The organism is Janthinobacterium lyxosi, from assembly GCF_051380665.1.
Taxonomy (GTDB): domain Bacteria; phylum Pseudomonadota; class Gammaproteobacteria; order Burkholderiales; family Burkholderiaceae_D; genus Janthinobacterium.
Genome location: NZ_JBNYXM010000016.1, coordinates 1 through 115343, shown reverse-complemented (window position 1 = coordinate 115343; position 115343 = coordinate 1). Strand labels below are relative to the sequence as shown.

The window sequence follows — 115343 nt, the reverse complement described above, 5'->3', positions numbered from 1 at the left end:
GCTACCGGCATCCTGGTGGCGGCTGGCATCACGGAGCCGGATTTCAAAGTGACGCCCGCTGCGGGAACGACGCCGTTGTCGATCGCTGCCGATGCTACCCATCTGGCCTGCGCTTTCACCTATACGGCCGCTGCCGCTGCCAGTACCGCGCCGACGATAAGCGTTGCGCCTGGCCTCGGCAGTTGTTAATGGCGTAAGCCCCGCATGCGGCGGCAGGTCGCGTCGCATGCAATCCGCCTGGTTCGCCAGGCGTTTTTATTCTTCCGGGCATGTTTCAGCCGGCATGTCGCTCATTGCCACAGGTGTACACGATGCTGTCTCCAGCAGGTTTGATGTTTGCCGGACCAGCCAGCCGTGGGCGCCGGCAGCGCGGCTTCACCCTGGTCGAGCTGATCGCCGTGCTGGTGGTGGGCGGCTTGCTGGCGGCCGTCGCCATGCCGCGCTTCTTCCAGCAAGACAGTTTTGACGCGCGCAGCTTTGCCGATCAAAACGTGAGCATGCTGCGCTATGCGCAAAAACTGGCGATCGCGCAAAACCGTCCCGTCTTCGTGCAGCTCGACGGCACCCGCATTGCCCTGTGTTTCAATACTGCCTGCGACGCGGCCAACCGCGTCTTGCCGCCTGCGGGCGGCAACAGCGGACGCAAAGCCACCTTGAGCGCCTGCGCCAATACCACGGCATGGCTGTGCGAAGCGGCACCCGGCAAGATCAGCTACAGCGCGCCGTTGGACATCGCCGCTTTTTATTTCAATGCCCTGGGCCGCCCTTACAAGTCCACTGACACCGAGCCCGTTTCGAGCTTTCCTGCGCGCATCAGCATCGGCATCAGCGGCGGCGGCATGACGCGCAACATCATCGTCGAAGGGGAGACCGGCTATGTCCATTACTAGGGACGCAGCCATGGCGGCGCGGGGGACGGTGCAGCGGGGCGTGACCCTGATCGAGCTGGTCATCTTCATCGTGGTGGTCAGCATCGCCGTAGTTGGCCTGCTGCAAATCTTCGCCCGCACCACGGCCAGCAGCGCCGATCCGCAATTGCGCAAGCAGGCGCTGGCCATCGCCGAAGCCATGCTTGATGAAATCGAAGGGGCACGGTTTACGTTTTGCAATCCGCTCGCCGATCCGGCGGCCGATACGGCGAAGAATGCCGCGCCGTTCGACAGCGCCACCAACCCCGACGGCTGCAATACGCCGCAAAATGTGAGCGCGACGGTGCCCGCCACGGGCCGGCCTTATTACAATGTCAGCGACTATGTGCGGGCTTTCAATGCTCCCGTAGAGTATGCCGATGACGCGGCCGGAAATGGCTTTCCTGCCGGCTATGCGGTGAGCGTTGCCATCGCCCCCGACGCGGGACTGGGGCCAGCCGACGCCAGGCTGCCTTCGGCCGCCGCGCCCGTCAACATGAATGTCTTGCGCATCACGGTCACCGTGACTTACGGCACGAATCAGCAGATCGTGCTGGCCGGCTACCGCACGCGCTACGCGGGGGATGCCGTCCCATGATGACTTTTCCATTCCCCCGGCAGCGCGGTTTCACCTTGATCGAACTGATCGTGGTGATCATCATCACGGCCATCGTCGCCGGCATGGTGACGGTGTTCATTCGTGCCCCCGTGCAAAGCTACCTGGATGTGACCGCTCGCGCCGAATTGGCCGATGCGGCCGATACGGCATCGCGGCGCATCACGCGCGACGTGCGCCTGGCCTTGCCCAACAGCGTGCGCGTGACGAACAGTGCAAGCGACAGTTATCTGGAGTTGCTGCTGACCAAGACGGGCGGGCGCTATCTGTCGGAAGATGACGATCTCAGCGTGACGCCGGGCAATGTGCTGGCCTTTGACCCCCTCACGCCGGCAAGCAAGCCGAACATCTTCACCATCGTGGGCGCCGCGCCATCCGGCTTGCAAGCCATCGTTCCCGGCGACTTTATCGTCGTCAACAATCTGGGCGCACAGCCTCCCGTGAACGCCTACAATTGCAGCGGGCAGTGCAACCGCGCCCAGGTCGCTTCCATCAGCGGCAACGATGTCACGCTGGCGAGCAACCCCTTTGTCGTGCAAACGCCGTCCATGCCATCGCTCAGCTATCGTTTCCAGGTGGTCAGCATGCCGGTGACCTACCATTGCGCGCCGAATGCGAACGGCACGGGCACGTTGACGCGCTATGCCGGCTATGTGATCCAGCCTGCCCAGCCGGTGAACGCCGCCGCTGCGCCGCTGCAAGGCGCCCCGTCGGCGGCGCTGATGGTCAAACAGGTTGCCAGCTGCAGCTTTTCCTTCGCCGCCCTGGCCAACGTGCAGCGCGGCCTGGTCAGCGTCAGCCTGACGCTGGGCGCGCCCGGCGGCAACGCGGGCCAGCTCACGCTGGTGCAACAGGCACAGGTCAATAATTCGCCATGACAAACTCCATTTTTCCCATGCCGCCCGGGAGGCCCTCATGTCGCCCGGCGCGCGGCTTCAGCATCGTCACCGCCATTTTTCTGCTGGTGGTGCTGTCCGCGCTGGGCGTGGCGCTGCTCTCCATCTCCACCATGCAGCATGCCGAGTCGGCGCTGGACGTGCAGGGCGCGCGCGCCTACCAGGCGGCCCGTGCCGGCATGGAGTGGGGCGTGTACCGGCAGCGCGTCGACGGAAAATGTGTCGCCAGCAGCAATTTTTCGCTGCCCGCAAATGGCGCGCTAAGCGGCTTTAGCGTGACCGTGCGCTGCATGCAGGCGGCGGGCGCATTGCCCCGTTTCCAGGTGATTGCCACCGCCTGCAACCAGCCTGTGGGCGGCGTTTGCGCCACTGTCAACGCCACCAACAATCCCGATTATGTGCAACGCGTCGTGCAGGCGGAGTTTTAAGCGCGGCACGCTAAAGGAGTAACATGCAGGCAGTCACCGCGTTGTGGATAGCCGCACTGGCCCGACTGGCCGCCCTGGCCATGCTCTGTTGCGCGCCGGCCCAGGCGGCAACCTACGCCAATACCAGTTTTGCCTACAGCTGGATCGACGCCAGCAGTCATGCCAAGCTCGGTTATAACACCTCGCCCTACCGATTCAACGGTTCCGCAGGCTGCGGCACCACGCCGCCCATCCTCGACGACACGCTCAGCGATGCCTTGCCCATCGGCTTCAGCTTCATGTATTCGGGCGTGGCCTTCACCACTTTGCGCGTGATGACGAATGGCCGGGTGCAATTCAATAACAATGTCACTTGCGGCTATGGCAGCCCGGTACAGACGCTGCCCTATCCGGACAGCAGCTTGAATTACACCATGCGTATCTATGGCAACGACCTCGATCCCACGTCGAAACTGGAATTGCCCAGTTACAACACGGCTTGCGCCAGCCGCCTCACTTGCTACGTCAGCTACGCCACCATCGGCACCGCGCCGTATCGCAGCTTCGTGGTGACCTGGAACAAGGTGCCGGAATGGACCACGGGGGCCAATCCCACGGGTTCCTACACGCTGCAATTGATCTTGCAGGAAAACGGTGAGTTCGTTTATCAGTATGGCGCCGCCGTGGCGGGGCCGTCCGCCAAGCTGGGGCAGATAGGCTGGCAAGCGGACAGCAACGATTACGACACGCCGCAAACAGGTTTCCCTGTCACGAATTCGGCGATCAAGTTCTACATTCCCCGTCCGGTGATCGAGTACCGCATGGAGCAGCCCAGCTGGAACAATACGCCCGACCAAGTAACCGACACCAGCGGCAACGGGCGCGATGGCACGGTGCTGGGCGGCGCGCAGACGATCGCCGCCGGCCGCGTCTGCCGTGCCGCCAGCTTTCCCCTCAATACCAGCACCGCCGCCATGAATGCGATCGACAGCGGCCTGTCGGTGCCTGGTACCATGGGCGGCGCCGGCACCATCACATTCTGGTACAAGGCCAACACGGCCTGGTCCGGCAGCGGCGCGCGCGATGCGCAACTGCTCGACGCCACGCAAATGAATAACGAATGGTTTTTTCTCGTGCGGCGCAGCACGGGCGCCTTGCGCTTCGTCGTCACGGACAGCCTGGGCAATCAGCGCGTGGTGGAAACGGCTGCCAATAGCGTGCCTGCCGGTACCTGGAAGCATATTTCGGTAAGCTGGAGCTTCAATGCGCTGGCGGCGTCGAATAGCGACCGCCTGCGCATCTACGTCGATGGCGTGCTGCAAAAGGAGTCGGCGTTTACCACGGCGGCGGTGGTCTCGCCGCGCATCGGCAGCCTGTATATCGGCGATAACCGCAGTGGGGCGACGGGGCTCAATGGCAGCGGCAATTCCACCGACGGGGCCATCGACGAATTGCGTGCCTATAATTACGAGGGAGGCCTGGCGCTGGTGCAGCGCGACCAGAACCTGAGCCAGGCCGGCTGCCTGAACCACTATGCGGTGACGAATGCGGGCACGGGCCTGACTTGCCAGCAAAGTACGCTCACGGTCACGGCGCATGACGTCAACCATAACAATATCGTGATGCCCAACAACACCACGCAAATCCAGCTGAGCACATCGAACGGCATAGGCGACTGGGCCTTGATCGCCGGCTATGGCGTGCTCGACAATGGCGCCCTGAACGATGGCGTGGCGACCTATCTGTTCAACGGCGAATACCAGGCCGTGTTCGGCCTGAGCAGCGGCACGGCCGCTACCGTCAGCGTGAACGTGACGGATGGCCAGTTCACGGAGCAGGAAGATCAGTCGCTGGTGATCAAGGCATGCGCGGTGGCCCGTTTCAACGCCTGCGAGGCGACGTCGCCCCGCTGCACGCCCAGCACCAGCAGCATCAGCTATGCCCGCCTGAATACCAAGCTGGCCGACACCGCCTTCAAGCTGGACCTGGTGAAGCTGAAGACAGACGCCAGCCTGGAAACGAGCTTCAACGGCGCGGCCACGGTGGATTTGCTGGTCAATACCGCCACCGGCGTGGCGCTGGGCGCGAATAACTGCCCGGCCAGCCAGACGGCCGTGATTCCGCTGGGTCTGGTGGCGTTCACGGGCGGCTATTCGAGCGCGAATGTGAGCATCCCGGCCACCGCCATCAGCGCCGTGGCGCCCAGGTACGGCGCCTACCGCGACGTGCGCGTGCGCGTGACTTGCACCGCGGCCGTGTGCGGCAGCGCCAATGTGGGTTGCTCGACCGACAGTTTCGCCGTGCGGCCACAGCAATTTACGCTCAGCTCGAACATGAGCAACAGCGCCCTGAACGGCACGCCCAGCCTGGCGGCGGGCGCCCAGTTCACCTTGGGCGCGGCGGCCGTCGCCGGCTACAACGGCACGCCGCTGGTCGACAATTCCGCCGCGGGACAAAAAATCGTCGGCTTCGTCAGTGCCAGCGACTATAGCGACCGCCTGAGTTCAAGCTCCAACGCCAGTCCGTTTCCGCTTGGACAGGCGGTGCTGGCCAGCGGCCAGGCCAGCAGCAGCGACGTGACTTACAGCGATGTGGGCACCTTCCGCATGTTGCCGGAAGCAGTGCTCGACAATGCCTACACCAGCGTCGACCAGCCTGGCGACTGCGTGATCGGCAGCAGCAGCAATACGGCCGTGAATGGCAAGCTTGGCTGCAATATCGCTAACCAGGCGCAAAGCCCGACACCCGTCTTCGGCCGCTTTTTTCCTGACCACTACGCGCTCACGGGCGCACTGACGGCCGCCTGCGGCGGCTTTACCTACATGAGCCAGCGCGAACTGGGCGTCGTGCTGGGCGCGACGGCCTTGAGCAAGGGCAATCAGATCCTGGGGCGTTACGGCAGCGCCTATCCCGCCCTGGCCGGCGTGGTCGTGGGTGCCCGCGATGGCAGTACGACGCTGGCCGCCAGCCGCCTGTCGCCCGCCTTGCCCGCCTTTGCCTGGAGCCAGGGCCGCAGCGGCCGTTCTTACGCCACCGACAGTGCCGGCTACGCGGTGGGCAGCACGCAAGTGACATTGGCCGGCAGCGGCGGCCTGTCGGCGGGCGAATTGATCAAGTTCAGCGGCGACAATGCGATTTATACGGTGCAGGCCGGCGTCGCCGGTGCCGGCATGCTGACCCTGGCATCTCCCGGCTTGCTGCAGGCTATCCCGCCCACTGCGACGGGCATGGCGGTGCTATATAGTTTTAACCGGCTGTCCAGCGGCCAGGATGGACCATACGATAATTTTTCGCTGATGGTGGCCATCAGCGACGCCGACGGGGCGCTCATTTCCAGCGTCAACGGATTGGCCGTTACCCCTGCGGCCAGCGTGGCGGTCGGCAATACCAAGTTGCGCCACGGCCGCATGCAGGTCGCCAATATGTATGGCTCGGAACGGCGCGCGCTGCTGGTGCCGCTGGCCGCGCAATATTGGAATGGCACGGTGTTCGTCAGCAATGCGCTGGATAACTGCACGGCCTTGCTGCGCAAGAATTTCCAGTTGACCAATTATGTCAATCTGACGGAGGCCCAGATGCCCGCCGCTACCGCGCTGCCGCTCGACAGCGGCTTGCTGCAGCAGGGCGATGGCAGCGTGCTGCTGGCCAAGCCGGCCGCGCCGGTGACGAAAAAAGGCTCGTTGATGCTGCAGTCGCTGATTCCCTACCTGCCGGGACAGGCGCGTGAAACCATCGGCGTGTTCAAGAGCGAGCCGCTGCTTTTTATCCGCGAGGTGTTTTGAGGGACGGATTTTTGGAGTCGTGTGATATTCGTGGTGTTTTCTTGAAAATTCATTATCAATAGTTCATTTTTCAGACTGTTTTCCCATGCGATGAATTAAAATTGATTCAATGCATCATTCGCGCGGCAACGTTGCCGAAGCACTTCTATTCTCGGGATCGGTCGCATGGGTTTATTTGTAAAAGCAAAAAGACAGGATGGCTGGCTGGCGACATCGTTTGCCGGTGATGGCATGTGTGCCGCCGTTGTTTTGCGGCGCGCGGGCGAGCGGCCGCTGGTGCAGGCGGCGGCGTTTTATGCCGGCCGCAAACCCGTGCCGGCCGCTACCCTGGAAAAGCTGAACAAGGACATGCAGGCCCAGTTTTACCGTTGCAGTACCCTGCTCGGCGCCGGCGAATACCAGTTGCTGACACTCGATGCGCCGAATGTGCCGCCCGAGGAACTGAAAACCGCCGTCGGCTGGCGCTTGAAGGATATGCTTGATTTCCCGCTGGCTGAGGCCACCATCGACGTGGTCGGGATCCCTGCCGATAAAAATGCGCCCGGGCGCGGCCTGTCCCTGTTCGCCGTTGCCGCGCGCAACGCCCCTTTGGCCCAGCGCCAGGCACTGTACACCGAGTGCAAGATAGCGCTGACTGTGGTCGACATCCCGGAAATGGCGCAGCGCAATGTGGCGGCGCTGATGGAACCGGAGGGACGCGGCCTGGCCGTGCTGTCTTTTGACGGCGAGGGCGGCTTGCTGACGGTGACGTTTGACGCCGAACTGTATCTGGCGCGCCGCATCGACGTTACGCAGGCCCAGTTGGCCGATGTCGAGGATGACCGGCGGCGGCAGTATTACGACAGAATTACCTTGGAATTGCAGCGCTCGTTTGACCATTTTGACCGTCAGTTTCATTTTATTAGCATCTCCAAGCTGGTGCTGGCGCCGACCGGCAGCGAAGGTTTGCATGGCTACCTGGCGGACAATCTGTACATGCCTGTGGAAATGCTGGACCTGGCGCAGCTGTTCGATTTTTCCCGCGTGCCCGACTTGCAAGCTCCCGCCAGCCAGGCGCGCTTTTTCCTGTCCCTGGGCGCGGCCCTGCGGCAAGAGGGGGCATTAGCGTGAGCCAGCAAATCAATCTGTTCAACTCCGCCTTTGAAAAGCAGAAGCAGGTACTGACGGCTGCGGGCATGGCACAGGCACTGGGGCTGATGCTGCTGGCCAGTGGCGCCCTGGCCTGGTACGGCGCACACCAGGTGGCCGTGCTGGAACGCGCGGCGGACGACAGCAAGGTCATGCTGGCCGCGCGCGAGGCGCGGCGGGCGGATGTGCTCACGCGTTTCCCCACGCCGCAAAAGGATCCCCTCATCGCGCGCGCGCTGGGCCAGGCTGAAGCCGATCGCGCCGCCTTGTTCGAGGCCCAGACTATCTTGCAAGGTGGCGAGCTGGGCAACACGCAGGGTTATGCCGATTATTTCCGTGCCTTTGCGCATGCCAGGGTAAATGGTTTGTGGCTGACGGGGGCGAGCATCGTCGGCGCTGGTAAGGAGATCGGCCTGCAGGGGCGCACCGTGCAGCCGGATCTGGTGCCTCAGTATATTCGCGCCCTGTCCAGGGAGTCTGTGCTGCAAGGAAAATCGTTTGCGCGCCTGGATATGGCTGCTGCGCAAATTCCTGCCGCCGCGCCGCCGCTGTCGGCGCCGCCGCCGGGTGCGATGGCCGCCGCCGTGGCTGCACCGTCGCTGCGATTTATCGAATTCAGTTTGCAATCGTCGGCGGCGCCTGCCGGCGGCGCGGCAGGGGCGGTGAAAGAATGAAACAACAATGGCAAAAAATTGCCCTGAAAATCGATGCGCTCAGCGTGCGCGAGCGTGCCATGATTTTTGGCGCCGGTGTCGCGCTGCTGATTTTTATCGTTTTTTATCTGTTTGTCGACCCTCAGATGACCCGGCGCAAGGCGCTGGCCGACACTATTGTCCAGCGACAGCAGGCCGCCGCCGTCATCGATGGCGAAGTGGCGCAAAGGATGGCGGCGCATGCCGGCGATCCGGATCAGCAAGACCGGATCCGGCTGGAACGCATCAAGCAGGAAACCCAGCAGATGCGGCATGCCTTGCAGTCCACGCAAAATGGCCTGGTGGCGCCGGAGCGCGTCGTGCCGATGTTGCAGCAACTGCTGAAACAGCAAGCCCGCTTGCAACTGGTGTCGCTGCTCACCCTGCCGTCCGGTGTCATGGGGCAGGGCGGTCATGGTCCCGTCGCCGCGACGCCTACGCCCGCCGCTGCGGCGCCAGCGGAGCCCACACCGGCGAAGGCGCCAGCCCTGCTATACCGGCATGGTGTGGAAGTCGTATTGCGTGGAAATTATCTGGATATGGTGAATTATATGGACGCCCTTGAGGCGATGCCGGCCCATGTGTTTTGGGGTAAGGTCAACATGAAGGTCGAGCAGTATCCCAACGCCACGCTGAGCCTGACCTTGTACACGCTCAGCCTGGATGAGAAATGGATCGCGCTGTGATGCGCGCCAGGCGCTACGCCGGCGTTGGGACTATGCTGCTGGCCTTGGCGCCATGGGCCTTTGGACAGGGCCTGGTCGATCCGACCAGGCCGCCCGATGCAGTGCCTGCCGGGGGCAGTGCGGTGTCCACCCGCGCGGCTGGGCCGCAGCTGCAATCGGTGTTGATTTCCAATCAACCTGGCGGACGGCGCCTGGCCGTGATCGATGGCCGCAGCGTGCGCGCGGGCGACAAGCTGGGCGGCGCAGTTGTCGTCAGCATAGGCGAGGCGAGCGTGGTGCTGCGGCGTGGCAAGACCTTGGAAACGCTGCGTTTGTATCCGAAGACGGTCGATGCGAATGATGCAATGCATGTACGAAGGAAACAGGTTCATGTCACCCAATAAACACAAGGCGGGAATGCGGAAAATACTTGAAATAAGCAAGCAGGCAAGCGTCCTGGGACTTGCTGCGGGTTTGTGCGCCTGCAACGTCGCGCCTGTGAAGCGCGACACCTACAATGCGATCAAGCAGCAGGTGGCAGGCGCAGTGGCCACCACCAGCCCGGCGGCGCAGTCGGCAGCGGTGGAAAACGCGCTGTTGCCGCCGGCGTCCGCGCTGGCCGCGCAGTTGCCCAAGGCGCGCGGCGTGCTGGACGAGCGTTTCAATGTCGCGTTCAACAACGTTCCGGCACGCCAGTTCTTTCACTCGCTCGTCAACGGCACGCGCTACAACATGCTCGTGCATCCGGATGTGCAGGGTAATATTTCCGCCAACCTGAAAGATGTGACCCTGTTCGAGGCGCTCGACGCCGTGCGCGAGATGTATGGCTATGATTACAAGGTCGATGGCACGCGCATCGCGATTCGGCCCCTCACCATGCAAACCCGCATGTTCCAGGTCAATTACCTGACGGGCAACCGCAAGGGCACGTCGAATTTGCGCGTGTCCTCGACGTCGGTGTCGTCTGCGGGCACCAGCAACAGCGGCCAGAGCGGGGGATCCAACGGCCAGCAGTCGCAGCAGAACCAGCCGCAGCAGCCAGGCCAGCCCGGCAGCCAGGTACAGCAGGATAGTTCCAACCTGAGCACCACGTCGGACAGCAATTTCTGGGCAGAATTGAAAGAATCGCTGGGCGCCATCATCGGTGGCACGGGCGATGGCCGCAAGGTGGTGATCAGCCCGCAGTCTGGCGTCGTCGTGGTGCGCGGCATGCCCGAGGAATTGCGCGCCGTCGACCTGTACCTGAAAGCGACGCAGCTGTCGGTGGACCGCCAGGTGATCCTGGAAGCCAAGATTCTCGAAGTGGAATTGAACGATAATTTCCAGACCGGCATCAACTGGGCCTCGTTTGCCTCCATCAAGAGCGGCCACACGAACCGCATCTCGACGGGCTTCATCCAGCCGGGCGGCACCCTGGCGCCGCTGCCGTTCAATGGCGGCCAGCCGCCGAACATGACGACTGGCAACGGCCTGACGGCCAGCAGCGGTTTTGGCTTGAGCTCGGCGGCCACGGCTGCCGGTTCGATGTTCGGCCTGGCCTTCCAGACCGCCAACTTTGCCGCCATGATTACCTTCCTGGAATCGCAAGGCGCCGTGCACGTGCTGTCGAGTCCGCGCATCGCCACCATGAACAACCAGAAGGCCGTGCTGAAGATAGGCACGGACGAATTCTTCGTCACCGGCGTGAGCACCACCGTGACGTCGACCGGCACTACGGGCGGCACCACCTCCAGCCCGAACGTCACCTTGCAGCCATTCTTTTCCGGTGTGGTGCTCGACGTGACGCCGCAGATCGATGACCAGGGCAATATCATCCTGCACGTGCATCCGTCCGTCAGCCAGGTCACCACCATCAGCAAGGAAATCGACCTGGGCAGCGCCGGTTCGCTGAAACTGCCGCTGGCCGCTTCCAGCACCTCGGAAATGGACAGCATGGTGCGCAGCCAGGATGGACGCATCGTCGCCATCGGCGGCCTGATGCGCCAGGCCACCACCTCGGACCGCTCGCAAGTGCCGGGCGCGGGCGATATTCCCGTACTGGGCGCCTTGTTCCGCAACACGGGGCAAGTGATACAGAAGCGCGAACTGGTGGTGCTGATCAAGCCCACCATCGTCGAGGGCGCCAACAGCTGGAACGAGGACTTGCTCGATTCGGGCAAGCGCATCGAGGCGCTCGACCCGCGCCGTCCGTCGGAGCGGCGCTAAATGTACCAGGCCCATTTCGGCTTGCGCGAGGCGCCGTTCGGCCTCACGCCCGATACCAGTTTCTTCTTCAACGGCCCGCAGTCGCAAAAGGCGCTCAACACCTTGCTGGTGGCGGCGCGCAATGGCGAGGGCTTCATCAAGATCACTGGCGAAGTGGGCACCGGCAAGACTTTTCTTTGCCGCAAGTTCATGCAATCGCTGGGGCCGGACTTCGTCACGGCCTACATCCCGAATCCGAACCTGCCGCCCCGTGCGCTGATCCTGGCGCTGGCCGACGACCTCGATGTGTTGCTGGAGAAAGATGCTGATCAGCATCAATTGCTCAAATCGCTCAACCTGCGCTTGCTCAACCTGGCGGCGCAGGGCAAGCGCGTGCTGCTGTGCCTGGATGAAGCGCAGGCGATTCCCGTCGACAGCCTGGAAGCCTTGCGCCTGCTGACGAACCTGGAAACGGAAAAGCGCAAGCTGCTGCAAATCGTGCTGTTCGGCCAGCCCGAGCTGGACGTCAAGCTGGCCCTGCCGGAAATCCGCCAGCTGGCGCAGCGCATCACCTTTCACTATCACCTGGGGCCTTTGTCGCGCGATGACGTGGATTTTTATGTGGCGCACCGCCTGCGCGTGGCCGGTTTCGATGGCGCGCGCCTGTTCAGCCGGGGCGGCGTGAGCAAGCTGTACATGGCTTCCGGCGGTATCCCGCGCCTGATCAACATCATGGCGCACAAGGCGCTGATGGTGGCGTACGGCGAAGGCCGGCAGCAGGTCAGCGGACGCCACGTGGCGCTGGCCGCCAGCGATACCCTGGCCAGCAAGCGGCGCCGCTTCTGGCAACGGCCGTGGCCGTGGCTGGCCGGCGCCGGCGTGCTGGCCGCCGCCTGCACCGTGAGCTGGACCTTATTGAACCGATGACGAAGATGAGCCTGTAGATGAGCCTGATTAACAAGATGTTGCAAGACCTCGATGCGCGCGGCACTCCCGATGGACGCGGCGACGCGGCCGGCATCCGCTCCGTGCCCGAACGCGAGCGGGGCGTGTCGCGCGCGCTGGTTTTCGGCGGCGCGGCCGGCTTGACGGCGGCCGCCATCGCCCTGGGCTGGGTGTACTGGAAGCGCCCGCCAGTACCGCCCGTGCTGGTCAGTGTGGCTACCACGCCGGTAGCGGCGCCCGTACCCCCTGTATCGGCGCCTGTCGCCGTTGCACCCGCGCCGGTTGCACCCGCCCGGGCGGCGGAACCCGAGCCAGTGTTCCAGGCCGAGGAGGCCGCCCCCGCGCCGGCGAAGCTACGGCTCGCCGAGTTGCGCCGCATCACGGAAAAACCCGCCAAGCCTGCCGCCGCGCTCGTGCTGAAGACGGCCGCGCCCGCCGCCAGCGAGCGCATCATTGACGGCAAGCAAGTCACTGCGCAGCAGCGCGTGGAGAATGAATACCGGCGCGCGCTGGCCCAGTTGCAGGATGGCCGCGTCTCGGACGCCATGCTGGCCTTGCAGCAGACCCTGCAGCTCGACCCGCGCCACCAGGGCGCGCGCGAAACCCTGGTGCGCCTGCTGCTCGAAGCGCAGCGCCCCGACGAGGCGGCCCGCCAGTTGCAGCTGAGCCTGGCACTGGACCCGAAACAGCCGGCGCAAGCGATGATGCTGGCCCGTTTACAGCTGGACAAGGCCAACGGCGGCACGGCCGCCCTCGACACCCTCATGCGCAGCCTGCCGCATGCCACGGACAATGGCGACTACCGCGCCTTCCTGGCCGGCGTGCTGCAGCGCGAACAGCGCTACCGCGAAGCGGCCGAGCACTACCAGTTGGCGCTGCAGACGGCGCCCGACAACAGCGTCTGGTGGATGGGCCTGGGGATAGCATTGCAAGCCGATAACCATCCGGCCCAGGCGCGCCAGGCCTTCGAGCGGGCCAAGGGCTTGCAAACCCTGTCGCCCCAGCTGCAGGCGTTTGTCGAGCGCAAGCTGGTGCCGTTGACGGCGGCTGTGGCGAAGTAACTATCACCTCAATGAAAGAAACCAGCTTGAAGCCTCTTAACCTGCTCATCGTTCTTTGCTGTCTTGCCAACAGCGCCCTGGCCGCACCCGCCAGCGCGCCTGCCAGCTACGTTCTTGACAATACCGAAGTGCGCGACATCCATGCGCAAGCCTTGAAGCGCGACTACCAGCTGTATGTGGCCTTGCCCGACTCCTATCGGCAGGGTAGCAAGCGCTATCCGGTGCTGTTCGTCGTGGATGCCAATTATTCGTTCGCCATCGTGCGCAATATCGCGCAGCGCCTGAACAAGCATGCGGGGATGGAAGAAGTGGTGGTGGTGGGGCTGTCATATGCGAATGGCGATGGCGGGGTGTACAGCCGTCGCCGCGACTACACGCCCACCACGCCGCGCAAGCATGACTACCGCTCGGACATGCCGGGACGGCAACCGGCGTTCGGCGAAGCGAAGGCCTATGGCCAGTTCGTCTCGGGCGAAGTGTTTCCCTTCATCGCACAGCATTACCGCGTCAACATGCAGCGCAAAGTGTTTATTGGCCACTCCTACGGCAGCCTGCTGGGCCTGCAATTCCTGCTGACGGAACCGCGCACCTTCGAGCATTACATCCTCGGCAGTCCATCGCTGTGGTACGACGCCGGCGTGATGTTCGAGCGCGAACAGGCGTATGCCGTCAGCCACAAGGACTTGCCTGCGTCCGTGTTCTTCGGCATCGGCGGACTGGAAAAGCTGTCGCCAGGAAAGAAACGTTCGCGCTCGGAAGACGCCGCCGACATGCTGGCCGACTTGCGCGAGTTCGATGGGAAGTTGACATCGCGCAAGTTTCCCGGCTTGAAGACGCGCCTGCGCGTCTTCAAGGATGAAGATCATGCGAGCGTGTTTCCTTTTGTGCTGACGCATGGATTGCGGGCGTACTTGACGTCCGCAAAATGAATGGCGCTCAGGGGCGCATCAATGCCGGCATGATCAGCTTGGTCAGCAATTTTTCGCTGAGCGCGTGGGCATCGCGCACCTGGAAGTTGGTCGTGGTGATGACGACCACGGCATCGAGTTCCGGCAGGACGAAGACGAAGTGGGCATCGTCATGCCGATGCGTTTCGACTTCGTCCTCGCCACGCGTGGCCTTCAGGCTGCCGATATCGAAGATGCTGCCGCGCGCGCCGTGATGCACGTCGCCATAGAATTGGCCGGACTTGAATTGGCGTGGAGTGCTCATATCGGCATGGTATGTGCGCCCGCCCGGACGGGCGAGCGCGGGCCGACGAATGGCGCCAGACGCAGGATGAACGGTCGATTCAGGGGAATGCGTGGCATGCGGAGGCGTCCGGATCCAGGCCGCCGGCCTGCGACGCCATCGCTTGTCAGGGCAGCCCATGCTGTTTACAACCGCGCCTCATCGCCCCACACATGCCGCATGCTGAAATGCAAGCCGGCATCGTCTTCATGCAGCGACGAAACGATGGCAAAGCGGCTGTCGGCCGTGTCGCGCGGGGCGAGCTGTATCAGCTCGGCGGCGGCCAGCGGCGCGCCCAGCGGGTCGCTGAGCGGATGCACGTGGGCGGCGCCCCGTTGCGTGACCACGCCCAGTTCGCCGCTGCGCAGGCGCACCAGGGTGCCGGGCGGGTATTTGCCCAGCAGCTTGACGAACTGTTCTCCCAGCAGCGGGTCGATGGGCACGCCCTGGTCGAGGAAAATGTGTTGCAGCGCTTGGTCGGGCACGATGGAGCGGCGGTAGTTGCGCGCCGAGACGCGGGCGCAATAGCGGTCGGCCAGGCCGATCAGCTTGGCGTTTTGCAAGATTTCATCGGCCGTGCGGCCCTGCGGGTAGCCGCTGCCGTCGTCGTTTTCGTGGTGCAAGAGCACGCAACTGAGCCATTCCTCGTCGTCGACGCCGGCACAGCGCAGCAGTTCCGTGCTTTCCTGCGGATGCAGACGCACGATGCGCATTTCTTCGTCATTCAGGGGGCCGCGCCGGTCCTGGAAGCTGTCGTGGTGGCGCAGCATGCCGACGTTCATGGTCAGCGCGGCCGCGCCGATCAGTAATAGTTCATCGTGGGACTTGTGCATGCTGCGGCCCACCAGCATGGCCAGCAGCGCCGTTTCGATGCAGTGGCGCACGGCGTAGCTGCCGGCGATCTGGTTGAGCAGTATGCTGGCCAGGGCGATGTCGGCATCGTGCCCGAGCGCGCGCAGCAGTTCGCGGGCTATGTCGCGCACGTCGCGCTCGGCATTGCTTTCGCTGCGCAAGTCCAGCAGCAGCCGTTCCAGGCGCTGCGCCGCCTGGTTCAGCAGGCGCAGCACGGATGGCTGCTCGGGCGTGCCCACGTACAGGCCCAGCTGCAGCAAGCGGCCCAGCTGCGCGCCGTCCGTGATGATCTGCCCCTTGCGTAGTTGCGGGCCGGCACTATGGTCAGCCAGAAACAAATCCCAGGGCAGGGGTTCGCCGGGAACCAGGTCGGCCGGGCCGATGCGACGCTGTACCATGCTGTCATCCTTTGCTCCGCCGTGGCGAAGCCATGCTCAGTGCTCGGTTAAATGCTGCGCAGACGCTCCAGCGCCAGGCGCAAGGTGTCGTCCTGCTTGGCAAAGCAGAAGCGCACGATGCTTGACTCCTTGCCCTGCGCGTAAAACGCGGACACGGGAATGGCGGCCACCTTGATTTCCGTCGTCAGCCATTCGGCGAACTGGGCTTCGGTCTCTTGCGAAATGGCATCGTAGCGCACGCACTGGAAATACGTGCCGTCGGCAGGCAGCAGGGTAAAGCGGCTGCCCGCCAGGCCGTCGCGGAACAAATCGCGCTTGCGCTGGTAAAACGCGGGCAAGTCCAGGTAGGGCTGCGGGTCCGCCATGTAGCCGGCCAGGCCGTGCTGCATGGGTGTGTTGACGGTAAACACGTTGTATTGGTGCACCTTGCGAAATTCCGCCGTCAGGGCCGCGGGCGCCGCCACATAGCCCACTTTCCAGCCCGTCACGTGATACGTCTTGCCGAAGCTGGAGACGATGAAGCTGCGCGCCGCCAGTTCCGCATGGCGCGAGAGCGAGGCGTGCGGCACGCCGTCGTACACCATGTGTTCGTAGACTTCATCGGACAAGATCAATATTTGCGTGCCGCGCACGATGTCGGCCAGCGCCGCCACGTCGGCAGGGCGCAGGATGGTGCCCGTCGGATTGTGCGGCGTGTTGATGATGATCAAGCGCGTCTTGCTGCTGACGGCAGCGGCCAGCTTGTCCCACGGCACGCTGTAGCCGGACTCTCCCACTTGCATGGCCACCAGCACGGGCACGCCGCCGGCCAGGGCGATGGCGGGCAGATAGCTGTCGTAAGCCGGTTCGATGACGATGACTTCGTCGCCCGGGTGCACGCTGCACAGGATGGCTGTAGTGAGGGTCTGCGTGGCGCCCGCCGTGACGGTGATTTCCGTGCCGGCATCATAGTTGTGGCTATACAGGCTGGCGATCTTCGCGGCAATTGCCTCGCGCAAAGGCGCGGCGCCCGTCATCATCGGATACTGGTTGTGGCCGGCGCGCATGGCGCCGCTGACCAGTTCGACCAATTCCGGCGCGCAATCGAAGTCGGGAAAGCCCTGGCCCAGGTTGACGGCGCCATGCTGGGCCGCCAGGCTGGACATGCGGGTAAACACGGTGGTGCCCACTAGAGGCAAACGGGTGGTCAGGCTGGGAGTCAGATGGGGCAGGGACGGGCTGTTCATGGACGGTAGGGTCGCGGTGCGCAAAGTGGAATCGTTCCCCATTCTAGCGCAGCGCGTGGCGTTGCGTGCGGGCCTTGATGGCTCAGCCTGGCAAGGCCCAGCCTTCCGGCAGCATGATCTTGAACATGCCGGCCTTGGCCGTCTTGCGGGCCAGTTTCAGCAGCGCCTTATCCTTGGTGATGAGGATGTCGGCGTTGGCGTCGCGCGCCAGTTCGAGGAATTTCTGGTCATCCTTGTCCGTGCAGACGGGCAGGCGCACGCCGGACACGGGCGGTGCGACTACCGCGATGTGGGCGTCGAAGCGGGCCGCGGCAAGCAGACGGCTGGCTTCATCGAGCGGCAGATGTTTGTAATGCAAGACGACCAGATATTCCGCGCGGCAATCTTCGCGCGTGATGGCGTGCACGGCGCCGCTTTCCATGGCCGCCAGCAGGGGCGCCCAGCGCGGGTCGTTGAAGACGAACAGGTCGAGGCAAACGTTGGTGTCGAGGACGAGTTTTTGTGGAGCAGGTATCATGTCGGCAATTCTATTCTGTAGTGATAATTTATGTTGATCGTGCTTTCGCCCGCCAAGAGTCTCGACCTGGAGACGCCGCCAACAACCTCGTTGCACAGCACCCCCGATTTTCTCGACCATTCCGCCCAGCTGATAGAGCGCATGCGCCAGTTTTCGCCCGCCGAAGTGGGCAGCCTGATGGGCATTTCCGACGCCTTGTCGGCCCTCAACGTAGCCCGCTACGCCTCCTGGACGCCCCAGCTGGCGGAAGCGCGCCAGGCCATCATGGCCTTCAATGGCGACGTGTATGCCGGTTTCGAGGCGCGCAGCCTGCAGCCGGCCCAGCTCGACTATGCACAGTCGCGCGTGCGTATCCTGTCGGGCCTGTACGGCTTGCTGCGCCCGCTGGACCTGATCCACCCGCACCGCCTGGAAATGGGCACGCGCCTGTCGACCACGCGTGGCAAGGATTTGTATGCGTTCTGGGGCGACACCATCACCAACGGCCTGAACCGTACCGCGCAAGAGCAGGGCGCGAAAGTGCTGGTTAATCTTGCTTCCGAAGAATATTTCAAATCCGTCAAGCCGCGCCAGCTGGACGTGCCCGTCATCGCGCCCGTGTTCGAGGATTGGAAGAACGGCAAGTATAAAATTATTTCGTTCTACGCCAAGCGCGCGCGCGGCATGCTGGCCCGCTATGCGGCCGTCAACGCCATCCGCGACCCGGAACAGCTGAAACAGTTCGACGTCGATGGCTATGGTTTCGTGCCGGAAGCGTCGAATGACACGAGCTGGGTGTTCCGGCGCAAAGTAGCTGAATAAGTAAAAAAACCGGGCTAGCCCGGTTTTTTATTGCAGCTTACTGCCAGAATTTCCACCACTTGCGTTCCTTGTTCACCCCTTCCGGGCTGAGGAATGCCGTGTTCGGGTAGTTCTTGGTCAGCACGCGCAGGGCGTCATCGCGCAGGTCGGTCAAGCCCAGCTTGTCATACGAGCGATACATGATGAACAGCGCTTCTTCAATGGCAGGCGAGGCTGCAAAGTCGCTCACCGTCGTTTGCGCGCGGTTGGCGGCGGCCAGGTAGGCGCCGCGGCGGTAGTAATAGCGCGCCACGTGCACTTCGTATTTCGCCATGGCATCGATCAAATAGTTCATGCGGGCCAGCGAATCGGGCGCGTACTTGCTATTTGGAAACTTGTCGACCAGTTGCTTGAAGGCCGCAAACGCTTCGCGCGTGGCTTTCGGATCGCGCTCGGTCGGGTCTTGTTCGTACAGGAAGTTCAGGAAGCTGATCTGGTCATTAAAGCTGATCAGGCCACGCAAGTAGTACATATAGTCTACATTGGCGTGGTTCGGATGCAACTTGATGAAGCGTTCGACGGCAGCCAGTGCCTGCGCCTGGTCTCCCGCCTTATAATACGCGTAAGCGATCTCCATCTGCGCTTGCAGAGCATAGTTGCCGAAAGGATAGTTAGCCTCCAGCTTCTGGAACAGGCCGATTGCAGCTTCATAGTGCTGCCCGGCCATTTCTTCACGCGCCTCCGAGTATAATTTCGTAACGGACCAGTTTTTGGTCTCATCCACTTTTTCAGGCAACAAGCTGCAAGCGGACATGCCGAGCAGAACGACTGAAGCGACTACCAACGATAATTTTTTTTGCATGACGTTTTGCAAGAAGGTTTTAACCAAGATTTTACAATAGGCTGATTATAGCCGATGGGAATGCTGTGATATTAACTCCGAAGCCTAATTTGGCTGACCCCGTGTTTGACTCCCTTTCTGACCATGGCGCCGAAGATGCGTTTGACGGCGATTTTGCCGCCGACGACGCCTTCGAGATCATGGCCCCGATTACATTGGAACTGACGCCGGACGCCTGCGGCCACCGCCTCGATAAAGTGATCTCCAAGCTGGTGCCGCAATACTCGCGCAGCCGCTTGCAATTGTGGCTGGAAGCCGGTTTCGTGACCGTCGATGGAAAAGTTGCCAAACGCAACATGACCGCCTATGGCGACGAGAAGATCGTCATTCTGCCGCAAAGCGCGCCGGAAGACGAGGCTTTTAAGCCGGAAGCGATGGAATTGAACATCGTGCACGAAGATGAACATATCATCGTGATCAACAAACCGGCCGGACTGGTCGTGCATCCGGGCCCCGGCAACTGGTCGGGCACATTGCTCAACGGCCTGCTGCACCACTGTCCGCAACTGGCCGGCGTGCCGCGCGCCGGCATCGTGCACCGCCTGGACAAGGATACCAGCGGCCTGATGGTGGTCGGCAAGACCCTCGCTTCGCAAACGGACCTGGTGCGCCAGTTGCAGGCGCGCACCGTCAAGCGCGAATATTTCGCGCTGGTGTGGGGCACGCCGAAAATGGCAGGCACCATCGACGCATCCATCGCGCGCCACCCGCGCGACCGGGTCAAGATGGCCGTCTCGGAAAACTTTACGGCCAAGCCCGCCATCACGCACTATGAATTGATCGGCAGCGGCGAACTCGACCGCCGTCCCGTCAGTCTGATGCAATGCCGCCTGGAAACGGGCCGCACGCACCAGATTCGCGTGCACATGCAGCATTTGGGGTTTGCGCTGGTTGGTGACTCCGTGTACGGCAAGCAGCACCTGGTGTCCGTCTTCTCGCGCCAGGCATTGCAGGCGCGCCGCCTTGGCCTCGTGCATCCGGGCACCCTGGAAGCGTGCGAATGGATCGTGCCGCTGGCCGATGATTTCGCTGAACTGATCGCCACAGCCGGCATTCCCGAGCCGGAACAGGTCTGATGACGGCACCGTTGCCTTGCCTTATACCCCATTGGCCCGGCCTGCCCGCCAACGTGGGCGCGCTGGCGACCGTGCGTGCGGGCGGCGTCAGCCAGCAACCATATGGTGACGGGCAGGGCGGCGGTGGCTTGAACCTGGGCGTGCACGTGGGCGACGAGCCCGCGCACGTGGCCGCCAACCGCGCGCGGCTGGCGGCTATCTTGCCATCCGAGCCCGCCTGGCTGTCGCAGGTGCATGGCGTGGCCGTGATGGACGCGGCCAAGCTGCACGGTTGCGTGCGCGACGCCGACGCCAGCATCGCCACGCAGGCGGGGGCCGTATGCGTGGTGATGACGGCCGATTGTCTGCCGGTGCTGTTCAGCTCAAACGATGGCCTGGTCGTCGGTGCGGCCCACGCGGGCTGGCGCGGCCTGGCCAACGGCGTCCTGCAGCGCACGCTGGAAAACATGCGGGCGCAGGGCGCGACGGATATCCTCGCCTGGCTGGGGCCGGCCATTGGTCCGCAGCAATTCGAAGTGGGACAGGATGTGCTGCAAGCGTTTCGCGACGGCGCGCGCGACGCTGCCGAGCGGCAAGTGCTGAGCGATGCGTTCGCCGCCATCGATGGCAAGCCGGGCAAGTACCTGGCCGACATCTATGCCCTGGCGCGCACCATGCTGCTGCGCGATGGCGTGGCGCAAGTGGCGGGCGGGGAGTATTGCACCGTCAGCGATGCGACGCAGTTTTATTCGTACCGGCGCGATGGCGTCACGGGAAGACAGGCCAGCTTGATCTGGCGCAAATAATCTGCACGGCAGACACTTATGTGTCTGCCGTTTTTGTTTTATCGTCTGCCGAGGCAAGCGCGCGCGTCTGCATCTCAGCGATGCGCGCCGCCTTGCGTTTGCGTCGCCGCGAGCCCGTCAGATAGAATAGGATGGACAGCGGGATGACGCAGTACAGCACGAAGGTCATCACCCCGGCAACGATGGACGGTTCCGTCAGCGCCATGAGGCCGACGACATAGATCCAGGCAACAGCGGTCATGAGCATCATGAGTATTGGCAGTCAGTAAGAGTTTGCATGAAGTGATCCAAAAGTATTTATTTTTCGACTACGTTTCGGCGCCTAACAAAATCGTAGCGAGCGGAAGGGAGAGGTGGCTAAGAAGCGCAACCGTACTATGGTACGGTGAGCATCGCAGGCCGCCTATACCGACGCGCAGTAGGTTTTGTTCGGCGTCCCTCAATCTTGAATGGACTTACATATATCTATGAACATGCCCGATCCTCAAATGATGACCAAGGAATGGATGGCGCAGATCAGCAATCCTGAGCAGTGGAATACGTGGTTCAACATGGTACCGCAGCCCCAGAGCAATCCGATTGCCGGCATTTTGCAGGATGCGGGCGCCAGCATCAAGCCGGAATCGATCGAGCTGCTGAAAGATGCCTATGTAGCCAAGCTGACGGGCTTGTGGGCCGACTTTATGGCCGGCAAGGCGCCGCAGCTGAAAGACCGACGCTTCGCCGCGCCCGCCTGGCACGCCAGCCCCCTGTCGGCCTTCAATGCGGCGGCCTACCTGCTGAACGCGGAATTTCTCAGCGCCATGGCCGATGCCGTGGAAGCGACGCCGCACCAGAAGCAAAAGATTGCGTTTGCCGTGCAGCAAATCGTCGACGCCATGTCGCCCGCCAACTTTCTCGCCACCAACCCCGACGCCCAGCAAACCCTGATCGAGACCAAGGGTGAAAGCCTGGCCAAGGGGCTGAGCAATATGCTGGCCGACATGCAGAAGGGCCGCATCTCCCAATCCGATGAGTCGGCCTTCGAAGTGGGCCGCAACGTGGCCACCACGCCGGGCACGGTGGTGTTTGAAAACGCCTTGTTCCAGCTGATCCAGTACACGCCGACGACGGCCACGGTACATCAGCGGCCCCTGCTGATGGTGCCGCCGTGCATCAATAAATTCTATATCCTTGACTTGCAGCCAGAAAACTCTCTCGTGCGCTATGCGGTGGAGCAGGGCAATACCGTATTCCTCATGTCCTGGCGCAATCCAGACATGAGCATGCAGCACCTGATGTGGGACGATTACGTCGAGCAAGGCGTGATCGAAGCCATCCAGGTGACGCAGGACATTTCCGGCCAGGACAAGCTCAACATGTTCGGTTTTTGTGTGGGCGGCACCATCGTCTCGACGGCGCTGGCCGTGCTCAAGGCGCGGGGCGAGAATCCGGCCGCCAGCCTGACCCTGTTGACCACCTTCCTCGATTTCTGCGACACGGGCGCGCTTGACGTCTTCATTGACGAGCCGCAAGTGGCGTTGCGCGAGCAGACCCTGGCCAAGGGCGGCCTGATGTCCGGGCGCGACCTGGGCAGTACTTTTTCCAGTCTGCGCCCGAACGACCTGGTGTGGAACTACGTGCAGTCAAATTACCTGAAAGGCAAGGAACCGCCCGCGTTCGACTTGCTGTACTGGAATGGCGACGGCACGGGCTTGCCAGGCCCCATGTTCTGCTGGTATCTGCGCAACACTTACCTGGAAAACAGCCTGAAAGTGCCGGGCAAGCTGACGGTGGCCGGTGAAAAGGTCGACCTCAGCAGCATCGATGCGCCCGCTTTCATCTATGGTTCGCGCGAAGACCATATCGTGCCCTGGGGCGCGGCCTACGCCAGCACGGCCCTGCTGAACCCGAAAAAACCGAAAGCCAACCGTTTCATCCTGGGCGCCTCGGGCCATATCGCCGGCGTGATCAACCCGGCCTCGAAGAAAAAGCGCAGTTACTGGAGCAATGATGCTGACAAAGGCGCACGCGCGACGAAAGCCAAGCCCTTGAGCGCCGAGCAATGGATGGAAGGCGCCACCGAGCACGTGGGCAGCTGGTGGCCCGAATGGGCGGCCTTCCTGGCCGAACACGGCGGCGCGCAGGTGAAGGCGCCAGGCAAGCCGGGCAACAAGCGCCACGCGGCAATCGAGCCGGCGCCGGGGCGGTATGTTAAAGTCAGGGCGGACTAGTTTACAAAAGCTTCTCACCTGACAAGGCCGGCGTAATCTCCGGTCTTGTCAGGAATCTACTTTTAGTTGCGTTGCAATAAATGCGGGAATCTATTACCCTGATGTGCAATGGAGCCGTTTTCCACTCTATAATGGAAAAAGTAGGCAGGTGCGAAAGCGGACCCACGTTCGCTTTTTTTCGGATTAACTCTGTACGCGCTGCGGCGCAATAAGTGGAACTTGTGATGAGTAGTGCAAAAAAAAGTATAGACCGCCTGATTAAAAAATATCCCAACCGCCGTCTGTACGACACGCAAACCAGTTCCTACATCACCTTGACGGACGTCAAGCAGCTGGTGTTGGACAATGAGGTGTTTACCGTCGTCGATGCCAAATCCAGTGAAGATTTGACGCGCAGCATCTTGCTGCAAATCATACTGGAAGAGGAAGCGAACGGCGCGCCCATGTTCTCGAGCAGCGTGTTGTCGCAGATCATCCGCTACTATGGTCATGCCATGCAGGGCATGATGGGATCCTACCTGGAAAAGAACGTGCAAGCGTTCACCGATATCCAGCACAAATTCACGGGCACGTCGGCAGGCAGTTTCGAAGGCAAGCCATTCAGCCCGGAAATGTGGACCCAGTTCATGAATGTCCAGGGCCCGATGATGCAAGGCATGATGAACAACTACATCGACCAGAGCAAGAGCCTGTTCGTGCAGATGCAGGAACAGATGCAGAGCCAGAGCAAGAATCTGTTCGGCACGTTTCCGTTCGTCCCGCCCGTTCCGCCGACGGACAAGAAATAAGCACGGTCAACAGACGCTCACGGGCCATTCAGTGCCCGGGAGTTGTATTGGTGTCATCAAAACAGCATAGTTCTGCCAGCAAGGGGCGGCTCGGGGTACAATAGCCGATTCGCCTCACCATTTTACTAGCTGCCAACTATGTCTGAAATTCACCGTATTCCTGTTCCTTCCGCCAAGCCAGAGGCCATGCTGGCCATGCCAGGTGCGGCACCGAAAGTGGGCTTTGTCTCGCTCGGTTGCCCGAAAGCGCTGGTCGATTCCGAACAAATCCTGACCCAACTGCGCGCCGAAGGTTACGAAACGGCGAAATCCTACGCTGGCGCCGATCTGGTGATCGTCAATACCTGCGGTTTTATCGATGCTGCCGTGCAAGAGTCGCTCGACGCCATCGGCGAAGCGCTGGCTGAAAACGGTAAAGTCATCGTTACCGGCTGCCTGGGCGCCAAGAAAGATGCTGCCGGCGACGACATCATCATGAAGGTGCATCCGAAAGTGCTGGCCGTCACAGGTCCGCACGCGCTGGCTGAAGTGATGGATTCCGTTCACTTGCACCTGCCAAAACCGCATGCGCCTTTCCTCGACCTGGTGCCGCCGCAAGGCGTCAAGCTGACGCCGAAGCATTATGCCTACCTGAAAATCTCCGAAGGCTGTAACCATCGTTGCAGTTTCTGCATCATTCCATCGATGCGCGGCGACCTGGTCTCGCGTCCGATCGGCGAACTGATGATCGAAGCGGAAAACCTGTTCAAGGCTGGCGTCAAGGAATTGCTGGTCATTTCGCAAGATACCTCGGCGTATGGCGTGGACGTGAAATTCCGCTCCGGCTTCTGGAATGGCCGTCCCGTGAAAACCCACATGACGCAGCTGACGGAAGCGCTGGGCGAGCTGGCCAAGTCCTACGGCGCATGGGTGCGCTTGCACTACGTGTATCCGTACCCGCACGTGGACCAGATCATCCCGATGATGAGCGGCGGCCACATCCTGCCGTACCTCGACATTCCGATGCAGCATGCGCACCCTGACGTGCTGAAACGCATGAAGCGCCCGGCCAGCGGCGAGAAAAACCTCGACCGCATCCAGGCCTGGCGCGCCATCAACCCGGACCTGACGATCCGCTCGACCTTCATCGCCGGTTTCCCTGGCGAAACGGAAGCGGAATTCGAATACTTGCTCGATTTCCTCAAGGAAGCGCAGATTGACCGCCTGGGCTGCTTCGCCTATTCGCCTGTCGAAGGCGCGACCGCCAACGAAATCGCCAACCCCGTGCCGGAAGAGCTGCGCGAAGAGCGCCGCGGCCGCGTGATGCTGCTGCAGGAAGAAATCTCGAAAAAACGCCTGCAAGCCAAGATCGGCAAGACTGTGCGCGTGCTGATCGATGAAGTCACCCGCTCCGGCGGCGTAGGCCGCTCGTCCGCCGACGCGCCGGAAATCGATGGCGTCGTGTATGTGAAACCGCCGTTTGAGCCGCACCGCAAGCTGGCGGTCGGTCAATTCGTCGACGTGACCATCACCTCAGCCGATGCGCACGACCTGTGGGGCGCGGCAGAATAAGTATTTTGATGCAGGTGTAACACTCTGTCAGACGTACGGCAGGCAAGGGCATAAGCCCTTACAATCAAGGCGGACCAGCAATTGCTGGCCCGCCTTTTTATTTGCCTGCGATCCTATGCCGATGCCATGACCACAATCAAATCCCCCCAGACGGCGCTGATCCACAGCGATTACCAGGCGCCGCAAGGCTTTGCCGCGTTTCCCAACGCCATCCATCACGCATCGACCGTGCTGTTCAAGGACGTGGCGGCCATGCGTTCGGGCGACTGGAAAGAGAAGAACGCCTACACCTACGGCTTGCACGGCACGCCCACCACGTTCACCCTGGAAGCGCGGCTGGCCGAGATCGAAGGGGGCAAATACTGCCTGCTGGCGCCGTCGGGCCTGGCGGCCATCGCCATGGCGGATTTTGCCCTGCTGAAGACGGGCGATGATGTCTTGCTGCCGGAGAATATCTACAACCCGAACCGCGAGCTGGGGCGCTGGCTGGCGCAGGATTTCGGCATCACGGCCCGCTATTACGATCCGTTGATCGGCGCCGGCATCGCAGGCTTGATCCAGGAGAATACCAAGCTGATCTGGACGGAAGCGCCGGGTTCCGTGACCATGGAAGTGCCGGACTTGCCCGCCATCTGTGCGGCCGCCCATGCGCGCGGCGTGCTGGTGGCTTTGGACAACACCTGGTCGGCCGGCCTGGCCCTGCGCGGTTTTGACCTGGGCGTGGACATCATCATGCAGGCGCTGACGAAATACCAGTCGGGCGGCTCGGACGTGCTGATGGGCGCGCTCATTACGCGCGAGCGGGCGCTGCATGAGCGCCTGGCGCTGGCGCACATGCGTCTGGGCATGGGCGTGGGGGCGGACGACGCCTACCTGGTGCTGCGCGGCTTGCCCACCATGAAGCTGCGCTTCGACGCCCACGATGCGGGCGCGCGCACGATCGCCACCTGGCTCAAGGGACGCAGCGAGATCGCCACGGTGCTGCATCCGGCTTTTGACGATTGCCCCGGTCACGCCATCTGGCAGCGCGATTTCACGGGCGCAGGCGGCCTGTTTTCCGTGCTGTTCGATGCCCGCTACACAGAGGCGCAAACGGACCGTTTCGTCGACGCCTTGCAGTTGTTCAAGATTGGCTACAGCTGGGGCGGCGCGAACAGCCTGGTGATGCCGTACCGCATCGCCGCCATGCGCAAGGGCTGGCAGTTGCCGGGCCAGCTGGTGCGCCTGAATGTGGGGCTGGAAGATCCGCAAGACTTGATTGCCGATATCGAACGGGCGTTCGCGGCGATGTAACCGCGTTGGCGGGCAAGCGCAAAGGCTTGCCCGAACGCAAAGGACAGGCTTTACATGGGCACGGGGGTATTGTTGTTCAGGTCGAGAAAGCCGCGCAGCAAGCGGTAGGCTTTCCACAGCCAGGCCACGCCCCATACGACGAGCGCCAGCGGAATGCCGATCAGCGTGATCCACAGGATGGCGCCGACGACGATCCAGGCCACATACCACCAGAAGGAACGGATCATCCAGCTGTGATGGCTGTACACGAAGGTCCCGGCCGCCTCGTCCCGTTTCACATAATTGATGATGAGCGGAATGAAGGAAAAGGCGCCCAGCGAAAACACGAAGCTGGCGCCATGTATCAGGTACAACCACCAGGCCAGGTTCTTGGTCTGCTGGAGTTGGGTATCCAAAATAATATCTTGTGACATGCAGGCTCCCGTCATTGTTCAATTTTTTAATTGTAACAAGCAAAGCGGCGCGGGAGCGCAGTCCATGGAAAAAGGCAGAATACATTGTTGAAACGATATCGTTATCCCACCTTGGCCGCGCGCGCCAGATTCTGGCTGCAGCGCGCCTTGCCGGCCTTGCTGCTATGCTGTGCCACCGTGGCCCATGCCGCCGGCGCCACCCTGGAGGCGGAGTTTGCCGCCGGCTTGAAGGACGAGGGCCTGGCGGGCGCCGTCTGGAGCGAAGTCTTGCCAGATGGAACAGTCAAAGTCGGCGCATCGGGCCTGCGCGATGTCGCCCAGCACATGCCCATGCAGGTGGACACGCGCGTACAGGTGGGCTCCGTGGGCAAGGTAGCGCTGGCGTTGGGTGTCTTGCGCCTGATCAGCGAAGACCGGCTCACGCTCGACACGCCCTTGCAGCAGGTGCTGCCGGAACTGGCGCTGAAAAACCCGTGGCAGGCCAGCGATCCCGTACGCATCCGCCACCTGCTGGCGCATACGTCCGGCCTGGATAATGTGCGCTTCTGGCAGGCGTTCAGCCTGAACCCGGCGCCGGACACGCCGCTGGCCGCCGCTTTTGATGGCGGCCGCAATCTGCTGCGCGTGCGGGCGCGGCCCGGCAGTCGCTATGCGTATTCGAACATGGGCTATGGCTTGCTGGGCATGGTGATCGAAAAGGTCACGGGCCAGCCGTACGAGCGCTACCTCGATGCGCAACTGCTGCAACCGCTGGGCATGGCGGACAGCACTTTTACTTTCGTCACACAGGCGGGCGCGCACGCGGACCCGCGCCTGGCCATGGGCTACTTCGAGCATGGCGTGGCCCAGCCGGCCGTGCCCCAGTACCTGCGTCCGGCCGCGCAATTCACCACCACGGCGGCCGACATGGGCAAGCTGGCGCAATTTCTGATGGGCGATGGCAAGCTGCAGGGCCAGCGCTTCATCGACCTGGCGCTGATGGGCGCCTTGTCCGAGCCGGCCGGCACGGATGCGGCGCAGGCGGGCCTGGCAACGGGCCACGGCCTGGCCCTGGCCGTGCGCGACCGCCACAATGTGGTGGGTGCCTGCCACCCCGGCACGGCCGTGGGTTTTCGCGCCATGCTGTGCATCTACCCGGAGCAGGACAGCGCCTTCTTCGTGGCCTTCAATACGGATGCGGAGCAGGCCGACTATGAACGCTTCAATCGCCTGCTGCTGCGCGACCTGGAGCTGCCGCTGCGCGCACCGGCCCCGCACGGCACACCGGCGCCCACGGTGGAAAACTGGCAGGGTGTGTATGTGCCGTCGCCCAGTCCCATGGCCAGCATGGCCTGGGTCGATGCCGTCTTCGGCTTTACGCGCCTGAAATGGGATGGCGAGTCGCTGTTCCTGATCCCGTTCCAGGGCGAGCCGAAGGAACTGGAACCCGTGGGTGGCTTGCTGTTCCGCGCCAGCGACCGCAGCACCGCGTCGCACGTGCTGCTGCAGGAAGATGGCAAGCATATCCTCAGCGACGGCTTGCGCAGCTATGAACGCGCATCGATGCTGCGCATGCTGGTGTTGTGGGGCAGCCTGGCGCTGGGCATGGGGGGCTTGCTGTACGTGCTGGTGGTAGGTGTGTGGCGTGCCGCGCGGCGTAGCCTGGGGCGGGGCGACCATCTGTTTGCGCCTTTGCTGTCGATGCTGGCGCTGCTCTTGCCGCTGCCGTTTTTCTATTTCCAGTCTTACCTGCGCCTGGGCGACGTGACCGTGGCCAGCGTGCTGCTGGCCACGGTCACGGGTGCGCTGCCATTAACGATGGCGTTCGGCCTGGCCCGCTGCTGGCGTAGCCGCGGCACGGCGGCCGAGGCGGGCTCGTGGGCGAAATGGGATTGGGTCGCCTTGCTGGCGGCGCTGCAACTGCCGCTGGTGCTGGCCTGGTGGGGCTTGCTGCCGCTGCGTTTATGGCAGCTGTAAGAGTTGTCGGCGGTCAGATCCAGCCTGTAAGTAGCCGGCGCCACCAGCGCTGCGCCGGCCTGGTCAGGGTGCCATGTTCAGCGCGCCCGGCCCGCTTGGCACGATAGCTGGCCGCCGCCATCTGCAAGCCGATGCGGTCTATCGCCGCCATCGCGTCGGCTTCCTGCTGCGACAAGCCGTGCAGCAAGGCTTGCGCACGGGGTTCCCGCAGGAAGGCATGACGCAGGGCGTCGTCCGTGTACAACCTTGCCAGATAGGTTTCCAGTGCGGCGGAACTCATGCGCTCCGCCCCGCGCGCAAGGCTGCGCGCGCCAGCTCCAGCTGGCCCAGCACATGCTCGAACGACGGGTAATTGCCGTCGCGTTCGACGATCACCGTCAAGGGCTGGGGCGCATGGCGCGCCAGCACGGTCAATAAAGCGAAGACTTCGGGCGGCACGTCGTGCAGATGGTCGTCCAGCAGGCGCCGCCCGGCGCCCGGCGCCTCGATCCAGTGGCCACCGCTCAGGTGCACGGCGCCGACCCTGGCCAGGGGCAGGCGCAGCAGAAGTTGCTCCGGGTCGTGGCCAAAATTGACGGCATTCGCATACAGGTTGTGCAGGTCGAGCAGCAGCGGCACTTGCGCGCCGTCGATGATTTGCGTCAGCCACTCGGCTTCGTCCATCGTGCTGGCGGGCGGCTCGACCAGGGTGGCGATGTTTTCCATCAGCGGCGCGCTGCCGACGATGCGCGCGGCCAGCGCGATATTGGCCACTGCGCCGGCGGCGCTCTGGGGCGTGCGCGGCGGCGCCGCCAGGTGGCCGATTTCGACGCCGCCGGCGCGCACGAAACTCAGATGCTCGGACCACGACTCCGCTTGTACCGTCTTCATCAGGCGCGCCATCGCATGCAGCCGGCGCGGATCGGCGGGAATCGTCGAGGCCAGCCCCATGCCGACGCCGTGCAGGCTGACCGGCACCTGGCGCGCCAGGCTGCTCAAGGCCGCGATGCCGGCACGCGAGGCGTGGTAATAATCGTCGGCGATCACTTCCAACACGTCGATGTGCGCCAGGTTGGACAGGATGCCGGCAGCCAGTTCGCCGCGCCAGCCCAGGCCGACGCGGTCGCGTGTGGCCCCCTTGCTAGCTGCCACAGCCGCCGCCACCGCCGCAACCGCCACAGCCGCCGGAAGAGCCGCCGTCGCCGCCCGAGGAGGAGTCGCCCGAGTCGCCCGTGCTGCCGGACGACGAGTCGCTGCCCGTGCTTTGCCGGGGTACCGGGTACAGCTCGGCGACATACGCGTACACCGACGGCGGCAGGGCGCCGATGCCGAAGATGGCGGCCAGCAGTGCCATGTCGGCACTGCTGCTGCCTGCGTTCAGGCGCGATGCGCGCATGTTCAGACGGCCAAACAACATGCGCAGGTCGGTCAGCAGCCGCTGCGCGCTCAAGCTGGTCGCCTGGGTGCGCAAGCCGCGTAGCATGAGCAGAAATATCGCCAGCAGCAGCGCCAGGAACAGCAGCTTGTAGTGCTGGCGGCTGATGGCGATGACGGCCTTGACGGCGGCCACCGTCAGCAGCAGGTAGTGCGCGGCCCAGGTGATGCGTTCGCGCCGGCGCAGCAGCGGCGGGCCGACCAACAATTCCTGCTGCGTCAACGTGTCCTGGTAGGCGCGGCACGCTGGCAGCATGTCTGCCTGTTCGGCCAGTTCCTTGCTGTGGCCCTGGCGGCCCAGGTACAGCCGCAGCACGTCGCGTTCGATGTCATGGCTGGCGAAGCGCAGGCTGTCGGCGCTGACCGTTTCGAGCAACGGACCATCGGCGCGCAGCAAGCCGCGATCGACCAGCACGATGGCGGCAATTTTCACGGCTTCGAGCGCGCCGTCGCGCAAGAAAGCGATGCGGTAGGGATCATCGGCGAGCGACAGCTGGGCGTGCGGATTACGCAGCTCCTGGCGGATCAGCAGCTCGCGCGCGAGGTAGTACACGAGCACGCCGAAGATCAGGTAGGCCAGCAGGAACCAGGGCCCGCTCCAGTCAAACGGATTCGCGCCGTTCACCGCATCGACTCCGCGTGTTCGCGCAAGCGTTCGGTAATCGTCATCAGGCCTGTAAAGGCGGGCAGGGCCTGCCCCGGCGCCAGGCGCGCCGTTTCGCGCGCCGCCGACATGGCTTGCAAGGCCGCGTGCAGGGCCGGGTCGCCCAGCTGGTCGACAAACGCTTCGAGCGCCTGCTTGCCGGACTGCGCAGACTTGCCCTCCAGCTGCGCCAACGAGGCAGCCGCCGAGCGCAGGGGACCGGCCGCGTCGGCAATGGCGCCGGCCAGCTGTTCTTCGTTCAGGCTGAGGAGCAGATACCGTTCGCGCATGCGCACCTGCTGGTTTAGCAGCACTTGCCGCAACCTGCGCAGCACGGCGTCGCGGCTGGTGTGGAGGCTGGCGAAAGGATCATTGCCCAGCAGCACTCGATGGCGCGCAATGATATCGGCAAACTTGACGGCGAAGGCGTCGGCGGCCTGCGTCAATTCGCTCTCGAGCAGGAACATCACCTGCAAATCGATGGCGGCGTGCGCCAGGCGCAAAGGCCCGCGCAGCGCGTCGGCCGCTGGCGGCGTAAAGCGCTTGAGCAGCAACAGCAGGTTGACGTCGGAGGTGGCGCGTAACTGGCCGTCCGCGGCCGAGCCAAACAGCACGGCGGCGGCAAGGTCAGCGCCGAAGGCACTTTGCGCGGCGGCGACAAACAAGTCCAGGTGGCGTTGTATCTCTTCTGGCAGCGGTGGCGGCATGCGGAGTTCTTTCACGATGGATTTGCGGGATGATTGCAAGTTTGCAATATAGCAAAAATATGCCGCCCTGCGCGCACCGCCCGCGCCCTCGCCAGATACCGCTAACGTGGCCCTAACTCAGGTCAATACGTTCAGCAAGCCATCGAGGCCCACAAAGTTCAGCGCCACGTCGGCTTGCGAACGCACCACGGGCTTGGCGCGGAAGGCCACGGACAGGCCGGCGATGCCCATCATCTTCAAGTCGTTGGCGCCGTCGCCCATGACGATGGCTTGCGATGGCGTAATGCCCAGCTCCGCGCACACGCGCTCCACCGTGCGCTGTTTTTCCTCGGCATCGACGATGCCCCCTAACACTTTGCCCGTCAGCTTGCCATCGACGATTTCCAGCTCGTTCGCGTGCGTGTAATCGAGGCCCAGGCGCTGCTTCAGGCGTTCCGTAAAGAAAGTAAAACCGCCCGAGACCAGCAGGGTCTTCAGGCCGGCCTTCTGCACGGCCGCCAGCATGGTTTCCGCGCCCGGCGACAGTTTCAGGCGCTCGTCGTAGACGCGCTGCAGGGCCGACGCGTCGAGGCCTTCGAGCAGGGCCACGCGCTGCTTCAGGCTGGCCGCGAAATCGAGTTCGCCGCGCATGGCCGCTTCCGTGATGGCCGCCACTTGCGGTTTGAGGCCTTGCATGTCGGCGATTTCATCGATGCACTCGATGGTGATCAGGGTCGAATCCATGTCCATCGCCACCAGCTTGAATTCGGCGAGTTCGCGCTGTCCCATCATGTAGGTGGCGTCCAGCTGCGCCGCCTGGGCCGCCAGCTCGATGGTGGGGCGCAGCGCTGGCGAATAGGCGATCTGTTCGCAGCGCACGGCGTTCGGGCCCAGGCGCGTGATGGACGTGGGCGCGGCCAGGGCGGCAATGCGCTCGAGCCTGGCCATGTCGCCATCCAGGCCCTGCAGGATCAGATTCATGGTGATGGTCTTGGTATTGGTCATGGGGGCAGTCCCGCGTAAAGTTGTCTAATGGTCTATGCCGTCAATTGCTTGATGGTGCTCTTGATCTGCGTCACGCGTGCGGCCAGGTCCGGCATGGCGGCCGTGATTTTCAGCTTGTCCTGGCCATGCAGCTTGATATGGCGGTTCTTCTGGATCAAGTCGATGATGCGCATCGGGTCGATGGGCGGCTTGGCCATGAATTGCAGGGTGGCCGCCTCGCCATGCACGTCGATCTTGACGATGCCCACGGTCTTCGCCGCGATGCGCAATCGATGCGTCTCGATCAGCGCTTTCACGGGATCGGGCAGCTTGCCGAAGCGGTCGATCAGCTCTTCCTGGATATCGTCGATCTTCTCTTGCGTGGTGCAGTTGGCCAGGCGCTTGTAGATCGACAGGCGCTCGTGCACGTCGCCGCAAAAATCCGCCGGCAGCAGGGCCGGCACGTGCAGGTTGATTTCAGTCGTCGAGGCCAGCGGCGCGGCCAGGTCCGGCTCCTTGCCGGCCTTCAGCGAGCGCACGGCTTCGTTGAGCATGTCCGAATACAGCTGGAAGCCGATCTCCGTCATCTCGCCCGACTGGCTCTCGCCCAGCACCTCGCCGGCGCCGCGGATTTCCAGGTCGTGCATGGCCAGGTAAAAGCCGCTGCCCAGTTCTTCCATCTGCTGGATGGCGTCCAGCCGGCGCTGCGCCAGTTTCGTGAGACCTTGCACGTCGTGCACCAGCAGGTAGGCGTACGCCTGGTGATGCGAGCGTCCGACCCGGCCGCGCAGCTGGTGCAGCTGCGCCAGGCCGAACTTGTCGGCGCGGTGCATGATGATGGTGTTCGCCGTCGGCACGTCGATGCCCGTCTCAATGATCGTCGTGCACAGCAAAATATTGAAACGCTGGGCGACGAAGTCGCGCATGACCTTTTCCAGGTCGCGCTCGTGCATCTGGCCATGCGCCACGGCGATGCGCGCCTCGGGCAGCAATTCCGTCAGCATGGCCAAGCGGTTCTGGATGGTTTCCACCTCATTGTGCAGGAAGTAGATCTGGCCACCGCGTTTGAGTTCGCGCAAACATGCTTCGCGGATGATGGCTTCACCCTCGCTGCGCACGAACGTCTTGATGGCCAGGCGCTTTTGCGGCGCCGTGGCGATGATGGAAAAGTCGCGCAAGCCTTCCAGCGCCATGCCCAGGGTACGCGGGATCGGCGTGGCCGTCAGGGTCAGTACGTCCACTTCCGCGCGCAAGGCTTTCAAGGCTTCCTTCTGGCGCACGCCGAAGCGGTGTTCCTCGTCGATGATGACCAGGCCCAAACGGCTAAACTTCACGTCATCGGACAGCAGCTTGTGCGTGCCGATGACGATATCGATGGTGCCGTCGGCCATGCCCTTGAACGCATGCGTGATTTCCTTGCCAGTGCGGAAACGCGACAGTTCGGCGATGCGCACGGGCCAGTCGGCGAAGCGGTCGGCGAAGGTTTGCGCATGCTGCTCCGCCAGCAGGGTGGTGGGTGCCAGGATGGCCACCTGCTTGCCGCCCATGACGGCGATGAAGGCGGCGCGCAGCGCCACTTCCGTCTTGCCGAAGCCGACGTCGCCGCATACCAGGCGGTCCATCGGTTTGCCCGAGGTCATGTCCTTGATGACGTTGTGGATGGCCTCGGCCTGGTCCGGCGTCTCGTCGAAGCCGAAGCTGTCGGCGAAGCGCTGGTAGTCGTGCGCGGAGAATTCAAACGAGTGGCCCTGGCGCAGCGCGCGGCGGGCGTACAGGTTGAGCAGCTCGGCGGCCGTGTCGCGCACTTGTTCGGCGGCGCGTTTTTTTGCTTTTTCCCACTGGCCCGAGCCGAGCGAATGCAGCGGCGCGTCTTCCGGCGCGGCGCCCGAATAGCGGGAAATGACGTGCAGCTGCGACACGGGCACATACAGCTTGGTGTCCTTGGCGTATTCGAGGTGCAAAAATTCCGTCTCGCCTTCGCCCAGGTCCATGCTGGTCAGGCCCATGTAGCGCCCGATGCCGTGGTTGATGTGCACCACTGGGTCGCCGATTTTGAGCTCCGACAGGTCGCGCACCATCGATTCGACCTGCGTCACGCCTTCCTGCTTCTTGGTGCCGACGCGGCGGCCGGAACCGGCATACAGCTCCGTCTCGGTGATGAAGGCCAGATTGCCGTCCGGCGTAAACAGCTCGAAACCCGCATGCAGCGGCGCCACGCCCAGCATCAGCTTGGCATCGGACTGCAGGAAGCCGTCGCAGCCTTCCACCGGTGTCAGGTGCAAATCGTATTCGGTGAAGTACTGCTGCAGGGTTTCGCGGCGGCCGTTCGATTCGGCGCAGATCATCACGCGGCGGCCCGATTGCAGCAGATAGCTGCGCAGGTTGGCCAGCGGATCGTCGGCGCGGCGGTTGACGGCGATGTTCGGCACGGGCGCCGACAGTTCGGACGCCAGCGCATCGTTCGACTTTGCAATCGCCAGGCGCGGATAAGGCTTGGCCAGGCCGAAGAACTGCTCGTCAGACAGGAACAGCGACTCGGGCGGCAAAATCGGCCGTTCGCGGTCCGCCTTCAAAAAGCGGTAGCGCGACTGGGTATCCGTCCAGAAGCGCCCGATGGCCGCATCGATCTCGCCCACCAGGGCCAGCGAGGCGTCGGGCGGCAGGTAGTCGAACAGGGTGGCCGTCTGCTCGAAGAACAGGGGCAGATAGTATTCGATACCGGCCGAGGCGATGCCGCTGCTGATGTCCTTGTAGACGACCGAGCGCGATGGATCGCCTTCGAACTGTTCGCGCCAGCGGTTGCGGAAGGTGGTGCGGGCCGCTTCGTCCATGGGGAATTCACGGCCTGGCAGCAGGCGTACTTCGTGCACGGGGTACAGCGAGCGCTGGGTGTCGGCGTCGAACGTGCGGATGGTTTCGATGGTGTCGCCGAACAGGTCCAGGCGGTAGGGCAGGGCAGAACCCATGGGGAACAGGTCGAGCAGGCCACCGCGCACCGAGTATTCGCCGGGCGACATTACTTGCGAGACATGGCTGTAGCCGGCCAGGGTCAGCTGCGACTTCAGGCGCGCTTCGTCGAGCTTTTCGCCCTTCTTGAAGAAGAAGGTGTAGGCGGCCAAAAAGGAGGGCGGCGCCAGGCGCACCAGCGCCGTGGTGGCCGGCACGATCAAGACGTCGCACTGGCGCGTCTGGATTTCGTGCAGGGTGGCCAGGCGCTCGGAGACCAGGTCCTGGTGCGGCGAAAACGCGTCGTAGGGCAGGGTTTCCCAGTCCGGCAGCAAATGGCAGCGCAGCTCCTTGCCGCCAAACCACGGGATTTCATCGAGCAGGCGCTGGCCGTCGCTGGCCTGCGCCACCACCACGGCCAGCATCTGGCCCCGCGCTTTCAATTCCAGCGCGGCCAGCGCCAGGGCATAGGCGTCGGATGAACCATACAGGGCGGGCAGCGCATAGCGGTTGCCGGGCTTGGGGAGGGCTTTTTTTAAGTCTAAGGACATGCAGGCGATGACACTAGTGGCAGAGGCAGTTGAATGGGACAGCTGTGGTGCGCGCAGCGCCGCCAGTGACGGCGCTGACAGGCGAGATTATAGACCATCGCCCTTATCTCCGCGCTTGAGAAAACCGACGCGAGCGGCAGTGATTTGTGGCTAAGAAGCGCAACCGTACTTTAGTACGGTGAGCATCGCAGGCCGCAAAGCACGACGCGCAGCAGGTTTTATCCTGCGCGAACATTGGCGATGCCGAATGGGACATGCACCATGGGGATGGTGCCGCCCGCCGATTTCAGGTGGCTCAGCTGGTCGTCGAAGAAGATATGCGGCTTGAACACGGCCAGCACGCGCGATTTGTCCATGCCGCCCAGGAAAAACGTCTCGTCGGCTGCCACGCCCCAGCTTTTCAGGGTCGTCACAACCCGTTCGTGCGAGGGCGCGTTGCGCGCCGTGATGATGGCGATGCGCAGGATCTTCTTGTAGCCGGGGTCGCGCCGCTGCGCCTTTTCTTCCAGGCGCTGCATGGTGGCCAGCTTCTGGAACAGGTCGGCCAGCGGGCCGGGGCGATGCGGCGTGCCCACGTTCAGGGTTTCATGGGCGTGGAATTCATCGACGTCATTGTTGCGCTTGAACACGGTTTCCGCTTCGTCGTCGGCGATCACGCCGTCGAAATCGAAGGCCACGCGCAGTTCCTCGTCGTTCTCGTCGTCTTCCGTGCGCGACGGCAGCACCAGGCCGGCCGGATAGTCGCAGGCCAGCGCGCTGCGCACGTCGTCTTCATTCGCGCTGAGGAAGAGCGAGGCATTGAAGGCGGGCAGGTAGGGATAGGGCGACTTGCCCGTCATGAAGGCGGCGCGCGAAATATCCAGGCCGTAGTGGGCGATGCTATGCATTACGCGCAAGCCCGTTTCCGGCGAATTGCGCGAAAACAGCACCACTTCCACGGGCGACTGGCGCGGATAGTGCTTGTTGATGTTCAGGAAACGGCGGATGAAGGGGAAGGCCACGCCGCGCGGCAAGACCGTGTCGATATGCGTTTCCTGGTACTTACGGTATTCCTCGGGGCCGTTGTCGAGGTAGACCTGATGCGATTCGGCCAGGTCGAACAGGGCGCTGGAAGCGACCCCGATGACCAGTTTGTGTTCGATAGGATAAGCCATGCTGTGCCTGTTATTTGCTTGTTGACCATCTTATACGACTATTAACTGCGCAGCCAATAGTGGCGCATGGGGATTTATTGCACCAAAGCGGGGCGCAGGCCATTTTTTCTGACCGCTGTGCAATACGCGCCACAGTAACGAAATATATCTTGTCTTGTATCAAGTATGTAGCAGCCAGCGCGGCCTTTTTCCACTATGCTTCTACTTATGAATTCTCGCCAATTGTAACGAAGCGTACGCCCCATCCCCGCCACCTTTATACAAATGTCAGCTGTTTTACTCGAACATGCTAGCCCGAACCTCGCCAGCAGTCGTCGTGACTTTATAAAGGACCTAGCCATGTTTAAGAATTTGCTGATCAAATGGAAGTTGGCGACGCTCGTCGCCGTGATGATGGCGGCCTTGCTGGTGGTGGGCATCTGCGGTTACACGGGCATCGCCACCGTGGGCCGCGCCGTCAATGAAATCGGTGTGGTGCGCCTGCCGTCTATCCAGGGTTTGATGATGATCAGCGAAGGCCAGACGGCGGTCGCTGCCGCTACGCTGACGGCTGCCATCTATGAAAACAATTACCAGGCGCAAGACAAGTTCGCGGAAACGCTGCAGCTGCGCACCAAGGCCTGGAGCAATATCGAGGCTGGCCGCAAGCTGTACGAGCCGCTGCCGCAGACGCCGGAGGAAGCCGTGCTGTGGAAGCGCTTCCTGGAGGAATGGGCCGCCTGGAAAGGCGATGACGACAAGGTGCGCGCCATCCTGCGCCAGCTGGCTGACAACCGCGACGAGCCGCGGCAGAAAGAGCTGTTCGTGGCGTTCTACAGGCAGTACCTGGATTCGCGCAGCTTGTTCGGCAAGGCCGAAGCCACGCTCAATGAGATCATCAAGCTCAATAACAGCGTGGCCGACGCTGGCGTCAAGGATGGCAGCGCGGCTGTGCTGCGTTCGGAAAGCCTGATGCTGATCCTGGGCTTGCTCTCCTCGGCGCTGGGCATCGGTTGCGCCGCCTACATCACGCGCGCCATCACGCAGCCGATCAACTTGGCCGTGAAAGTGGCGCAAACGGTGGCTTCGGGCGACCTGACGAGCCAGATCGAGGTGCACACGACGGAAGAAACGGGGCAGCTGCTGCAGGCGCTCAAAGACATGAATTCCAGCCTGGTCAACATCGTTGGCCAGGTGCGCAGCGGAACGCAGACCATCGCCACGGCCTCGTCGGAAATTGCCAGCGGCAACCTGGACCTGTCCTCGCGCACGGAAGAACAAGCCAGCTCGCTGGAAGAGACGGCGTCGTCGATGGAAGAACTGACGTCCACCGTGCGGCAAAATGCCGACAATGCCCAGCAGGCCAACCAGCTGGCGCTGAGCGCCTCTGGCGTGGCGGTCAAAGGCGGGGCCGTGGTGGGCAAGGTGGTCGAGACCATGGACGCCATCAACGATTCCTCGCGCAAGATCGTCGATATCATTTCCGTCATCGACGGCATCGCTTTCCAGACGAATATCCTGGCCCTGAATGCCGCCGTGGAAGCGGCGCGCGCGGGCGAGCAGGGGCGCGGCTTTGCCGTGGTGGCTACCGAGGTGCGCAACCTGGCGCAACGCTCGGCGGCGGCGGCCAAGGAAATCAAGACCCTCATCGGCGACTCCGTGGTGGCGGTCGACTCGGGCAGCAAGCTGGTGGCCGAGGCGGGTAACACGATGGCCGAAATCGTCGCCAGCGTGCAGCGCGTGACGGACATCATGGCGGAAATCAGCCTGGCGACGCAGGAGCAAAGTTCGGGCATCGACCAGATCAACCAGGCCATCGGCCAGATGGACCAGGTGACGCAGCAAAACGCGGCCCTGGTGGAAGAGGCGGCCGCTGCGGCCGAATCGCTGCAGGAGCAATCGGGCCAGCTGGCCGAGGTGGTCAGCGTCTTCAAGCTCGATGGCGCACAGGCACCGGCCGCGCAGGCCAAAGCGGCTGCGCCGCGCGCCGTGGTGGCCAGCAACGCGCTGAAGCGTCCGGCGCCGCGTCCCACCGCAGGCCGCCCGGCCTTGCGCGCCGTGCCGTCCCAGCGCCAGAGCGCGCCGCGCGACGACGAGTGGGAAGTGTTCTGACGGATTGACGGCGCCAGCATGCGCTACCGGACGGCCGCCTTGTGCGGCCGTTTTTGCATGCGTGCCCAGGCGTGCACTGCGGTTACTACTTACTAAAAGAATAGGGTTACATAAATAGCTGTTTTGCCATCTAAGCAAATCTTTTCAAAACTTAACGCGACATTGCTTGTGAGATAACTCACACTGCCTGCCGTACCACCCTTGTTCCCGCCTCGGCCACATCCCGGCTGCCCCCTTCGCCTGTTGCGTCCGGCCATTCGTGGCAGGCGGCAGCCATTGCCGTCAGCCTTGCATGCGAGTCCGGCGCAATGACCGATGCACCACACTGAAGGATGCGAATAGATGGCAAATATGAAAATCGGCACGCGCCTGCGCTGCTCCTTTGCATTGTTGACCTTGCTGCTGATGAGCGAGCCGCAGCAGCTGGAGCAGGAACGCGCTGCCATCGCCAGGGCGGGCGGCGCCACGGAAAAAGGACTGTCATGAACGGCAACCTGCTCGACATCGTGCAGCAGGTGCGCAGCGGCACCGACACCATCGCTACGGCCTCGTCGCAGATCGCGGCTGGCAATATCGACCTGTCGTCGCGCACCGAGGAGCAGGCCAGCGGGCTCGAACAGACCGCGTCGGCGATGGAGGAACTCAGCTCCATCGTGCAGCAGAATGCGGACAATGCGCGCCATGCCAGCGTGCTGGCCATCGAGGCGGCGAACTTGCTGCAGGTGGTCAGCGTATTTCGCCTGCATCAGGGGCCGGCGCACACCTTGCCGCGCCTGCTGGTCTAGTGGCGCGCCTGGCAAGGTTCTGGCATGGCCCGCGGGCGCGGGCGCTGCTGTGCGCTGCACTGGCCGCCTGCCTGCCGCTGGGCATCTGGCTGGATGGCGCGCAGCTGCGGCATGTGGCGCTGACGGCGCTGGCGCTGGGCTGCGCCTTGATGTGGAGGGTGCGGCTGCGCCAGGCGCGCGATGGGCAAGGCGGCAAGCCGCTGGCATCGGCGCGCAGCCGGGAGCTGCAGGCGCGCCTGGACAGCGCCATCGTCAACGGCGAATTCTGCTTCCACTACCAGGGCAAGTTCGATACGGCGCAACTGCGCCTGGTCGGCCTGGAAGCGCTGCTGCGCTGGGACCATCCGCACCACGGCCTGATCTACCCGAACGCATTCATCGGCCTGGCCGAGCAGACTGACGCCATCGTCGCGCTGGGCAACTGGGGCATCGATGCCGCCTGCCGCCAGCTGGCGCAATGGCGCACGGCGGGCCTGCCATTGACGCCCGTCGCGGTGAATGTCTCGGCGCGCCAGCTGTGCGAGCCGCACTTGCCGGACTTCGTGCTGCGCTGCCTGCAGCGGCACGCCATTCCTCCCGGCCTGCTGGAGCTGGAAGTGACGGAAAGCTGCTGCATCGACGACATGGCGCAGGCCACGCAGGTACTGTACCGGCTGCGCGCGCTGGGCCTGGCCATTTCGCTCGACGATTATGGTACCGGCCATTCAGGGCTCAGCCATGTCAGGATGCTGCCGATTCACACCATCAAGATCGACCGTTGCTTCCTCCGCGACCTGGGCAGCGCAGGCAGTGATACTGTGATCGTCGCCTCGACGATAGCGCTGGCGCGCGGCCTGGGCTTGCAGGTGCTGGCCGAGGGCGTGGAAAACGGCGAACAGCTGGCGCAGCTGCGGCGCCTGGGCTGCCCCCAGGTCCAGGGCTTTTACCTGCACCGGCCAGCGCCCGCGGCCGACGTGGCCGCGCTGCTGGCCGCTGGCGCGCCGGCCGGCCTTGTAACAGCGCCGCAACAGGGCGCCATGAGGCGTGGCGCGGATGCTCAGTAAAATATCATCACCGCCAGCCGCATGCTTGAACACTTTCTCCCCCATGCAAGAATGATAAACAGTCCCGTCCCGGCCTATGTATTCGGCCCGTTTCGCCTTTTGCCGCTAGAACGCCTGCTGTTCGAGGGTGACCGCGCGCTGCGCCTGGGCAGCAGGGCAATGGACTTGCTGCTGGCCCTGCTGGAGCGCGCCGGCGACATCGTCGACAAGCATGAACTGGTGACCATCGTCTGGCCCCATGCCGTGGTGGACGACGCGACCTTGCGCGTGCACCTGGCGGCGCTGCGCAAGGCGCTCGGCGATGGCCGCGATGGCCAGCGCTACATCACCACCATCCCCGGGCGCGGCTACGGCTTCCTGGCGCCGTTGGCGCACACGGGCCGGCCGGCGCCCGGTACGGCTGGCGTGGAGCCGCGGCATAACCTGCCCGTCATGCTGACGCGCATGCTGGGCCGCGCCGAGGTGTTGCAAACGATGGCCAACCAGCTGCTGCAATTGCGCCTGCTGTGCGTTACCGGTCCGGGCGGCATCGGCAAGACCACGCTGGCCGTCGTCCTGGCCACGCGCGTGCTGCGCCGCTATGCCGACGGCGTGTGTTTCGTCGACCTGTCGCCGTTGGACGAGGGCCGCCTGGTGGCGCTGGCGCTGGCCACGGCGCTGGGGGTGGCGGTACCTGCCGGCGAGGCCATGCCGGTCCTGCTGGCCTACCTGCGCCCGCGCCACATGCTGATCGTGCTCGATAACTGCGAACACGTGATCGGCGCTGCCGGCGCGCTGGCCGATGCCTTGCTCAAGGGCGCGCCGCTGCTGCATGTGCTGGCCACCAGCCGTGAGCCGTTGCGCATCACCAGCGAGCAGTTGCTGCGCCTGCCCGCGCTGGAATTGCCGCCGGCCGATGCCGTGCCCGATGCGGCGGCGGCCCGGCATTTCGCCGCGGTGCAGCTGTTTTGCGAACGCTGCGCGGCCGTGGACGATGCTTTCGTGCTGGCCGACGCCGACGTGCCCGTGGTGGTGGTGGAGATCTGCCGGCGCCTCGATGGCATCCCGCTGGCGCTGGAGCTGGCGGCCGGGCGCATCGGCCATTTCGGCTTGCACGAATTGCGCCGCCAGCTCGATGACCGCTTTCGCCTGCTCACGCGCGGCGCGCGCAACATGCCCTTGCGCCACCAGACCCTGCGCGCCACCCTGGACTGGAGCTACGGCCTGCTCGATGCGCAAGAGCGCCAGGTGCTGCAGGCGCTGAGCGTGTTCAAGAGCCGCTTCCGCCTGAAGTCGGCCAGCGCCGTGGCGGGATGCGAGGTCTTCGACACACTGGCCGACCTGGCGGCCAAGTCCTTGGTCAGCATCGAGTTTTGCTGCCAGCACGTGTATTACCGGCTGCTCGACACCACGCGCGCCTACGCTGCGGCGCTGCTGTCGGCGAGCGGGGGCGCCGGTGCCGTGCTGCTGCGCCATGCGCGCCATTGCCTGACCCTGGCGGGACGCATCGCCGCCGACTGGGAAAGCATGCCGCCGGCGCAATGGAGCGCGCGCTACTGCCGCCATGTCGATGACCTGCGCGCCGCCATCGACTGGGCCTTCGGCGAGGAGGGCGACGTAGCGCTGGGCGTGGCCCTGACCCTGGCCGCGCAGACTCTGTTCTATCAGCTGTCGCTGATGGATGAATACCGCGTGCGCGTCGAGCGTGCACTCGAGCGCATGGCCACGCATGCGGTGGAGGACCCCGATAGCGAGATGCAGCTGTACGCTTCGCTGGCGCACCTGCTGCTGCATACGCAGGGCGTCACCGGCACCATGCTGCGTTCATTCCAGTGCGGTTATGCGCTGGCCATGCGCACGGACGATGACAGCCGCCGCGCCGAGGCGATTTGCGGCATGTGGATCTGCAGCCTGACGATGGCCGATTTCCAGGGCGCCGACAATTACGTGGCGCAGCTTGCCGTCCTGTGCGCAGCGGGCGACGACACGACGATGCGGCTGGTGCTTGCGCGCATGCGCTCGGCGGGCGAGTATTTGCGCGGGCGGTACGCGCAGTCGGCGGCGCTGGCGCGCATGGTGCTGGCGCACCCCGAGGGCGCCGGACAGCTTGGCTTCAACAATGCCTTGCTGGCCGATCACCAGGTTTGCCTGCGCGGCACGCTGGCGCGCTGCCTGTGGATGCAGGGCCGTCCCGACGACGCGCTGGCGCTGGCGCGCGAGGCGGTGACGGTGGGCTTCGAGCACAATGGCGTTACGCTGTGCGTGGCGCTGGCCATCAATGCCATCCCCGTCGCCCTGTGGTGCGGGCAGCGGGGACTGGCGTATGCCTGGACTTGCCTGCTGTGCGAGCATGCGGCCCGCTATGGCCTGCTGTACTGGAGCGCCTGGGGCGCCGCCTACCAGCGCCTGCTCGATGCGGGCGAGGCGATGACGGAGTTTCCCTGGCCCTCGGTGCGCAGCTGGCCGATACAGATCGATTTGATGGCCACCTTGCACGATGCCGCCGCCGATAGCCAGGCGCTGCGGCGTGTACGCACGGGGCAGGCGCCGTGGAGCGCGCCGGAAGTGCTGCGCCGCGATGCGCATCACCGCTGGCGGGCGCTGGCGCAAGGCGATGCTGCCGGCCTGGACGCGGTTCGCGTGCAGCTGGAAGAGGCGCTGCAGCTGGCCAGGGGCCAGCAGGCGCCGGGTTGGGAGCTGCGCTGCGCCACCAGCCTGGCGGCCGTGATGCAGGCGCAAGGCTGCGGCGCTGCCGCGCATGCCTTGCTGGCTCCTGTCCATGCAGGCTACCTGCAGGGGGGCGACACCACGGATGTGATGGCGGCAGCAGCTTTGCTGGCGCAGCTGGCCTGATGGCTATTCGTGGGCGCCCAGCCGGCGCTGCTCCTCCGGCGTGAAACTGGCGTCGCGCAGCTGCTGCAGGGCCGCTGCATCCGGCGCGCCGCCGGCCAGGGCGGCCTGCTGCGCCTTGAGCGCTTGATACGCAATGATGCGCTGCTGCCACTGCGATTCCTCGCGGTCCAGTTCCGCCAGGCGCGCCGCCGCCGCCGGCGTGAACGTGCTGGCGCGCAGGCGGTAGACCTCATTTTCGCCTGCGCCCTGGGCCCGCAGCGTCTTCACGGAGGCATCCAGCTGGACGACCTGCAGCGGCGCATCGCGCGCGGCGCGCTGGGCCGGCGACATTTTTTGATCCAGCGCCGCCAGCTGGGCCTGGCGCTGCGCTTCGTCGAGGGAACTGTCGCCGAGTATCGCCATGCGCGCCACGGCATCGTCGTCATACGCGTCGCTGGCGCCGAACAGGCCCGCGCTTTCTTCCGCTGTAAAGTAATTGCCGCGCAGCGCGCGCATCGCTTGCAGGCGCGCGCGCGCCGCCAGGGCCGCATCGGCTTGCGCCGGCAAGGCCTGTTCCGCGCCGGCCAGCGCCTGCTTGTAGGCCAGCCAGGCGCCCAGCAGGCGCTTGGCTTCGCGGGCGGGGACGGGCGCCAGGCGCAGCTCCAGTTCCGCCTCGATCTGGCTGCGGATGGCGGCCAGCGGCTTTTCACCCAGGCCCGCCAGGTAGTAATCGAACAGGTGGCCCAGTTCCGCATCGACCACCAGCTTGTCGCCGGCAGTCACCGTCACGTTGCCATCGGGCCGTGTGCCTTGCATCGAGCGCACGAACGCAAACAGGTCCGGTTCCGGTTTTTCCGGCGGCGGGGCAGGCGGTTCGCCCGGGCGCAGCACCAGGTACAGGGCCAGGGTTGCCAAGCTAGCGCCGATGATCCATTTCGCGTGCATGCGCTTCTCCTTACAGTCCCAGGCCTTGCAGGCGGTTGGCTTGCTGGCGGAAGACGGTGACGGGGTTCGTCTCGAACAGGTTGACGATACCGACGAACTGGTTGACTTCATCGAGGTGGTTCATGGCGTAGTCGTCGCGGATCACCTTGCCCAGGTGGCTGGAGCAGCTGCTGACCAGGCCATCGTTCTTGACGCCGCCGAAGGCCAGGCTGATGGTTGCCAGGGCCGGGTCGCCCACGTCGAGCACATTCGTGTACGGTTGCGCGCCGCTCCACGAAAAGTAGTACACGCCTTGCACCTGGTAGGCGCCTTCGCCGCAGGCGGAGGTGGGCATGCCTTGAGGATGACGGCTGTTGAAGGCCAGCGAGCCGGCCGTGGAGAGGGAGGTGAGCGAGGCGCCCGCGTTTTGCGGCAATCCCTTGTTGCCCGACAAAATGCCGATCAGGGAGGCGAGTGCATTGCCCAGCGCGCCGCTGGCGTTGGGAATGGCGCCGCTGAGGATATCGGCCACCCTGGAACCCTTGTTGACGCCCGCCACGCTAGTGACGGACGCTACCAGGTCGGGCCGCACGGAAGCGACATAGCGTGCCGTGGGGCCGCCGTGGCTGTGTCCGATCAAGTTCACCTTGGCCGCTCCCGTGGCGGCGAGGATTTGCCGCACCTGCGACAGCAGCTGCTCGCCGCGCACTTCGGTGCTGTTGGCGGCCGACACGGTAGTCACATACACTTGCGCGCCGCCGCTGCGCAGGGCGGCGGGGACACCATAAAAATATTCGACGGGACCGAGCTTGTCGAAGCCGAACAGGCCGTGCACCAGCACGATCGGGTACTTCGTTTGCGTGTAGCCGGTGGCGCTGGCGCTGCCGGGCAGGATGGCGAGGGAGAGCAGCAGGGTGGATAGCAGTTGCCAAAAGCGAGTCTTCATTTTGTCTCCGTTATGTATTAATACTCGATTAATAGTGGAAATGTCGATGCTGTAGCGATTACCCGTGCGCTCCTGCACATTCTATCGATGCCTTAAATATAGCGAGCGCTCGGTTTTTTGAATGTAACATCACTGGATTTAAATTGCAGTGAATTGCATGATGCAGCGCAATAACTGTGGATATTTGGCGTTGCGTATTCACCTATTGCATAGTTGAAAGGTCACAGTTGTTTTCCTGAGCTATAATCGGCCCGGCATCAGCCGTCCCGCCGTCTTGCATTGCCGTGCCCAGGCATTGCATGGATATCGCTCTTACACCGTTACTTGGGAATGCACTTGTCGACCCATTTTAATTTTGAACAGTTTCAGCAGATGACGCCTTTAAATGGCGAAAATATCTGGGAATATATTCTTGACCGCCACGCGGAACGTATTGGCGTCAAACGCCGCAAGCCGGCGCTGGAAAATCTTGAACGCATCTTCGTCGCCACCTTCCGTCTGGCCAATGACGTGGGCTTCCGCGCCATGAGCTTGCGCGACCTGTGCCGCGAGACCGGGCTGTCGATGGGCGGCCTGTATGGCTACATCACCAGCAAGGACCAACTGGCCGAAATGATCGAGGACGTGGTGCGCCACGCCACGCAAGCCTTGCCGCTGCTGTTTGCCGACGTGAAGTCGCCGCTGGACCGCCTGGAGGCGATGATACGCTCGTCGATCTACCTGTCCGAAGTGCTGCAGCCGTGGTTTTATTTTGTCTTCATGGATTCGCGCGTGCTGCAGGTGGAGCAGCGCAGCATGGCGAAGAATTCGGAACTGTATGTGCAGACCTTGATCGCCACCACCATCGGAGAAATCGAGCCGAAGCCGCAAGGCGACCCCACCTTGCTGGCGGCGCACTGCCTGGCCCTGTTCCAGGACTGGTACGTGAAGCGCTGGAAGTACCGCGCCGCGAAGGTTAATGTCGACGATTTCGCCGACAGCGTCATCAGTACGGTGCGCGGGTATCTGAGCGTGACTGGCGTTTAGCGCGGCGTCCTGGCATTGGTCCGGCAGTGTCGCGTGTCACCAGGGCATGGCCGCGGTACGAGCCCTGTCTGCATCAGGCTGTCGCTGCGCGCTGGAGCGCAGCCTTGCCCTCTAGGCTGGCCTACTTCTCCTATTTTCCTGAAAGTAACACCGCTGCTTTGGAATGCTGCTGCCTGATGGCCGCTGGCACGCCGCAGCATGAGACCACGTCAGGCACACTGATGCGGTCGGCGGCTTTGGTCGTGCGTGATATTAAAAATGTGAAAGTTTTATTTCGCATGAATTATATCGGATGGCTGCCATGTTCAAAAATACTCCCCCGCTGCGAGTTTGACTGGTATCAAAATATATTTTCATGATCTGGAATAAAGTCAAATGGTCGGGTGTGGATTGCCCTTCTTGGTGATTTATTTTGAGAAATTTATTTTGGGGGCATCATGTCTAATGAAAATTTCAAGTTTATTTCTTTTGAATCCGGGCTTGAAAGGATTGCACATGCCAGAAAAGAACTGGGATTGACCGAGCAAAATACAACGGTGCTGACTTCGCGAGATCCATTTGCGCAGCGCATACGCGAGAGCCTCAGTATCCGCAAGCTTCCAGCGGGCTTCCAGAAATGGCAATTACCGTTCGCGTTGACCGGAAAAGGGGCGCAGTTCTTTATTTCCGTCGCTCAAGCGGGAGCTGGCGTGGAGGAACACTTGCATGAGGAAGGCGACGGCATACGGGTCATCGTGTCCGGCTCCATCGAATACGCCGGGCTCGAGCTGACGGCCGGCGATTGGATGTTCATTCCGCAGAACGTGCCATATGCATTTAATGCGGGCAAATACGGCGCGACCATGTTTTATTGTTACGCATGTTGCTGCGTTCCAAATTAATCGATCATTGACGTATTGTTTATGTCGATATTGGCGCAATTCGGATCGGCGTCGCGGCTTTTTATTGGCCGATCGTCTGTGCCTTGCAAGATAATTTATTGCATATTCATGTGGAGGCAGTATGAACGATATGCGGGGGAAGATAACGGAAGTGATATTCCAGGTTGAATATCCGGATGGGACGAGCAAGATATCAAAATTCGTGCCGGAATTCAGGCTCAATGCCATGCTGTTTTCAGACTGCCTGATGACGCCTGAAATGAAAGAGAAATTCACTGTGTCCGAAGAGGATTGGAAAAAGAATCCTGCCATGATTATTGTCGACGGAGAAATCCTTAAGGCTAATTGTGATTGGCCAGATTGCCAGCAAGCGTGATTGACAATGCAGCGGCCCCATGCGAGTGGCGCGGGCCGCGGGCCACCGGGTGTAACGGTGGCTCCCGGCCCGGCCAGACGGCCTCAGTTCGTCTCAACCGGCACCGTCTCCGGCAGCGCCGCCGGGTCCGTCGGCGTCTCCACATCCATGTCCAGTGTTTTCACGCCATTCATGTCGATGAATTCATCGTACAGCCACTCGCCATCGACCTGGCTCAGGCCTGCCGGCACGGCGCGCGTGACTTGCGGGCGCGTCGAAAGGGCCGTGCGCATGTAGTCGATCCAGATCGGCATGGCCAGGGTCGAGCCGAATTCGCGTCCGCCCAGCGATTTCGGTTCGTCATAGCCCATCCACGCCACCGCCACGATGCCGCCGCCGTAGCCGGCGAACCAGCCGTCGACGGCGTCGCTGGTGGTACCAGTCTTGCCGGCGATGTCGCTGCGTCCCAGTTTTTTCGTCGCCGCTGCGCCCGTGCCCGTGCGGGCCACCTCGCGCAGCATGCTGTCCATCACGAAGGCGTTGCGCGGGTCCAGCGCCAGGGTCTTGTCGTCGTTTGGCGCGGGCGGCTTGGTTTGCATCAGCACCGTGCCCTTGGCGTCGACGATGCGGTCGATCAGGTAGGGTTCCACCTGGTGGCCGCCATTGGCGAACAGGGCGTAGGCGCCCGCCATCTGCACGGGCGTGACGGAACCCGTGCCCAGCGCCATGGTGAGGTTGCTGGGCTGGCGCGCCGGGTCGAAACCGAATTTTTCCATAGAATCGTGCGTGTAGGGCACGCCCAGCGCGCGCAGGATGCGCACCGAGGCCACGTTCTTCGATTGCGCCAGCGCATAGCGCATGGTGATGGGGCCGTCGAACTTGAAGTCGTCATTCTGCGGCGCCCACACCTTGCCGCCCGCCTGCATCTCCAGGGGCACATCGTTGATCAGGGTGGCCGGCGAAAAGCCTTTTTCCAGCGCCGCTGAATACACGAAGGGCTTCATGGCCGAACCGGGTTGGCGCCAGGCCTGCGTGACGTGGTTGAACTTTTGCAGGTTGTAGTCGAAGCCGCCCACCATGGCGTGGTAGGCGCCCGTGTCGGCATCGAGCGAAACGAAGGCGGCGGCCACCAGCGGCACTTGCGTGATACCCCAGTTGCCCTTGCCATCCTTGGCGATGCGGATCACGGCGCCTGGGCGCAGCTTGATGCCGGCGCTCGCCTTGCTTGAGAGCGCAGGGGCGGCAAAGCGCAAGCCCTCGCCCGTGATGGCCTTGGCGTCGCCATCACCCGTGTCGGCCACCACCTTGCCGTTGGCGACTTGCGTGACGACGGCGGCGATCAGGCCGTCGCTGTCCGGGCGTTTTTGCAGCGCAGCATCGATGGCGTCGTCGCGCTGCTCGGGATCGGGCGGCATGTCGATGAAGGTTTCCGGGCCGCGGTAGCCGTGGCGCTGGTCGTAGGCGATGACGTTGCGGCGCGTCGAGGCGTAGGCCGCGTCCTGGTCCGCTTTCAGGATCGTCGTGTAGACGCTGATGCCCTTGATATAGCTGTCTTCCTTGTACTGGGCGTAGACGGCCTGGCGCGCCAGTTCGGCCACATATTCGGCATGCGTGTCGAAACCCTGTTTGCCGCGGGTATTGATATGCAGCGGTTGCGCCAGCGCCTGCTGGTACTGGCCTTCGCTGATGTAATCGAGTTCGCGCATGCGTTTCAAGACCAATTGCTGGCGCGCGTGCGCCTTCTTCGGATTGCTGATCGGGTTGTGGCGCGAGGGGTTTTGCGGCAGGCCCGCCAGCATCGACATTTCGGCGATCGACAGTTCCGACAAAGGCTTGCCGAAGTAGGTCTGCGCTGCGCTGCCGAAGCCGAACGAGCGCTGGCCCAGGTACATCTGGTTCATGTACAGTTCGAGAATCTGGCCTTTTGACAGGGCCGCTTCGATCTTCAGGGCCAGCATGATTTCATTGAGCTTGCGCGAGGCGACTTTTTCGCGCGTCAGGAAGAAGTTGCGCGCCACCTGCATGGTGATGGTGGAGCCGCCGCCGTGGCCGAAGCCGTGGCGCAGGTTCGACAGCACGGCGCCGCCGGCGCGCACGAAGTCGATGCCGTGGTGTTCGTAGAAGCGGCCATCCTCGATGGCCAGCAGGGCTTTTTTCATCATTTCCGGCACTTGCGCAATCGGCACGAAGTCGCGGTGCTCTTCGCCGAATTCGCCGATCAGCACATTGTCTGCCGTGTACACGCGCAGCGGTATCTTCGGCTGGTAGTCGGTAATGACGCCCAGCTCGGGCAGGCGCGGGCGCACGTACAGGAACAGGTAGGCGGCCAGCAGCACGGCTGCGGCCAGCGCGGCGGTGCCGGCGAGGATGACGCCGCGCACGGTGGCGCGGCGGGAAGGCCAGGGGAATCCGGATCGATTGGCAGTCAAGGCAGTCTCACGTGAGCGTGCAAGGCACGGTGGCAGCGATTATAGACCAATGCGCCAGCGCTTCCTGTGCGGGCGGGGCGGCGTGGCCGGCCTCCGGGACCGGGTGCAAAAAACCTTTTCATCGAAACGCGGCTGTGCGATAGTCTCGGCTTCAAGAAAATAGCCCGGGCCTCGATCCGGGCTGTTTATTTTATATAATTAAGGATTTATTTATGGCAAAAGATGCAATGCCGAGCGCCGTGAAGCCGTATATTCCGGCCGATGCGAAGCTGCCCGAGATGACCTTCCGCGCGCTGTTCATGGGCGTCATCCTGGGGATGGTCTTTGGCGCCTCCTCGCTGTACCTGGTGTTGAAAGTGGGCCTGACCGTCAGCGCCTCGATTCCCGTCGCCGTGATCGCCATCACCCTGTTCGGCCTGGCCAAGAAGGTGGGCGGCAAGGATTCGTCGATCCTGGAAAACAGCATCACGCAAACGGCCGGTTCGGCCGGCGAATCGCTGGCCTTCGGCCTGGGCGTGACCATGCCCGCCATCCTGATCCTGGGCTTCGACCTGGAAATTTCGCGCGTCATGCTGGTCGGTATCCTCGGCGGCCTGCTGGGCATCCTGATGATGATCCCCATGCGCCGCACCATGATCGTCGACCAGCACAAGGAACTCAAATTCCCCGAAGGCACGGCGTGCGCCGAAGTGCTGAAGGCGGCCGCCACGGAAGAATCGCGCATCGCCGCCGGCGAAAGCATCGACAAGGATTCGGCCGCCGCGCTGGACGCCAAGCGCCGCGCCAAGATCATCTTCGGCGGCTTCGCCGTGGGCTTGCTGTATAAAGTGTTCAATATCTCGTTCAAGGGCTGGAAGGATACGCCGGGCGTGGAATTTGCCGCGCCGCTGAAGGGCGGCTCCATCGGCGCCGAGATTTCGCCTGAATTGCTGGGCGTGGGCTACATCATCGGCCCGCGCATCGCCGCCACCATGGCGGCCGGCGGCGTGCTGTCGTACCTGCTGCTGATCCCGATGATCAAGTTCTTCGGCGACAGCCTGACCACCGTGCTCTCGCCGGGCACCAAGTTGATCAGCGAAATGGGCGCCGACGACGTGCGTAGCGCCTACGTGTTGTACATCGGCGCGGGCGCCGTGGCCGCCGGCGGCCTGATTTCGCTGGTGCGCGCCATGCCCATGATCTGGCGCAGCCTGTCGGCTGGCCTGAAGGGCATCGGCAAGGGCGTCAAGAGTGATTCCACCCTGCGCACCGACCAGGATATTCCCCTGAAATGGGTCATCATCGGCTGCCTGTCCATCATCGCCGTGATCACCTTCGCCACGCCGTTGCACATGAACTTCCTCGGTGCGCTGCTGATCCTCGTCTTCGGCTTCCTGTTCGCCACCGTGTCGTCGCGCCTGACGGGCGAAATCGGCTCCTCGTCGAATCCGATCTCCGGCATGGCCGTGGCCACCTTGCTGTTTACTTGCCTGATCTTCCTGATCATGGGCTGGACGGGCGGGCGTTATTATGTGACTGCCCTGTCGGTGGGCGCCATCGTGTGCATCGCCGCCAGCAATGCCGGCACCACGTCGCAGGATCTGAAAACCGGCTACCTGGTGGGCGCCACGCCGCGCCTGCAGCAGTACGCGATCCTGGCCGGCGCCTTGTCGTCGGCCCTGATCCTCGGTCCGATCCTGCTGAAACTGAACGAAGCGAGCACCGTCTACGTGCCGGCCGCGCAAGTGGCGCCTGGCCTGACGGTCGACGCGTCCAAGCTGACGGTGACGGGCGAGCTGCATGGCCCGCAAGCCGACACCGACCACAATACGTATAAAGTCTGGCAAAAGACGGATACCGTGGGCGGCCCGGCCGGCAAATATTTTGTCAAGGACGATGGCCAGCTGGCTTACCTGGTCGATCCGGGCATCAATGGCCATTACAGCAAGCGTCCCGACGGTTCGGAAGTGAAAAAATACGATGCGCCGAAGGCCGTGCTGATGTCCTACATCATCAAGGGTATCCTCGACCAGCAACTGCCGTGGACCCTGGTGCTGTTCGGCGTGATGATCGCCGTGGTGCTGGAAATGGCCGGCATCCCGTCGCTGGCGTTTTCCGTGGGTGTGTACCTGCCGCTGTCGTCCACCTTGCCGATCTTCGTCGGTGGCCTGGTGCGCTGGCTGGCGGACCGCCGCAACAACAAGCTGGAACACAACGCAACACTGAACGAGGAAGAACGCCAACTGGCGGGCGACCGCAGTTCGGGCGTGCTGCTGGCATCGGGATACATCGCCGGCGGCGCGCTGGCCGGCATCATCATTGCGATCACGGCCGGCGTGCTGACGCACTTCGACCAGATGATGGCCGACTGGGCCGAGCACGGCAATCCGTTCTACGCAGGCTTGCACTCGGATGCGCTGTCCCTGCTGCCGTATGCGCTCATCATCGTGCTGCTGTACATTGTGGCGCGCGAGAAGAAAGCGTCGCAGGCGTAGAGCGCCATCCATCCGCATTTTCAGCAAAGAATGCCCGGGTGATACCGGGCTTTTTTGTGCGCGCCGCAGGCCTGTGCAGGCATTTTGTTGTGAAAATGAAATCAAATATCGCCAGATGGTGTATTGTAATTGCTATTTAAAATACAACAAACTGGAGTTCTCCTTATGTCCCCACTGCGATGCCGCAACAAGTTGCACGGTTTTATCCACGTTGCCTTGCTGGCGGCCTGTCCGGTCCTGCATGCGGCGCCGTTTCCCGTCGAGGCCATGTTTGAAGCGGAATCCGCGGCGCCGGCCGGCCCTTGGGTGCAAGAGTACCTTGGCAGCAACGTGGTTTCCGGCGGCGGCTATCTGAGTACGCCTGCCAACCTGGTGCGCGCCGATACGCCTGGTGCGGCGGCGGAGTTGTCGTACACCGTGGCCGTACCCCGTGACGGCAACTATACGGTCTGGCTGCGCGTGCTGGCGCCGGCGGCGAACGCCGCATCGCTGTACCTGGCGCTTGACAATGGCGCCTATGCCAGCGTAGCCGTGCCGTTCATTTACGGCCAGGCCGCGCAGTGGACCTGGGTGCCTGTCACCGGCTGGCTCGCCGCCGGCGAACGCGAACTGAAGCTCAAGTACCGGGAAGGGGGCCTGGGGATCGATTGCCTGCTGGTGACGGCGCTCGCCGATTTTGTGCCGCAAGGTTATGGCGTGTACCCGCTACCTACCGTGCTGCCGCCGCCAGGGGAGCATCCGCGCCTGTTTGCCCGACTGGGGGACCTGGCTGCGATACGCGGCCGTTTCGAGTCGACTGCGCAAGAAATGGTTTCGCACCGCGCTGCCCTGAATGCGTTTATCCAGGCGCCAGCCGTGGTCGCGCTGCAGCCGCTGCCCGTGTTCGTACCCGGCGCTCCGGCCATGACCAACCACCAGATCGATGTCGTGAGCAGGATCAAGGCGAAGGCGCTGCACTTTCTCCTGTACGAACGCAGTGGCCAGCCGGCGCAGGCGCAGCGGGGCAAGGAAGCCGTGCAAATGCTGCTCGACTACCTGGCCGCCGTCCGCTTTTCGCCCGGTTACAACTATCCGAACGACAAAGGCGAGATCATCCTGGCCAGCGCCATGGTGTATGACTGGTGCTTCAATCTGATGAGCGTGCAGCAGCGCGCCTATGTCGTCACGCGCTTTACGCAGATGGCCGCCACGATGGAAATCGGCTTTCCGCCGTCGCGGCAAGGCGCCGTCGTGGGCCATGGCAGCGACAACCAGCTGCTGCGCGACCAGCTATCGGCCGCCATCGCCTTTTATGACGAGGCGCCCCTGGTCTACAACATCGTTGCCGGACGCTTCTTTGCCGACTATATTGCGCCGCGAAACTACGCCTACGCTTCGCAAGCCCATCACCAGGGCGCATCCTACGGCAAAGTGCGCTTTCTGTCGGACATGTACGCCGCATGGATATTCCGGCGCATGGGAGCCGCTCCCGTGTTCGATCCCGTGCAGCAGATGACGCCGTATCACTGGCTGTATGCGCGCCGCCCCGACGGGCAATGGATGCGCGATGGCGATGTCTACCATTCGGCCTATAGCAACAGCACCGAATACTGGGGCGAACCGCTGGCCTACATGCTGCCCGCCACCTACTACAATAATTCCACGTTAAAACATGAGTATCTGAGACAGCCGATCAACTTTATCCATGCCAAGGATAGTATCTGGCCTGTCCTGCTTGGCAATACGGCCATGGGCAGCACGCCCAGTCCCGCCACCTTGCCATTGACCAAGTATTTCCCTGATCCCGCCGGCTTGATGATAGCCCGCACGGGCTGGACCGATGGCATGCATGTGGAATCAGGCAATGTGCTTGCCACGATGAAGCTGGGCGGCGACTGGTTTGGCAACCACGAGCATTACGACGCCGGGCATTTCCAGATTTATTACAAGGGTGGCTTGGCCATCGATTCGGGCATTTATAGTGGCAAGGATGTTGCCGATCCTAGCATCTCCCTGGAATACGGCAGCGCGCATGACATGAACTATCACAAGCGCAGCATCGCGCATAACACGATGCTGGTGTATGATCCCGACGAGAATTTTGACGGCTATGCCAATGATGGCGGACAGCGTTTTCCGGGCGAGGAGCCGCAAACCCTGGCGGAATTGGCCAACGGCTACAAGGTGGCCACTGTGCTCAGGCACCAGGTTGGCCCCCAGGCGCAGGCGCCGGACTACAGCTACATCAAGGGTGACCTGACGGCCGCGTACAGCAGCAAGGTGCGCCAGTTCCAGCGCTCATTTGTGTTCCTCAATCTCAAGAGTACGGATCATCCGGCCGCACTGGTCGTCTTTGACAAGGTCAGCGCCAGCGATGCGGGGTTCAAGAAGACCTGGCTGCTGCATAGCCAGTCCGAACCGGAAATCAGCGGCGACACGGTGGTCATCGAGCGCACGGAATGGGACTATAACCATACCTACCAGTACAACGGCAAGCTGATCAACCGCACCTTGCTGCCGGCGAATGCCGTGCTGGTCAAGGTGGGTGGCAGCGGCAATGAATTCAGCGTCGGCGGCACGAATTATCCGATCCAGCCTGAAGCCGACTATTCAACCGAGGAAGCCGGCGCCTGGCGGCTGGAAGTCTCGCCGCCGGTTGGCAACGAAACAGACCTGTTCCTGAATGTCATGCAGGTGATGGATGCCGGCAGCGCGCTGCCTGCGCTGCCCACGACGGCCATCGATTCGCCGCTGCTGACCGGTGTGAAAATCAAGGATCGCGTGGTGCTGTTTTCCAGGAGCGGCTTGCCGCTCGACGGGGCTGTCACGGTCGAGTTGCCGGCACAGACCGCATCCATGCAAGTCCTGGTGACGGATTTGAAAGAAGGCGTCTGGACTGTCCGCAAGCGCGGCACGGGCAGCCCTATCGAGGATGAGGTGACTGCCGAGGCCGGCACCTTGTATTTTGTCGCCCTTGGAGGAGGGCTGTACGATCTGCAGCGTACCGATGCCAGCGCCCGGCGTGCAGCGGCCGCATTGCCAGGCTCACCGGCCGTGCCGTAAGAGGCCAGGTGAAATGGGTCGCGCCGCCAGTTGCGCCGCGCTGGCGTAGATGGTCACGTGTTCGGCCGCCAGCTGGCGCAGGTGCTCGAAAAACGCCTGTGCCGGAATGCACCACGACGCCGCATCGCCAACCTGGCCGTTCACGCGCAGGCCGGCGGCGTCAAATTCCCGGTGAAAGTACTCGCGCAGGTCGCCACGACTGGGATGGTCGATGCGGCGCTGTGCGACTGCAGGATCGAAAGGCCGCACGGGCACTTCCCAGCGCCGGCCGGCGTGGTCCAGGCAGGCCAGCAGCTTTGTATCGTCTTCCCACACGGGCACGGGAAAGGCGTCGCCCATGGCGTCCTCCAGTGCGTGATAGAACGTCACCGGCCCCATGGAGATGCCGAGACCAAGCACCTTGGCGTGGTCGCAGCCGATAAACCTCTGCCAGGGCGAGTCCATGCCGAAGATCGAGGGCGCGCGGTGGTGCGCCTCGGTGAGATCGGCGGCATGGCGGCCCCACGCGGAGACGGAATGGGTGGGGTGGATACTGCGCCGGACACCGGCGCTGGCGAGGAACGCTTCGGGCAGGCGTCCCATGTGCGTGCCATGGCGGCGCGGGTCGAACACATAGTCTGGCATGGCGCAGGTGGCGCGCACCGTGCCGCCGGGCAGATAGTAGGTGGGCAGCAGCAGGGTGCCTTGCGGGCCGACGGCGTCCTGCAGGGCGCGTATCACCGCCAGCGCGCCGCCTTCCACGTAGCCCAGGCTTTTCAGCGAAGAATGGATGAATAGCGTTTCTCCCTGAACGATGCCGAGCCGCGCCAGGCCGGCCGCCAGGGCGGCGCGCGTCACGTGGGGTGCGTTGTGGCGCACGTGCCGGGCGCTGGCGGCGCGGTGCCACGCTTCCAGCGCGGCCCTGGCGGTCCGCTTGGCCCCTTCAAGCATCGCCGGCTTCCCGTTCCATCGCCAGTTCCAGCAGGTTCGCATCGATGCAGAATTTGGCGGCCCAGTTCAGGTAAGCCCAGGTGCCGTAGTCGCCATCGATGGGAAACGAGCCCTTGACGCCGCCGCGCGCGTGCGCGGGGCCGTCGATGCTGACCGAGCGCCGCACGTAACGGTTCAGGCGGCGCCCTGCGTCGAGGTAGTGCCGCTCGCCCGTGAGCTGGTACAGCAGGAACAGGCAATGCGCGTTTTGCGCGGAACCCGTGAGGCAGGCGTAGCTGGTCCCCGGCTGGAAGTCCGGGCCGAGGCGGCCCGCCAGGTAGCCATTGGCCGCCACGGCCTTGGCGATGCCCGTGCCGGTGCGCACGGCGGCGTGCCGCAGGTCGGCGCGCGCCGAAAAACGGTGCGCTTCGAGCAGGCCGCGCAAGGCGTAGCCGATGGTATGCGTCAGGGGCAATAGCGGGTTGTCCAGGCAGTTCGACGCGAACCAGCCGTTGGGGTGCTGTTTGCTCAGCGCCCAATCGACCTGGCGCAGGCCGGCCGCGCCATAGCCGTGGCCCGGCGCGATGCGGTCCGCCTCGAACAGGCCCCACGCCACATGCGTTTCGTAGGCCTTGTCGCCGGCGCTGGCGAACGGTGTCGGATGCCGGCGCCAGCAGCCGTCGGCATCCTGGCTGTCGCGCAGCCAGCTTGCCGCGCGGTGCATGGCGTCCTGGTATGCCGCGCCGTACGCTTGCACGCCGGCGGCCAGGCCAAGCAGGATTTGCCCCGTGTTGAAGGTGACGGGCACGCGCGGCGTCGAATCGATCTTCCCGCCCTGGAAACCGCCTTGCGGGAACTGGATGGCCACGCACCAATCGAGCATGCGGCGCACGCGCCCGTGCAGACCATCGTCGCCCGTGCGCTGCGCCACGGTGATGAGGGTGGGGATGATGTAGCCGGTGGTCTCCGGGTAGGAGCTCGACCAGCCTGTCAGCAGGCTGTAGTCGCGCGCGACGCCGCCGTCGTTTGAACTGGAATGGTCTTGCGCCGCGCATAGCCAGGCGGTGCAGGCCTTGACGACGGCTTGCGGTCCGGGGTCGACGGCGGGCAGGCCGCACCGGTCCGACAGCCTCTCCATGCGCGCCGCCGCCGGCAGGCTCGCTTGCGGCGCCAGTGTGTTCCTGATCTTCGTGAGCAAGGTGTGCATGGCAGCGCTGGCGTGGTGGTTGGCTTTGGTTACTGTAGCGCTGGCAGCCGGCAGGGCCTTTGACTTGCCGCAAGCGAAGCGCGTCCGCATCGCTGCTGCCGGAATTGACGCATAATAGCTACTTCACCATCGTTGACGAGGCCCGCCATGAACAGCGTCACGCTTGAATACACCGTCGTCACCAATCCCGACTCCTTTGTCGGCTTCAAGTATTACGTCAAGGCAGGGCAGGCATTCGATGCCGATGATTTTGCCTATTCCTACAAGCTGAACCGGTCCGACCTGGACCCGGACAGCGTGCTGGCTACCCGCGAGGCGGCGGCCAATTTGCAGCCGGGCGAGTGGCTGACGGTGTCGCATTCGATTGCGGCGTAGCGGTCATACTACGTGTTTCTTCTTTCACTTTACCGGCCCGCCAGAGGTCTCTGCGTGTGAATCTTTCAGCATTTCCTGATATCTCTATTGTTCCAACCTTGGCTGAACACGCCAAAGCCCTCGCTGAACTGGTAGGACACAACCGTGAGCACCTGCACGCTTTCCTTCCCGCCGTGCTGCAATTGGCGTGCATCGACGATGCCAGGGCCTATCTGGAAGCCGCTGCCGCACGCGCCGCCAGTGGTGAAGTGCTGGAATGGCATGTTTTTTCCGGTACGGCTTTATGCGGCAGCATCCGCCTGAAAGACCTCGACGCAGCGGACCGCAATGCCAGAATCGGTTATTACCTGGCCCGCCAGTTCCAGGGCAGGGGCATTGCCAGCGCAGCGGTGCGCGCCGTCCTGGCGCATGCGTTTGGCGCGCTGCAGTTGCACCGCATCGAATTGCAGTGCGCGGCAGGCAATCATGCCAGCATGGCGCTGGCCGGGCGGCTGGGATTTATGCACGAAGGCGTGTTGCGGCAGGCGGAATGGTTAAATGGCGCGTTTGTCGACCTGCATGTCTATGGCTTGTTGCAGCCCGATTTTGTGCCGGATGGCGCGGCCCTCAGCCTGGCATGAACCAGGCGCGCAGTTCAGTCGTTCATCATGGTTTCCTCGGCTAGATGCCGAACACTTTCAAGATCGCATCGGTGAACCCCTCGAACCAGCTGCCCACCTTGCCCGGCTGCTTGCCGTGGCGCGGGGTTTCCTCGTACAGATAGACGCCGTTGGCACCGTCGAAGCGGTCGTTGAGCAAGGCTTGCTGGCCGCGCAGGTAGGGGATGAAGGTTTCGCTGCGCAGGGTCGAGTACAGCACGTCGGTGCTAAAGCCCAGGGTGGCGGACTGGCTGATGGAGCGGCCCTGGCCCGCCCGCTCCAGGCGCACGCCGCGGCAGCCGCGCACGATCAGGGTGACGGGGCCGCGAAAGACGATGAAGCGCAGCTGCAGGGTGAGCCAGGCATGCAGGCTGCCCAGGCGCCAGTGGCTGGACATCGCCAGCGGCTGGCCCGTGTCGCAGATCAATCCCACCAGCCCCCGCGGCTGGAACACGAGGGCGCTGCCGGCCGGCAGGTGCAGGACGGCGATTTCCAGCAGCGGGTCGTCGCTGGCGGAAATCGTCACGGATGCTGGCACGTCGCTGTGCAGGCGCGTCAGCGCCACCATGCCGGCAGCCAGGCTGGTAAATGGAAAGCGCCAGTCCAGCAGCCACTGGGTGCGCTTGCGCGTGCTGACGGGCGACGATTGCAGGTATGCGGGATGGATCAGCATCTGTTGCCCAGGCTTTAGCTGCAAGGCCTGCGAGACGGCGGAGATGCGCGATGCGTCATGCTGTGGCAGCGGCAGGGCGGCGCCATCGGCCTGCAGTTCGCGCGCAAGCGACAGCGGCGGCAAACGCGAGGCCAGGGGCGCCAGCACGAAGTAAAAGAAGGCCTTGATGGCAACGGGCAGCAGGATGGCCGACAGCACCAGCAGGGCGGCCGTGGGCGCCACGTCCAGTACGGGGCCGCGCCAGCGGGCGATCCAGTTGCGCGCCAGCTGCGCTTCGCCGGCCGTAATCGCCGCCTGCACGGGCGCCTGCGCGCCGGCCAGCGCCGCATTGTCGATGGCAAATGGCGCGGGAAGGGACGCATTGTTGGTGCGGGCGCGCTGCGCCAGCCAGGCACGATAAGCTTGCAGGTTGATGTCGCGCAGGCGCTGGCCTTGCGCTTCGAGCTGCGACAGCTGAGCGTAAGCGTCGCTGCCGGGCAGGCGGGCCGCCAGCGGGTGCTGCGCTTCCAGTTCCCGGCGCTGGCGCAGGTTGTGCTGCAGCGCGGCATACGCGCTGACGTGTGCGGCATGCAGGCGCGCCAGCGTTTGCCGCGCATCTTCGCCGCTGATGGCCGCCTGCAGGGCGGTCAAATAACGGGCTTCCTGTACCAGTACTTCGATCTCCACGCGGCGCATGGCTTCCTCCTGCGCGTGCATGGCCAGGGTGCTCGTGTCGGGCAGGGGGAGGGTGAATAGCGAAGGCTGCTGCAGCGCGCGCAGTTGGCGCAATTGCGCCTGCACTTCCTGCAGGCGGGCCGCGATGGCCGTTTGCGAGGCCTGTTGCAGGGCGTTGGTCCGCGCCGTGGCGGCACCGGCCAGGCCGGCACCATGATGATCGGCGCCGTCGGCGGCCAGCCTGAGCGCGGCGACCGCCTGGCTGCCGGCGCTGTAGGCGCGCCATTCGGCCAGCAACAGGCGTCCGGCCAGCAGGATGACGATGAACAGCGCGAACTGCAGCGCGTGGCGCAGCAGGAAGCGCAGGATGGCCGTCAGCAGATGGCGCAAGGAGAGTCCGCCTTAGCTGGCCGCGCTATCGGCATCAAAGCAGCATTTCTTGTACTTCTTGCCGCTGCCGCAGCGGCACGGGTCGTTGCGGCCCGTCTTCGGCACTTCGCGCAGCACGGTGGCGCCGGACTGGCTGTGTGCCTGGCTTTTCAGGTGGCGCTGGCGCGCCCAGGCGGCGTTGATGGCGATGACCGCGGGAATCACGCCATCCATGGCCGTTTCAGCCGCATCGTCGTCGAGCTCGCTGGCAGCGGCCAGGTGCTGAAACGGCGCCAGGTACTCAGGGTGGCTGACGGCCAGGGCCGCCCATTGGGGCTTGTCCAGGTTGGTGCCAAGCAGGAAGCCTGCACACCAGGCGGGCACGCTCCATTCCGGGCCGCATACGTAGATGGGCTCGAAGCTGTCCGGGTCCTTCGCCAGCCATTCGACCATGTAGGCGTGGTGGCGCTGCGCCAGGCTGGCCGCACGTTCGCTGGCCTCATCCTGTGCAGGCAAGGCGCTGCCGGCCGCCTTGTCCCAGACCCATGGCAGCCATTGTTCCGGCGTGATCTGCTTCGGGCTCAGGGCGACGGCCGTCACGAAACCTTCCAGCATCGACACGTCCATGGCATGGCCGGCCAGGGTAGGCGCGGCCAGCAGGGTGTCGAGTTCGGCGTATTCGTCGTCGGAGAGGGGCGTGGTGGTAGATATGCTGGACATAATAATCTTTGGTGATGTGGGTGGAGTGGCCGGTGGCCCTGGCGGTATTGTACCGCCCGGTAAGGGTGAAACTGCTGCTGGAATAAAAAACGGCGGCCCGCAGGCCGCCGTTCTGATCTACAGCAAGACGCTTACTTCACGCCGTGCATCAGTTTGTTGATCAGCGGTGCGATCAGGAACAGTACGACACCGGCGCCCAGCAGGGACCAGAAGCCGAAGGTATAGCCGGACAGGGCCGACTGCACCGACATGCCGCTCGTGCCGCTGACGTGGCTGGCGAAGATGCCCGACAGGTTGTTGCCGATACCGGTCGACAGGAACCAGCCGCCCATGCCCAGGCCAACCAGGCGCACTGGCGCCAGTTTGGTGACCATCGACAGGCCGATAGGCGACAGGCACAGCTCACCGATCGATTGCAGCACGTACACAGTGGTCAGGGTCCAGAACGGGATCTTGTTATCGGCGCCAACCAGGCTCGACAGAGCGAAGATCAGCAAGCCGAAGGCCAAGGCATTCCCCAGCAAGCCCAGGCCGAATTTGCGCGGGATCGATGGGTTGACGTTGTGGCGCGCCAGGAAGACCCAGATGGCGGCGATGATAGGCGCGAAGACGATGATGGCGACCGAATTGACCGTCTGGAAGTAGGCGGTCGGGAAGATCCAGAAGCCCAGGTCGCGATTGACGATTTTGTCAGCCAGGAAGGTAAACGAGCTGCCTGCCTGTTCGAAGAACATCCAGAACAGGATGTTGAAGACGAAGATCAGCAGCATGGCGATGACGCGGTCGCGCGCCACTTTGCCGTTGCGGATGCCTTCGATCATCAGCATGAAGGCCAGGCCGATGAACAGCACGGTCAGGACGATTTGCAGTTTTTCAGCGCCGACGGTCAGCAGGAAGTACATCAGCGGGATCACGCACAGCGAGCCGACGGCCACCCAGACGACGCGCATCGGGTTGCCGGCACCGGCTTCCGGAGCGCCGATGCCCTTCAGGGCGCGGCGGCCGATGAAGAACCATACCAGGCTGATGATCATGCCGAAACCGGAAGCCATGAAGACCATCTTGTACGACGGCATGGCGCTGGTGCCGAAGATCGACTCGGCCAGCCACTGGGTGAAGACAGGGGCGACCATGGCGCCCATGTTGATGCCCATGTAGAAGATCGTGAAGCCACTGTCGCGGCGCGGATCGGCTGTCGTGTACAGCTTGCCGACCATGGTCGAGATGTTCGGCTTGAACATGCCGTTACCGACGATCATGGTGGCCAGGCCCAGGTTGAAGATGTCCTGGTTCGGTACCGAGATGCAGAACAGGCCGGCAGCCATGAAGACGGCGCCCAGCAGGATCGAGCGCTGGTAACCGATGACCCGGTCGGCGATGTAGCCGCCGAACAGGGCGCCGGCATACACCAGCGCGAGGAAGGAACCGTAGGTCAGGTTGGCCGCTGCCTGTCCCGAACCGTCGCCACCGTGGAACTGGGCAACGATGTACAGTACCAGCGCCCAGCGAACTCCGTAGAACGCGAAGCGTTCCCAGAATTCAGTCATGAACAACATCCACAATGGGCTTGGATGGCCCATAATCTGCTTGAACTCGGGAATAACGGCTTCCTTGTTGGGCGTAGTCGCACCGCTCATGCGGTTCCTCCTGAAAAATTATTATAGTCAATCGATACAACAAACTTATGGAAGCCTGCGGGCGGCGGGGACTCTCATGAAGAACCTCACGCACGGGAATTCCAATAGGCTGGCATTCTAATCTACAAATTGCGCTGCGCGAAGATTTCGATTCGCATTAGCAAGAATGACTGTTTCATATTGGTCAAACCGGTTTGCAGGCAAGGGCGGCCCGGGCGATTTGGCGGCGCCACAGCACAACTTGCCCGACTTGTCGTATATTAAGGCTGCAAGACCTTCGAGCATCGATTTTTAAAGGGATTTTTCGCATTATGGAACACGACGTTATCGATACTCTGGTTTCACCGGAAGGCCGCCTGGACGTGCTCTCCAAGACTGAAGTCAACAAATTGCTCGACACCAGCCAGGGCGGCCTGTACAACACCTTCCGTCGCTGTGCGCTGGCGGTCTTGAATTGCGGCAGCACCATCGACGATGGCCGCGCCTTGCTGGAGCGCTACCAATCGTTTGAAATCTCCATCATCCAGCGCGAGCGCGGTATCAAGCTCGACATCAAGGGCGCGCCGGCCATCGCCTTTGTCGACGGCAAGATGATCAAGGGCATCCACGAGCACCTGTTTGCCGTGCTGCGCGACATCATTTTCGTCAGCGACGAAGTCACGGGCAACCCGAAATTCGACTTGCAGAGCACGGAAGGCGTGACGGACGCCGTCTTCCACATCCTGCGCAACGCGAACGTGCTGCAAACCCAGCTCAACCCCAACCTGGTCGTATGCTGGGGCGGCCACTCGATCAATCGCGCCGAATACAACTATTCGAAGGAAGTGGGCTACCAGCTGGGCTTGCGTGGCCTCGATATCTGCACCGGTTGCGGCCCGGGCGCCATGAAGGGACCCATGAAGGGCGCCACCATCGGCCATGCCAAGCAGCGCCTGCACAATGGCCGCTACCTGGGCATCACGGAGCCGGGCATCATCGCCGCCGAATCGCCGAACCCCATCGTCAATGACCTGGTCATCATGCCGGACATAGAAAAACGCCTGGAAGCGTTCGTGCGCGCGGGCCACGGCATCGTCGTGTTCCCCGGCGGCGCCGGCACGGCCGAAGAGATTTTGTATATCCTCGGCATCCTGCTGCACCCGGACAATGCCGAAATCCCGTTCCCCTTGATCTTCACGGGACCGGAAACCTCGCGCGAATATTTCGTGCAGATCAATCAGTTCATCAGCGACACCCTGGGCCCGGAAGCGCAGCAGCGCTATAAAATCATCATCGACGACCCGGAACTGGTGGCGCGCGAAATGCTCGAAGGCATACGCCAGGTGCGTGAATTCCGCAAGGCGCACAGCGATGCGTATTACTTCAATTGGCTGCTGAAGATCGACCACGAGTTCCAGAAACCGTTCCACCCCACGCATGAAAACATGCGCAACCTGAGCTTGCACAAGAATCAGCCCACGCACTTGCTGGCAGCCCAGCTGCGCCGCGCGTTTTCCGGCGTGGTGGCGGGCAACGTCAAGGACGACGGTATCCGTTCGATCGAAGAGCACGGCAACTTCGAAATCCATGGCGACAAGGACATCATGGGCCCCATGGATGCGCTGCTGGCATCGTTCGTGGCGCAGCACCGCATGAAGCTGGCGGGTACCGCGTATGTGCCTTGCTACACCGTGATCCAGTAAGCAGCCTTGAAGTCATCGCGCTGCCCGACGCCGCGTTTGCCGGGGCGGGCAGCGTCTTTCAATCTACGCCCCAGCGTGTTCTTTCGTCGCCACAAGCACTCAAATCGCTTGCGTCATCGATCCTGTAGTGCTATCTTTGGAACCGGTTCCAAATTCAACGTTTGGATGTCAACAGGCAGTGGGGAGCGACCTTGGATTTAGTACGCGGCAGCAAAAAAACAGCCTCCGGCGAGACGGCCCGGCCCGTGACCATCGCCCAGGTGGCGCGCGAGGCGGGCGTGTCGAAGACCAGCGTGTCGCGCTTTCTCGGCGGCGAACTGGACGCTTTGTCCGAGAACATCCGCCAGCAGATCGAAAGCACCATCGCGCGCCTCGGCTACCAGCCGAACCAGATGGCGCGCGGCCTCAAGCGCGGGCGCACGCGCCTGATCGGCATGGTCGTGGCGGACATGCTGAACCCCTACACGGTGGCCGTGCTGCGCGGCGTGGAAGCGGCTTGCCAGCAGCATGGCTACACCTTGATCTTATGTAATACCGGCAATGACGAACAGCGTGAACGCCAGTCGCTTGCCGCGCTGCGCTCGTACAGCGTGGAAGGGCTGATCGTCAACACGCAGGGGCGCAACATCCAGTCGTCCGACTTGCAGCAGGCGGACATGCCCATCGTGCTGGTCGACCGGCGCATCGACGGCGTCGATTTTGACCTGGTGGGCCTGGACAATGTGCAAGCGGGCCGGCTGGCAACCGCGCATCTGATCGAGCAGGGTTTCGACGCCATCGCCTTCGTCGCGCCGCCTTTGACGGGCGTCAGTTCGCGGCAGATGCGCGCCGACGGTTTTCAGGCCGTGATGGCCGAGCATCCCGGCTGCGTGGGCGAAGTGCTGGCAGTGGACCTGGACGACAGTCCCTCCATCGACGCGCAGGTGCGGCAATGCCTGGCGCAATGGCGCGGTCGCCGCGTGGCGCTGCTGGCCTCGAACGGCATGGTGGCGCTGGAACTGGCGCTGATGCTGCAGCGCCTTGCGCTGCGCATGCCGCAAGACGTGGGCCTGCTGGGCTTTGACGAATTACCGTGGTCGCCGCTGGCGGGCCTGAGCACGATCGAGCAGCAGACTTACGAGATCGGTTTTTCGGCGATGACGTGCATGCTGTCGCGCCTGCAGGGCGAGCAATGCCCGCCGCGCGAGGTGCTGTTGCCGGGTAAGTTAATTGTGCGCAATTCCACCCAGGGAGGAATTGCGGGCAAGGGCGGAGATTGACGGAAAGAGGGCGCGTGCCCTTTTTTTTGGGGAAGCTATGGAACCGGTTTCATAAAAAGTGTTTTCACTGGAAAGGGGCATGGATAGTCAGGCAGGGCAATGGCATGAGGTTGGCACAACACGGTAAGAGACGAACTGAATCGTCCATTTGACAATATTCCCGGAAGTGCCTCGACGAGGCCGGTACCGGGATCACAGGAGACTGAAACATGAAGATGACTACACTGTTTTACGCGAAGATCGTGGCTTGCACGCTCGCAGCGACGTGCGCCCTGGGCGCGGCCGCCGACGCCGGCGCCCAGACGCTGGGTGACTTGATCAAGAAAGGCAAGCTGACCATCGGCGTGGTCAGCGGCACGCCGCCGTTTGGCAGCATCGACGCCAAGGGCGCGCCCGTCGGCTATGACGTCGATGTCGCCAACCTGATCGGAAAATACCTGAACCTGCCCGTAGAAGTGGTGCCTTTGACGGCGCCATCGCGCGTGCCGTCGCTGGAATCTGGCAAGGTCGACTTCCTCGTGGCGACCCTGGCGCCCACGCCGGAACGGGCCAAGACGCTGATGTTTACCATGCCCTACAGCGCGTTCGAACTGGCGATCATCGCGCCGCTTGGCGGCAAATTCAAGGCCTTGGCCGACCTGAAGGGCAAGAAGGTGGGCGTGACGCGTGGCACCACGAATGACACGGCGCTGAGCCGTATGGCGCCGGCCGGCACCAGCATCGTGCGTTTCGAGGATGATGCCACCGTCACCCAGGCCTTGCTCAGCAAGCAGGTCGACGCCGTCTCGATCCCCAGCACGATGGCGCTCGACATCATCAAGACGCGCGGCGCGGGCAAGATCGAGGTCAGGTTCACGTATTCCGTGCAACCGAATTCGATGGCGGTGCGCCGCGGCGACTTCGAGCTGCACCAGTGGCTCAACAATTTCATCTACTACGTCAAGCTGAACGGCGAACTCGACGCCATCGCGCGCAAGTGGAGCGGCGCGCCGCTGCCGCCATTGCCGACCTTCTGATACCGCAACCCGCATAGGGATAGTGCCTGTCCGCACGGCGCGCCACCATGGTGGCGCCGCCGGGGATGCGCACGTAGAAAAGGAGTTGAGTATGCCGTATGAATTTCATTTCGAACTCGTCATGCAATCGCTGGATCGCCTGTTGTGGGGCGCGGCGCTGACGATACGCCTGAGCGCCCTGGCTATGGTGCTGGGGCTGGCGGTGGGCGTCTGCGCCGCCGTCATCCTGAAGAACGGTCCCGCCTATGCCCGCGCGGCGGTGCGCGCGTATGTCGAGGTGATTCGCAGCACGCCGTTCCTGGTGCAGCTGTTCATCATTTACTTTGGCTTGCCGTCGCTGGGCCTGCAGCTCGACGCCAACGGCGCCGCGCTCGTTGCCATGACGGTCAACCTGGGCGCCTACGCGGCGGAAATCGTGCGCGCCGGCATAGTCGCCGTGCATCCCTCGCAGCTGGAGGCGGCGCAGGCACTGGGCATGACGCGCTGGCAGGTGATGCGCCACGTGGTGTTGCTGCCGGCTCTGGAAAAAGTGTATCCGGCGCTGGCCAGCCAGTTCACGCTGATGATGCTCGCCTCGAGCGTGGTGTCGGCCATTTCCGCCGAAGAGCTGACCGCCGCCGCCCACCTGCTCGACTCGGAAACCTTCCGCAGCTTCGAGATCTATATCGTCGTGATGGTGCTGTACATCCTGCTGGCCCTGCTGTTCCGCTTCGGCTTCTGGGTACTGGGCCAGATCGTCTTCAAACGCCGCCGCCGTCTGGGCGCGGTCCGCATGGGAGCATGACATGATCAGTGACTTTTCCTGGGATAACCTGCAATTCCTGCTCGAGGCCACGCGCTGGACCATCGGCCTGTCGCTGATCGTTTTCATCACGGGCGGCATCGCCGGCTTCGCGGTGGCGCTGCTGCGCACGGCGCGCAGCCCGTTCCTGCGTTTCATCAGCGCCCTGTACATCCAGCTGATCCAGGGTACGCCGGTGCTGATCGTGCTGTTCCTCACTTACTACGGCCTGGCCCTGTTCGGCTACAAGCTGTCGCCGATCATCGCGGCCGGCGCGGCGATGACGATTTTTTCCAGCGCCTACCTGGGCGAGATCTGGCGCGGCTGCATCGAAGGCGTGCAGCGGCAGCAGTGGGAAGCATCCGCCGCGCTGGCGCTGAACCGCTACCAGCAGCTGCGCTACGTCATCTTGCCGCAGGCGCTGCGCCATTCGCTGCCGCCGACGGTGGGCTTCATGGTGCAGATCATCAAGAACACTTCGATCACCTCGATCATCGGCGTGGTGGAACTGACGCGGGCAGGGCAACTGGTCAGCAACGCGACCTTCCTGCCTTTCATCGTCTTCCCCGTCGTCGCCCTGATCTACTTCGCGATGTGCTACCCGCTGTCGCGCTACAGCCATTCACTGGAAAGGAAATTCCATGCCCATCGTTGAAATTGACAATATCAGCAAGAGCTTCGGCGCCAATCACGTGCTCAAGGGCGTTTCGTTCGCCGTCGAGCGGGGCCAGGTCATCGCCGTGATCGGCCGCAGCGGCTCCGGCAAGAGCACCATGCTGCGCTGTATCAACGGCCTGGAAACCATCGACAGCGGCAGCATTGTCGTGGCCGGCCATACGCTGACGGCGCGCCAGGAGCACCTGCTCGACTTGCGCAAGGATGTCGGCATGGTCTTCCAGAGCTACAACCTGTTCCCCCACCTGACGGTGGAAGAAAACGTCATGCTGGCGCCGCGCATCGTCAAGAAGGTGCCCGACGCGCAGGGCCGCGCCACGGCGCTGCGCGTGCTCAAGCAGGTGGGCCTGGACCACAAGCGCGAGGCCTATCCCGAGCAGCTGTCGGGCGGCCAGCAGCAGCGCGTGGCGATCGCCCGTTCGCTGGCGATGGAGCCGCAGGTGATGCTGTTCGACGAGGTCACGTCGGCGCTCGACCCGGAACTGACGCAGGAAGTGCTGAAGGTGATGGAAGAGCTGGCGCAGGCGGGCATGACGATGCTGCTGGTGACGCATGAGATGGAGTTCGCGCGGCGCATGGCCGACGTCACCGTCTTCATGCACCAGGGAACGGTGTGGGAGAGCGGGCCGTCGGAAGCCTTCTTCAGCAACCCGCAAACACCCGAGGCGCGCCAGTTCGTCGGCGCGGGAGCGATCAAATGAGCCCCGTCCTGGTGGCGGCGTCGGCCTATGGCGCAAGCAGGGTACGGCAACTGGGGCAAAGCCATTTCATCGACGTGGTGGCCGACGCCGGTGGCGCCGGCATCGAGATCCGCCGCGAACTGTTTACCTCCGATCTGCCGGACCTGGCGTGCATGGGCGCGGCGGTGGCCGCGCGCGGCCTGTACTCGGTGTATTCCACGCCCATCGAATTGTGGGGCGTGGACGGCTTGCTGCAGCAAGCGCTGCTGCAGCAGATGCTGGACGAGGCGGTGCGCCTGGGGGCGCGCTACCTGAAGGTGTCGCTGGGCCACTACCCGGCCGCGCCGGATCTGCCGGCCTTGAATGCTTTGCTGGCGTCCGCCCCCGTGGCGCTGCTGGTGGAAAACGACCAGACGACCCATGGCGGCAGGCTGGCGACTATGGCGCGCTTTCTGGCGGCAGCGCGCGAAGTCGGGCTGCCGGTGGGACTGACCTTCGACATCGGCAACTGGCGCTGGGTGGGCGAGGACGCGCAGCAGGCGGCGCGCTTGCTGGCGCCGTACGTGCGCTATGTGCATTGCAAGGCCGTCATGGATGACGGAGGGCGCCTGTCCGCCTGCGCCGTCTCCGAGGCCGATCCGGCCTGGCGCGCCGTCTTCGCGCACTTCGCGCCGGGCGTGCAGCGGGCCATCGAATTCCCGCTGGAGGGCGCCGACCTGGTGGCCGAAACGGGACGCTACATCCAGATGCTGGAGGCCGCATGATGAAACACGAGGAGGGCCGGGCAGAAGAGGGGCAGGCGGCGCACGCGCTCGATGTCGTCACCTATGGCGAGGCGATGGCGATGTTCGTTGCCGAGGAAACGGGGGACCTGGCGGCCGTGGCGCACTTCACGCGCCGCCTGGCCGGCGCCGAGACCAACGTCGCCATCGGCCTGGCGCGCCTGGGCTTGCGCGTCGGCTGGCTGAGCCGGGTGGGCGACGATTCCTTCGGTCGCTTCATCCGTGCCAGCGTGCAGGCAGAGGGCGTCGATTGCAGCAGGGTCGTCACCGTCGCCGGCCAGACCAGCGCCTTCCAGCTCAAGGCCAGGGCCGAGAACGGCGCCGACCCGCTGGTCGAATACTTTCGCAAGGGTTCCGCCGCCAGCCAACTGGCGCCGGCCCACTTCGACCCCGCCTACTTCCTGTCGGCGCGCCACCTGCACGCCACCGGCGTGGCGGCGGCGCTGTCCGCCACCAGCCTGGCATTCGCCGGCCAGGCGCTCGACTTCATGCGGGCCAATGGCCGGAGCGTGTCGTTCGACCCGAACTTGCGGCCCACCTTGTGGCCATCGCAAGGCGTCATGGTCGAGCAGATCAACCGCCTCGCTGCCAAGGCGGACTGGGTGCTGCCCGGCCTGGGGGAAGGAAAAATCCTCACCGGCCATGAGCAGCCGCACGACATCGCCGGCTATTACCTGCAGCGGGGCGTGCGGCTGGTGGTCATCAAGCTGGGCGCCGACGGCGCCTATTACCGCACGGCCGATGGCGTCAGCGGCGTGGTGCCGGGCGAGCCTGTCGCCAGGGTGGTCGATACGGTGGGCGCCGGCGACGGCTTCGCGGCCGGCCTGGTCAGCGCCTTGCTGGAAGGCTTGCCGCTGGCGCAGGCGTTACGCCGCGCCAACCGCGTCGGCGCCTTTGCCATCCAGGTGGCCGGCGACATGGAAGGCTTGCCGACCCGCGCCCAGCTCGACGCGCTGGTCCAATCTTGAACCGAACAGGGGAAACACACGTGAAAAAAAATGTGGTTGTGTATAAAAAACTGGCCGAGCCGCTGCTGGCGCGCCTGCGCGCCGAATGCGACGTGACGTACTTCGAGGCCATCGATGCGGGCAACCGCGCCGCTTTCGCCGACGCTATCCGCGGCGCGCATGGCTTGCTGGGCGCCAGCGTGCGCCTGGACCGCGAACTGCTGGACCCGGCCTTTGACCTGCGCATCATTTCCACCATTTCGGTGGGCGTCGACCAGTTCGACGTCGATTACCTGCGCGAACGGGGCGTCTGGCTGGCCAATACGCCGGACGTGCTGACGGAAACGACGGCCGACACGATCTTCGCGCTGATCCTGGCCAGCGCGCGGCGCGTCGTCGAACTGGCCGAATTCGTCAAGGCGGGAAGCTGGACGCGCAGCGTGGGCGAAAGCCAGTATGGCGTCAACGTGCATGGCAAGACCATCGGCATGCTGGGCATGGGCCGCATCGGCCGCGCCGTCGCCCGCCGCGCCGCGCTGGGCTTCGGCATGCAGGTGCTGTACGTGAACGGTGAAGCGGTGCCCGAGGTGGAGGCGGCGCTGGGTGCGCGCCAGGTGGCGTTCGACGACTTGCTGGCCGGGTCCGATTTCGTCTGCGTGGTGCTGCCGCTGACGGCGCAGACGGAACGCATGATGGGCCGACGCGAGTTCGCGCTGATGCGGCCCGGCGCCATCTTCATCAACGGTTCGCGCGGGCGCATCGTCGACGAGGCGGCGCTGATCGAGGCGCTGCAACAGGGCACCATCCACGGCGCCGGTCTCGACGTGTTCGAGCGTGAACCGCTGGCGCCGGACAACCCGCTGCCGCGCATGGCCAATGTGGTGGCGCTGCCGCACATCGGCTCGGCCACGCACGAAACGCGCTACGCCATGGCGCAGCAGGCGGTGGACAACCTGCTGGCCGGCCTGCGCGGCGAGCGTCCGCGCCACCTGGTGAGTTAAAAACAGTAGCCACAGACAGGGAAAGAAATGAAGAACAAGGTAGCAAGGGCAATGATCATCGGCGCCGGCGCCTGCGGCGGCCTGTGTTGCGCGCAGTCGAACGTGGCCATGTATGGCATCGCGGACCTGGGCGTGGTGTCTGAGAGCGGCGGCGTCGGCGGCAGGGTACTCAAGGTGACCAGCGGCATCGCCAACGGCTCGCGATTGGGTTTCAAGGGCAGCGAAGACCTGGGCGGCGGCATGACGGCGTTGTTTACGATGGATGCGGGCATCCTGGCCGACACGGGCGGCTCGGCGCAGGGCGGCCTGCTGTTTGGGCGCCAGGCCTTCGTCGGCCTGAGTGGTGCGGCGGGCACGCTGCGGCTGGGCCGCCAGTACACCTTCATCGATAGCAGCCTGGGGGCGCTGGACCCGTTTTACTTGGGTTTTGCGGGCAGGATGAGCAATGTCTTCACGGCCGGCTACATCAGCCGGGTCGACAACAGCATCACCTACAGCTCGCCCGTGCGCGGCGGCCTTTCCGGAGAACTGGCGTACGGTTTCGGCGAAGTGCCCGGCGACGCGGCGGCCAAGCGCTACACGGGCGCGGCGGCCACCTATGCCAGCGGGCCGCTGTATGTGCGCATGGCGCACCAGGATGCCAACACCCTATCTGTGGCGCAGGTGACGGGCAGGGCGCGCAACACGGTGCTTGGCGCCACCTGGGACTTCGGCGTAGTCAAGGCGCATGGCGCCGTCGCCGTCAGCAAGAGCACTGCGGGCGCGGCCACCACGGTCGACAGCGCGGACCTGATGCTGGGCGCAACCCTGCCGGTGGGCCCGCACCGCGTCTTGTTCTCGTACGTGCGGCGCGACGACCGGCGCGCCGCCAACGGCGATGCTTCCCAGATCGGCATCGGCTACACCTACGCGCTGTCGAAGCGCAGCACGATGTACGCCGCCTATGCGCATATCGACAACCGCAACGGCGCTGCCTATGTGGTGGGCAATGCTACCGACAACGGCAGCGGCAACCAGGCCTGGAACCTCGGCCTGCGCCACACTTTTTAACTGGAGAATGGAATGAAGAAAATCGGATGGATACTGGTCGGCGCCAGCAACGTGGCGCGCGAATGGATGGTCGACGCGATCCGCCAGCAGGGCGACGCGGAAGTGCTGGCTGTGGTCAGCCGCGACGCCGCGCGCGGCGCCGCCTTTGCCGCGCAGTTCGGCATCGGCGCCAGCTACACGGACTTGAATGCGGCACTGGCGCATCCGGGCGTGGACGCCGTGTATATCAGCACCACCAATGAGTGGCACATGGCGCAGACGCTGCAGGCGGCGGGCGCGGGCAAGCACGTGCTGTGCGAGAAGCCGCTGGCGCTGAACCTGGAGGACGCCCGCCGCATGGTCGACGGCTGCGCCGAAGCAGGCGTGGTGCTTGGAATTAACCACCACTTGCGCAATGCCGCCAGCCACTGCAAGGTGCGCGAGCTGATACGCGCCGGCGAGATCGGCCAGCCCCTGTATTGTCGCGTGCTGCACGCGAACAACCTGCCGCAGCACCTGCGCGGCTGGCGCCTGGACGCGCCGGAGTCGGGCGGCGTCACGCTCGACATGTTCGTGCACGATGTCGACACCTTGCGCTTCCTGCTCGATGCGGAGCCGCGCCACGTGACGGCTTGCGCCACCAGCGGCGGCATGACGGTGGCCGGACTGGAGGAGGGCTTGATGGCGGTCATCGAGTTCGACAACGGCACGCTGGTGCAGGTGCACGACGCGTTCAACGCACCGTATTCGCTGTCCGGCGTGGAAATCATCGGCAGCAAGGGCACCATCTTCGCCACCGGCGTGATGACCCAGCGACCCGTCGGCACCATTTGCCTGACCCGCGACGGCGGCAGCGTCGACATCCCCGTCGAGCATGAAAACCTGTACGTGCGCTCGGTGCGCGCCTTCCAGCGCGCCATGCGCGGCGAAGGGCAGCCGGCAACCACTGGCGATGACGGCATGCGCGCGCTGGCCACAGCGCTGGCGGCGCAGCAGGCCAGCCGCAGCCACCAGCGCGTGACCCTGGCCGGCTGATAGCTGGCCGCACAAGTAAAAAAGCCGCCTGATCGCAAAAATCAGGCGGCTTTTTTATCGGCTTGCGTCCGTGGTTAGTCCTCGCGGCGCAAATGCGGGAACAGCAGAACGTCGCGGATGTTCGGCGAATCCGTGATGATCATCATCAGGCGGTCGATGCCGATGCCGCAGCCGCCGGCTGGCGGCATGCCGTATTCCAGCGCGCGGATGTAGTCGGCATCGTAGAACATCGCCTCCTCATCGCCTGCATCCTTGGCGGCGACTTGCGCCAGGAAGCGGGCCGACTGGTCTTCCGCGTCGTTCAACTCGGAGAAACCGTTGGCGATTTCGCGGCCCACCATGAACAGTTCAAAACGTTCGGTGATGCCGGCCACCGTGTCGGAAGCGCGCGCCAGTGGCGACACTTCGACCGGGTAGTCGATGATGTAGGTCGGTTCCCACAGCTGCGCTTCAGCCGTCTCTTCGAACAGCGCCAGTTGCAGCGCGCCCAGGCCGGCCGTGGCGAAGGGCTTGACGCCGAATTTCTTCAGCTCTTCCTTGATGAAGTCCGCATCGTTCAACTGCTCGGCGGTGTAGCCTGGCGCATACTTGTTGATCGCTTCGACGATGGTCAGGCGGTGGAACGGCTTGGCCAGGTCCAGCTCGCGGCCGCCGTAGGTCAGGGTGGCGGTGCCGTGCGCGTCGATGGCGGCCTGGCGGATGACGGCTTCCGTGAAGTCCATCAGCCATTTGTAGTCGGTGTAGGCCGCGTAGAATTCCATCATCGTGAATTCCGGGTTGTGACGGATCGACACGCCTTCGTTGCGGAAGTTGCGGTTGATTTCGAACACGCGGTCGAAGCCGCCCACCACCAGGCGCTTCAGGTACAGCTCGGGCGCGATACGCAGGAACATTTGCATGTCCAGCGCATTGTGGTGCGTGATGAATGGCTTTGCCGCGGCGCCACCCGGAATCGTGTGCAGCATCGGCGTTTCCACTTCCATGAACTCGTTCTTTTCCATGAAGCGGCGGATCGACGAGATGGCGGCGGTACGCGCCTTGAAGGTGCGGCGCGTCTCTTCGTTCATGATCAGGTCGACGTAGCGCTGGCGGTACTTCGTTTCCTGGTCGGCCAGGCCGTGGAATTTGTCCGGCAGCGGGCGCAGCGACTTGGTGATCAGGCGCAGTTCGGTGACCTTGATGGTCAGTTCGTCCGTCTTGGTCTTGAACAGGGTGCCCGTCACGCCCAGGATATCGCCCAGGTCATAGTGGTGCAGGGCGGCCATGGCCGCTTCGCCGGTGAGGTCGAGCGTGGCGTAGATCTGGATGCGGCCGTCGGCCTTCGGGCCGGAAGCGTCTTGCAGGGTGGCGAAAGCGGCTTTCTTGCCCGCTTCGCGCTTGAGCATCATGCGGCCGGCCAGCACCACGGTGACAGGTTCGGTTTCCAGCTCTTCGCGCGTCTTGGTGCCGTATTGCGCGTGCAGATCGGCCGCCTTGTGCTCGGGGCGGAAATCGTTCGGGAAGGCGATGCCTTGTTCGCGCAATGCGGCCAGCTTGACGCGGCGCTCGGCGATGATCTTGTTTTCATCGGGGGCGGCGGCTTGTTCTTGGATATCCGTAGTCATGGTGTTCTTCGTTGGTGATTATTGATGATGTGGTGCCAGCGCTGGCGCCACGCTGGCAAACAGTGCGTCGACGTCGAGTGCGGAGAAATCCGGCACGATGGCAATCACGTTGTCGAATGCGGCAAACGCTTCGGCCGGCAGGGTGGTGGTGAGTACCACGACGCGCATGCCGGCACGGCGCGCCGCTTCCACGCCCAGGGGCGCGTCTTCAAAGACGATGCAGTCTTGCGGCAGTGCGCCGGCCAGCAGTGCGCCTTTGAGAAAGACGTCGGGATGCGGCTTGCCCCGTTCCACGTCGGCGGCGCCGACGATGGCGTCGAAGCGATGCCGCAGGTCCAGGCCGTCGAGCGTGAACGCGATGTTCTCGTCTGGCGCGGCCGTGCCCACCACCAGTCCCACTCTGTTTTGGCGCGCGCTGGCGATCAGCTGGTCGAAACCGGCCACCGTGGCCAGGTGCGGGCCGTACAGTTCGCGGTAGACGACTTCCTTTTCAGCCAGCAGGGTAACGTGGTCGACATCCTCGCCCAGGTACTTGGCGATGATTTCGTGTCCCTGCCGTCCTGCCGTGTCGCGGAAAAAGGCGTCCGCATCCAGCGCATGGCCGTGGCGTTCAAAGAACGCCAGCCACGATGTCGTGTGGAAGGCCATGTTGTCGACGATGGTGCCATCCATGTCGAACAGGAAGGCACGCCGGGCTGGAATGGATACATTCATCCTTACACGCCTTGCTTGAGCGAGGCGGAAATGAACTCGTCGATGTCGCCATCGAGCACACCCTTGGTATTGCCCGTCTCGAAACCGGTGCGCAAATCCTTGATGCGGGACTGGTCCAGCACGTAGGAACGGATCTGGTGACCCCAGCCCACGTCGGTCTTCGAGTCTTCCAGCTTTTGCTGCTCGCTCATGCGCTTGCGCAGTTCATGTTCGTACAGCTTGGCTTTCAGCATTTCCATCGCTTCGGCGCGGTTGCGGTGCTGCGAACGGTCGTTCTGGCACTGCACCACGATGCCGGTCGGCGCATGGGTCATGCGGACGGCGGAGTCGGTTTTATTGATGTGCTGACCACCGGCGCCCGACGCGCGGTAAGTATCGACGCGGATATCGGCCGGGTTGACGTCGATCTCGATTGAATCATCGACTTCCGGATACACGAACAGCGACGTAAACGAGGTGTGGCGACCGTTGGCCGAGTCGAATGGCGACTTGCGCACCAGACGGTGCACGCCCGTTTCCGTGCGCAGGAAGCCGTAGGCGTGATCGCCCTCGACCTTCAGGGTGGCCGTCTTGATGCCGGCTACCTCGCCGTCGGATTGCTCCAATATTTCGACCTTGAAGCCCTTGCGCTCGCAATAGCGCAGGTACTGGCGCAGCAGCATCGAGGCCCAGTCCTGGGCTTCCGTACCGCCGGCGCCGGCCTGGATGTCGATGAAGCAGTTGTTCGGGTCCATCGGATTGTTGAACATCCGGCGGAACTCCATGCTTTCGATGACCTTGCGGATTTCCTGTACATCCTGCTCGATCGCTTCGAGCGTCTCGTCGTCGCCTTCTTCGCGGGCCATGTCGAACAGGTCGCGGGTGTCGCGCAGGTCGGCATCGGCCTTGGTCAGCGTGAAGACGATGGCTTCCAGCGCCTTCTTCTCTTTACCGAGGTCCTGGGCGCGCTTGGGATCGTTCCAGACGGTCGGATCTTCCAGTTCTTCGTTGACTTGTTCTAGTTTCTCCGACTTGACAGTGAAGTCAAAGATACCTCCGAAGTTCGGCTTCACGGACCGTCAGGTCGTTGAGCAGGGCGGAGATGATATTGATGCGTTCGGCTTCCATAATGTTCTGGTCTTCTATGGTGAAATCAAACCTTGAATTATACGCGAGCGCGGCGGGTTTCCGCTGCCGCTGCGGCGCAATTGCTGTTGCACAGGGCAATAAAATGGCGATTTTGCTGTATTTGCGACAATATTTTTGCCTTGATGATGGCTGCCGTGCTGCGTATGATGCTGGCGATATTGTCTTTCCACAGGAACATCTCATGTGCCAACCTCTGCGCCAACTCCCCCGTCTCGCCCTGTTACCGTTGCTGCTGGCCGGCTGCGGCGCCTTGCCGCCCGCCGCCCACGGACCTGCCCGGGCGCTGGCCGCCGCGCCAGCCGGCAGCAGCGCCACCCTGGCCCTGCTGGAGACGACGGACTTGCACGCGAATGTGCTCAGTTATGATTACTACAAGCTGCAGGCGGAACCGTCGATCGGCCTGGAACGCACGGCGGCCCTGATTGCCCAGGCACGCGCGCAGTACCCGAACAACCTTTTGCTCGACAACGGCGACACCATCCAGGGCACGGCGCTGGCCGACTACCAGGCTCTCGTCAAACCGCTGGCCTGCGACCAGACCCTGGCCATCTACAAGGCCATGAATTTGCTGAAGGTCGATGGCGGCGGCATCGGCAACCATGAATTCAACTACGGCCTGGCGTTCTTGAGCCAGGTGACGGGCAACCGCTTCGACGTCGACAGCGTCGACGCGGCCAAGCCGCGCTGCGCCGGCCCTCAATTTCCGCAAGTGCTGGCCAATGTCTACAGCGTCAAGACCGGCAAGCCCCTGTTTGCGCCATATCACATTATCAACAAGCAAATCACGGCGACCGGCCCCGATGGCAAGGCCGTGACCAGTACCGTGAAGGTGGGCATCATCAGCTTTGCGCCGCCCACCATCATGGCCTGGGACAAGCGCTGGCTCGAAGGCAGGGTCTACACGCAGGGCGTGCGCGAGACGGCGGAAAAATTCATCCCCGAGATGCGCGCCAAGGGCGCCGAGCTGGTGGTGGCGATCTCGCACGGCGGTCTCGATGACAGTGCGTATTCGCCGACCATGGAAAACGGCAATTACTACCTGTCGCAAGTGCCGGGCGTGGACGCCATGCTGATCGGCCATTCGCACCAGCTGTTCCCGAACGCCAGCAGCACGGTGCCGCAATTTAACCTGCCCGGCGTCGACAAAGTCAAAGGGCTGGTCAACGGCGTGCCTACCGTGATGGCCAATCTGTGGGGCAAGCACCTGGGCGTGATCGGCTTGCACCTGCGCCACGACGGCAAGCAGTGGATCGTCGACAAGAGCGCCACCACGGTGGAAGCGCGCGGCATCCAGAACGCGGACAAGAGTTATGTCGCGCCCGATGCGGCCATCGCCAAACTGGTGGCCGAGGAGCACGCGGCGACGATTGCCTACGTGCAGACACCGGTCGGCGCCACGGACTTCCGCATGTCGACGTATTTTGCCGACGTGGGCGACGTCAGCGCCATCGAGGTGGTGAACCAGGCGCAATCGGGCTACCTGGCCGCGTACGTCAAGGCGAACTTGCCGCAGTATGCCAACCTGCCGGTGCTGTCGATGTCGTCCCCATTCAAGAGCGGCTCGGCCGGCGTGTCCGACTACACGGACGTCAAGGCGGGCAATGTGGCGCTGAATAACGCCGCCGATTTGTATTTGTATCCGAACGCGCTGTATGGTGTGAAGATGAATGGCGCGGAGCTGAAAGCCTGGCTGGAGCAATCGGCGCAGCGCTTCAATACCATCGATCCGCACAAGGCCGCGCCGCAGGAACTGGTCAACACGGCGCACCCGAGCTACAACTTCGATACGCTCACCAGTGCCGACGTGCGCTACCAGATCGACGTCACGCAGTCGCCGGGCCAGCGCATCAAGGCGCTCACCTACCAGGGCAAGCCAATGGACGCGGGCCAGGAATTCCTCATCGCGACAAATAACTACCGCGCCAGCGGCGGTGGCAATTTCCCTGGCCTCGACGGCAGCAAGACGGTGGTGGCCTCACCCGACAACAACCGCGAACTGCTGATCGCCTACGTCACGCAGCAGAAAAACCTGACGCGCGCGAAAAACGGTTCCGCGCGCAGCTGGACCTTCGCCAGGGTCACGACGCAAGGCCCGGTGGTGTTCCACTCGGCACCGAACGTGATCGACCTGGCCAGGGCGGCCGGCATCACCAATGTGACGCAGCTGAAGGCCGACGATGGCGCAGGCAAGGGCTTTGCGCTGTATCAGCTCGACCTGTCGAAATGAGGATGGTGGCGTGGCTGCTGGCGGCCGCCTTGGCGTCGCCCCTGGCAGCGGCAGGACAGGATGTCACGGCCCGGGCCAAGGGCCTGATGCGTGCGGGCGCGGCGTTCCAGCCGCAGGCGCGCGCCCTGTTCGAACAGGCGGCGGGGCAGGGCAGCGGTCCCGCCGCGTATTACCTGGGCTTGATGCTGAAAAACGGCATGGGCGGACCGCAGGATAGCGCCGCCGCGCTGCGCTGGCTGGAGCTGGCGGCCCGGCGCAACGTGGCGCCGGCCATGTTCATCGTGGCGAACATGCTGCTGGCCACCGATGAAGCGCAGGCGCGTTACTGGCTCGACGCTGCCTGCGACCTGGAATACCCGGAAGCGCTGCAGCAGAAATCCGTCGCCCTGGGCGAAGGCATGATGGGCTATGCGCACAACGAGGAGCAGTCCTTCCTGTACCTGAAGATGGCTGCGCATGCGATGGGGCACCGCCCGCCGGAACCCTGAACTACGCCGGCTCTTCCTTCTTCGGCCTGGCCCGCAAGCCGGCCGCCGCTTCGCTGATGGCGAACGGGTCGCGCGACAGGATGGCTGCGCCCAGGTCGACCAGCCTGGCCGCCGCAGCTATGGCGGCCTTGATGTCGGCGATGCGCTTGAGCTGCAGCTTGCCCTTGGCGATGGCGCCCTCGATATCGCCGCGTGCCTGCTCGGCGCCTTCGGCGGTCAGGTAAATGCCATACGCGCGAAACAGGGCTACCATCTGGTCCAGGTGATTTTCATATTGCTCCAGCAGTGCGCGCTCGTCCGGCGCCAGCGCTTCCCGTTCGCGGATGCGCAATTCCAGCACCAGGTTTGACGCTTGCGCCAGGCTGTCGGCGATGGCGTAGCTTTGGTCCTTCGTCAGTTCGGTCAGTGGGGCCATGGGATTCTCCGGTGGGCCTGTCATTTACCAGCGGGCCGGGGCATAGAACGCCGCTTGCCGCTGCAGCTTGGCGACGTCGCGTGCAAACTGCGCCAGCTGTCGCTCCAGTTCGGGCGCCTGCAGGCGATCGAGATTGGCCCGCAGCGCGGCCACGCTGGCTTGCAACGCGTCGACGGCGGCGACATACGCGGCGACGATCTTTTCCCTTTCCTGCAATTGCCGGCCTTCCAGGTGCAGACGCGTGCGAATGTAGTTGGCGGCCAGCGGTTCGCGCGGCGCGGCGTTATCGACGGCGCCACGCAGCTGGACCAGGTCGCGCAATTCATCCTGCAAGCCGGCGCGGTAGCTGTGCTGGGCATACTCCTTGAGCGCATTGCTGACGATATCGACGGCTTCCTGCTCGTCGAGCAATTCGCGCAAGGCCGATTGTTGTACGCGCTGGGTGGCCAGGCGGCTCAGGTGTTCGCTCAATTTGACGACCTTGGCCAGCTTGTCGGCATCGAGCAGGGGCGCGCCGGCGCCCGGCTGTGCCAGGCCGCCCAGCGCATCGCCGAGTCCGCCAAACTCTTCCTGGTAGGCGGGCAGCTTGGCATCGGCCAGCGCCGCCAGGGTGTGCGCATAGCGCAGCAGGACGTCGTTCAGGCTGGCGACCGATGCGCTGGCCTGCGCGATGGCGGCGCAATCGGCGCGCGCCGCCTGCTCGCTGGCTTGCGCGTCGAAACGCTCGGCCAGAATCAAACGCTTGCGCATGGCCTTGTCCATGCAGCTGTGGACGCCGCCCGCCAGCATGGGTTCGAAGTGCAGCGACATCTTTTGCGTCTGTTCGGCAAAGGTGCGCACGGGCGCCAGGTCGGTGGCGCAGCCGCCCAGCAGCAGGCAGGCGGTGGCGCAAAGAAGCAGGGTGGAAACGGATGAGTTCTGCGGGCGCTGCATATGGCCTCCATGCGGTAGCCGTGGCTGATTGGACCCGCGCGCACGCGCTGGCATGGCCGACCATAGCATGCTGGACAGTGCCAATATTGCGCCAGATCAGCGGTTTGGTGAATCGCCGAGCTCGCCTGCTTGTCTGTCGCGTTTTGTCATTGATTGTTGCCCGATGGCGCAGGTGCGCCAATTTGCGTCATATTTTCCTTACAAAAGACTGACATCTGGCCAGCAACTGCGTCTTTTCCGCATGCTGCGACGCGTCATATGTATCTGTTGCTGCTGCCAGATTACTCACCTACAATGATTTATCGATGGGGCGGTTATCCAGCGTACGACTATAAAAATAAGTGGCATTAAAAACGTTGTATCAGAGGAGATGACAATGAATTTGAAACAGAAATTGCTCGTGGCAAGTTTGGTTTTGGGTTTCTCGCAGGCGGCAGTCGCAGCCGACCCCATCAAGATCGGCGTGTCCGGCCCGTTCACGGGTGGTTCCGCGCCGATGGGCGTGTCGATGCGCGACGGCGTCAAGCTGGCCGTCGCTGAAATCAATGCCAAGGGCGGCGTGCTGGGCCGTTCCCTGCTGCTGATCGAGCGCGATGACGAAGCGAAGAACGAACGCGGCGTACAGATCGCCCAAGAACTCATCAACAAGGAAAAGGTCGCCGCCACCGTCGGCTACATCAACACGGGCGTGGCCCTGGCTTCGCAGCGCTTCTATCAGGAAGCCAAGATTCCCGTCATGAACAATGTGGCCACCGGCTCCATCGTCACCAGGCAGTTCGCCGACCAGCCGGAAAACTATATCTTCCGCAACGCCGCCAATGACACCATCCAGTCCGGCATGATCGTGCACGAGGCGGTCGAGAACCGCAAGTTCAAGAAAGTGGCGATCCTGGCCGATTCGACCAACTATGGCCAGCTGGGCCGCGAAGACCTGGAAAAGGCGCTGGACAAGAAGGGCATCAAGCCTGTTGTCGTTGAAAAATACAACATCAAGGACGTCGACATGACGGCCCAGCTGTTGAAAGCCAAGCAGGCGGGGGCGGAAGTTGTGCTGACCTACGGCATCGGCCCGGAACTGGCGCAGATCGCCAACGGCATGGAAAAACTGGGCTGGAAAGTGCCGCTGATCGGCAGCTGGACCCTGGCCATGGGCAATTTCATCGATAACGCGGGCAAGAACGGCAATGGTACGCGCATGCCGCAAACCTTCATCCAGGATGCCAGCACGCCGAAACGCAAGGCCTTCATCGACGCCTATGTGGCTGCCTACAAGCCATCAGGCGGCCGTATGCCATCGGCCGTCTCGGCTGCGCAAGGCTACGATTCCATCTACCTGCTGGCCGCCGCCTTCAAGCAGGCCGGCGGCACGGACGGGCCGAAAGTGCGCGCCGCGCTGGAAAACCTGACGGAAAAAGTGGAAGGTGCCGTCACCACCTATAACAAGCCATTCAGCAAAACCAACCATGAAGCGATCACGGCCGAGCTGACCGTGTTTGGCGAAGTCAAGGACGGCAAGGTCGTCCTTGCCAAATAAGTCCGGCTAATTCCAAGTATCTAGCCGCGCAATGGCCAGCCTTGAGGAATCAGGACTGGCCATTTTTTCATCTTTCGTCTTCCGGGGAATACCATGGAAATCTTCCTGCAGCTCGTTTTCAGCGGCATCGCGCTGGGCATGATCTATGCCGTCATCGCCTTCGGCTACCAGCTGACCTTTGCCACTTCCGGCACCCTCAATTTCGGCCAGGGCGAATCCCTGATGCTGGGCGCGCTCGTGGGCCTTTCGCTGGTGGGCACCATCCATGGCGGTCCGTACATGAGCTATCTCTTGATGATCCCCATCGTCATCGTCTTCGGCGCCTTGCAGGGCGTGTTCGTCGAATGGATAGGCGTGCGGCCCGCCATCAAGATCAAGTCCGAATTCGGCTGGATCATGTCGACCATCGCGCTGGCCATCATTTTCAAGAACGTGGCGGAAAATATCTGGGGCAAGGATGACCTGATGTTCCCGTCGCCGCTGTCGGCCGCGCCGTTCCAGGTGTTTGGCGCCAATGTGCAGCAGATGCAGGTAGCCGTCATCGTCGGCGCGCTTGCCATCATGCTGGCCGTCGAAGTGTTCAACCGCAAATCGATCTACGGCAAGGCAGTGGTGGCAACAGCCAACGACCGCGACGCGGCCGGCCTGATGGGCATCAACACGGGCATGGTCATCACCTTTTCCTACGCGCTGTCGTCGGCCACGGCCGCCTTTGCGGGCGTGCTGGTGGCGCCGTTGACCTTGACGGGGGCCACCATGGGCGCCTCGCTGGGCTTGAAAGCGTTTGCCGTGGCCATCATCGGTGGCCTGACCTCGGGCGTGGGCGCCATCGTCGGCGGGCTGATACTGGGCATCGCCGAGACGACCACCGGCTATTACATTTCCACCGGCTACAAGGAAGTGCCTGGCCTGCTGCTCCTGCTGCTGGTGCTGGCCATCAAGCCGTCCGGCCTGTTCGGCAAAGCCGCGATCAAGAAAGTCTGAGGATCACATGAACAAGAAAATCACCATGCTGGCGCTGAGCGCGGCGGGCCTGGCCGCGCTCGCGCTGTTCCCCATCGTCATTCCGAACCCCTACTACATCCACCTGGCCGAGACCATTCTGATCTACGCCATCCTGCTGTTCGGCCTCGATATCGTCGTCGGCTACACGGGGCAGGTGTCGCTGGGCCACGCGGGCCTGTTCGGCATCGGCTCGTACGTCACGGGCGTGTTGGTGTTCAAGCTGGGCTTGTCGTTCTGGCTGGCCATCCCCGCCAGTATCGTGGGCGCGGCCGTGTTTGGCGCCATCCTGGCCTTGCCGGCCCTGCGCGTGACGGGGCCTTACCTGGCCATGGTGACCCTGGCTTTCGGCACCATCGTGCAAATCCTGATCAATGAAATGAGCTTCCTGACGGAAGGGCCGATGGGCATCAAGATTCACAAGCCCGTCCTGTTCGGCCACAAATTGAGCGAAGTAGAGTACTACTACATGGTTGCCGCGCTGATGGTGGTCTCGCTGGTGGTGGTGCACCGCATTTTAAAGTCGAACCTGGGGCGGGCGTTTGAAGCCTTGCGCGACAGCCCGATCGCCTCGGATTGCATGGGCGTGTCCGTGTACCGCTATAAAGTGTATGCGTTTGTCATCAGCGCCGGTTTCGCGGGCCTGGCCGGCAGCCTGTATGCGTATTCGGAAGAATACATCTCGCCCAATACCTACAACTTCGAGTTGACGATATTGTTCCTGCTGGCCGTCATCATGGGCGGACGCAAGACGCGTTCGGGCGCCTTGATCGGCGCGCTGATCGTCGTCATGCTGCCCAGTTTGCTGGCCGACATCGAGTTGTTCCGCAAGATCGCCGTCAGCGCCGCCGTGCTGGGCGTGATTGGCTCCGCCTTCATGCTGGCCAAGAAGCGCTCCACCGTGCGCGGCGTGCTCGTGCCTTTGGTGGCGACTATCGGCCTGGCTGCGTTTTCCTACAAACTGGAAAACATGGTCGACTGGCGTTTGACCATCTTCGGCCTGATGACTTTATTTGTCGTCTACTACCTGCAGGACGGCATCGTGGGCTTCCTGATGAGCTTTATCGGCAAGGGCCGGCGCCATGTGCAAGCCGTCGCCTCGCATGGCGTGGCGCCTTTTGACCACGCTCAAGGCGGCCAGCGCGGCGAAACGCTGCTGCGCGTGGACCAGGCCCTGATGCAGTTCGGCGGCCTGAAAGCGCTGAACCAGGTGGACCTGAGCGTCACGCAAGGCTCGGTGCACGGCCTGATCGGGCCGAATGGCTCGGGCAAGAGCACGATGATGAACGTGTTGACGGGAATTTACAAGCCCACGGCGGGCAAGGTGGAATTTGCCGGCGCGGTGATTTCGGGCCGCACACCGTCCGAGATCGCCCTGGGCGGCGTGGCGCGCACCTTCCAGAACGTGCAGCTGTTCGGCGAGATGACAGCCACGGAAAACGTGCTGGTGGGTTTGCACAACACCTTCAAATCGAATGTGCTGGACGTGATGCTGCATACGCCCCGCTACAAGCGCGAAGAGACGGCGGCGCGCGAGCGGGCCGCCAGCATCCTCGAGTTCGTGGGCCTGGCCGACCTGGCCAACGAAGAGGCGCGTAATCTGCCGTATGGCAAGCAGCGGCTGCTGGAAATCGGCCGCGCGCTGGGCCTCAATCCTCGCCTGCTGCTGCTCGATGAACCGGCGGCGGGCCTGACGGCGCCCGACATCAAGGAACTGATGGCCATCATCCGCAAGATCCGCGAGCATGGCATCACCATCATCCTGATCGAGCATCACATGGACGTGGTGATGGCCCTGTCGGACGTGGTGACGGTGCTGGACTTCGGCCAGAAGATCGCCGAAGGCGTGCCGAGTGCCGTGCAGAGCGATCCGAAAGTGATCGAAGCCTACCTGGGCGGCAGCGCCGAAGCCCTGGCCCCTGTGGCGCACTGAGAGGAAGACCATGCTGACCATTCATAATCTGCACGCCGCCTACGGCAAAGTCGAAGTCTTGCACGGCATTTCGCTCGACGTCCCGAAGGGCAAGCTGGTGACCCTGATCGGCTCGAACGGCGCCGGCAAGACCACCACCATGCGCGCCATTTCCGGCATGCTGAAACCGAAATCCGGCACCGTCACCCTGGGCGGCAAGGATGTCACGGGGCTCGACTCGCACCGCATCGCGCGCGCCGGCCTGGCTCATTCGCCGGAAGGGCGGCGCGTGTTCGCCTCCATGTCGGTGACGGACAACCTGTTGCTGGGCGCCTTTCCCCGTTTTACGCGGGCGCGCCCGAAAGGCGACATCAAGGGCGACCTGGACAAGGCCCTGGAGCTGTTCCCCCGCCTGAAGGAGCGGCGCGACCAGCTGGCCGGCACGCTCTCGGGCGGCGAGCAGCAGATGCTGGCCATGGCCCGCGCCGTGATGCTGAACCCGGAAGTGATCCTGCTGGACGAGCCGTCGATGGGCCTGGCGCCCATCCTGGTGGAGGAAGTCTTCCGCATCATCACGCGCCTGAAGGCCGAAGGCGTGACCATGCTGCTGGTGGAGCAATTCGCCGCCGCCGCCCTGAACGTGGCCGATTACGGTTACGTGCTGGAAAACGGCAGCATTTCCGTGCATGGCCCGGCCGAGAGTTTAAAGAACGACCCGAAGGTGATCGCGGCCTACCTGGGGGGAGGGCACTGACAAGGCGCTTGCTGCATATTATCAAATCCTCTACACTGCGCGCTTCCCTACCCGCAGTGTAGAAAAGGCATCATGCGCAGCGCCAGCCCGACTTTCCCGTTCTTTTTTCTGTCTTTTCTGCTCTTGCCGGCAACTGCCTGCGCCGAAGATGCGCCGCTGCAGAAAGTCACCATTTCCGCTGCCGGCGGCGTGCAGCAGCGGCGCGACGACACGGCCGCAAAGATCATTGTCAGCCGCGACGACCTGGTTCAATATGGCGACAGCAGCCTGGCGGCGGCCCTGAAGCGCCAGCCCGGCGTCTCCGTCGTCGGCAGCGAGGTGCGCATGCGTGGCCTGGGCGCCGGTTACACGCAAATGCTGATCAATGGCGAACCGGCGCCACCGGGTTTTTCCATCGAGTCGATCGCGCCTGACATGATCGAACGCATCGAGATTTTGCGCAGCGCGACGGCCGAATACAGCATGCAAGCCGTCGCCGGCAGCATCAACGTGGTCTTGCGCAAGGGCGCCAGCGGCGCCGAGCGCGAATGGAAGCTGGGCGCGGGCCGGCAGGATGGCCGCTGGCAGCCTGCCGCGTCCCTGCGCGTGGCGGACAAGTTGCCGGGTTTCGCCTACGCGCTGACGGGGGCGCTGGAGCGCACGGCCGATGACGTGGCGGGAAGGACGATTGAAACAAGCGCCGATCCGGCCGGCACGCTGCTGGCGCTGCGCGAAACGCGCACGCGCAATGCTTCGTCCATCAACAAGGCCAGCCTGACGCCGCGCCTGCACTGGACCCTGGACAATGGCGACACGCTCACCTGGCAAAGCCTGCTGGACTGGTATCGCACGGGGTTTGACGGTGTGGCCCGCGAAACGGTGTTGACGGGGGTGGCCAGCAGCTATCCGCGCAATGGCGCCACCTCACAAGCCAGCGTGTATTCGGCGCGCAGCGATGTGAGCTGGGCGCACTCGCTGGGGGCGGCGGGCAAGCTGGCGGCCAAGCTGGGCGTCAACCACAACCGGCGCGATACGGACTATGCGTTTCATGGCCAGGCGGCCGATGGCGCACCCCTGCTGCTGCGCGGCGTGGTCTCCGACGCCATCGACGATAGCGTCAACAGCAGCGGCAAATACCTGGGAAGGCTGGGCGGCGGGCATGCCCTGAGCGTGGGCTGGGATGGCAGCCTGATACGCCGCAGCGAATCGCGCCGCCAGCGCGACACGTATCTTGCCGGTGGCGCGCCGTATGCGCTCGATGAAGACTATACGGCCGATGTGCGGCGCCTGGCCCTGTATGCGCAGGATGAATGGGACGTGACGCCACGCCTGCAAATGTATGCGGGCGTGCGCTGGGAAGGCTTGCAGACGGCCACCGAGGGCCGTACTTTGAGCGAAGTGCGCACGCGCGCCAGCGTCTGGAGTCCCGTGGCGCAGCTGCTGTGGAAACCGCCGCAGCAGGAACGCGACCAGCTGCGGCTGGCGCTGGCACGCACCTACAAGGCGCCCACCACGCGCAACCTGGTGCCGCGCCGCTACACGATCAATAACGGCAACAATGCCAACAATCCCGATTTCCAGGGCAATCCCGAGCTGCGTCCGGAACTGGCGTGGGGGCTGGACGCGGCCTGGGAGAGCTATTTTGGCAAGAGTGGCGTGGCCAGCTTGTCGGCATACACGCGGCGCATCAGCGACGTCACCGTGCAGCGCCTGTTCCAGCACGATGGGATCTGGACGGCCAGCCCGTTCAACAATGGCACGGCCACAGTGCGTGGCATCGAAATGGATGTGAAATTCCCCTTGCGGACCTGGTGGGCGCAGGCGCCCGACATCGACGCGCGCGCCAATGCGGGGCGCAACTGGTCGAGCGTCGCCGCCGTGCCGGGGCCCGGCAACCGTCTGGCCAGCCAAGTGCCTGCCACGCTCAACCTGGGACTCGATTACCGGCTCTCGCCGAGGATGAGCATGGGCGGCAATCTGCACGTGCAGACGGGCGGCCTGGCGCGGCTCGATGCCCACGCCAGCAGCCATGCGGGCGTGCGGCGCACCCTCGATGCCTATGCGCTGTGGCAGCCGGACGCGAAAACGCGCGTGCGCCTGTCGGCGGCCAATTTGCTGCACCAGGAGCAGCTGCAAGGGCAATCCTACGTCGACGATGCGGGCCGCAGCGACAGCGTGATAACGCTGGACGGCAGCGCTGCGCTGCGCCTGTTGTTCGAGCGCAGCCTGTAAGCATCAATGCCGGGTGGGCTTGTCCTGCTGCACCAGGATGAACGGGCTGACGACGACAGCCCACAGGGCCGCGTCGGCGGCTTGCCAGTCCAGCGCCTGCTGGTCCGACACTTTGGCCACTTTACCATCGGCCATCCATTGCGTGATGGTGGTTTTGTCGTCGTGCGAGATGCGCACGGCCACTTCGACCAGATCGAGTTCATTGGCGACCCAGACGACATTGCCTTGGGCGAAGTGCTTTTCCAGCTCGCTCCAGGCCAGGCGGGCCGTTTCGCTGTTGACTTTGAGGCGCAGTTCGGTGTCTTTTTTAGGATTGGTTTGCATGCGAAATATCAAGTTGCGGTGAGTCGGGTGCCGTTGCGCGCGCTTTATTTGCCTGACAAGGCTTCCACGTGCGGCGTCGGCGTACCCTGCCATGTTAACCGATAGGCGGCGCCTTTGCGAACATTGCCCACCAGGGCAGGGCGGAAGCAGGCCAGGTTGGTGCCGCTGGCGTGCCGGACGCTGGGGAAGATGACGCCCATGGAACCGGCTTCGAGCAGGATGGCGGCCAGGTCTTGCGAGGCGATGTAGCTGGCCGGGTCGAGGCATGCCTGGTAGCGCTCCTGGCCGCGCAGGTCGTGGAAGCTGGCGGAAAAATCGGCCAGCAGCGACTGGTAGCTGACGCTGTCGTCGAAATAGTCGATTTCCTGGTATTCCACGGTCTTGTGGAAAATGATTTCGGCCAGCGCCGTTTTCATGTCGAAGGCGCAATACCAGGCGCCCCGTTCGCCATCGTTGAAGCGCGCCCCTTCCGGCCGTGCGTAGGTGTAGGCGGCGTTGATGATGCGGAAATGCGGCACGCCAAAAACCAGCTCGTCCACGCCAATGCCTGGCGCGCCGCCGTACTCGGCCACCAGGCGCGCATTCGTCGCGTTATCGAGTTCAAACAGCTCGCGCAGGTGCTCGTCGTCCTCGGCCAGGGGCGCCAGCACGGAGTCTTCCATGTCGGCGAAGCGTGAAGGAATCAGGCGGCAAGTGTCGATCTGGCGCAAGGCGGCCAGCGGCGGCAGGTGGTCATTGGCGATGGCAGGCAAGATTACAGCCCTCCGCGGCGTGCATCGAGCAGCTTGCGCACCGTTTGCATGGCCAGCAAGCCGCCGGCCAGCATCTGCGACAGGGGCGTGCGGCCACCGAAGATGGGGTTTTTGTTGGGCAGGCTCACCCATTCGTCGGCCAGTTTGTCACCGTACAAAATGTGCAAGGCCTTGTAGATGCCCAGCAGATAGGAAATGCGCGTGATGCGGTCCACTTCCAGCACGCGGTCCGGGTGCTTTTTCCACTCGTAGTAGGCGCTGCTGGACAGGCCGCCCAGCAATTCGCGCGCATCGTCGTCGCGCAACTTCCAGGCGGCGGCCAGCTTGAAAAAACCCTTCAATGCCGCCTGCGACAATCGCTCGCGCTCGGCTTTGGCGTTCAGGTCGACGAGCACGGCCGGTTCGAAGCGGCTCTTGGGGTAGGCGTAGGCGAGATTCATGGCACTCCTTCAACAAAACTCTGCTTATGGATTATTTATACTCCTTTTCCGGATTCATTGCAAGGCCCGCGCATGAAAAACGGGGCGCGCCAGGACAGGTGTCCCGGTGCGCCCCGTTGGCAGGCCTTGCTGGCTTATTTTGCCGTGACGGTCACCGGCACGCTCAGCTGCGCCGTCAAACCATTATTGTCCAGCGCCACCACCTTCAGCGTATAGCTGCCGGCCACCGGCTGCGGCCAGATGGCGGTGATGGTCATGCCGCTCATGGAAAACTGCATGCCCAGCGGCGCGCCGCTGATCGAGATCCACAGCGCGTTCGCCCCGGGGGCCGTCAGCACGATGCTGCCGCTCATGGCCTTGCCGGCCACGCCCGTCATGGCGGCGGCGCTGATCGTGGGACCGGTGGCGGCGATTTTCACCGTGGTCACGGCCTGGCCCGTCAAGCCCGTCCTGCTATCTTTGGCGATGACGGTCACGTTGTAGCTGCCCAGTACGGGGCTGGCCCAGCTGACGACGCCGGCGGCATTGATGCTCATGCCGGACGGCGCGCCCGACAGGCTGTAGGTGACGGCGTTGGGCGCCACCGTCGTGGCGGTGAACGACAGGGCCACGCCCGGCTTGCCGCTGATGCTGGCCACGGTGACCACGGGTGGCAGCGGGGCGGCGATGGCCACCGTATAGATGCCTTTGCCGCTCAGGCCAGTCTTGCTGTCCGTGGCCGTCACGATAACGGCGTAGGTGCCGGCAATGGGGGCGGCCCAGCTCACCAGTCCGGCGCTGCTGATGGTCATGCCGGCCGGCGCGCCGCTCAGCGTGTAGCTGACAGGATTGGCGGCGCTGACGCCGACATTGAATGCCAGGGCCGTGCCAACCTTGCCCGTGATCGCGCCGACGCCGACGACGGGCGGCGCGACGGGCGCGATGACGATGCCGTACACGCCCTGGCCACTGAGGCCGCTGACGCTATCCTTGGCCACCATGGTCACGGCATACGTGCCGGCGACGGGTGCGGCCCAGCTGACGACGCCCGTGGCGGCGATGCTCATGCCGGCCGGCGCGCCCAGCATAGTGTAGCTGAGGGGGTTGGCTGCGCTGGCCGATACGGTGAACGACAGCGGCTTGCCGGCCGCGCCGCTGATGCTGGCCGGCGTCACCACGGGGGCGGCCGGTGCGATCTGCGTGCCCGACAGGCTGGCCAGCAGGCTTTTCACGTTGGGCGTGCCCAGGCCGCCCAGCGGGTCGTAGCCGACCCTGGCCGTGCACACGCTGCACGTGCCGTTGCTGCCGCGCGTGATGTCGGCAAAGCTGCTGGCAAAGGTGCCGGGCACGGTGGCGATCTGGCCGTACAGCATGCTGTGCGGCAAGCCGAGCGCCGTCTTGGCTTGCAGCGCGCGGCTGGCGTTGGCGATGGCGACCAGGCCGGCCCACTGTGGCGTGGACAGGCTGGTGCCGCCGATGCTGAGCCAGCTGGCGGTGCCGCTGCCTTGTGCCATCACGGCCGTGTACTGGCCTGTGGCAGGGTCGGCATTGAAGGCCACGTCGGCCACGTTGCGCCGCAACAGGTTGGTCAGGCCGGGCACGCTGGCAGTCTGGTAGGTGGGCAGTGCCGTATAGGCGCTGATGCCGCCGCCGGTGCCGGACCAGGCCGTTTCGCTGCGCACGCCGCTGCCGCTGTAGCTGAGCGTAGTGCCGCCCACGGCCAGCACGTTCGGTGAAACGGAGGGCCAGGACACGCCGTTGCCCGAATCGCCCGTGGCGGCCAGGTAGCTCATGTTCTTGCCCGTGAAGGCGCTGTCGACGGAAGCCGTCCAGTTGCCTTCGGCGGCGCCAAAGCTCATCGAGACGACGCCAGGCCCCATCAGGTTGGCCAGGCGCACGGCGCCCAGCAGGCTGTTGACGGAGGCGTCGGGCGCCTCGATCAGCACGATGCGCGCCAGCGGCGCCGTGGCATGCGCCCACTGCACGTCGAGCGCGATTTCCATGGCCCAGCCCGAATTATAGGCGGGTGCGGTGGCCGTCATGGTGCTCGATGGTGTGTTGTAGACGATGGACAATTCGCAGCCGCCGGCCGGCGCTGGCGGCAGTGGCAGGCTGGCATTGATGGCGATGGCTTTGGTGGTGCAGCCGGGCAAGCCGAACTTCTGATTGAAGATGGCCAGTTCGGCCGCCGCGTTCGGGTTGTGCATGGCGTCGACGATATAGATCGTCTGTCCCGCGCCCAGCTGTGCCGCCTGGGCTGGCGTCAGCGCCGTGCCCGCCGCCGGCAGGGCGGGCAGGTCGTAGGCGGCGCGGATTTGCGCGGGGGAGTAGGTCGCTACCACGCTGCTGCCGGCCATGGGCGCGACGGCGTCTGCCGTGCCGCCGGACAGCAGCGGCGCGATGTCCTGTGCCACCTGTTCCGCGGCGGCGATCTTTTGCGCCGTCAGGCGGCGCGTGCTCATTTCCGTCATGGCGCCGGGCACGTGCTGCAAGTGCGGACGCCAGTGGGCCGAGCCGCTGCTGTTGGCGCTATCGCGCCCGTCAGGTGCATCGAGCAGGGCCGGGGCCGCATGGAACATCGGTTGCACCACCAGCGTGCCGACGGCGGCGGGGATGACGGGCACCTCGACAGTGAAATGTGTCGCGGCCGTGGCAATGGCGGCAGGCGGCGTCGAGGTCTCCTGGCCTGGGCCGCAAGCGCCCAGCAGGAGCGCGGCGGTGGCGCCCAGCAGCAGGCGCCCGTGACGGGGATGTTGTGGGATGAATCTTTTCATGGCGAAACTCTCCGAGTTGGGCGAGGGCCACATCTCGACAATGCATCCAGGCCGGGCGCCGCGCGCTGGCGGTCCTGGTCCTGCACATTGGCAGCCCCGCTGCCATGGCGCTTGCGCGCGGTAGGCCGGTGGCTTTGCGTCCCCGCCTTTCGACGGGTTTGCCCTCAGAACTGATCATGCATCGCTACAAACTTCCTGATGCGTTATCAATTCTAGTGAATTTGCCAAATAAGTGTTAACTATTTTCAATCAATATTTTTATTTTCGCAATAAAATGTGGCAGATTTGCCTAGTATGGAAACAATCTTGTCAGCTTGATTAAGTCTCGAAGACAAGGTTATCAGACGGGTATCGATGTGTGACAGTGTTTTTCCCCGGCAACGGTGCTTGCATTCCCTGATAGGTTAATGAATTTCATGAATTTAACGAATATGTTTCTTTCGCGCATCAGTCCTCGAACACCATGCCTGAATACGGCGTTGCGCGGCAGGCCGCCAGCCGCGCTGCCAGGCTGCCCGCATGGGCTTCCAGCTGGTGGCCGTCCGGATCGAGAAAATACAGGGAATCGCCAGCGCTGCGGTTTTGCTGCCATTCGGGCACGCCGGCGGCGCGCAGGCGGGTGGCAAAGATGGGGAAGTCTTCCTGGTGTATGGCAAAGGCGTAGTGCGTGTAGCTGCGGCCCGGGTCGCTGGCCGCCTCCGCGTCTTGCGACAGACATAACCACAAGTCCCCGGCCGACAGATACGCGCCCCTGTCCCAGTGCGCATGCAGGCGCAGGCCCAGCATATCGCGATAAAAGATGATGCTGCGCGCCAAGTCGCGCACGGACAGGGTGAGGTGGTTCAGGCCGGTCAACATGGCTTTGAATGTATCAAGACGGTGATCCACGGCTTTGGGCAGGTGCCATCAGACAGGTTCGGCATGCTCCACCATCAGTTGCACCTTGGTCGTGCCATTGTATTCATTCGCATCGAGCCGGAAGGCGACCCTTGTGCGTTCGCCCAGGGCGTCCGTGTGGCCGAACCAGATGGCGTCGAAGCGTACGCCATTCTTTTCCAGCAGCAATTTCAAATGGCGCTCTTTCAGGATGCGCTGGCTGACGACGCGGAATTCATCGCAGAAGACGGGTGGGGCGAAGCCCTGGCCCCACACCTGGCCATCCATCAGTTCGATGAAGGCCGTCGTGTAGTACGCGTCTTCCAGCGGGCCGTCCGTTTCCACGACTCTTTCCAGTTGCTGCTGGCTGAGCCAGGCCTGGCCCACGGCTTCGAAGGCCTTGGAAAATGCGTCGAAGGCGTCGGCGCGGATGGTCAAGCCCGCCGCCATGGCGTGGCCGCCGAACTTGTCGATCAGGCTGGGCGCCCGTTTCGATACGAGGTCGAGCGCGTCGCGCAAGTGGAAGCCGGGAATCGAGCGGCCCGAACCCTTGATCCAGCCATCAGCGCCCGGCGCGAACGTGATGGTCGGGCGGTAAAACTTTTCTTTCAGGCGCGAGGCGACGATGCCGATCACCCCCTGGTGCCAGGATGCATCGAAGACGCTGATGGTGCTGCTGTTGGCCGGCTCGAAATCATCGAGGTGCAGCAGGGCCGTATCCTGCATTTCCGCCTCGATTTCGCGGCGTTTCAGATTGATGTCGTTGAGTTGCTGCGCCAGCGCCCAGGCGCGGCCTTCGTCGTCCGTGATCAGGCATTCGATGCCCAGCGACATGTCTTGCAAGCGCCCGGCTGCATTCAGGCGCGGTCCCAGGGCAAAGCCCAGGTCGAACGGCGTGGCGCTGCGCGCTTCGCGGCCCGCCACGCGGAACAGGGCGGCCACGCCCGCGTGCATATTGCCCTTGCGCATGCGTTTGAGGCCTTGCGCGACGAGGATGCGGTTGTTCGTATCGAGGCGCACCACGTCGGCCACCGTGCCCAGCGCTACCAGGTCGAGCAGGTTGTCGAGCTTGGGTTGCGTTTGCGCATCAAAGATGCCGCGCCGGCGCAGCTCTGCGCGCAAGGCCAGCAAGACGTAGAACACCACGCCCACGCCCGCCAGATGTTTACTGGGGAAGCCGCAGGCGGGCTGGTTCGGATTGACGATGACAGCCGCGTCGGGCAGGGTGTCGGCCGGCAAATGGTGGTCGGTGACGACCACCTGGATGCCGCGCCGGTTGGCCTCGGCCACGCCGTCGATGCTGGCGATGCCGTTATCGACAGTGATGATGATGTCGGGCGACTTTTCGCGCGCGGTGAGCGCGACGATTTCCGGCGTCAGGCCGTAGCCGTACTCAAAACGGTTGGGCACGATGAAATCGACGTCGGCGCCCATGGCGCGCAAGCCGCGAATGGCCACGGCGCAGGCGGTGGCGCCGTCGCAATCGTAGTCGGCGACGATGACCATGCGCTTCTTGGCGGCAATCGCGTCGGCCAGGAAGGCGCCGGCCGCGCCGATGTGCAGCAAGCCGGACGGCGGCATCAGGGCCGCCAGTTCGCTCGACAGTTCTGCCGCATCGGACAGGCCGCGCGAGGCGTACAGCCGGGCCAGCACGGGGTGGATGCCGCCCTGGCGCAGCAGTTCGGATTCGCGGTAAGGGCAGGGACGGGTGGCGATGCGGGTACGGGTCATGATGCTTTCAACTTGTTCAGGGTAATCGCGCACCAGAATTTGCGCTGCGCATTCTTGCTGGTGCTGCAAGCTAGCCAGGCGTCGCGGTGGCTCAGCACCAGACGCAACTGGCCCAGGCGGCCATCTTTCAGGGCCGCCAGCAGGGGCACGAACCAGTCTGCTTCCAGTGCCTGCAACTGTTGCAGCCACAGGCCCCATTCCTGCGCCTGCGCCGCTTCGATCAGGCCACCCAGCACGATGATCGCGTCGGATTGGTCTGCCAGCACACTGCTTGGACTGGCATGGCGCCGTGATGGTTCCGCCAGCGCCGCCAGCCAGCCGGGCGCGTCCTTTGTATGCAGGCTGGCGGCGCAGCGCACAGGGTCCGCCGTGGCCACGCTGGCACCCCAGATCCAGAAGGAGTTGATGGCTTTCAAGCCCCGCTCTTCGCGCGCCGCATTGACGGGATGTTCATGCCACAGCATCTGCACTTCGTTTTGCAGGCGGCGCGCGGCGCGCGCGTGCTCGCCTTCCGGCATCCAGACGGACAGGTCTTGCGTGGTGGCGCCGTCCGGCGACGCGCATTGCAAGTCGCTCCAGGCGTCGGCGCGCATGAGCCAGGTACCGGCGTCGCCATACGCCAGGGGCTGGCCGATCTCGTCGAAATAGGGGGACACAATGTCAAACAGGGCGCGGCCATCGGCCTCGCTCAGCTTGAGCTGGCGCAAGTCTTCCAGGCTGATATGGCTGCGGGCAATGGCCAGGTGGGCCGGATGCAGCAGGAAGTAGCGCGCGCCCGGTTCCGGCACCAGACCATAGCCGCGCATGGCCTGGGCCGCGAAGGCCGCCTGCGCCGCCTCGCCGTTGGGCGCGGGCGACAGGCTCAGCGCGTGCGCCAGCCACGCTTCGTGCGGCAGCAGGCGGTTGTTGTTGTCAAATGTTTCTAAATTAAAACTAGAAGTGCGCGAAAGGAGCGCCGCCAGCGCGGGCGCTTGCAAGACCTTGATCAGGTCGGCAGCCAGTTCGGCATTGGGCAAGGCGCAGGGCAAGACGAGGGTAAGTTGATTCATTCCGAGATTGTAGGCGATTGTGGTCATGCAAGAGTAGGGGCAGACAATTTTCGTCGAGTACTGAAAGTATCAAAAAAACATCAAAATTATACTAGTCTCATTATTATTAATGGAAAACATTTTGCTTTTGCAAATTTCGACGATATAATTACGCCAACTTAAATATCAGAAAGACAATCATACCCCTGCTGTGTGGTTGCGTCGTTTGGCTCCTGTGTCCCTCGAAATCGTATACAAGATGCTGCCGGCTTCATTTTTTAAACAAGTCTCTTTCTTGGAAGCCCACCCATGTATACATTCGCCGCTTTGCGCGGTCAGGCTGATTGCGTCCTGACCCCCCATGTTTCCACTCCTGCCGCCACTGATGCGTATCGCCAGGAGGCCGCATGACTACCTACAATCTGTCGACTACGGTACACGTGTGTGAAGACATTAACAAAAATTTCGACATCCGCGATTTGCTGGTGCAAGCCGGCTATTCGGTGCAAGGCGAACTGAACATCAAGAATTTCACGGTTTTGTTGCCTGACGATACTGAATCGACTAGCAACACCCCCTTGTTCGGCATGCTCGACGCGGACACCGTGTACGTGCGTCCCGGTGATTGGGCTGCCAACTACAATGGCAGCTTCTCGACCATCCAGGTAACGATCGACAAGGGCAATGGCGATATCGTCCAGCTGAGCCTGCAAGTCATCATCGATCCCGTCAATGACGCCCCGGATGCGGCTGACAAGACCTTCACCCTGGTCGACGGCGCCAGCGTCGTGCTGAGCGAAAGCGATTTCGGCTTCCACGACGACGTCGAGAACAACGGTTTCAAGTCCATCGTCATCACCAACACCACCACGGCCGGGCAAGTCTTGCTCAATGGCGTGGCCGTCGCGGTGGGCACGGAGGTCTCCATCGATGATATCCGCGCGGGCCACCTGGTCTTCGTGCCGAGCCGGACGGTCGCCGGCGACTTCGACCTGGGCTTCAAGGTGCGCGACGATGGCGGCACGGAAGGCTGCAATGCGCAAGACCTGAGCCTGGCGCCCCATTACCTGACTTTCAAGGTGCCGATGGCCCACCTGGGCGATTTCGTCTGGGAAGACAAGAACGCCAATGGCGTGCAGGATGCGGGCGAAGCGGGCATCGCCAATGTCGTGGTGCAATTGAAAGATGGCGCGGGCGCGGTGGTGGCATCGACCACGACCGATGCCAACGGTGGCTACCATTTCGACGTCAATCCAGGCACGTATTCCGTCACCGTCGTCACGCCGAATGGCTACACGGCAACAGCTGCCAACCAGGGCGGCGACAGGGCCAAGGATAGCAATATCGATGCCGCCGGCAATATGGCGCCCGTCACCCTGGCGCCCGGCGAAACCAACTTGAGCCTGGATGCGGGCCTGTACCGCGCTGCCGAACTGGGCGACCGCGTATGGTTCGATGCCAACAAGAACGGCTTGCAAGATGCGGGCGAAGCAGGCGTGGCCGGCGTGAAAGTGACTTTGCTCGATGCGTCGGGCAATGCCGTTGGCAGCCCGCTCGTCACAGATGCGAATGGCAACTATTTGTTCACGAATCTGAAGCCGGGCGCCTACAGCGTCCAGTTCGACAAGACCAGCCTGCCTGCCGGCTATGCCTTCACGGGCCAGGACCAGGGCGGAGACGAGCAGCGCGATTCCGATGCCAGCGCCATCGATGGCAAGACGGCGCAAGTGCTGCTTGCTTCCGGCGACAGCAACCATAGCCTGGATGCGGGCATCGTGGCTCTGCCGGCCTCCTTGGGCGACCGCGTCTGGCATGATGCCAACTTGAACGGCGTGCAGGATGCGGGCGAAGCCGGCATCGGCGGTGTCACGGTGCAGCTGAAAAATGCAGCCGGCAGCGTGATCGGCTCGACCGTCACGGATGCCACCGGCTATTACAACTTCAGCGTCGATGCCGGCACGTATTCCGTCGCCGTCGTCGCGCCGCCAGGCTATTTGACCACGGTCAAGGATGCGGGCGGCAACGATGCGCTCGACAGCGACATCAATGCCGCAGGCCAGAGTGGCCTGGTGACGGTTGCCGCCGGCCAGAACTACAAGGACCTGGATGCGGGCTTGTACAAAACGGCTGCCATTGGCGACCGCGTGTGGTTTGACGCCAACGGCAACGGCACGCAGGATGCGGGCGAAGCGGGTGTCGGCGGCGTAAAAGTCAACCTGTACAACGCCTCGGGTGCCGTGGTGGCCAGCGCCACCACGGATGCCAGCGGCAACTATCTGTTCAGCAACTTGGTGCCTGGCAACTACTTCCTCGGTTTCGTGCCACCGGCCGGCTATACCTTCACCAAGGCGGACGTGGGCGGCTACGCCACCGATTCGGATGTCAATCCGGCCACCGGCCTCACCACTACCTGGATCGCGCTGAAATCGGGCGATGTCCAGCTGGAATGGGACGCCGGCCTGGTCAAATGCGCGCCTGTCACCGGCAGCATCGGCGACCGCGTGTGGGAAGACAATAACTACAACGGCGTGCAAGATGCGGGCGAACTGGGCGTGGCGGGCGTGAAAGTCAACCTGCTCAATGCCAGCAACCAGATCATCGCCACGACAACGACAAATGCCAGTGGCAATTATCTGTTCGATAAACTGGTCGCCGGCGGCTACAAGGTGGAAGTTGTCCGTCCATCGGGTTTCTATTACACCAAGGCAAATGTGGGCAGCGACACGGCCGATTCCGACGTCGATACGAGCACGGGGCGCTCCGGCCTGATCAACCTGGCTGCCGGCCAGAACGACATGAGCTGGGATGCGGGCATCTACCGCAAGGCCAGCCTGGGCGACAAGGTATGGCGCGACGCCGACCATGACGGCGTACAGGATGCCAACGAGGCAGGCATCGCCAACATCAAAGTGCAGTTGTACTCCGGCAGCGGCGCTTTGCTGGCCACCACTTACACGAATGCCAGCGGCAACTATCTGTTCAGCAACCTCGATCCGGGCAGCTATTCGCTGAAGTTCGACAAGAGCAACGTGATGCATGCTGGTTACGCCATGAACAGCTGGAAGTGGGGCGCCAAGAACGTGGGCAGCAATGACAACATCGATTCGGACGTCAACAGCAATGGTTCCTATGCCAACGTGGTCTACACGGACATATTAAAACTGGCATCGGGCCAGAATGACATGCGCTGGGATGCGGCGATCACGCCTATCGTCATCGACCTGAACGGCGACGGCGTGCACACGATCGCCCGCGCCGATTTCCACGGCAGTTTCGACTTGCTGGGCACGGGCAGCGCCATCCAGTCGGGCTGGGTCTCGGCCCATGACGGTTTGCTGGCCATCGACAGCAATGGCAATGGCAAGATCGACAATATCTCCGAGTTGTTTGGCGGCAGCGAGAAGGGCACGGGCTTTGCCAAACTGTCCAGCTATGACTCGAACCACGACGGCGTGGTCGATGCCAAGGATGACAAGTTTGCCGAATTGCGCATCTGGCGCGACGCCAACAGCAATGGCGTCACGGACGATGGCGAGCTGATGTCGCTGCATGACGCCGGCGTGGCCAGCCTGACGGTGGCCTACACGGAACTGCCTTTCCTCGACGCCAACGACAACCTGCACCTGGAGCGCAGCAGCGTCACCCTGGCCGACGGCAAGACGGTGGACATGACGGACGTGTATTTCAACGTCGACGCCAAGGATGCGGCCCAGGCCGGCATCACCTTGCCGAGCATGGCCGATCTGCTGCGCGATGACAGCACGCTCGACGTGGTGCTGGGCCAGGATGGCACGGTGACCACGGTGGCCGCCGCGCCAGCCGCCGCAGCCCCTGCTGCCGAAGCCCAGGCCCAGTGCGAAATGGCCGAAGTCTTGCGCCGCGCCATGGCCCATGCGAATGCCCAGCCCCAGGAAATGGCTGCCTGATGTCCTGTTTTGCCAGGCCGTACCCGCCTGGCTGATGTGCTCCGGCGCCCCTGTCCGCAGGCGGTGCCGGCGCTCTCCAATCACTTTAAAGAGAATACGCAATGAAAAAATCCATGCACCTGATCGTCCGCGGCAGCATCGCAGCGGCTGTTTTCGCCCTTGCCAGCAGCAGCGCCCTGGCAGCGTCCAACCTGCAAGTCATCGACTCGCACAGCGTCAGCCTGTTTACGGCCAGCGGCGGCGCCTTCGGCTCCGGCAGCGCCATCTCGCCTACCTTGTGGCAAGTCAAGTACGACAGCAACACCTTCCTGGCTTTTTGCCTCGATCCCCATGTCGCGCTGAGCAACACCTCGAACAGCTACAGCAGCAGCGCCTTTGCGGCCAGCGATTCGGTCAAGCGCCTGTACGAGGGCTATTACGCCTCGTCCATTGCGAATGTGTCGACCAGCGCCAACAGCGCCGCCGCCTTCCAGCTGGCCCTGTGGGAATTGAATAACGACAACACCAACCTGCTGACGGGCGACCTGCGCTTCAAGAACCTGAGCAATGCCGTCGTCAGCCAGGCGAACAGCATGCTGGGCGTGGCGACGGGCAATGGCGCCATTCAGAACCTGTACAACTACACCAGCCTGAGCAGCGTCAATCCTGCCTCGCAAACCCTGCTCAGCGTGTCGCCCGTGCCGGAAGCGCAAACGTGGGCCATGCTGGTCGCCGGCCTGGGATTGCTGGGCTTCATGGCGCGCCGCCGCAAGGCTGGCACAGCATAAATCGGCAGCAGCGATATTGACTTGGTAGTTTCTGCTGCGGTGCGTCCGTCACGACGCACCGCAGTTTTTATTTTTTCGCAACATCATTCTGGATAGCTGTTATTACTATGGCACAATGTTTCTGCAAACCACCATTGCGCGACCTTGACAATAGTTTCTCACTGTTCCTTGCAACTGCCTGAGATCGGACTTGAGCTCATCATGACGCCACCTTCTGCCGCGCACGCCACCGTCGACGCCTCCCCATCCACCACCTGTGCCGACACGCTTGCCGACGCCATCGTCTTCCTGGCCCGCTTTCTTGGCACCGGCGTGCAAGCCGAGCGCCTGCGCGCCAGCGTGAGCGCGCATGGCGACCTGGCTGCCGCCGATTTTCTCGACCAGGCGCTCAGCCATGCCAGCCTGGCCGGCACGCCGCTGCCGATGGACAAGCCGCGCCGCGCCACGGAAATGCCGGCCTTGCTGGTCAACGGCGAAAGCCAGGCGCTGGTTGTGCTGAGCATTGCCGATGATAAATATGAATGCCATGTGCCCGGCATCGAAGGCAGTGCCTGGCTCGATGCGGCCGCGCTGGCCCAGGAAGTGCCTGATGGGCGCTGGGTAGCCGTGCGGCCCGTGATGTTCTTCGACCAGCGCAGCCTGCTCTACAGCATGCCGGCGGCGGGACGCTGGTTCTGGGACGTCTTCAACCGCAACCGCTGGGTCTTTCGCTGGGCCTTGCTGGGTACCCTGGTGCTCAATATCATCAGCGCGCTGGTGCCGTTCTATGCGATGGCCGTGTATGACCGCGTGATCCCGAACAATGCCACGTCCAGCCTGTGGGTGCTGACGATAGCCGTCGTCGCGCTGACCGGTTTCGAGCTGGCCATGCGCTTGCTGCGCGGCGAGCTGGTGGAAACGGCGTCGCGGCGCATGGACGTGGCCCTGTCGTCCAGCATCTTCGCCCAGTGTCTGCGCCTGCGCGCGGCCAGCCGGCCCGCTTCCGGCGGCACGCTGGCCAACACCGTGCGCGATTTCGAATCGGTGCGCGAATTCTTCGCCTCGACCACCCTGACGACCCTGGGCGACTTGCCGTTTTTGCTGCTGTTCCTGCTGGTCATCGCCCTGGTGGGCGGCTGGCTGGTGCTGGTGCCCCTGGCCGCCATCCCGATCCTGCTGCTCGTCGCCTTTGCTTCGCGTGCGGCGCTGGCGCGGCACGTGGCCGCCTCGATGCAGGAAAGCGCGCAGCGCACGGCGCACCTGTTTGAAACCATGAATGGCCTCGACACCATCAAGGCGCTGGGCGCGGAGGCGTGGAGCCGCCGCAAATGGGAAAGCCTGACGGTGGCCATCGCCGCCAACAGCGTCGAGACGCGCGAAATCGTCAGCAGGGTCAATTACATCAACACGGCCGTGCTGGCCCTGTCCGGCGTGGCCGTGGTGGCCGTCGGCGCGCTGCTGATGGGTGAACGCCTGCTGACCCTGGGCCAGATCATCGCCGTGAGCATGCTGACGGGGCGCGCGCTGGCGCCCGTGAGCCAGATCGCGGGCCTGATCATGCGCTGGGAGCAGACCAAGCTGTCCTACCAGGCGCTGAACAAGATCATGGAAGCGCCCACGGACGACGATGCGGCCAGCCTGCAGGCGCCTCCGCTGTCCGGGCGCATCGAGTTTCGCGAAGTGGGTTTCGCCTACCCGAACTCGCCGCCGCTGCTCGACAAGCTGAATTTGCAGATACGCCCCGGCGAACGGGTGGGCGTGATCGGCAAGCTCGGTTCCGGCAAGAGCACCTTGCTGCGATTGTTGCTGAACCAGTACGGCCCGCAAAGCGGCAGCGTGCTGTTCGATGACCTGGCCAGCACCCAGCTGGAACCCTTGAGCCTGCGCCGCCAGATCGGCTATGTGCCGCAGGACGTGACCCTGTTCCACGGCACCCTGCGCGAAAACATCGAACTGGGCCGTAGTCAGGCGGACGACGCCGGTTTGCTCGACGCCATCCGCCTTGCCTGCCTGGACGACATCATCACGCAGCTGCCCAATGGCGTGGCGACTGAAGTTGGCGAGCGGGGCGAGCGCCTGTCCGGCGGCCAGCGCCAGGCCGTGGCTATGGCCCGCGCCTTGCTGGCGAAACCGCCGATGCTGCTGCTCGATGAACCGAGCAGCATGTTCGATCCGGCCACGGAGCAGCGGCTGATCGCCCGCCTGCGCACCTTGCAGGACACCACCATCGTGCTCGTCACGCACCGCATGGCCATGCTGGCGCTGGTGGACCGGCTGATCGTCTTCGACAAGGGGCGCATCGTGGCCGACGGCCCGCGCGATGAAGTCTTGCGCGTGATTAACACTCAAAATTCGGGCCAAAACCAGGCCGCCAAGCCAGCCGCCGCCGTTGCCAACACGACGGGAGCACCGGCATGAGCGCCCTGAATGCCCGTCCGCTGCCGCAGGCGCACCCGGACCCGGAACGCGAGCCGCGCCGCATCATCATCCGCATGCTGGCCCTGATCGCCGTGCTGCTGGTGCTGACCCTGGCTTGGGCCACGTTCGCCCAGCTCGACGTGTCCGTGAATGGGCGCGGCGCCATCACGCCGCCGTCGCATCTGCAGGAAGTACAAAGCCTGGAAGGGGGTATCGTGCGTGAAATGCTGGTGAAACCGGGCCAGCGGGTGCGCCGCGGCGACTTGCTGCTGCGCCTTGATACGGCGCAATACGACGCCAACCTGGGCGCCAGCGTGCAGAACCGTCTGGCCGCGCTGGCGGGCAGGGCGCGCCTCGATGCGCTGCTGACCGGCGGCATGCCGCAGTTCGCACCCGAATGGCAGAAAGAGGCGCCCGAGCTGATCGCCAAGGAAACACAGTTGTGGCGCGATGGCCAGCGCGAATTCGCTTCCGCCACGGCCGCCGCGCGCGAAGGCGTGACACGCCGGCGCGGCGAGCTGGCCGAGGCCCACAGCCGCATCGCCCAGCTCGACACTGGCCTGAAGATCGCCCTGGAAAGCCTGGCTATCGAGGAGCGGCTGTTCAAGGAAGGGGCAGGTTCGCGCGGCGATTACCTGAACGCGCAGCAGCGCGTGCAGCAGCAGCGCACGGAATTCGACAGCCTGCGCAGCTCCGTGCCTCGCCTGGTGGCCACCCTGGCCGAAGCGCAGGCGCAGGCCGGCGAAGTGGAAGCGCGCATGCGCGGCCAGTGGGGCGCACAGCGCAGCGAATATGAAACCAAGGCCGGCGCCCTGGCCAGCACCGTCAAGGGCCAGCAGGACCAGGTCAGCCGGCGCGACGTGATGGCGCCCGTCGACGGCGTCGTCAACCGCGTGCTGGTAGCCACCGTGGGCGGCGTGGCGCAGCCTGGTAAACCTATTCTGGAAATCGTGCCGGCCGACTCGGAAATGCTTATTTTGGTGCGCGTGAAACCGTCCGACATCGGCTTTATCCACGTGGGGCAGAGCGCCTCGGCAAACGTGCTCGCCTACGACGCCACCACCTATGGCCGCATGAAGGCGCAAGTGGTGCGCGTGGGGGCCGATGCGATTCCCGATGAACGCAACGAGCCGTATTTCGAGGTGCAGCTGAGTACCGACCGCAGCCAGCTGACGGCGCATGGCAAGGTGCTGCCGATTACGCCCGGCATGCCGGTCGACGTGGGTATCCTGACGGGGCGCCGCTCGGTGCTGCAATATGTGTTCAAGCCTGTGCTGCGCGGCTTGCAGTCTTCCCTGCAGGAGCGTTGATGCGTGCCGTGTTGATATCGATCATGCTGGCGTGCGCCAGCATCGTGGTGGAAGCGCAGGCGCAGCTGCCAGGAACCTTGTCCGTCCAGCCGGCGCCCATGCGCGGCTTGCCGGCCCTGCTGGCGCGCGCCGTGCCGCGCGACCCGCAGGTTATCGCGGCGCAGGCGGCGCTGGCCACCACCGAGGCGCGCTACAAGCAGGCCCGCTCGCGCCTGTTCCCGAATGCGGCGCTGCAGGCCAGGCGCGGGCGCAGCAATGACCTCGACGGGACGCTGGACGTGGAACGGCGCACGCACGAAGTGGAGGCGAGCCTGCGCTGGAATGTGTACAACGGCGGCGCCGACCGCGCCGAACTCGATGCGGCCGAGCGCGAAATGGCGGGCGCCGCCTTCGACGTGCAGCGGGCACGCGCGGAAAGCGCGGAAAAACTGGCCGAAGCGTATTTCGACCTGCAGCGCCTGGAACGCAGCCTGCTGCAGTCGCAGGAACGCCTGCACGACGTGACGCAGCTGGTGAAACAGGTGGCGCGCCAGGCGGAGTTGGGAAAATCGTCGGAAGTGGACCGCGAACTGGCGCAAAGCTCGCAGCTGGACGCGGAACTGGTACACGACGGCTTGCTCACGGACCGTCTGGCCGCGCAGATCAAGCTCGAGGCGCTGGCCTTCGAGCCGGTGGCGCAGTTTGCTGACTTTACGTTTGCGCCGCTGCCGGCGCAGGCGTTGGCAAACGCCGACACGCAGCAGGCGCAGTTGCGCGCCGCGCGCGAGCGGGCGGCTGCGGCCCAGCTGCGCGTGCGCAGCGTGGCGGCCACGCTGGCGCCGAAAATCGACCTCGATGTCAGCCATCTGCTCAATAACAAGACCACTCCGCCGCCATCGACGATACAGCAGCGCGGCTGGTCGGTGGGCGTCAGCTGGGAATTTCCACTCGGCGGCGGCTCCCTGGCGCAGCGCGACGAGAGCATCAGTCGCGCCCAGGCGGCCGAGGCGGACGTGGCACGCGCCGAGCAGGGCACGCGCGCCGACCTGGCCAGCATGCTGCCGCGTATCGCCAATGCCCAGCGCACCCTGGCCCTGCTCGACGAGCAGGAAAAGAAGATGGCATTTGTCGTGCGCGGCGGCAGTATCCAGTACGAGGCGGGGCGGCGCAACCTGCAGCAGATCATCCAGACGCGCGACAGCTACTTCACGATACAGCAGCGGCGCATCGACCAGCTGCACCGTTTGACCCTGGCGCAGATGCGGCAATATGCGCTGGCGGGGCAACTGCTGCAGGTGTTTGGGCTGGCACAATAGGGCGCTGGCGCCGGATTTGGCGCCAGCGTGCGCTGTTTCACATGCAGTTTCATGCATGAAATGGCCATTGTGTGGCACACTGCGCGCTCGCATATCATCGTTGTCGCGGGAGCGCATGAGCATCATCAAACAATTTCCTTTTGAGTGGCAGGTCGGCGTGCGCTATACGCGCGCCGGGAAACGCAGTGGCCGCAACAGCTTCATTTCCTTCATCTCCCTCATTTCCGTGGCTGGCATCGGCCTGGGCGTGGCCGCGCTGATCGTCGTCCTCTCCGTCATGAACGGCTTCCAGAAGGAAGTCACCGACCGCCTGATGTCGGTATTGGCGCATGTCGAGGTGTTCGATACCAGCGGTTCCATGCCCAACTGGCAGGCGCAGGAGCGCGCCGCCTACGCCAACCCGCAAGTCAAGGCCGTGTCGCCCTTCGTCGAAACCCAGGGCATGCTGCTCAACGACGAAACCATGCGCCCGTCCGTCGTGCGCGGCGTGCTGCCGCAGCAGGAGTCCACCGTGTCGAGCGTGGCGAGCCAGATGAAGCAGGGCAGTTTCAATGCGCTCACTCCCGGTTCATACAACATCGTGCTGGGCATCGACCTGGCCAAGGCGCTCGACGTGAAAGTGGGGCAGAACGTCACCCTGATGCTGGAGCGCGAGCCGAGGGCGGGCGACCCGGCCACTGGCATCGTCATGCCGCGCATGCGCGCGCTCAAGGTGGCCGGCATCTTCGAGGCAGGTCATAATGAACTCGATGGCAGCCTGGCGTTTGTGAACATGCAGGATGCCGAGCAGCTGCTGCAGCTCGATGGCCCGTCCGGCCTGCGTCTGCGCCTGCATGACATGAACCAGGCGCCGCAGGTGGCGCGCGAACTCAAAGCGTCGATGCCGGGCCAGCTGTGGATGCGCGACTGGTCGCGCGCCAGTGCCAGCTGGTATGCGCTGGTGCAAAGCCAGAAGAACATGATGTTCATCATCCTCAGCATGATCATCGCCGTGGCCGCGTTCAACCTCGTCTCGACCCTGGTGATGTCGGTCACCGACAAGCAGGCCGACATTGCGATTTTGCGCACCCTGGGCGCCTCGCCGTTTTCCATCATGAAGATTTTCATGATCCAGGGCGCGCTGGTGGGATTGCTGGGAAGTGTGCTGGGCGTGGTCGGCGGCGTCGTGCTGGCGCTGAACGTGGGCGTCATCGTGCCCTTCATCGAAGGCATCTTCGGCCTGCACTTCATTTCCAAGGAAATCTACCAGATCAGCGCCGTGCCGTCCGACGTGCATTGGCTGGACGTGGCGCAGATCGGCCTGATCGCCTTTGGCCTGGCGCTGGTGGCGACCATCTACCCGAGCTGGCGCGCCGCGCGTGTCAGGCCGGCCGAGGCCTTGCGCTACGAATAACTCCCCAAGAAACGATAAAGACCGCCTGAACAATGAGTATTTTCAAGAATTTTCCCTTCGAATGGCTGGTTGGCCTGCGCTACACGCGGGCCGGCAAGCGCAGTGGCCGCAACAGTTTTATTTCCTTCATTTCCCTCATTTCCATGGCCGGCATCGGCCTGGGCGTGGCGGCCCTGATTGTCGTGCTGTCCGTGATGAACGGCTTCCAGAAGGAAGTGACGGACCGCATGTTGTCCGTGCTGGCCCACGTGGAAGTGTTCGACAACAGCGGCAGTATGCCGGACTGGCGCGCCGAGGCGGCGCAGGCTTTTAAAAATCCTGCCGTCAAGGGCGCCGCGCCGTTCGTGGAAACGCAGGGCATGCTGCTGCGCGACGATGCGCTGCGTCCCGCCATCGTGCGCGGCGTGCTGCCCGAGGAAGAGCCGAACGTTTCCGACGTGGCCGGCCAGACGCGCATGGGCAGCTTCAAGGCGCTGCAGCCGGGCACCTTCAATATCGTGCTGGGCATCGAGCTGGCGCGCGCGCTGCGCGTCAACCTCGGTGAAAAAGTCACGCTGATGCTGGCGCAGGGCCAGGTCACGCCGGCCGGCGTGCTGCCGCGCATGCGCAGCTTTACCGTCAGCGGCATCTTCCAGGCGGGCCACAATGAATTCGATGCCGGTTTGGCCTTCATCAATATCGAAGACGGCCAGCGTTTGCTGCGCCTCGACGGTCCATCGGGCCTGCGTTTGCGCCTGGTCGACATGAACCAGGCGCCACAAGTGGCGGCGGAGCTGAAAAAAACCATGCCGGGCGACCTGTGGCTGCGCGACTGGTCCAAGCTGAACGCCAACTGGTTCGCTGCCGTGCAGACGGAAAAGCGCATGATGTTCATCATCCTGACCCTGATCATCGCGGTGGCCGCCTTCAACCTGGTGTCGACCCTGGTGATGACGGTGACGGACAAGCAGGCCGATATCGCGATTTTGCGCACCCTGGGCGCTTCTCCCCGCTCCATCATGAAGATTTTCATGATCCAGGGCGCGTTGGTGGGCATCCTGGGCACGCTGCTGGGCGTGGGCGGCGGCGTGCTGGTGGCCATGAACATCGACGTCATCGTGCCCTTCATCGAGCACCTGCTGGGGGTGCAGTTCCTCTCCAAGGACATTTACTTCATCAGCACCGTGCCGTCCGACCTGCGCTGGCCCGACGTCACCAAGATCGGCGTGCTGGCCGTGATCCTCGCCTTTTTGGCGACCCTGTACCCAAGCTGGTGGGCTGCCCGCGTCAAACCTGCGGAAGCCCTGCGCTATGAATAAACCACTGACGACTACCATGACAGATCTGAATAAACCTGCCTCCAACGGCGCTTCCGCCGATTCTGCCGTCCTGTCCTGCCGTGGCCTGGGCAAGACTTTCACGCAAGGCAGCTACAAGGTGCAGGTGCTGGCCGGCATCGACATCGATATCCACCGCGGCGAACGCGTCGCCATCGTCGGCGCTTCCGGCTCGGGCAAGTCGACCCTGCTGCACTTGCTGGGTGGGCTCGATACGCCCAGCAGCGGCAAGGTGACCTTGCTGGGCAAGGACTTCGCCACCCTCAGCGAAAAGGCGCGCGGCGACTTGCGCAACGCCTCGCTGGGCTTCGTCTACCAGTTCCATCACCTGCTGCCCGAGTTTTCCGCGCTGGACAATGTCGCCATGCCCCTGATGATACGGCGCATGAAGCGTGCCCCCGCCACCGACCTGGCGCAGCAAATTCTCACGCGCGTGAATCTGGCCAAGCGCGTCACGCACACGCCGGGCGAATTGTCGGGCGGCGAGCGCCAGCGCGTGGCCCTTGCCCGCGCCCTCGTCACGCAACCGGCCTGCGTGCTGGCCGATGAACCGACGGGCAACCTCGATCACGCCACGGCCGAACAGATTTTCGACCTGATGCTGGAATTGTCGCGCACCCTGGGCACGGCCTTCGTCATCGTCACGCACGATATCGAACTGGCCAAGCGCTGCGACCGCGTGCTGCGCCTGACGGACGAAGGGCTGCAGCCTTATTGATACTGAGCAATACTAAGGAGCCGCCATGCTGTGGATCGACACGCATTGCCATCTCGACGCACATGAATTCGGCAGCGAATCGCTGCAGGTGGCGGCGCGCGCCAGCGGCCAGGGTGTAGCGATGATCGTCATTCCCGCCGTCGAACGGGCCAATTTCGCCATCGTGCGCGACCTGGCGGCAGCGGCGCCCAACGCCTGCTATGCGCTGGGCATCCACCCGATCTACGTGCCGCACGCTACCGAGGACGATCTGATCGCCTTGCGCGAGGCCGTGGCGCAGGCCATGGCCGACTCGCGCTTTGTGGCCATCGGCGAAATCGGCCTCGATTTCTTCATCCCCATGCTGTGCGAACCAGCCATGCGCGTCAAGCAGGAGCATTTTTTGCGCGAGCAGCTGAAGATTGCCCGCGACTTCGACCTGCCCGTGCTGGCCCACGTGCGCCGCTCGCAGGACATCGTCCTCAAGCATGCGCGCCAGATTCGCCCGAACGGCGGCATCGCGCATGCGTTCAATGGCAGCTTCCAGCAGGCGCAGGGCTATATGGACCTGGGCTTCAAGCTCGGTTTCGGCGGCGCCATGACTTTTACGCGCGCGCTGCAGATACGCCGCATGGCCACGGACTTGCCGCTCGACGCCATCGTGCTGGAGACGGACGCGCCCGATATTTCCCCTGCCTGGATACACCCTGGCCGCAACAGTCCCGAAGCATTGCCGCGCATTGGCGCCGTGCTGGCCGAATTGCGCGGCCTGGATATCGCCCAAGTGGCGGCCGTTACCAGCGCCAACGCGCGCGCCGTGATGCCCCGACTACCCTTGATGGAAACACCCTAATGAACAAGAAGATCATCTCCGGCGCCCTGGCGGCCTGTTTGAGCGGGGCGTTGGTTCCCGCCCTGGCGGCGCCAGGCGCCCAGTGCGACGGCTTGCCGCGCCTCGACGTCACCACGCCATCCGGTTTTTGCGTGGCCGTGCTGGCCGACGGCCTGAAATTCCCCCGTGGCGTGCTGCCGCTGACGAGTGGCGACATCCTCGTCACGGACATGGCGGGATGGGCGCCGAAGCAGGGTAAATTATGGCTGTTGCAGCCCAAGGCGGCCGGTGGCGGCTACGAGCGCAAGCTCCTGCTCGACAAGCTCGATCGCCCGAACGGCATCGTGCAGGGACCGGACGGCATGGTCTACGTGGGCGAGGTTGGACGCATCTTCCGCTTCGACTTGCGCGATCCATCGCGCGCCCTCACCGACATCATCGGCGGCACGGCCAAGACGCCGCGCCTGCCGGGCCTGGGCTTGCACCTGCTGACGAACATGCGTTTCAGCCCCAAGGGCGACCTGTATGTGAACGTGGGCTCCAGCACCGACCATTGCGAGAACGATGGCAAGGCGCCCGACCCGGCCAAGGCTTGCCCTTCGGCGGAAGGCCCGGAAGCGCTGGGCGCCATCCGCGAATACAAGATGGCCTGGCCGGCCGGCACGGTGACGAGTTGGCGCACGCATGCGCGCGGCTTGCGCAATTCGATGGCGCTGGCCTTCCATCCGGCCACGGGCGAGCTGTGGCAGGCGGAAAACGCGCGCGACGCCATCCAGGCCGCCATGCCGCAGCTAAAAAGCGACGAAAACCTGCCGCATGAAGAGCTGAATTTGATCAAGGCCGACCGGCACTATGGCTGGCCGTACTGCTACGACGACAATGTGGCCAGTCCCGAATATCCGAAGACGGCTTGCGACGCCCAATATGCGGCGCCGCAGCGCCTGCTGCCCGGCCACGCCGCGCCGCTGGGCATGACCTTTTATACGGCCAGCCGTTTCCCGGAGCTGTACAAAAATAGCCTGATCATTGGCTACCACGGCTACCGCAACAACGGCCACCGCCTGGTGGCCCTGCTGCCCGACAAGGCCGGTGCGCCGCTGGGCAAGTCCGTTGACTTGATCAGCAACTGGGAGCGCAAGGGCAAGCAGGGCAGGGGTGCGCCCGTCGACGTGAAGCAGGGGCAGGATGGCGATATCTATATGGCCGATGACCATAATGGGCTGGTGTTGAAACTGCACTATGCGGCGGTTAAACCCTAATGTCTGATTCCGGGCGCTGAGATAAAGCCTATTTGAACTTCTTCGAGCGCCCACGTGACGCCGCATTGTGTGCGCGCAGGATGGAATCGACCCGTTCCGACGCGTCGCGCGACAGGTTTTGCGCCACGGCGATATCGGGGAAGAATTCGGGCAGGCGGTAGCTGAGCCACGCATAGGCGGAGTAGTAGCGGCAGGTGTCTTCCACCTGCTGCAAATTCTGCGTGCTTGCGCCATACGCGTGCTGACGCAGCGTGCTCGTTTTTCCCTGCGACAGATTCTTCGCCCAGTGTTCCCACGCCGTTTGCAAGGACGGCACCTTGCTCGATATCGGCACCAGCGACAGGGTGAACTTGTCGGCCACGGACAGGGGCAGGGTGTCGAGCCAGACGGCGCGTTCCTTCTGGTCTTCCGTGATACGGGGGAAGAAAAAGCCGTCCGGCACGTCGATATTGTGGATGAAGCGGCGTAGCAGTTTTGACAGAGACAGTTCGCCCGTTACCGACGAAATGCGGTGCAAATGTTCGAGCGAGGGCGCCACGGCAAAGCCGCTGGTGTTCAGCGGATGCAGCTTTTCCTTGAGCAGGGCGCGCATGACTTCATGCGTCTCGTTGTCGTAGCCGGCCACGAGTCCCTCTTCATGCACGCCGTAACGGCCCGCGCGCCCGGCGATCTGGCGCGCCAGCGCGGCCGAAATCTCTTCTTCTTCGCGGCCGTTGTATTTGACGCAGGTGGTCATGACGATGCGCGCAATCGGCATGTTCAGACCCATCGCCAGCGCATCCGTGCCGACGACGATATCGGCCGTGCCATCGCGGAAACGCTGCGCCTGCGCGCGCCGCACTTCGGGCGACAGGTTGCCGTAGACAGTGGCCACCGACAGCCCCGTTTCCGTGATCATGTCGCGCCACATCAGCACTTCGCGGCGAGAAAAGGCGATGACGGCGTCGCCGCGGCGCAGGTTGCGTACCTTGCGCACCGCGTTCGGCTCCATCGACAGGGGCGCCATGCGTTTCAAGACATGCACTTCCAGCGGGCAGTCCAGGCGCTCGGCCAGTGCCTCGATGGCGCGCCGCGCTTCGGGCGCGCCCACCAGGTACACGGTGTGGGCCGGCGCGCCGCAGACGGCCGCCGTCCACGCGGCGCCCCGGTCCGGGTCGGCCAGCATCTGGATTTCATCGATGACGGCCACTTCCACCACCGTTTTCGTGTCCAGCATTTCCACCGTGCTGGCCACGTGCGTGGCGCCGTCGACCACGCGGCGTTCCTCGCCCGTGATCAGGCTCACGGCCAGCGGCTTGCCGTGCGGCGCGGCTTCCTGCAGGCGTTCGTAGTTTTCCAGGGCCAGCAGGCGCAGGGGCGCCAGATAGATGCCGTTCTTTGCTTTCACCAGCGCTTCCATGGCGCGGTGCGTCTTGCCGGAATTGGTGGGGCCCAGCAGGGCGATGAAGCGGCGCGGCAGGCGCCGCGCCATCTCGAACGAGGCGGGATACTCGGCCAGGTTGATGCTCTGGCGCGTGCGCGCCGCGTGCTGTTCTTCCTGCTGGCGCTCAATGGCGTGATTGAAACGCTGGCGGATGCGGTCGAAGACCATGCCGGCCGGTTCCGACGTCTGCATGTCGGCCAAGGTGTGCAGGAAGAGCATCGGGTCCGTGTCCACGTCTTCGCTCAGGCCCGCGATATCGGCGACGAAATCGATCACGTGCTGGCGCAGCTCCTCGAAGACGGCCGTGCCGGCCCGTTCGCGCACCAGGGCCAGTTTGGCCTCGCGGTTCATCTTGCGCCACTTGGCCGGCCGCGCCAGCACGCCCTGTGCTGGCACCAGCGCATACGGCACCACCAGGTGGCCTGCCTTGACCACGCCGGAAAAGCGCACGAAGACGCGGCCTTCCATCTTGACCAGGCGGATATGTTCGGCCAGTTCCCCCAGTTCCGCGACCAGGGTGGCGTCGTTATTGTCTTCGGTGCTGTCGGAAATGTCGCTGGAAGTGTCGGGAGGAAGTGCGGAGGAAGTCATGTCGTACCTGGGTGTTGAAGTAAGCGAGGCCGATTATACCGTGCGCAGGGCAAAGATTTTTCCGCGCGCGCGGTGCGGCCGTTGCAAAGAGCGAGAGCGACAAAGGCGCGACAAGGCATGTGCGCAGCGCTGATCTTTGAAATGGCTTGTCGTTTTTTTGCCTATTACACTCTTATTCTGCTGGAGAATTAATGAATATATTTTTATTAAGTATGTTTGATCTGCTTATGATCTGCTTAAATTAATTGTAAAATTTTATTGTCGTGATGGTGATAGTAATAAAGAGTATGTTTTTATTAATTTTCATGGCAATGATATTTGCATGGTGTGTGGATTTTTTTTCTGGGGAGAAGGTTGGACTTGTTCTCTTGTGCGCGTCGAGCAACGAGCAATCGCCACCTCGTTTCAATGGCGCCAGCCGCCGCCGGCATGCCTGATGGCGGCTCCCGTCACTGTGGGTTTGACATTAAGCAAGGCGGCACAGCTACCGTGTCGCGCCTGTTCTTTTCATTGCGTGAGGAATTATCCGATGGCGCGAAATGAATTGAATTATCTTGACAATTAATAATGATGAGCTGATCATGGCCTCAGATTTTGCGAGGAGATTTTGGCATGTTTTCAAAATATCTGAAATTGACGGCGATGTGCGGCATTATTCTGGATGCCGGCCTGGCTATCTGTCTGGAGTCGTGTGATTATGTACCCTTTCGTAGCTGGCCGCTATTCAAAGCCAGACACGTTTTGCGTACACTGTTGCACAACCTTAATCAGCCGCCATCTCATGACTCAAGCCCT

General features: G+C 63.5%; 98 protein-coding genes and 1 riboswitch (1 of these 99 running past the window's edge). Of the genes, 63 read left to right on the top strand and 35 right to left on the bottom strand.

Annotation, left to right across the window (positions count from 1 at the left end; genetic code table 11):
- The 14 genes from ACQ4WP_RS18245 to ACQ4WP_RS18180 form a co-directional block, all read left to right on the top strand.
- On the top strand, window positions 1-189 hold the end of the coding sequence (locus ACQ4WP_RS18245) for a prepilin-type N-terminal cleavage/methylation domain-containing protein (protein ID WP_436523044.1). The gene continues 303 nt to the left of window position 1, outside the view; 189 of the gene's 492 nt are visible here — the last part of the coding sequence; its start codon lies beyond the left edge, outside the window; the stop codon is at window positions 187-189.
- 122 nt (window positions 190-311) lie between these two features.
- Complete coding sequence (locus ACQ4WP_RS18240; RefSeq protein WP_436523042.1) at window positions 312-890, top strand: pilus assembly FimT family protein; 579 nt, start codon at window positions 312-314, stop codon at window positions 888-890.
- Window positions 877-1506 carry a type IV pilus modification PilV family protein gene (locus ACQ4WP_RS18235; protein WP_436523040.1) on the top strand — a complete coding sequence of 210 codons (630 nt, stop codon included), beginning with the start codon at window positions 877-879 and terminating at the stop codon, window positions 1504-1506. Before ACQ4WP_RS18240 ends, ACQ4WP_RS18235 begins: the two co-directional genes overlap by 14 nt.
- A complete protein-coding gene (locus tag ACQ4WP_RS18230) occupies window positions 1503-2402 on the top strand; it encodes a prepilin-type N-terminal cleavage/methylation domain-containing protein (RefSeq protein ID WP_436523038.1) in 900 nt (299 codons plus the stop codon). The genes ACQ4WP_RS18235 and ACQ4WP_RS18230 overlap by 4 nt, the downstream gene beginning before the upstream one ends.
- Complete coding sequence (locus ACQ4WP_RS18225) at window positions 2399-2848, top strand: agglutinin biogenesis protein MshP (RefSeq protein ID WP_436523036.1); 450 nt, start codon at window positions 2399-2401, stop codon at window positions 2846-2848. Before ACQ4WP_RS18230 ends, ACQ4WP_RS18225 begins: the two co-directional genes overlap by 4 nt.
- A gap of 23 nt (window positions 2849-2871) precedes the next feature.
- The gene (locus ACQ4WP_RS18220; RefSeq protein WP_436523034.1) at window positions 2872-6609 is read left to right on the top strand and encodes a LamG-like jellyroll fold domain-containing protein; all 3738 of its coding nucleotides are present in this window, start codon (window positions 2872-2874) and stop codon (window positions 6607-6609) included.
- Between the two features lie 165 nt (window positions 6610-6774).
- On the top strand, window positions 6775-7719 hold the full coding sequence (locus ACQ4WP_RS18215) for an agglutinin biogenesis protein MshI (RefSeq protein ID WP_436523032.1): 945 nt from the start codon (window positions 6775-6777) through the stop codon (window positions 7717-7719).
- A complete protein-coding gene (locus ACQ4WP_RS18210; protein ID WP_436523030.1) occupies window positions 7716-8411 on the top strand; it encodes an MSHA biogenesis protein MshA in 696 nt (231 codons plus the stop codon). The genes ACQ4WP_RS18215 and ACQ4WP_RS18210 overlap by 4 nt, the downstream gene beginning before the upstream one ends.
- A gap of 59 nt (window positions 8412-8470) precedes the next feature.
- Window positions 8471-9115: a hypothetical protein gene (locus tag ACQ4WP_RS18205; RefSeq protein ID WP_436523028.1), complete on the top strand. Its 645-nt coding sequence runs from the start codon at window positions 8471-8473 to the stop codon at window positions 9113-9115.
- The gene (locus ACQ4WP_RS18200; RefSeq protein WP_436523026.1) at window positions 9100-9498 is read left to right on the top strand and encodes an MSHA biogenesis protein MshK; all 399 of its coding nucleotides are present in this window, start codon (window positions 9100-9102) and stop codon (window positions 9496-9498) included. Before ACQ4WP_RS18205 ends, ACQ4WP_RS18200 begins: the two co-directional genes overlap by 16 nt.
- Window positions 9499-9511: 13 nt before the next feature.
- Window positions 9512-11299 (top strand): pilus (MSHA type) biogenesis protein MshL, encoded by a 1788-nt coding sequence (gene mshL, locus ACQ4WP_RS18195; protein ID WP_436523024.1) that lies wholly within the window; start codon window positions 9512-9514, stop codon window positions 11297-11299.
- Window positions 11300-12205: an ExeA family protein gene (locus ACQ4WP_RS18190; protein ID WP_436523022.1), complete on the top strand. Its 906-nt coding sequence runs from the start codon at window positions 11300-11302 to the stop codon at window positions 12203-12205.
- Between the two features lie 17 nt (window positions 12206-12222).
- Window positions 12223-13284: a tetratricopeptide repeat protein gene (locus ACQ4WP_RS18185; RefSeq protein ID WP_436523020.1), complete on the top strand. Its 1062-nt coding sequence runs from the start codon at window positions 12223-12225 to the stop codon at window positions 13282-13284.
- Window positions 13285-13310: 26 nt separating this feature from the next.
- Window positions 13311-14213, top strand: coding sequence for an alpha/beta hydrolase (locus tag ACQ4WP_RS18180; protein WP_436523018.1), 903 nt, complete (start codon window positions 13311-13313; stop codon window positions 14211-14213).
- A 7-nt stretch (window positions 14214-14220) separates the two neighbouring features.
- Here the strand turns inward: ACQ4WP_RS18180 and ACQ4WP_RS18175 are convergent, their stop codons facing one another.
- The 4 genes from ACQ4WP_RS18175 to ACQ4WP_RS18160 form a co-directional block, all read right to left on the bottom strand.
- Window positions 14221-14496, bottom strand: a complete 276-nt coding sequence (locus ACQ4WP_RS18175) for a hypothetical protein (RefSeq protein ID WP_436523016.1) — start codon at window positions 14494-14496, stop codon at window positions 14221-14223.
- A 164-nt stretch (window positions 14497-14660) separates the two neighbouring features.
- Window positions 14661-15764 (bottom strand): HD-GYP domain-containing protein, encoded by a 1104-nt coding sequence (locus tag ACQ4WP_RS18170; protein ID WP_436523014.1) that lies wholly within the window; start codon window positions 15762-15764, stop codon window positions 14661-14663.
- Window positions 15765-15811: 47 nt separating this feature from the next.
- On the bottom strand, window positions 15812-16990 hold the full coding sequence (locus tag ACQ4WP_RS18165) for a pyridoxal phosphate-dependent aminotransferase (RefSeq protein WP_436523012.1): 1179 nt from the start codon (window positions 16988-16990) through the stop codon (window positions 15812-15814).
- An 82-nt stretch (window positions 16991-17072) separates the two neighbouring features.
- Entirely contained in the window at window positions 17073-17507 is a 435-nt protein-coding gene (locus ACQ4WP_RS18160; RefSeq protein WP_436523010.1) for a putative toxin-antitoxin system toxin component, PIN family, read from the bottom strand.
- 30 nt (window positions 17508-17537) lie between these two features.
- On the opposite strand from ACQ4WP_RS18160, the gene yaaA reads away from it, so the two are divergent.
- On the top strand, window positions 17538-18308 hold the full coding sequence (gene yaaA, locus ACQ4WP_RS18155) for a peroxide stress protein YaaA (RefSeq protein WP_436523008.1): 771 nt from the start codon (window positions 17538-17540) through the stop codon (window positions 18306-18308).
- A gap of 37 nt (window positions 18309-18345) precedes the next feature.
- On the opposite strand, the gene ACQ4WP_RS18150 is transcribed toward yaaA, so the two are convergent.
- Entirely contained in the window at window positions 18346-19149 is an 804-nt protein-coding gene (locus ACQ4WP_RS18150; RefSeq protein WP_436523006.1) for an outer membrane protein assembly factor BamD, read from the bottom strand.
- 101 nt (window positions 19150-19250) lie between these two features.
- Here ACQ4WP_RS18150 and ACQ4WP_RS18145 point away from each other — a divergent pair, with 101 nt between their 5' ends.
- The gene (locus tag ACQ4WP_RS18145; RefSeq protein ID WP_436523004.1) at window positions 19251-20264 is read left to right on the top strand and encodes an RluA family pseudouridine synthase; all 1014 of its coding nucleotides are present in this window, start codon (window positions 19251-19253) and stop codon (window positions 20262-20264) included.
- Window positions 20264-21049 carry a peptidoglycan editing factor PgeF gene (gene pgeF, locus ACQ4WP_RS18140; protein ID WP_436523002.1) on the top strand — a complete coding sequence of 262 codons (786 nt, stop codon included), beginning with the start codon at window positions 20264-20266 and terminating at the stop codon, window positions 21047-21049. Before ACQ4WP_RS18145 ends, pgeF begins: the two co-directional genes overlap by 1 nt.
- Window positions 21050-21065: 16 nt before the next feature.
- On the opposite strand, the gene ACQ4WP_RS18135 is transcribed toward pgeF, so the two are convergent.
- On the bottom strand, window positions 21066-21299 hold the full coding sequence (locus ACQ4WP_RS18135) for a hypothetical protein (protein WP_436523000.1): 234 nt from the start codon (window positions 21297-21299) through the stop codon (window positions 21066-21068).
- A gap of 238 nt (window positions 21300-21537) precedes the next feature.
- On the opposite strand from ACQ4WP_RS18135, the gene phaC reads away from it, so the two are divergent.
- The 4 genes from phaC to ACQ4WP_RS18115 all read left to right on the top strand — a co-directional run bounded on the left by phaC (window position 21538) and on the right by ACQ4WP_RS18115 (window position 26894).
- Window positions 21538-23262 carry a class I poly(R)-hydroxyalkanoic acid synthase gene (gene phaC, locus ACQ4WP_RS18130; RefSeq protein ID WP_436522998.1) on the top strand — a complete coding sequence of 575 codons (1725 nt, stop codon included), beginning with the start codon at window positions 21538-21540 and terminating at the stop codon, window positions 23260-23262.
- Window positions 23263-23486: 224 nt separating this feature from the next.
- The gene (gene phaR / locus ACQ4WP_RS18125) at window positions 23487-24050 is read left to right on the top strand and encodes a polyhydroxyalkanoate synthesis repressor PhaR (protein ID WP_071076767.1); all 564 of its coding nucleotides are present in this window, start codon (window positions 23487-23489) and stop codon (window positions 24048-24050) included.
- A gap of 195 nt (window positions 24051-24245) precedes the next feature.
- On the top strand, window positions 24246-25601 hold the full coding sequence (rimO, locus tag ACQ4WP_RS18120) for a 30S ribosomal protein S12 methylthiotransferase RimO (protein WP_436523115.1): 1356 nt from the start codon (window positions 24246-24248) through the stop codon (window positions 25599-25601).
- 126 nt (window positions 25602-25727) lie between these two features.
- Window positions 25728-26894, top strand: a complete 1167-nt coding sequence (locus ACQ4WP_RS18115; protein ID WP_436522996.1) for a cystathionine beta-lyase — start codon at window positions 25728-25730, stop codon at window positions 26892-26894.
- A gap of 50 nt (window positions 26895-26944) precedes the next feature.
- Here the strand turns inward: ACQ4WP_RS18115 and ACQ4WP_RS18110 are convergent, their stop codons facing one another.
- Window positions 26945-27307: a DUF4870 family protein gene (locus ACQ4WP_RS18110; RefSeq protein ID WP_353656752.1), complete on the bottom strand. Its 363-nt coding sequence runs from the start codon at window positions 27305-27307 to the stop codon at window positions 26945-26947.
- Between the two features lie 87 nt (window positions 27308-27394).
- Between ACQ4WP_RS18110 and ACQ4WP_RS18105 the strand changes: the two genes are divergently transcribed.
- Entirely contained in the window at window positions 27395-29263 is a 1869-nt protein-coding gene (locus ACQ4WP_RS18105; protein WP_436522994.1) for a serine hydrolase domain-containing protein, read from the top strand.
- A 13-nt stretch (window positions 29264-29276) separates the two neighbouring features.
- On the opposite strand, the gene ACQ4WP_RS18100 is transcribed toward ACQ4WP_RS18105, so the two are convergent.
- The 7 genes from ACQ4WP_RS18100 to ACQ4WP_RS18070 all read right to left on the bottom strand — a co-directional run bounded on the left by ACQ4WP_RS18100 (window position 29277) and on the right by ACQ4WP_RS18070 (window position 37640).
- Complete coding sequence (locus ACQ4WP_RS18100; protein WP_436522992.1) at window positions 29277-29543, bottom strand: hypothetical protein; 267 nt, start codon at window positions 29541-29543, stop codon at window positions 29277-29279.
- On the bottom strand, window positions 29540-30394 hold the full coding sequence (locus tag ACQ4WP_RS18095) for an MbnB/TglH/ChrH family RiPP precursor modification enzyme (protein ID WP_436522990.1): 855 nt from the start codon (window positions 30392-30394) through the stop codon (window positions 29540-29542). Before ACQ4WP_RS18095 ends, ACQ4WP_RS18100 begins: the two co-directional genes overlap by 4 nt.
- Window positions 30384-31301, bottom strand: coding sequence for a TIGR04222 domain-containing membrane protein (locus tag ACQ4WP_RS18090; RefSeq protein ID WP_436522988.1), 918 nt, complete (start codon window positions 31299-31301; stop codon window positions 30384-30386). The genes ACQ4WP_RS18095 and ACQ4WP_RS18090 overlap by 11 nt, the downstream gene beginning before the upstream one ends.
- Window positions 31298-32026 (bottom strand): hypothetical protein, encoded by a 729-nt coding sequence (locus ACQ4WP_RS18085; RefSeq protein WP_436522986.1) that lies wholly within the window; start codon window positions 32024-32026, stop codon window positions 31298-31300. The genes ACQ4WP_RS18090 and ACQ4WP_RS18085 overlap by 4 nt, the downstream gene beginning before the upstream one ends.
- Before the next feature lie 117 nt (window positions 32027-32143).
- Entirely contained in the window at window positions 32144-32986 is an 843-nt protein-coding gene (gene serB, locus ACQ4WP_RS18080; protein ID WP_436523113.1) for a phosphoserine phosphatase SerB, read from the bottom strand.
- A gap of 56 nt (window positions 32987-33042) precedes the next feature.
- A complete protein-coding gene (mfd, locus tag ACQ4WP_RS18075) occupies window positions 33043-36486 on the bottom strand; it encodes a transcription-repair coupling factor (RefSeq protein WP_436522984.1) in 3444 nt (1147 codons plus the stop codon).
- Between the two features lie 218 nt (window positions 36487-36704).
- Complete coding sequence (locus tag ACQ4WP_RS18070) at window positions 36705-37640, bottom strand: 5'-nucleotidase (protein ID WP_436522982.1); 936 nt, start codon at window positions 37638-37640, stop codon at window positions 36705-36707.
- Between the two features lie 339 nt (window positions 37641-37979).
- Here ACQ4WP_RS18070 and ACQ4WP_RS18065 point away from each other — a divergent pair, with 339 nt between their 5' ends.
- From ACQ4WP_RS18065 to ACQ4WP_RS18045, 5 genes are all read left to right on the top strand, one after another.
- A complete protein-coding gene (locus tag ACQ4WP_RS18065) occupies window positions 37980-39731 on the top strand; it encodes a methyl-accepting chemotaxis protein (RefSeq protein ID WP_436522980.1) in 1752 nt (583 codons plus the stop codon).
- A gap of 342 nt (window positions 39732-40073) precedes the next feature.
- Window positions 40074-40217, top strand: coding sequence for a hypothetical protein (locus tag ACQ4WP_RS18060; protein WP_436522978.1), 144 nt, complete (start codon window positions 40074-40076; stop codon window positions 40215-40217).
- Window positions 40214-40516, top strand: coding sequence for a hypothetical protein (locus ACQ4WP_RS18055; protein WP_436522976.1), 303 nt, complete (start codon window positions 40214-40216; stop codon window positions 40514-40516). The genes ACQ4WP_RS18060 and ACQ4WP_RS18055 overlap by 4 nt, the downstream gene beginning before the upstream one ends.
- The gene (locus tag ACQ4WP_RS18050) at window positions 40516-41559 is read left to right on the top strand and encodes a putative bifunctional diguanylate cyclase/phosphodiesterase (protein WP_436522974.1); all 1044 of its coding nucleotides are present in this window, start codon (window positions 40516-40518) and stop codon (window positions 41557-41559) included. Before ACQ4WP_RS18055 ends, ACQ4WP_RS18050 begins: the two co-directional genes overlap by 1 nt.
- A 51-nt stretch (window positions 41560-41610) precedes the next feature.
- Window positions 41611-44391 (top strand): ATP-binding protein, encoded by a 2781-nt coding sequence (locus ACQ4WP_RS18045; RefSeq protein WP_436522972.1) that lies wholly within the window; start codon window positions 41611-41613, stop codon window positions 44389-44391.
- A gap of 3 nt (window positions 44392-44394) precedes the next feature.
- Here ACQ4WP_RS18045 and ACQ4WP_RS18040 read toward each other — a convergent pair whose 3' ends face one another.
- Window positions 44395-45315, bottom strand: a complete 921-nt coding sequence (locus ACQ4WP_RS18040; RefSeq protein ID WP_436522970.1) for a lipase secretion chaperone — start codon at window positions 45313-45315, stop codon at window positions 44395-44397.
- 10 nt (window positions 45316-45325) lie between these two features.
- Window positions 45326-46240 (bottom strand): lipase family alpha/beta hydrolase, encoded by a 915-nt coding sequence (locus tag ACQ4WP_RS18035; protein WP_436522968.1) that lies wholly within the window; start codon window positions 46238-46240, stop codon window positions 45326-45328.
- A gap of 372 nt (window positions 46241-46612) precedes the next feature.
- Here ACQ4WP_RS18035 and ACQ4WP_RS18030 point away from each other — a divergent pair, with 372 nt between their 5' ends.
- The 3 genes from ACQ4WP_RS18030 (at window position 46613) to ACQ4WP_RS18020 (ending at window position 48523) form a co-directional block, all read left to right on the top strand.
- Entirely contained in the window at window positions 46613-47266 is a 654-nt protein-coding gene (locus ACQ4WP_RS18030) for a TetR/AcrR family transcriptional regulator (protein WP_436522966.1), read from the top strand.
- A 437-nt stretch (window positions 47267-47703) separates the two neighbouring features.
- On the top strand, window positions 47704-48147 hold the full coding sequence (locus tag ACQ4WP_RS18025; protein ID WP_436522964.1) for a cupin domain-containing protein: 444 nt from the start codon (window positions 47704-47706) through the stop codon (window positions 48145-48147).
- 121 nt (window positions 48148-48268) lie between these two features.
- The gene (locus ACQ4WP_RS18020; protein WP_436522962.1) at window positions 48269-48523 is read left to right on the top strand and encodes a hypothetical protein; all 255 of its coding nucleotides are present in this window, start codon (window positions 48269-48271) and stop codon (window positions 48521-48523) included.
- Between the two features lie 83 nt (window positions 48524-48606).
- On the opposite strand, the gene ACQ4WP_RS18015 is transcribed toward ACQ4WP_RS18020, so the two are convergent.
- Complete coding sequence (locus ACQ4WP_RS18015) at window positions 48607-50931, bottom strand: penicillin-binding protein 1A (protein ID WP_436522960.1); 2325 nt, start codon at window positions 50929-50931, stop codon at window positions 48607-48609.
- Window positions 50932-51143: 212 nt separating this feature from the next.
- On the opposite strand from ACQ4WP_RS18015, the gene ACQ4WP_RS18010 reads away from it, so the two are divergent.
- Together ACQ4WP_RS18010 and hepB are read left to right on the top strand one after the other, a co-directional pair.
- Entirely contained in the window at window positions 51144-53405 is a 2262-nt protein-coding gene (locus ACQ4WP_RS18010) for an OPT family oligopeptide transporter (protein WP_436522958.1), read from the top strand.
- Window positions 53406-53570: 165 nt separating this feature from the next.
- Entirely contained in the window at window positions 53571-56447 is a 2877-nt protein-coding gene (gene hepB, locus ACQ4WP_RS18005) for a heparin/heparin-sulfate lyase HepB (RefSeq protein ID WP_436522956.1), read from the top strand.
- On the opposite strand, the gene ACQ4WP_RS18000 is transcribed toward hepB, so the two are convergent.
- The gene (locus ACQ4WP_RS18000) at window positions 56430-57377 is read right to left on the bottom strand and encodes an AAC(3) family N-acetyltransferase (protein ID WP_436522954.1); all 948 of its coding nucleotides are present in this window, start codon (window positions 57375-57377) and stop codon (window positions 56430-56432) included. The two genes, hepB and ACQ4WP_RS18000, sit on opposite strands and share 18 nt — an antisense overlap.
- Complete coding sequence (locus tag ACQ4WP_RS17995; protein WP_436522953.1) at window positions 57370-58563, bottom strand: prenyltransferase/squalene oxidase repeat-containing protein; 1194 nt, start codon at window positions 58561-58563, stop codon at window positions 57370-57372. The genes ACQ4WP_RS18000 and ACQ4WP_RS17995 overlap by 8 nt, the downstream gene beginning before the upstream one ends.
- A gap of 147 nt (window positions 58564-58710) precedes the next feature.
- Here ACQ4WP_RS17995 and ACQ4WP_RS17990 point away from each other — a divergent pair, with 147 nt between their 5' ends.
- Complete coding sequence (locus tag ACQ4WP_RS17990) at window positions 58711-58938, top strand: hypothetical protein (protein WP_353656770.1); 228 nt, start codon at window positions 58711-58713, stop codon at window positions 58936-58938.
- Entirely contained in the window at window positions 58905-59558 is a 654-nt protein-coding gene (locus tag ACQ4WP_RS17985) for a GNAT family N-acetyltransferase (protein WP_436522951.1), read from the top strand. Before ACQ4WP_RS17990 ends, ACQ4WP_RS17985 begins: the two co-directional genes overlap by 34 nt.
- 40 nt (window positions 59559-59598) lie before the next feature.
- On the opposite strand, the gene ACQ4WP_RS17980 is transcribed toward ACQ4WP_RS17985, so the two are convergent.
- From ACQ4WP_RS17980 to ACQ4WP_RS17970, 3 genes are all read right to left on the bottom strand, one after another.
- Window positions 59599-61293 (bottom strand): hypothetical protein, encoded by a 1695-nt coding sequence (locus ACQ4WP_RS17980; protein ID WP_436522949.1) that lies wholly within the window; start codon window positions 61291-61293, stop codon window positions 59599-59601.
- Between the two features lie 12 nt (window positions 61294-61305).
- A complete protein-coding gene (locus tag ACQ4WP_RS17975) occupies window positions 61306-61992 on the bottom strand; it encodes a UPF0149 family protein (RefSeq protein WP_436522947.1) in 687 nt (228 codons plus the stop codon).
- Between the two features lie 131 nt (window positions 61993-62123).
- Window positions 62124-63572 carry a peptide MFS transporter gene (locus tag ACQ4WP_RS17970; RefSeq protein ID WP_436523111.1) on the bottom strand — a complete coding sequence of 483 codons (1449 nt, stop codon included), beginning with the start codon at window positions 63570-63572 and terminating at the stop codon, window positions 62124-62126.
- A 368-nt stretch (window positions 63573-63940) separates the two neighbouring features.
- Here ACQ4WP_RS17970 and ppnN point away from each other — a divergent pair, with 368 nt between their 5' ends.
- From ppnN to ACQ4WP_RS17915, 11 genes are all read left to right on the top strand, one after another.
- Entirely contained in the window at window positions 63941-65311 is a 1371-nt protein-coding gene (gene ppnN / locus ACQ4WP_RS17965; RefSeq protein ID WP_436522945.1) for a nucleotide 5'-monophosphate nucleosidase PpnN, read from the top strand.
- Window positions 65312-65502: 191 nt separating this feature from the next.
- Window positions 65503-66570 (top strand): LacI family DNA-binding transcriptional regulator, encoded by a 1068-nt coding sequence (locus ACQ4WP_RS17960; protein WP_436522943.1) that lies wholly within the window; start codon window positions 65503-65505, stop codon window positions 66568-66570.
- A 209-nt stretch (window positions 66571-66779) separates the two neighbouring features.
- Complete coding sequence (locus tag ACQ4WP_RS17955) at window positions 66780-67586, top strand: transporter substrate-binding domain-containing protein (protein WP_436522941.1); 807 nt, start codon at window positions 66780-66782, stop codon at window positions 67584-67586.
- 91 nt (window positions 67587-67677) lie between these two features.
- Window positions 67678-68370, top strand: a complete 693-nt coding sequence (locus ACQ4WP_RS17950) for an amino acid ABC transporter permease (RefSeq protein WP_436522939.1) — start codon at window positions 67678-67680, stop codon at window positions 68368-68370.
- Between the two features lies 1 nt (window position 68371).
- The gene (locus ACQ4WP_RS17945) at window positions 68372-69022 is read left to right on the top strand and encodes an amino acid ABC transporter permease (RefSeq protein WP_436522937.1); all 651 of its coding nucleotides are present in this window, start codon (window positions 68372-68374) and stop codon (window positions 69020-69022) included.
- Window positions 69009-69743, top strand: coding sequence for an amino acid ABC transporter ATP-binding protein (locus ACQ4WP_RS17940; protein WP_099393943.1), 735 nt, complete (start codon window positions 69009-69011; stop codon window positions 69741-69743). Before ACQ4WP_RS17945 ends, ACQ4WP_RS17940 begins: the two co-directional genes overlap by 14 nt.
- A complete protein-coding gene (locus ACQ4WP_RS17935) occupies window positions 69740-70486 on the top strand; it encodes a sugar phosphate isomerase/epimerase family protein (RefSeq protein WP_436522934.1) in 747 nt (248 codons plus the stop codon). Before ACQ4WP_RS17940 ends, ACQ4WP_RS17935 begins: the two co-directional genes overlap by 4 nt.
- Window positions 70483-71472, top strand: a complete 990-nt coding sequence (locus tag ACQ4WP_RS17930; RefSeq protein ID WP_436522932.1) for a sugar kinase — start codon at window positions 70483-70485, stop codon at window positions 71470-71472. The genes ACQ4WP_RS17935 and ACQ4WP_RS17930 overlap by 4 nt, the downstream gene beginning before the upstream one ends.
- Window positions 71473-71492: 20 nt before the next feature.
- A complete protein-coding gene (locus ACQ4WP_RS17925) occupies window positions 71493-72452 on the top strand; it encodes a 2-hydroxyacid dehydrogenase (protein WP_436522930.1) in 960 nt (319 codons plus the stop codon).
- Between the two features lie 27 nt (window positions 72453-72479).
- On the top strand, window positions 72480-73502 hold the full coding sequence (locus tag ACQ4WP_RS17920; RefSeq protein WP_436522929.1) for a porin: 1023 nt from the start codon (window positions 72480-72482) through the stop codon (window positions 73500-73502).
- Between the two features lie 12 nt (window positions 73503-73514).
- Complete coding sequence (locus tag ACQ4WP_RS17915; RefSeq protein ID WP_436522927.1) at window positions 73515-74516, top strand: Gfo/Idh/MocA family protein; 1002 nt, start codon at window positions 73515-73517, stop codon at window positions 74514-74516.
- 74 nt (window positions 74517-74590) lie between these two features.
- Here the strand turns inward: ACQ4WP_RS17915 and lysS are convergent, their stop codons facing one another.
- The 3 genes from lysS to prfB all read right to left on the bottom strand — a co-directional run bounded on the left by lysS (window position 74591) and on the right by prfB (window position 77941).
- Window positions 74591-76120 (bottom strand): lysine--tRNA ligase, encoded by a 1530-nt coding sequence (lysS, locus tag ACQ4WP_RS17910; protein WP_436522925.1) that lies wholly within the window; start codon window positions 76118-76120, stop codon window positions 74591-74593.
- Between the two features lie 18 nt (window positions 76121-76138).
- Complete coding sequence (locus ACQ4WP_RS17905) at window positions 76139-76834, bottom strand: HAD family hydrolase (RefSeq protein ID WP_436522923.1); 696 nt, start codon at window positions 76832-76834, stop codon at window positions 76139-76141.
- 2 nt (window positions 76835-76836) lie between these two features.
- A protein-coding gene (prfB, locus tag ACQ4WP_RS17900) for a peptide chain release factor 2 (protein WP_152284547.1) occupies window positions 76837-77941 on the bottom strand; the annotation gives its coding sequence in 2 pieces (ribosomal slippage) (window positions 76837-77859 and window positions 77861-77941; 1104 coding nt in all).
- A 202-nt stretch (window positions 77942-78143) separates the two neighbouring features.
- Here prfB and ACQ4WP_RS17895 point away from each other — a divergent pair.
- The gene (locus ACQ4WP_RS17895; RefSeq protein ID WP_436522920.1) at window positions 78144-80189 is read left to right on the top strand and encodes a bifunctional 2',3'-cyclic-nucleotide 2'-phosphodiesterase/3'-nucleotidase; all 2046 of its coding nucleotides are present in this window, start codon (window positions 78144-78146) and stop codon (window positions 80187-80189) included.
- A gap of 2 nt (window positions 80190-80191) precedes the next feature.
- Window positions 80192-80677 (top strand): tetratricopeptide repeat protein, encoded by a 486-nt coding sequence (locus ACQ4WP_RS17890; protein ID WP_436522918.1) that lies wholly within the window; start codon window positions 80192-80194, stop codon window positions 80675-80677.
- Window position 80678: 1 nt separating this feature from the next.
- Here the strand turns inward: ACQ4WP_RS17890 and ACQ4WP_RS17885 are convergent, their stop codons facing one another.
- Window positions 80679-81092 (bottom strand): hypothetical protein, encoded by a 414-nt coding sequence (locus ACQ4WP_RS17885; protein ID WP_436522916.1) that lies wholly within the window; start codon window positions 81090-81092, stop codon window positions 80679-80681.
- A 24-nt stretch (window positions 81093-81116) separates the two neighbouring features.
- Window positions 81117-82025, bottom strand: a complete 909-nt coding sequence (locus ACQ4WP_RS17880) for a hypothetical protein (protein WP_436522914.1) — start codon at window positions 82023-82025, stop codon at window positions 81117-81119.
- Between the two features lie 376 nt (window positions 82026-82401).
- On the opposite strand from ACQ4WP_RS17880, the gene ACQ4WP_RS17875 reads away from it, so the two are divergent.
- The 5 genes from ACQ4WP_RS17875 to ACQ4WP_RS17855 all read left to right on the top strand — a co-directional run bounded on the left by ACQ4WP_RS17875 (window position 82402) and on the right by ACQ4WP_RS17855 (window position 89438).
- Window positions 82402-83559: an ABC transporter substrate-binding protein gene (locus ACQ4WP_RS17875; RefSeq protein WP_436522912.1), complete on the top strand. Its 1158-nt coding sequence runs from the start codon at window positions 82402-82404 to the stop codon at window positions 83557-83559.
- A 93-nt stretch (window positions 83560-83652) separates the two neighbouring features.
- Window positions 83653-84543, top strand: a complete 891-nt coding sequence (locus ACQ4WP_RS17870) for a branched-chain amino acid ABC transporter permease (protein ID WP_034782923.1) — start codon at window positions 83653-83655, stop codon at window positions 84541-84543.
- Window positions 84544-84550: 7 nt separating this feature from the next.
- Entirely contained in the window at window positions 84551-86494 is a 1944-nt protein-coding gene (locus ACQ4WP_RS17865) for a branched-chain amino acid ABC transporter ATP-binding protein/permease (RefSeq protein ID WP_436522910.1), read from the top strand.
- A gap of 10 nt (window positions 86495-86504) precedes the next feature.
- Entirely contained in the window at window positions 86505-87227 is a 723-nt protein-coding gene (locus tag ACQ4WP_RS17860; RefSeq protein ID WP_426073713.1) for an ABC transporter ATP-binding protein, read from the top strand.
- Window positions 87228-87299: 72 nt separating this feature from the next.
- Window positions 87300-89438, top strand: a complete 2139-nt coding sequence (locus ACQ4WP_RS17855) for a TonB-dependent receptor plug domain-containing protein (RefSeq protein ID WP_436522908.1) — start codon at window positions 87300-87302, stop codon at window positions 89436-89438.
- Window positions 89439-89441: 3 nt separating this feature from the next.
- Here ACQ4WP_RS17855 and ACQ4WP_RS17850 read toward each other — a convergent pair whose 3' ends face one another.
- From ACQ4WP_RS17850 to ACQ4WP_RS17820, 7 genes are all read right to left on the bottom strand, one after another.
- A complete protein-coding gene (locus tag ACQ4WP_RS17850; RefSeq protein WP_436522906.1) occupies window positions 89442-89762 on the bottom strand; it encodes a DUF2288 domain-containing protein in 321 nt (106 codons plus the stop codon).
- Between the two features lie 44 nt (window positions 89763-89806).
- The gene (locus ACQ4WP_RS17845) at window positions 89807-90514 is read right to left on the bottom strand and encodes an RES family NAD+ phosphorylase (protein WP_436522904.1); all 708 of its coding nucleotides are present in this window, start codon (window positions 90512-90514) and stop codon (window positions 89807-89809) included.
- A 2-nt stretch (window positions 90515-90516) separates the two neighbouring features.
- A complete protein-coding gene (locus ACQ4WP_RS17840; RefSeq protein ID WP_046682984.1) occupies window positions 90517-90954 on the bottom strand; it encodes an MbcA/ParS/Xre antitoxin family protein in 438 nt (145 codons plus the stop codon).
- Between the two features lie 134 nt (window positions 90955-91088).
- On the bottom strand, window positions 91089-93707 hold the full coding sequence (locus ACQ4WP_RS17835) for a S53 family peptidase (RefSeq protein ID WP_436522902.1): 2619 nt from the start codon (window positions 93705-93707) through the stop codon (window positions 91089-91091).
- An 86-nt stretch (window positions 93708-93793) separates the two neighbouring features.
- Window positions 93794-93880, bottom strand: a riboswitch (cyclic di-GMP riboswitch).
- Window positions 93881-94154: 274 nt separating this feature from the next.
- Window positions 94155-94565 carry a fosfomycin resistance glutathione transferase gene (gene fos, locus ACQ4WP_RS17830; protein ID WP_436522900.1) on the bottom strand — a complete coding sequence of 137 codons (411 nt, stop codon included), beginning with the start codon at window positions 94563-94565 and terminating at the stop codon, window positions 94155-94157.
- A 48-nt stretch (window positions 94566-94613) separates the two neighbouring features.
- Complete coding sequence (recJ, locus tag ACQ4WP_RS17825; protein WP_436522898.1) at window positions 94614-96314, bottom strand: single-stranded-DNA-specific exonuclease RecJ; 1701 nt, start codon at window positions 96312-96314, stop codon at window positions 94614-94616.
- Window positions 96311-97363, bottom strand: coding sequence for a hypothetical protein (locus ACQ4WP_RS17820; RefSeq protein WP_436522897.1), 1053 nt, complete (start codon window positions 97361-97363; stop codon window positions 96311-96313). The genes recJ and ACQ4WP_RS17820 overlap by 4 nt, the downstream gene beginning before the upstream one ends.
- A gap of 386 nt (window positions 97364-97749) precedes the next feature.
- Between ACQ4WP_RS17820 and ACQ4WP_RS17815 the strand changes: the two genes are divergently transcribed.
- The 10 genes from ACQ4WP_RS17815 to ACQ4WP_RS17770 all read left to right on the top strand — a co-directional run bounded on the left by ACQ4WP_RS17815 (window position 97750) and on the right by ACQ4WP_RS17770 (window position 112534).
- The gene (locus ACQ4WP_RS17815; protein ID WP_436522895.1) at window positions 97750-101268 is read left to right on the top strand and encodes an SdrD B-like domain-containing protein; all 3519 of its coding nucleotides are present in this window, start codon (window positions 97750-97752) and stop codon (window positions 101266-101268) included.
- A 113-nt stretch (window positions 101269-101381) separates the two neighbouring features.
- Complete coding sequence (locus ACQ4WP_RS17810; RefSeq protein WP_436522893.1) at window positions 101382-102035, top strand: PEP-CTERM sorting domain-containing protein; 654 nt, start codon at window positions 101382-101384, stop codon at window positions 102033-102035.
- Window positions 102036-102236: 201 nt separating this feature from the next.
- Window positions 102237-104432, top strand: a complete 2196-nt coding sequence (locus tag ACQ4WP_RS17805) for a type I secretion system permease/ATPase (RefSeq protein ID WP_436522891.1) — start codon at window positions 102237-102239, stop codon at window positions 104430-104432.
- Window positions 104429-105742, top strand: coding sequence for an HlyD family type I secretion periplasmic adaptor subunit (locus tag ACQ4WP_RS17800; protein ID WP_436522889.1), 1314 nt, complete (start codon window positions 104429-104431; stop codon window positions 105740-105742). Before ACQ4WP_RS17805 ends, ACQ4WP_RS17800 begins: the two co-directional genes overlap by 4 nt.
- The gene (locus ACQ4WP_RS17795) at window positions 105742-107037 is read left to right on the top strand and encodes a TolC family protein (protein WP_436522887.1); all 1296 of its coding nucleotides are present in this window, start codon (window positions 105742-105744) and stop codon (window positions 107035-107037) included. The genes ACQ4WP_RS17800 and ACQ4WP_RS17795 overlap by 1 nt, the downstream gene beginning before the upstream one ends.
- Before the next feature lie 115 nt (window positions 107038-107152).
- The gene (locus ACQ4WP_RS17790; protein WP_436522885.1) at window positions 107153-108430 is read left to right on the top strand and encodes a lipoprotein-releasing ABC transporter permease subunit; all 1278 of its coding nucleotides are present in this window, start codon (window positions 107153-107155) and stop codon (window positions 108428-108430) included.
- A 32-nt stretch (window positions 108431-108462) separates the two neighbouring features.
- A complete protein-coding gene (locus tag ACQ4WP_RS17785; protein ID WP_436522883.1) occupies window positions 108463-109728 on the top strand; it encodes a lipoprotein-releasing ABC transporter permease subunit in 1266 nt (421 codons plus the stop codon).
- Window positions 109729-109744: 16 nt separating this feature from the next.
- The gene (gene lolD, locus ACQ4WP_RS17780; protein ID WP_436522881.1) at window positions 109745-110464 is read left to right on the top strand and encodes a lipoprotein-releasing ABC transporter ATP-binding protein LolD; all 720 of its coding nucleotides are present in this window, start codon (window positions 109745-109747) and stop codon (window positions 110462-110464) included.
- A 28-nt stretch (window positions 110465-110492) separates the two neighbouring features.
- A complete protein-coding gene (locus ACQ4WP_RS17775) occupies window positions 110493-111296 on the top strand; it encodes a TatD family hydrolase (RefSeq protein ID WP_436523109.1) in 804 nt (267 codons plus the stop codon).
- Window positions 111296-112534 (top strand): PQQ-dependent sugar dehydrogenase, encoded by a 1239-nt coding sequence (locus tag ACQ4WP_RS17770; protein ID WP_436522879.1) that lies wholly within the window; start codon window positions 111296-111298, stop codon window positions 112532-112534. Before ACQ4WP_RS17775 ends, ACQ4WP_RS17770 begins: the two co-directional genes overlap by 1 nt.
- Window positions 112535-112562: 28 nt before the next feature.
- On the opposite strand, the gene ACQ4WP_RS17765 is transcribed toward ACQ4WP_RS17770, so the two are convergent.
- A complete protein-coding gene (locus ACQ4WP_RS17765) occupies window positions 112563-114548 on the bottom strand; it encodes a helicase-related protein (protein WP_436522877.1) in 1986 nt (661 codons plus the stop codon).
- A gap of 612 nt (window positions 114549-115160) precedes the next feature.
- Between ACQ4WP_RS17765 and ACQ4WP_RS17760 the strand changes: the two genes are divergently transcribed.
- Window positions 115161-115343, top strand: a 183-nt coding sequence (locus tag ACQ4WP_RS17760; RefSeq protein ID WP_436522875.1) for a hypothetical protein, incomplete at its 3' end; no start/stop codon positions are given.

Bases quoted from the DNA above. Each gene is read 5' to 3' on its own strand.
- pgeF (WP_436523002.1), top strand. From the start codon at position 20,264: ATGACGGCACCGTTGCCTTGCCTTATACCCCATTGGCCCGGCCTGCCC.
- ppnN (WP_436522945.1), top strand. From the start codon at position 63,941: ATGGAACACGACGTTATCGATACTCTGGTTTCACCGGAAGGCCGCCTG.
- ACQ4WP_RS17895 (WP_436522920.1), top strand. From the start codon at position 78,144: ATGTGCCAACCTCTGCGCCAACTCCCCCGTCTCGCCCTGTTACCGTTG.
- phaR (WP_071076767.1), top strand. From the start codon at position 23,487: ATGAGTAGTGCAAAAAAAAGTATAGACCGCCTGATTAAAAAATATCCC.
- ACQ4WP_RS17815 (WP_436522895.1), top strand. From the start codon at position 97,750: ATGACTACCTACAATCTGTCGACTACGGTACACGTGTGTGAAGACATT.
- ACQ4WP_RS17935 (WP_436522934.1), top strand. From the start codon at position 69,740: ATGAGCCCCGTCCTGGTGGCGGCGTCGGCCTATGGCGCAAGCAGGGTA.
- ACQ4WP_RS18040 (WP_436522970.1), bottom strand. From the start codon at position 45,315: ATGCACGCGAAATGGATCATCGGCGCTAGCTTGGCAACCCTGGCCCTG.
- ACQ4WP_RS18150 (WP_436523006.1), bottom strand. From the start codon at position 19,149: ATGCAAAAAAAATTATCGTTGGTAGTCGCTTCAGTCGTTCTGCTCGGC.
- ACQ4WP_RS17970 (WP_436523111.1), bottom strand. From the start codon at position 63,572: ATGGGCCATCCAAGCCCATTGTGGATGTTGTTCATGACTGAATTCTGG.
- fos (WP_436522900.1), bottom strand. From the start codon at position 94,565: ATGTTGACCGGCCTGAACCACCTCACCCTGTCCGTGCGCGACTTGGCG.
- ACQ4WP_RS18135 (WP_436523000.1), bottom strand. From the start codon at position 21,299: ATGATGCTCATGACCGCTGTTGCCTGGATCTATGTCGTCGGCCTCATG.
- ACQ4WP_RS18240 (WP_436523042.1), top strand. From the start codon at position 312: ATGCTGTCTCCAGCAGGTTTGATGTTTGCCGGACCAGCCAGCCGTGGG.
- mshL (WP_436523024.1), top strand. From the start codon at position 9,512: ATGCGGAAAATACTTGAAATAAGCAAGCAGGCAAGCGTCCTGGGACTT.
- ACQ4WP_RS17765 (WP_436522877.1), bottom strand. From the start codon at position 114,548: ATGACTTCCTCCGCACTTCCTCCCGACACTTCCAGCGACATTTCCGAC.
- ACQ4WP_RS18185 (WP_436523020.1), top strand. From the start codon at position 12,223: ATGAGCCTGATTAACAAGATGTTGCAAGACCTCGATGCGCGCGGCACT.
- ACQ4WP_RS18085 (WP_436522986.1), bottom strand. From the start codon at position 32,026: ATGCCGCCACCGCTGCCAGAAGAGATACAACGCCACCTGGACTTGTTT.
- ACQ4WP_RS17995 (WP_436522953.1), bottom strand. From the start codon at position 58,563: ATGCACACCTTGCTCACGAAGATCAGGAACACACTGGCGCCGCAAGCG.
- lysS (WP_436522925.1), bottom strand. From the start codon at position 76,120: ATGACTACGGATATCCAAGAACAAGCCGCCGCCCCCGATGAAAACAAG.
- ACQ4WP_RS17950 (WP_436522939.1), top strand. From the start codon at position 67,678: ATGCCGTATGAATTTCATTTCGAACTCGTCATGCAATCGCTGGATCGC.
- ACQ4WP_RS18230 (WP_436523038.1), top strand. From the start codon at position 1,503: ATGATGACTTTTCCATTCCCCCGGCAGCGCGGTTTCACCTTGATCGAA.
- ACQ4WP_RS17890 (WP_436522918.1), top strand. From the start codon at position 80,192: ATGGTGGCGTGGCTGCTGGCGGCCGCCTTGGCGTCGCCCCTGGCAGCG.
- ACQ4WP_RS17975 (WP_436522947.1), bottom strand. From the start codon at position 61,992: ATGTCCAGCATATCTACCACCACGCCCCTCTCCGACGACGAATACGCC.
- ACQ4WP_RS18190 (WP_436523022.1), top strand. From the start codon at position 11,300: ATGTACCAGGCCCATTTCGGCTTGCGCGAGGCGCCGTTCGGCCTCACG.
- ACQ4WP_RS18045 (WP_436522972.1), top strand. From the start codon at position 41,611: ATGATAAACAGTCCCGTCCCGGCCTATGTATTCGGCCCGTTTCGCCTT.
- ACQ4WP_RS17850 (WP_436522906.1), bottom strand. From the start codon at position 89,762: ATGCAAACCAATCCTAAAAAAGACACCGAACTGCGCCTCAAAGTCAAC.
- ACQ4WP_RS17880 (WP_436522914.1), bottom strand. From the start codon at position 82,025: ATGCAGCGCCCGCAGAACTCATCCGTTTCCACCCTGCTTCTTTGCGCC.
- serB (WP_436523113.1), bottom strand. From the start codon at position 32,986: ATGAATCTGATCCTGCAGGGCCTGGATGGCGACATGGCCAGGCTCGAG.
- ACQ4WP_RS17795 (WP_436522887.1), top strand. From the start codon at position 105,742: ATGCGTGCCGTGTTGATATCGATCATGCTGGCGTGCGCCAGCATCGTG.
- ACQ4WP_RS17855 (WP_436522908.1), top strand. From the start codon at position 87,300: ATGCGCAGCGCCAGCCCGACTTTCCCGTTCTTTTTTCTGTCTTTTCTG.
- ACQ4WP_RS17930 (WP_436522932.1), top strand. From the start codon at position 70,483: ATGATGAAACACGAGGAGGGCCGGGCAGAAGAGGGGCAGGCGGCGCAC.
- ACQ4WP_RS17945 (WP_436522937.1), top strand. From the start codon at position 68,372: ATGATCAGTGACTTTTCCTGGGATAACCTGCAATTCCTGCTCGAGGCC.
- ACQ4WP_RS18070 (WP_436522982.1), bottom strand. From the start codon at position 37,640: ATGGCTTATCCTATCGAACACAAACTGGTCATCGGGGTCGCTTCCAGC.
- ACQ4WP_RS17955 (WP_436522941.1), top strand. From the start codon at position 66,780: ATGAAGATGACTACACTGTTTTACGCGAAGATCGTGGCTTGCACGCTC.
- ACQ4WP_RS18025 (WP_436522964.1), top strand. From the start codon at position 47,704: ATGTCTAATGAAAATTTCAAGTTTATTTCTTTTGAATCCGGGCTTGAA.
- ACQ4WP_RS18035 (WP_436522968.1), bottom strand. From the start codon at position 46,240: ATGAAGACTCGCTTTTGGCAACTGCTATCCACCCTGCTGCTCTCCCTC.
- ACQ4WP_RS18065 (WP_436522980.1), top strand. From the start codon at position 37,980: ATGTTTAAGAATTTGCTGATCAAATGGAAGTTGGCGACGCTCGTCGCC.
- ACQ4WP_RS18110 (WP_353656752.1), bottom strand. From the start codon at position 27,307: ATGTCACAAGATATTATTTTGGATACCCAACTCCAGCAGACCAAGAAC.
- ACQ4WP_RS18060 (WP_436522978.1), top strand. From the start codon at position 40,074: ATGGCAAATATGAAAATCGGCACGCGCCTGCGCTGCTCCTTTGCATTG.
- ACQ4WP_RS17810 (WP_436522893.1), top strand. From the start codon at position 101,382: ATGCACCTGATCGTCCGCGGCAGCATCGCAGCGGCTGTTTTCGCCCTT.
- ACQ4WP_RS17805 (WP_436522891.1), top strand. From the start codon at position 102,237: ATGACGCCACCTTCTGCCGCGCACGCCACCGTCGACGCCTCCCCATCC.
- ACQ4WP_RS17800 (WP_436522889.1), top strand. From the start codon at position 104,429: ATGAGCGCCCTGAATGCCCGTCCGCTGCCGCAGGCGCACCCGGACCCG.
- recJ (WP_436522898.1), bottom strand. From the start codon at position 96,314: ATGACCCGTACCCGCATCGCCACCCGTCCCTGCCCTTACCGCGAATCC.
- ACQ4WP_RS18010 (WP_436522958.1), top strand. From the start codon at position 51,144: ATGGCAAAAGATGCAATGCCGAGCGCCGTGAAGCCGTATATTCCGGCC.
- ACQ4WP_RS18175 (WP_436523016.1), bottom strand. From the start codon at position 14,496: ATGAGCACTCCACGCCAATTCAAGTCCGGCCAATTCTATGGCGACGTG.
- ACQ4WP_RS18020 (WP_436522962.1), top strand. From the start codon at position 48,269: ATGAACGATATGCGGGGGAAGATAACGGAAGTGATATTCCAGGTTGAA.
- ACQ4WP_RS18165 (WP_436523012.1), bottom strand. From the start codon at position 16,990: ATGAACAGCCCGTCCCTGCCCCATCTGACTCCCAGCCTGACCACCCGT.
- ACQ4WP_RS17875 (WP_436522912.1), top strand. From the start codon at position 82,402: ATGAATTTGAAACAGAAATTGCTCGTGGCAAGTTTGGTTTTGGGTTTC.
- ACQ4WP_RS18225 (WP_436523036.1), top strand. From the start codon at position 2,399: ATGACAAACTCCATTTTTCCCATGCCGCCCGGGAGGCCCTCATGTCGC.
- ACQ4WP_RS17905 (WP_436522923.1), bottom strand. From the start codon at position 76,834: ATGAATGTATCCATTCCAGCCCGGCGTGCCTTCCTGTTCGACATGGAT.
- ACQ4WP_RS18030 (WP_436522966.1), top strand. From the start codon at position 46,613: ATGACGCCTTTAAATGGCGAAAATATCTGGGAATATATTCTTGACCGC.
- ACQ4WP_RS18205 (WP_436523028.1), top strand. From the start codon at position 8,471: ATGATTTTTGGCGCCGGTGTCGCGCTGCTGATTTTTATCGTTTTTTAT.
- ACQ4WP_RS18100 (WP_436522992.1), bottom strand. From the start codon at position 29,543: ATGAGTTCCGCCGCACTGGAAACCTATCTGGCAAGGTTGTACACGGAC.
- ACQ4WP_RS17990 (WP_353656770.1), top strand. From the start codon at position 58,711: ATGAACAGCGTCACGCTTGAATACACCGTCGTCACCAATCCCGACTCC.
- lolD (WP_436522881.1), top strand. From the start codon at position 109,745: ATGACAGATCTGAATAAACCTGCCTCCAACGGCGCTTCCGCCGATTCT.
- ACQ4WP_RS17885 (WP_436522916.1), bottom strand. From the start codon at position 81,092: ATGGCCCCACTGACCGAACTGACGAAGGACCAAAGCTACGCCATCGCC.
- phaC (WP_436522998.1), top strand. From the start codon at position 21,538: ATGATGACCAAGGAATGGATGGCGCAGATCAGCAATCCTGAGCAGTGG.
- ACQ4WP_RS17820 (WP_436522897.1), bottom strand. From the start codon at position 97,363: ATGAATCAACTTACCCTCGTCTTGCCCTGCGCCTTGCCCAATGCCGAA.
- ACQ4WP_RS17835 (WP_436522902.1), bottom strand. From the start codon at position 93,707: ATGAAAAGATTCATCCCACAACATCCCCGTCACGGGCGCCTGCTGCTG.
- ACQ4WP_RS17770 (WP_436522879.1), top strand. From the start codon at position 111,296: ATGAACAAGAAGATCATCTCCGGCGCCCTGGCGGCCTGTTTGAGCGGG.
- hepB (WP_436522956.1), top strand. From the start codon at position 53,571: ATGTCCCCACTGCGATGCCGCAACAAGTTGCACGGTTTTATCCACGTT.
- ACQ4WP_RS17860 (WP_426073713.1), top strand. From the start codon at position 86,505: ATGCTGACCATTCATAATCTGCACGCCGCCTACGGCAAAGTCGAAGTC.
- ACQ4WP_RS18220 (WP_436523034.1), top strand. From the start codon at position 2,872: ATGCAGGCAGTCACCGCGTTGTGGATAGCCGCACTGGCCCGACTGGCC.
- mfd (WP_436522984.1), bottom strand. From the start codon at position 36,486: ATGTCCTTAGACTTAAAAAAAGCCCTCCCCAAGCCCGGCAACCGCTAT.
- ACQ4WP_RS18215 (WP_436523032.1), top strand. From the start codon at position 6,775: ATGGGTTTATTTGTAAAAGCAAAAAGACAGGATGGCTGGCTGGCGACA.
- ACQ4WP_RS17915 (WP_436522927.1), top strand. From the start codon at position 73,515: ATGAAGAAAATCGGATGGATACTGGTCGGCGCCAGCAACGTGGCGCGC.
- ACQ4WP_RS17790 (WP_436522885.1), top strand. From the start codon at position 107,153: ATGAGCATCATCAAACAATTTCCTTTTGAGTGGCAGGTCGGCGTGCGC.
- ACQ4WP_RS18170 (WP_436523014.1), bottom strand. From the start codon at position 15,764: ATGGTACAGCGTCGCATCGGCCCGGCCGACCTGGTTCCCGGCGAACCC.
- ACQ4WP_RS17840 (WP_046682984.1), bottom strand. From the start codon at position 90,954: ATGAATCTCGCCTACGCCTACCCCAAGAGCCGCTTCGAACCGGCCGTG.
- ACQ4WP_RS18000 (WP_436522954.1), bottom strand. From the start codon at position 57,377: ATGCTTGAAGGGGCCAAGCGGACCGCCAGGGCCGCGCTGGAAGCGTGG.
- ACQ4WP_RS17940 (WP_099393943.1), top strand. From the start codon at position 69,009: ATGCCCATCGTTGAAATTGACAATATCAGCAAGAGCTTCGGCGCCAAT.
- ACQ4WP_RS18055 (WP_436522976.1), top strand. From the start codon at position 40,214: ATGAACGGCAACCTGCTCGACATCGTGCAGCAGGTGCGCAGCGGCACC.
- ACQ4WP_RS18200 (WP_436523026.1), top strand. From the start codon at position 9,100: ATGGATCGCGCTGTGATGCGCGCCAGGCGCTACGCCGGCGTTGGGACT.
- ACQ4WP_RS18160 (WP_436523010.1), bottom strand. From the start codon at position 17,507: ATGATACCTGCTCCACAAAAACTCGTCCTCGACACCAACGTTTGCCTC.
- ACQ4WP_RS17870 (WP_034782923.1), top strand. From the start codon at position 83,653: ATGGAAATCTTCCTGCAGCTCGTTTTCAGCGGCATCGCGCTGGGCATG.
- ACQ4WP_RS18235 (WP_436523040.1), top strand. From the start codon at position 877: ATGTCCATTACTAGGGACGCAGCCATGGCGGCGCGGGGGACGGTGCAG.
- ACQ4WP_RS18115 (WP_436522996.1), top strand. From the start codon at position 25,728: ATGACCACAATCAAATCCCCCCAGACGGCGCTGATCCACAGCGATTAC.
- rimO (WP_436523115.1), top strand. From the start codon at position 24,246: ATGCCAGGTGCGGCACCGAAAGTGGGCTTTGTCTCGCTCGGTTGCCCG.
- ACQ4WP_RS17920 (WP_436522929.1), top strand. From the start codon at position 72,480: ATGAAGAACAAGGTAGCAAGGGCAATGATCATCGGCGCCGGCGCCTGC.
- yaaA (WP_436523008.1), top strand. From the start codon at position 17,538: ATGTTGATCGTGCTTTCGCCCGCCAAGAGTCTCGACCTGGAGACGCCG.
- ACQ4WP_RS17785 (WP_436522883.1), top strand. From the start codon at position 108,463: ATGAGTATTTTCAAGAATTTTCCCTTCGAATGGCTGGTTGGCCTGCGC.
- ACQ4WP_RS17865 (WP_436522910.1), top strand. From the start codon at position 84,551: ATGAACAAGAAAATCACCATGCTGGCGCTGAGCGCGGCGGGCCTGGCC.